This window comes from Streptomyces sp. NPDC056600, from assembly GCF_042792855.1.
GTDB lineage: Bacteria > Actinomycetota > Actinomycetes > Streptomycetales > Streptomycetaceae > Streptomyces.
In genome coordinates this window covers 56,263-158,512 of the sequence record NZ_JBHTVQ010000007.1, presented here as the reverse complement: position 1 = coordinate 158,512, position 102,250 = coordinate 56,263, and the positions used below count along the sequence as shown (strand labels likewise).

The window sequence follows — 102,250 nt, the reverse complement described above, 5'->3', positions numbered from 1 at the left end:
GGGTGGGGTTGGGGGGGGGGGGGGGGGGGGGGTTGGGGGGGGCGGGGGCTCGCCGCCCGGCCCTCCCGTTCTCGGGTCACGGTCAGTTCCACACGCCCACCGCGTAGCCGATCATGCCGACGGCCACCAGCAGCACGACCAGCGCGATGAGGATCAACGGTCCCTTGGCCCAGCCCTTGGCCGGGTTGTGCGCCTCGCTGGGCCCTGCCTCCGGCATGCTGCTCTCCGCGGGCGGGGTCTCGCCCGGCGGGACTCCCCCGCCGGGCTCCAGGCCGGTGGAGCGGGACGGGTCCGGGTCGGGATTCGAGTAGCTCATGCGCGCCGGGTTCCCCGGCCCACCGGACCGGAACCGTTCCCTCCGCACGCCCGTGCCCCCATCGTCCCTCCCGTCCTTCGGGGCGCGTAGCTTCCCTCCCTTCGGGAACATGCAACGAAAGGAAGAGGACGACTGCGCGACAGCACCGCGCCCGAGGGGCTGGGGAAGGCGACATGGCATCCGAGCCGCGCGGGGAAGACGCGCTTGCCCATCACCGACACGACGAAGACGTGAAGAGCCTGACGGTCGCGTTCTCCGGTGAACTGCCGGACGTGACGGACGCCAGGCTCGCCGCCGAGGAGTTCCTGAGCGCGCTCTCGCGCCCCACTCCCCCTTCGGCGCCGGAACACTGGGACGACATCCTGCTGGTGGTCACCGAGCTGGCCGCGAACGCCGTCCAGTACGCGCCCGGCCCGTTCGAACTGAGGATGCGCCGCACCTTCGACGGCGTCCACGTCACCATGAGCGACAGCAATCCGAAGCCGCCGGCTCCCCGGCCGTTCCAGCCCAGCCGTGGCGGCGGGGGCATCGGCTGGCACCTCGTGCACACGCTGTCCGACCAGGTCAGCGTGGTGGGCCGCAGTGACGGCAAGGACATCCACGTGTTCCTGCCCTGGTGAACCACCAGGGGCGGACGGCGGGACGCGCGGCCAGACCGGCCCTCCCGGCAGGCATGGACGAACAACAGGAGTGTCAGTCCTCCCGGGAGACGGTCAGCGGAATCAACGCGCTGACGGCCTTGCCTCCTTCGGGAAGACGTTCGACGTGGATGTCGCGTGCCAGCCGATGGATGAGCGGCCAGCCGTAGCCGCCGGGTGCGGTGCGCTCCAGGTGCTCGTCCCCCTCGGGGAAGCCCCCCGGCGCGACGACCGCCTCCGGTACGCGGTCGCTGGCGTCACGCACCACCACCCGCACTCCCACGGCCTCGGGCCGGGCGTCGAAGCCGGTGAGGCCTCCGCCGTGCCGGAGCGCGTTGGAGACCAGCTCGGAGACGACCAGCCGCAGATCGACGAGGGCGCCCTCTGGCGCCCTGCGGTAGGGGGTCTCCCACTGGTCGCGGACCACGGCGACCGCGTACGCGCGGGCCGCCGAGGCACTCGCCACGGCGGCCCGCGGACGCCCGCGGACGGGCTGGGAACCGTGCCGCGCGCAGTTCACCGCACCACTCCTCGGCAGCTCATGACGCCACGGGTTCCCCGCCCTCGGCGACCAGCGGCCGCCCGGCGCCCCGGATGCGGGCCGCGGTCATCCGGCCTGCGGCCGGCAGAGCCCCGCCCAGCGCGCCGCCCGCCGTCAGGGGCCCGGCGGCGAGCAGCCGGTGCGCCGCGGCGAGCGCGGCGCGGATGTCGCGGGTGCCGGTGGAGACACAGAGGGTGTAGGCCAGGTCCTCGGAGCACCGACCGGCGCGGGGCCCGCCCCGCTCGGCCTCCTCGGCGAGCAGGGCGTGGTACTCGTCGACGAGCTTGCGCAGCGTGGCGGGGTGAGGCGTGAGCATGGACCTACTCCTTCGCGAAGGCGGTTCGCATGCCCTGGCCGAGGGCTTCCTCCCGTACCCGTGCGCAGCTGCGGCTGATGAGCCGCGACACGTGCATCTGGGAGATGCCCAGCCGGTCAGCGATCCGGTTCTGTGTCATGTCCTCAAAGAACCGCATGTAGAGGATGGCCCGCTCCCGCTCGGGGAGCCGGCGCAGTCCTTCCTTCGCCGCCTCGCGGTCCACCACGGTGTCGTAGGCGGAGTCCGAGGAGCCGAGCGTGTCGGCCAGGCTGTACCCGTCGTCGTCGGAGGAGAGCTCCGCGTCCAGCGAGAGGGTGCTGAAACTCTCCAGCGCCTCCATGCCGGTGGCCACCTCCTCCTCGGTCAGCCCGGTGTACTCGGCGATCCGCGCGGTACTCGGCTCCGGGCTGCCGGGGCTCTGGGTGAGTTCCCGCCGGGCCACCCGCACCTTGTTGCGAAGCTCCTGCACCCGGCGCGGGACCCGCAGGGCCCACATGCGGTCACGGAAGTGCCGCTTGATCTCGCCGGTGATGGTGGGGACGGCATAGCTCTCGAACGCGCCCCGGGAGGGGTCGAACCGGTCGATCGCCTTCACCAGTCCGAGCGCGGCGACCTGCCGCAGATCCTCCACCGCTTCACCGCGGTCGCGGAAGCGACTCGCGATACGGTGGGCCATCGGCAGCCACGCCTCGGTCAACTCCTCGCGCACCGCGTCGCGCTCCGGTCCGGGGCCCAGCCCGGCGAGCCGGGAGAACGCGGCCGCGGTGTCGGGGGCGTCATCGTGCGGCCTACGGCCGCCGGAGGTCCGGTGTGCGGTGGTTTGTGCCGTTTCGGAGCGACTTGTCGACATATCGATGACCATGCGATTGAGCTCCTGAGCAGTGGGGGGTCAGGGAACTGCCGCGGATACGCTGCCCACGGTCGCCGGGAGGTTTCGGGTGCCGGGCGGTCGCGCCGACCTGCGGCGCGTTTCTCCGGTCCGAAGCACGAAACCCCACCTGCCCCAGGGGTCGGACGGCAAACGCCTCGATCTCCAATATTGTGACTGCCGTCACGCAACCCCGCACGCGGGCGGCTCCCGCGCGGCGTCGCCGCGTCGCCGACTTGCGGTCACTCCGAGCGAAAGCGCTGGTCAGGGCTTGATGAGATCCGCTTCACAGAAAAGTTTTCCTCCGGGTGGAGTACGAAGCGAACCTCGGGGCAAGCGAGCGATGTCACCCGGCAAAATGGTGGCACGCAGCTACGAGGACGAATACGACGTATACAGGGATCTGTTCGACGACCTGTACGGAGTGTTCGATGACTGCAGACGATCAGAGAGGAACAGCATGGCAGCCGTGACCGCGGGAGAGGCAACGACCACGGCGCAGTGGGAGGTTCGGACCGAGGAGACGACCGCGGGGCTCCCGTACATTGAGGACCCCTCCGCCGTGGCCCCCAGGGACGCCAGGGAACTGTCGCGAGCGTTCCTGAACCGCCTCGCCGGGCTCGAAGAGGGCACCCCGGAGTACCAGTACGCCCGCAACACGCTCATCGAGATGAACCTGTCCCTCGTCCGCTACGCCGCGTCCCGCTTCCGCGGCCGCGACGACTCGATGGAGGACATCGTCCAGGTCGGCACCATCGGCCTGATCAAGGCGATCGACAGGTTCGAGCTGACCCGCGAGGTCGAGTTCACCTCCTTCGCGGTCCCCTACATCGTGGGCGAGATCAAGCGCTTCTTCCGTGACACCAGCTGGGCCGTCCACGTCCCGCGCCGCCTGCAGGAGGCCCGGGTCGAGCTGGCCCGGGCGACCGAGGAGCTGCGCAGCCGGCTGGGCCGCACGCCCACCACCCGTGAGCTCTCGGCGCTGATGTCCCTGCCGGAGTCGGAGGTCGTCGAGGCGCAGAAGGCCTCGAACTGCTACACCTCCTCCTCCCTGGACGCCGCGCTCACCCGCGACGGCGGCAACGACGGCGAGGCCGTGCTGGCGGACTTCATCGGCGCCGAGGACGCCTCCCTGGAGCTGGTGGAGGACTTCCACTCCCTCGCCCCGCTCATCGCCGAGCTGGACGAGCGCGACCGTCAGATCATCCACATGCGTTTCGTCGAGGAGCGGACGCAGGCGCAGATCGGCGAGGAGCTGGGCATCTCCCAGATGCACGTCTCCCGTCTGCTGAGCCGCATCATCAAGAAGCTCCGCAAGGGCCTGCTCGACCCGTCGGTGGCCTGAGCCTCCGCTCGGAACCTCTCGATCCCCTCCCCCATGGGCGACCGGTGAACACACCGGTCCGCCCATGGGGGATGATGCTGTTCAGATAGTTGTACTGAGCATCGAGAGAGTGCGTGCCATCCGTGGACACCAGTAGTCGCAGCGGCGTCGAGGACCATGAGGGTCACGAGGGCCTCGACAGCGCCCCGTCGCCGGCCGTCGAGGGACAGGCGGCGAGCCCGCCCGCGGCCGCCGCCCGCCCGGGGTGGCGCCGCTTCGCCATGGACACCCGCCCGCTGCGCCGGCCCGCGTACCGGCGGCTGTGGTCGTCCACCATCGTCACCTCGGTGGGCAGCCAGCTCACGGCGGTGGCGGTCCCCAAGCAGATCTACGACATCACCGGCTCCTCCGCCTGGGTCGGCTACGCCAGCCTCGCCGGGCTGGTGCCGATGGTGCTTTTCGCGCTCTGGGGCGGCGCGGTCGCCGACACGGTCGACCGGCGCAAGCTCCTGCTGGTGACCAACGCCGGCATCGCGGTGACCTCGGTGCTCTTCTGGGTCCAGGCGGCCGCCGGAACGGACTCCGTCCTGGTGCTGATGGTGCTGCTCGCGGTGCAGCAGGCGTTCTTCGGGCTGAACTCGCCGGCCCGGACCGCCTCCATCGCCCGGCTGGTGCCGGCCGACGAGCTGCCGGCGGCCAACGCCCTGGGGTCCACGGTGATGCAGACGGGTCTGGTGGCGGGTCCGCTGCTCGCCGGGGCGCTGATACCGCTCGTCGGGCTTCCCGAGCTCTACCTGATCGACGCCCTCGCGCTCACCGTGACCGTGTGGGCGGTCTGGCGCCTCCCCGCACTGCCGCCCCTGGCCGACGGCGGCGCCCCCCGGCGGGCCGGGCTGCGGGAGGTCGTGGACGGTTTCCGGTACATCGGCATGCAGCAGGTGCTGCTCCTCTCCTTCCTCGCGGACATCATCGCCATGGTGTTCGGCATGCCGCGGGCGCTCTTCCCGCAGATGGCCGAGGAGACCTTCGGGGCGTACGGCTCCGAGTTCGCGCTGGGTCTGCTGTTCGCGGCGATCCCGGTCGGCGCCGTGATCGGCGGCCTGTTCTCCGGCACCTTCTCGCGGGCGCGGCGGCACGGCTGGATGGTGATCGGCTCGGTCGTGGGCTGGGGCCTGGCCGTGATGGGCTTCGGGCTCACCGGCAACCTGTGGGTGGCCGTGGCCTGCCTGGCGGCGGGCGGAGTGGCCGACATGGTCTCCATGGTCTTCCGCGGGGCGATCCTGCTGTCCGCGGCGACGGACGAGATGCGGGGCCGGATGCAGGGCGTCTTCACCGTGGTGGTCGCGGGCGGACCGCGGCTGGCCGACGTCCTGCACGGGACGGCCGCGTCGGCGGCGGGCACCCGGTGGGCCGTGGCGGGAGGCGGCGCGCTCGTGGTCCTGCTGACACTCGCCCTCGCCGTCCTCATGCCGTCCCTGCGCCGCTACCGCGTCTGACCCGCGCGCGCTCCCGGCCCGCGCCGACGGGCGGAGCCGACGGGCGGGGCGGCCGCGGCGCCCAGGCTCAGCGGTGGGGGTGCTTGAAGGACTCGAGGAGCTGGACCCGGGTGGACTCCAGGCGGTAGGCGAGGATCTCGGCGACGATCCGCATCAGCGACAGGCCCAGGCCCGCGTCCTCCTCGGACAGTTCGAGGACCGGCGCGGCCTCGAACTCGTAGGCCCGGACGGGGCTGAACGCCACCGCCCCGAAGTCCCACTCGTGCGGCGGGAACAGCCAGGACCAGCCCAGCAGGTCACCCGCGCCCAGGCTCGCCACGGTCACCCGTCGCAACTGCGTGACCTGCTGGTACAGGTCGACGCGTCCGGAGCGCACCACCCAGAAGCGGTCGGCGACCCCGCCCTCCTCGAAGATCGGGGCGTCCTCCGGGAAGGAGACCTCCCGGGCCAGCGTCATCAGCCGTTCCCGGCGTTCCGGAGTCAGCGCGGTCAGCAGTTTGATCGGCTTGGTCATCACGACGCTCCTCGCCGGCCGGGCGGACTACGGACACACACCCCTCCCCCATTGTCAGCGGGTCCCCCCGACGGGAGCACTTCGAACGGGTGAAGGGTGGGGAAAGGCGGTGAGGGCCTCGGGCAGGCCGGGGAGCGGGCTTGCGACGACCGGGGAGCGGGCGGGCGACGGCCGGGGAGCGGGCGGGCGACGGCCGGGCGCGGAACGCAAAAGACCCCGACCGGACGGGGGAGACCGGTCGGGGTCGCACAAGGGTACGACGATGACGTCGTATGGGTGAAGCTTAAACCATCCCCACCCCTTCGGACGAATCAGCGTCCGGGATGTGATCGTCGTCCCACTCGGGGAACCCGGAGCCGATGAGCGAACCGCACCTGCCGGACGGCGCACCGGTCGAGCTCTACCTCGACCTGCTGCGTCTCCGACTGAGCCCCGAGGAGTACGACCTCCTGCTCCGCCTGGTCCGGCCCGCGCTGCGGGCGCTCGGTGAGGACGTCGACCTGGCCGATCTCGGCCCGGACGGCGACTGCCCCGACGAGGGTCCGGTGCCGCAGGAGATCCGTGACGAGGCCGCCCTGGTGATCGCCGCAGCGGTCACCGGCCGTCTCGACAACGTCCTGATCGAACTCGACTACGAGGACACCGGTCCCATCCGGGTCGTCACCGACGCGGCCAGTGCCGCCGACCCGGAGCGCCGCCGCGAGATCGCCGACTCCCTGCTGCGCCGTCGCCGCGAGGACGAGGAGCTGCGCGGGATCGCGGAGGCCAGCGACCTGCCCACCGACTTCTGACCGGTTCCGGTTCCCGCCGGGACCGGCGCCCGCCGGCCACCGACCGCACCGCACCGACCTCGCCGACCTCACCGGGCTTCGGGACTCCCCCGAGGCCCGGTTCTTCGTGGCCCGGTTCATCATGGCCCGGATCATCGTGAAGGTCAGGCCGCCTGTCGGCCCCGTGGCCGCAGCGGGACCTCCAGCGGTCGTGCGAGGCCGGTGACGGCGTCGTCCAGCCGCCCCAGGTGGCCCAGCACGCGGTAGGTGACCTGGCCGTACCGGGCCCGGGCGCCCGAGCCGGGCTCGAGCAGCGAGGCGATGCTGGCGCCGGTCTCCAGCTCCCCGGCGTCCTTGCGCCCCTCGACGTGCGCCGCGACGGTGTCGATGTTGCGCAGGATCCGCTCCCCCGCCCCGGCCAGCCGGGGGTCGGCGGCGATCGCGGTCTGGCTGGGCAGCAGTTCGGCCGTCGCGGCGAGGGACCGCGCGTGGTAGGCGCAGGTCTCCAGCTGGGCGACGACGTAGCGGGCGGTGTCGCGCCGGTTGCGCAGCGGGGTGATCGGGTGGGTCAGCGGCTGGGTGGAGGAGCGCAGGTCGCCCAGCGCCTCGTCCAGCTCCCTGGCCTGGTCCAGCAGGTCCGCCGAGGGGCCGCCGCTGAGCTGTCGGACGGCGGACCCGGTGACGTCCGCGAGCCGCTCCAGCACCGTCACCAGGAGCTCGTCGGTACGGTGCGCGGTGCGCACCGGCAGGACCAGGACCGCGGCGGCCAGTCCGCAGGCGGCTCCGAGCGCCGTCTCCCCCAGACGCAGCACCAGGACGTCCAGGCTGTAGGTGTTCAGCAGCGTGTAGAGCAGCCCGAGCATCGCCGTGACGAAGAACGACATCAGCGTGTACGAGAGCCGCGCCAGGTAGTGCGTGAGGAAGACCAGCACCAGGACGAGCGCGAAGGCCAGCGGCACCCGCTGGCCGACCAGCCCGGCCAGCACGATGCCGGCCACCACGCCGAGCATCGTGCCCAGCAGGCGGCGGTATGCCTTGACCAGGATCTCGCCGGTGGAACTGGTGTTGACGAAGACGATCCAGCAGGCGAGCACCGCCCAGTACCAGCGTTCCTGGGACAGCAGCTCGCCGCCGGCGATCGCGAGGACGGAGCCGACGGTGACCTGGACGGCGGTGCGGGTGGTGGGCCGGTCCAGGCCGGTGCGCTCCTCGTCCCGCTCGTCCTCGTCGGTCTCGGCGACGGCGATGGCGGCGTCCTCGGCCTCGATCTCCTCCCGGCTGCGGGCGGTCTCGGGGCTGTCGTCGCTGTCGTCGGCGCTCCCGCCCAGGGCGATCCGCAGGCCCAGCACGGCGCGGGCGGCCTCGCCGATGCCGCGGAAGACGTCGCGGACCGCGGCGGACGCCCGGTCGGGCAGTTTGTCGTCGTCGCGGTAGCCGAGCAGCCGGTTGCGCAGCTGGGCGAGGCCGGTGCCGCGGTGCTCGTCGGCCGAGCGCAGCACCAGGGTGCGCAGGGCGCGCAGGTCCCGGTGGAGGGCCTCGGCGGCCCGGTCCCGCACGGGCTGGAGGCCGCTCTCGGGCAGCGCGGCGCCGGGCAGGTGGAGGGTGAGGGTGTCGGCACGGGCGGGGGCGCCGGCGCGTTCGGTCATCCGCGCGGTGAGGATCAGCAGGCCGAGCCGTTCGGCGGCGATCTCGGCGTCGGCGATGCGGCGCTGCACCAGGGAGGCGGCCCGGTCGTCGGGGGTGCCCTCGGTGAGCCGGCCCTGGATCATCATGGCCGTCTCGTGGAGGCGGGCGGTGCGGCCGCGGAGCTGGTCGAGGGCCTTGTCGACCTGGTCGGGTCCGGCGTCCAGCAGCTCGATCTGGGCGCTCACCAGCTGGGCGAAGCGGGCCCGGAAGGCCGCGCGCAGCCTTCCCAGGACCTGTTCGGGGCCGGCCTGGACGACGCCGAAGCGGATCAGCGCGCTGCAGGCGAAGCCGGCTCCCACGGGCCAGTACAGACCGGGCAGTCCGGCCGTGCCGACGCCGAGGAACTGGGAGAGGAAGTACGACTGGAAGCCGATCATGCCGAGGGCGAAGCCCCGGTCGCCGAAGCGGCGGCAGTAGACCGCGCCGAAGATCAGCACGACGAAGACGACGGTGCCGACGAAGGTGCCGCTGAGGAGGGTGCCGAGCGTCAGCGCCAGCCAGGCCGCGGGCAGGCCCGCCGCGAGGGACAGGGCCTGTCCGCGCCGGTCCTTCTCGCGGACCGCGAAGGTGGCCACCATGGCGGCCATCGCGCCCGCCACCAGCTGTTCGACGCTCGCGCCGAACACGCCCACCACGCCGAGCGTGAGGGCGAGCGAGCCCACGGTGCGCAGTCCGGCCGTCAGGCGCAGCAAGCCGGGGTCGGACGCGGCGACCCGGTCGCGGAAGGCGGACCGGCCCGCTCGCGCCCGGGCCGCCCTCCTCACGCCTCGCGCAGCTGGTGCCGCTCGACGCGCTCGCGGAGCTGCTCGGGCGACAGATAGGCGTCGGTGTACTCGAAGTCCTTCAGGGTGGCCGGCTTGCGCGACTGGAAGCCGGTGCGGACGAAGTCGTCGCCGGCCACCGCGTTCAGCGCCCAGTTGGTGGCCACGCGGGCCTTGGCGACTCCCGTGCGCAGCGCCATCCAGTGGTAGCCGCGGGCCACCGCGAGGGCGGGCAGGCCCTTCAGCTCCACGCCCAGCGGCCGGGAGACGGCGTCCTTGCCGCCGAGGTCGACGACCAGGCCCAGGTCCTTGTGGACGTAGGGCCGCAGGGGCTGGTTGCGGATCCGCGCGATGACGTTGTCGGCGGCGACCTTGCCCTGCCGCATGGCGTGCTGCGCGGTGGGCGGGCAGACGGCGCCCTCCTCCCCCTTGGCGAGGTCGGGCACGGCGGCGGCGTCCCCCAGGGCGAAGACGTCCGGGCAGCCGGGCGCCTTCATCTCGGCGTCGACCACCATCCGGCCGCGGGAGGTCTCGCAGCCGAGCGTGGACATCAGCGGGCTGGCGGCGACGCCGGCGGTCCAGATGAGGGTGTGGCTGGGCACCACGCGTCCGTCGGTGAAGGTGACCTCGGTGTCCGACACCTTGGCGACGGACACGCCGAGGGAGACCTCGATGCCGCGCCGGCGCAGGATGCCGAGCGCGGTCTCGCCGAGCCTCTCACCGAGCTCGGGCATCAGCCGCGGCGCGATGTCGATCAGGTGCCACTTGATCAGACCGGGGTCCAGGCGCGGGTAGCGCTTGACCGCGTTGTGGGTGAGCCGCTGCAGGCAGGCCGCCGTCTCGGTGCCGGCGTATCCGCCGCCGACGACGACGAACTGCAGCCGGGCGGCCCGCTCCGCGGGGTCCTGGCTGGCGTCGGCGAGGTCCAGCTGCTGGATGACGTGGTCGCGGACGTAGGCCGCCTCGGCGAGCGTCTTCATGCCCCGGGCGTGCTCGGTCAGGCCGGGGATGTCGAAGGTGCGGGTGACGCTGCCGGGCGTGAGCACCAGGATGTCGTAGGGCTCGTCGATCAGCTCGTCGGTGACGGTGCGGATGACGCAGATCTTCGCCTTGCTGTCCACTCCGATGGCGCCGCCCGGGATGATCCGGGTGCGGTAGCGGCTGCTGCGGCGCAGCGAGGACGCGACGGACTGGGGGGTCAGCACGCCGGAGGCCACCTGCGGCAGCAGGGGCAGGTAGAGCTGGTAGGAGAACGGCGCCACCAGGGTCACGTCGGCCTCGTCGGGGCCGAGCTTCCTCTCGAGGCGGCGGACGCACTCCACTCCCGCGAAGCCCGCGCCCACCACCAGGATCCTGGGTCGTGTCACGACGGCCACCTTTCTGCGGCTCCTGGGTCGGCTGTTCGGTCTGTGCGATCAACAGGGTCCGAATGCCCCCGAAGGTTCCTTTGATCCCACCCTGATCCGAGGTGTTTCGCCACTCGGGACCTGCCTTCGGGGCCCGGCGGCTCAGCGGCCGCGTCTGAGGGAGCCCCATTCCTCCCGGTGGCGGGCCACCTCGGTGCGCGCGGCCTCGATCACCTCGTCGCCCAGCCAGCACAGCGGTGACACGTCGACGACCAGCGGCTCGTTGTCCGGGCCCCGGCCGGTCTCGGTGCCCTTGAGCACCCAGGGCCGTACCTGCGGCCCCTTCTCCCGGGGCAGGTGCTCGTAGTCGTACACCCGTCGCGCCGCCCACAGGACGAGCGGGCGGTCGTCCCACCACTTCTCCACGTCCAGCGGGTTGGCGGACAGTCCGGGCATGGCGATGCCCGTCAGTTCGTCCCTGCTGGACGTGGCGGCGATGTCGACGTCCGGCCCCTTCGACCAGCGGAGGTACAGCCCGTCGTGCCGCTCGAGCAGCGACGCCAACTCCTCGAGGGACCGCAGCACGGGCAGGCCCGCCTGGTCGGCGCTCTCCACGCGTGATCACCTCCCGTAGAGCTCCGGGGTACCCGGCGACCGCCCGTGGAATCCACCCCTTCGGGCAGGTCAGGCCACCTCGCGTGCGGCCGCGCGGCCTGCGGCCCGGCCGGAGAAGAGGCAGCCGCCGAGGAAGGTCCCCTCCAGCGCGTTGTAGCCGTGGACGCCGCCTCCGCCGAAACCGGCCACCTCGCCGGCCGCGTAGAGGCCCTCGACCGGGGCGCCGTCGGGGCCCAGGGCGCGGGAGTCCAGGTCCGTCTGGATGCCGCCGAGGGTCTTGCGGGTGAGGATGTGCAGCTTGACGCCGATGAGCGGTCCGGCCTCCGGGTCCAGGACGCGGTGCGGCGTGGCCACCCGGCCTAGCCGGTCGCCGAGGTAGCGGCGGGCGTTGTGGATGCCCTGGACCTGGGCGTCCTTGCTGTACGGGTTGGCCAGCTGCCGGTCGCGCTCCTCGATCTGCCGGCGCACCTCGGCCGCGTCGAGCAGCGGTTTGTCGGTGAGGGCGTTCATCTTCACGATCAGTTCCTCGATCGTGTCGGCGACCACGAAGTCGGCGCCGTGCTGCTTGAACGCCTCGACGGGTGCGGGGGCGCCCTTGCCGAGGATGCGCTCCCTGAGGAAGGCCTTGCGGTCCTTGGCGGTGATGTCGGGGTTCTGCTCGGAGCCGGAGAGCGCGAACTCCTTCTCGATGATCTTCTGGGTGAGGACGAACCAGGAGTGGTCGTGCTCGGCAAGGTCCGCGGTGGTCCGCAGGTGGCGCAGGGTGCCGAGGGTGTCGTAGCCCGGCAGGTACGGGGCGGGCAGGCGCCGCCCGAGGGCGTCGAGCCAGATCGACGACGGGCCGGGCAGGATGCGGATGCCGTGGCCCGCCCAGACGGGGTCCCAGTTGCGCACGCCCTCGGTGTAGTGCCACATCCGGTCGCGGTTGACCAGCCGCGCCCCCGCCGACTCGGTGATCCCCAGCATCCGGCCGTCCACGTACGCGGGGACGCCGGTGACCATCTCGGCGGGTGCGGCGCCCAGCCGCTCGGGCCAGTACCGGCGGACGATGTCGTGGTCGGCGCCGATGCCGCCGGAGGTCACCACCACGGCCTGCGCCCGCAGTTCGAACTCCCCGACGGCCTCGCGGCTGGAGGCGACGCCGCGCGGGGCGTCGTCGTCGGCCAGCAGGGTGCCGCGCACACCGCGCACCGCGCCCTGCTCGACGACCAGTTCGTCGACCCGGTGCCGGTGACGGAAGGTGAGCAGTCCGTCCTGGTAGGCATGCTGGGCGTACTTCACGAAGGGCGCGACCACGCCGGTGCCGGTGCCCCAGGCGACGTGGAAGCGCGGCACCGAGTTGCCGTGCCCGCCCGCGCGCAGGTCGCCGCGCTCGGCCCAGCCGACGGTGGGCAGGAAGCTGATGCCGTGCCCGTCCAGCCAGGAGCGCTTCTCCCCCGCGGCCCACTCGACGTAGGCGCGGGCCCAGCGCAGGGCCCAGGAGTCCTCGTCGTCGGTGCGGTCGAAGGCGGCGCTGCCCTGCCAGTCGCTCCACGCCAGCTCGAAGGAGTCCTTGACGCGCATCCGCCGCTGCTCCGGGGAGTCGACGAGGAACAGCCCGCCGAAGGACCAGTAGGCCTGGCCGCCGAGGTTGGCGGGGTTCTCCTGGTCCACCAGCACGACCTTGCGTCCCTGACGGGTGATCTCGTGGGCGGCCACCAGACCCGCCAGGCCGGCTCCGACGACTATGACGTCCGCGTCCATGACGGTGTCCCCTTCACTGCGTTGCTGTTTCTGCCTCTGCGGTGGCGCCTCTTCGGCACCGCACCGGCGCTGCACCTCGCCGCGTGCGCGCGTCCGCGGTGCCCACGGCGTGTGCGGTGGGCGCTCGGCAATCTAACCCGTGACCTGCGGCGCGGGGAACCTGTGCGACCTTCTTCAGGCGGCGGGCCCGGGCGGGACGACGGCCACCGGGCAGGGGGCGTGGTGGATCACCGCGTCGGCCACCGAGCCGAGCCGGCTGCCGACCGCGGAGCGGTGCGCGCGTCGGCCGACGACCGTCAGACGGGCGCCCGCCGACGCCGACAGCAGCACCTCGCCGGCGCTGCCCATCTCGACGTGCTCGGTCACCGGCACGTCCGGGAAGCGCTCACGCCAGGGGGCCAGGGCGGTGCTCAGCGCCTTGCGCTCGAACGGCACGGGGCCGCCCGCCTCGTCCAGCAGCCGCAGCGAGCCGGGGCTGTAGGCGAAGACCGGGGGCAGTGCCCAGGCCCGCACGGCGCGCACCGGCGCACCGCAGGCGGCGGCCGTCTCGAAGGCGAAGCGCAGCGTCCCGGCGCTGTCCTCCGGCTCGCCGTGCTGTCCGACGACGATCTCGCCGGCAGCCCCGGCGCCGGCCTCGGCGTTCTTGTCGCCCCTGGCGCCGCTGTCGTCCCCGTTGGCCCCGTTGGCCCCGTTGTCCTTGACGTCCGCGCGGACCAGGACGACCGGCAGACCGGCCTCGGCGATCACCTGCCGGCCGACGGAGCCGAGCAGGAAGCCGAGGAACAGGCCCCGTCCCCGGGAGCCGAGGACCAGCATCCCGGCGCCCTCGGATGCCTCCAGCAGCCCCTCGGGGGCCTCGCCCCGGCCGATGTGGGTGCTCACCGTGAGACCCGGGTGGCGTTCGGCCAGGCCGCGGACCGAGTCCTCGACGCCCTGCCGCACCCACCTCTCCTGCTCGTCGCTGCTGCCGCTGCGCTCCTCGGCGCCGCTCACCCGGCGCGGCTCCCACACGTGGGCCACCCGAAGCTCGGTCCCGCGCCGGCCCGCCTCGACGGCGGCCCACTCCAGCGCTGCCAAGCTCTCCGGGGTTCCGTCCACTCCCGCGGCGATCGGACGGGTCATCAGCTGCCTCCCTGCTCACGGCTCTCGGCCGCGGTCGTGTCTGCGCACTGGCTGGGCACCAGTCTGGACCACGCCTACCCCAAGATCACGGCGCGCCCCCCGCCACCCGTGCGGCGAGCGCCCGCAGGACGCCCCCGCGGGCGGCGCCCACCGTGATCTCCAGCCGTACCGGAGGGCCGCCTGACCGCGGGCCGCAGCCGGCCGACGAGGTCGTCCCCCTCAGCGACCCTCAGGGGTCGCTCCGGTGCGGGCAGGGTGCAGGACGGGGGCGCCCAGGCCGGTCCGTCCGTCATGTCCGTCACCCGTCCGCCGCTCCCGTCGGTCCCGTCACTCCCGTCGGTCCGTCGGTCTGCACGTCCCGGCCCCGGCCCAGGTCGGGTCGGGGGCCGGGAGGGCCCTGTTCAGGGCAACGACGCAGGGGCCGGGGGCGGTTCCGCTCAGCCGCCCCCGGCCGCATCGACGCTACCTGCGCCAGGGGCCGGTGACCGCGAAGGTGGTGCCCGGGTCGTAGCAGTTGACGTACATGGTCCCGCCGTCGGGCGAGAAGGCGACGCCGGCGAACTCGCCCCACTCGGGGGTCTCCTCGGTGCCGATGTTCTGGGCGTTGCGCGCCATGGTGTACACCTGGCCGCGCCGCGTCACGCCGAAGACGTGCTGGGCCCCGCTGCCGTCCTCGCAGACCATCAGGGACCCGCCGGGCGCCAGACAGATGTTGTCGGGGGAATCGCCCGGCAACTGGACGTCCGACCCGGGACCGAAGACGATCACCAAGGTGAGGCGGCGGGCGCCCGGGTCGTAGCGCCACACCTGACCGTGGTGGTCCGCGCCCGATCCCTCGCCGGTGCGTGCGTAGGAGGAGACGAAGTAGACCGAGCGCCCGCCCCAGTAACAGCCCTCCAGCTTCTGTCCGCGGGTGACGCCGCCAGAGCCGTAGTCCTGAAGGCGGGTCGGTGTCTGCGCGGCCAGCGGGTCGGGGACGTCCACCCACTCCACGCCGCCGAAGCTCGCCCCCGGTTCGTCGACCACGGACAGGTCGGGCAGGTCCGGCACGCGCATGGCCTGGAGGCGGCCGCCGGCGCGCAGCGACCCCAGGCGGCCCTCGGGCCGGCGCGGCAGGAAGCGGTAGAACAGGCCGAACGGGGCGATGAAGGCGTCCTCGGTCTCGTAGACGATGCCGTGGACGGGGTCGACGGCGACCGCCTCGTGCTGGAACCTGCCCATCGCGGTGAGCGGCACCGCCCCGCTGCGCCGCGGGTCTGCGGGGTCGACCTCGAAGATGAAGCCGTGGTCCTTGGCGTAGCCCGCGACCCCCGCCTTGTCCTCGGTCTCCTCGCAGGTCAGCCAGGTCCCCCAGGGCGTGGGCCCGCCGCTGCAGTTGACGGCGGTGCCGGCGATCGCGACCCGCTCGTCCACGACGGCGCCGCCGGGGCCGTCCAGAGTGAGCAGGGTGCAGCCGCCCTTGGCCGCCGGGTCGTAGGTCAGGCCGTCGACGGTGGGGACGCCGAGCGCGGCGGTGACGCGGTTCTCGTGGTTGCGGACGAGGTGGACGCGGCCCTTCCTGCCGGGCAGCGCCGTCATGCCGTCACAGTGGGAGGGCACCGGGCCCTCCCCGGAGCGCAGGGCGTCGCCCTCCCGGGAGAGCACCCGGTAGCGGAAACCTTTCGGCAGGTCGAGCAGGCCGTCGGGGTCGGGCACCAGCGGGCCGTACCCGTTCTCGGTGAGCGGCAGGGCGGAGGCAGCCGACGCGGAGAACAGCTCCGCTACGGCCCCCGAAACCACGATGCCCGCTCCAAGTGCACCGGAGCGGGCGAGCATCTGACGTCGTGTGGCGGACATGAGCGACCTTCCTGTTGGCGGACAGGACTGTGATCAGCCGTGTGTACCACGTCACTCGGGCGCTCGGGAACCACGCCTGCCTCACCGGCGCGGTCGGGCCTCCTCCGGCAGGCGGTGGGCCAGGACGTAACCCTGGGGGCCGCGTTCCTGTCCGTCCGGCTCACGGACCAGCTGTGCCTCCACGGTCAGTCCCGCCTGCGCCAGCACCCGCTCGACCAGTTCGGGCCGGGCCCAGTGGACCTCGAGAGAGAGGTCGTGACCGTAGGCGTGCGTGAGGTTGCGGCGCAGTGCGCCGGCCTTGAACGCGAGGAGCATCGTGCCGCCGGGGGCCAGGACGCGGTGGAACTCCGTGAACAGACGCGGGAGCTCCTCGGGCGGGGTGTGCACGGTGGAGTACCAGGCGCAGACGCCCGCCACCGAGGCGTCCTCCAGGTCGAGCGCCGTCATGTCGCCCACCTCGAAGCGCAGCACCGGGTGGTCCCGGCGGGCGACGCGGATCATCTCCGGGGAGAGGTCGACGCCGAAGACGTCGAGGCCGAGCCGGTGGAGGTGGGCGGTGACGCGCCCGGGGCCGCAGCCGAGCTCGGCGACCGGCCCGCCGCCCCGGGCCAGCACCCGGTCGGCGAAGGCGGCGAGCATCGCCCGGTCGAAGGGCTTGTGCGACAGCTCGTCGCAGAGCAGTTCGGCGTAGTCCTCGGCGACGGTGTCGTAGGACGCGCGGGTGTCCTGCAGGCGCGCGGCAGAGCTGTCCGGCGCCCACTTCGTCTCGGTCATGGCGGGCCATCGTAGTGTCCGGAGCCCCGTCCCGTGACCGAAATCCGACTCTGCGTGCGATCGGCCGGCGGACGCCCGCGCACACCCCTCGTGACCTGCGCCGCACGGGCGTCCGGGCGCTGCGGGCGCGGGCGCCGTGGACGCGCGCCGCCCCGCGGGCACCGAGTCCTGGCGTCGTCCGTCACCTTCCGGCAGCGGCCGCGGCTCCGGTCGCGCCAGGCGTGTTAGCCTCGGCCACGGTCGCCCCGCGCGGCCCCGGACGAGGACGCCGTACCCGGTGAGGACAAGACGGCGTACGACCTCTGTCGCCTCGTCCGAAGGGTTCCACTGTCGTGACCGCCTGGCTCGTGCTCATCGTGTCCGGACTGCTCGAAACCGTCTGGGCCGTCGCCCTGAACGCCTCGCGCGGGTTCTCCCGCCTCATCCCCTCCCTGATCTTCGCCGTAGCCCTGCTGCTCAGCATGGGCGGGCTGGCCTTCGCCATGCGCTCGATACCGATCGGCACCGGTTACGCGGTGTGGGTCGGCATCGGCGCCGTCGGCACCGCGCTCTACGGGATGCTCTTCCTGCACGAGCCCGCCACCGCTGCCCGGCTGATCTGCCTCGCCCTGATCGTGGGCGGGGTGGTGGGACTCAAGTTCCTGCACTGACGCCCGGCGGCCGCTGCCGCCCGACCGGGTACGGCGCACCGCCGGCACCCGGCGGCGCGCCGCCACGCGGGCGCTCAGGCGTCCCGGCGGCGCACCGCCCACCAGCCCGCGGCCAGTGCCGCGGCCGCCCACAGGGCGGTCACGCCCAGGCCCTCCCAGGGGCCGAGCGGTCCGGGCGGGGTCTCCCGGAAGAAGTGACTGCCGGCCCGGTCGGGCAGGTAGGCGCCGATCCCGCCGGCCGCGTCCCCGAGCACGAAGGAACCGACCAGGACGAACGGGACCAGGATGCTCAGCGCGCCGACCGCGCTGCGCAGCAGGAAGGTGAGACCGGCGGCGAACAGCGTCATCAGCACCAGGTAGAGCGCCCCTCCGACGCAGGCCCGCAGCACTCCCGGGTGGTGGAGGCCGATGGCGTGGTCGCCGAGGAAGGACTGGCCGACGAGGAAGGTCACGAAGGTCGTCGGGACGCACACCAGCAGGGAGGTGACCGCTATCACCCCGGTCTTCGCCCCGTACAGGAGTCCGCGGCGCGGCACGGCCGCCAGCGACACCCGCAGGGCGCCCTCCCGGTACTCCGACGACACCGCGGTGGCCCCGTAGGCCAGCGCGGCGACCTGCGCGAAGTTCAGCGTGTAGAAGGCCTCCTTCGCCTGCTGTCCCCCGTCGGCCGCCTCCGCCTCGCCGATGGTGGAGTACGTCAGGACGGTGAGGGCCGTCGTGACCAGGAGGATCGCCAGCAGGGAGCCCCAACTGGCCCGCACCGAACGGATCTTTATCCATTCGGAGCGGAGCACGGGTGCGACGGTCGCGACGGACATGGTCAGGCCTCCTGAGGGCTGGTCGTGGTGCGCGGGGACATGGCGGCGAACTGGGCCGAGGCGGAGGTGAGGGCCAGGTAGGCGTCCTCCAACGACACGCGCAGATCGGTGAGTTCGAGGACGGGTATGCCCTCCTTCGCGCTCACCGCCCCGACCTCCTCGGCCGTGGCGCCCTCGACGGTCCACCGGCCGTTCTCCGCCTCGCGCATCGTGTGGCCCCGGGCGGCCATGCTCGCCCGCAGGCGCACCGGGTCGCTGGTGCGGACCTGCACCCGCACGGCGGAGTTGCGGTCGATGAACGCGTGCGTGCCGACGTCGGCGAGCAGCCGCCCCCGGCCCAGCACCACCAGGTGGTCGGCGACGGCGGAGGTCTCGTTCATCAGGTGGCTGGACATCAGCACCGTGCGGCCCTCGTCGGCGAGCCGGCGCAGCAGCTGCCGCATCCACACGAAGCCCTCCGGGTCGAGGCCGTTGGTCGGCTCGTCCAGCATCAGCACCGGCGGGTCGCCGAGCAGGGCGGCGGCGATGCCCAGGCGCTGGCGCATGCCGAGCGAGAAGGTCCTGACCCGGCGCCCGGCGACCGGGGCGAGCCCGGCCTCCTCCAGGACCTCGTCGACACGGCGCGCCGGGATGCGGTTGCTCGCGGCGAGGTGGCGCAGGTGGTCGCGGGCGGTGCGCGAGGGGTGGGCGGAGTGGGCGTCCAGCAGGGCTCCGACGGTGCGCAGCGGGGTGGCGAGGGTGGTGTAGTCCCGGCCGCCGACGGTGGCGGTGCCGGAGGTCGGGCGGTCCAGGCCGAGGACCAGACGCATGGTGGTGGACTTGCCCGCGCCGTTGGGGCCGAGGAAGCCGGTCACCCGGCCGGGTTCGACGGTGCAGGTGAGGTCGTCCACCGCTCTGGTCACCGCTCGGCGGGCGCCGTACTCCTTGGTCAGGGCGGTCAGCTCGATCGTGGTCATGTCCCCAGCCTGTCGCCGGGAGGCTGTGGGGCCATCCCCGGCCGGAGGGGTTCGTCTCCCCCATGCGGGGGAGGGCCCGGCGGCGGTCCCTCTGACAGCATGACCGGGTGCCTCGTCTCCTTCGGCCGCTGACCCGCGCCGTCACCTACACCCGGTGGCTGCACATGGTGGTCACGGTGATCCTGCCGCTCGTGCTGGCCCTGGTCTTCCCCGGGCTGGTGGACCCCACCCCGGCCGACTGGCTGCTGATCTACCTGCAGCCGGCGCCGCTGCTGGTGCTGCTCGGCGTCCTGGTCCCGGCGGTGCGTACCGCCGAGGGGCTGCAGGCGCGGCTGATGCTCTTCCCCGGTCCGCACGCCAGGGACGGGTCGGGCAGGGCGGGCGACGACCACGGCGTCTCCGCCGCGCCGTCGGCCTCGTGGAACGACCGGATGCGCACCGTGGTCTGGCTGGCGCTGCGGCTGGAGGTGGGGTGCGCCGTCGCGATGGTGTCCAACCTGCTGGCCGGCCTGTGCCTGTCGCTGGTCGGGGCGGCCTTCGGCGACCCGGGGGTCTCCTCCGCGTTCCGGATGCCGGGCACCGCCTGGTGGTACGGACTGCTGGCCGTGCTGGACCTGGCCGTGCTGCTGGCCTTCGTCACGGCGGCGGGCGCGCTGATGGCGTGGGCGGCCAGGGCGCTGCTGGGGCCGTCCGCCAAGGAACGGCTGGCCCGGCTGGAGGAGCGGACCGAGCAGTTGCTGGAGCGCAACCGCATCGCCCGGGAGCTGCACGACTCCATCGGGCACGCGCTCACCCTGGCGGTGGTGCAGGCGGGGGCGGCACGGGCCGCGGGCGACGCCCGTTTCACCGAGCAGGCGCTGGGCGCCATCGAGGAGACCGGCCGGGCGGCGCTGGAGGACCTGGAGCGGGTGCTGCTGGTGCTGCGCGACCCGGAGCGCCCGGCCGGCTCCCGGCCCGGCCTGGGAGAGGCGGACCGGCTGCTGGAGTCGGCCCGCTCCTCGGGCGCCCGGGTGGACGCCGAGGTGGCGGGACCGCTGGACACGGTGGCGGGGCCGGTCTCCCGCGAGGGGTACCGGATGCTGCAGGAGGCCCTGACCAACGCGGTGCGCCACGCGGGGTCGCTGCCGGTGGGCGTGCGGCTCGCGGTGGAGGGGGCCCGGCTGCGGATAGAGGTCCGCAACCCGCTGCCCGAGGCGGGAGCAGCGGCCGGGCTGCGCGGCGGCGGCACCGGCCTCCGCGGTATTCGGGAGCGGGCCGCGCTGCTGGGCGGCGAGGCGTCCGCCGGGCCCGAGGAGGGGCTGTGGGTGCTGCGGGTCGACCTGCCGGCCGGGTGATCTACGCTGTGCCGATGCCGCTCACCGTGCTCCTGGTCGACGACGAACCGCTCGTGCGGATGGGCCTGCGGGCCGTGCTGGAGGCCGGGCCGGGCATCGAGGTGGTCGGCGAGGCGGCGGACGGCGCCGCGGTGATCCCGCTGGTGCGGAGCCTGCGCCCGGACGTGGTGATGATGGACGTACGGATGCCGCTGATGGACGGCATCGAGGCGACCCGCGCGGTGCTGCGGTCGGTCGACGAGCCGCCGAAGATCCTGGTGGTCACCACCTTCGAGAACGACGAGTACGTGTACGGCGCGCTGCGGGCGGGCGCGGACGGCTTCCTGCTCAAGCGGGCCCGTCCCGCCGAGATCGTCGGCGCGGTGCGGCTGGTGGCCGAGGGCGACTCCCTGCTCTTCCCGGCGGCGGTACGGCAGTTGGCGGCCGAGTACGGGGCTACGCGCGGCAACGCCGAGGCGCGGGCCCGGCTGGAGCGCGCGGAGCTGACCGAGCGGGAGGCGGAGGTGCTGCGGCTGATGTCCCGCGGCCTGTCCAACGCGGAGATCGCCGGCCGGCTGGTGGTGGGCACCGAGACGGTGAAGTCCCACGTCAGCGGGGTGCTCGCGAAGCTGGGGGTGCGGGACCGCACGCAGGCGGTCATCGCCGCGTACGAGTCGGGGTTCGTGTCCCCGGGCTGAGGCGGCGAGGGCGACCGCCCTGTGCGGGGGCCCGGACTCAAGCCTCGGCCCGGCGTCAGCCCTGGCGGTCAGCCCTGGGTCTTGGCCCTGGGTCTTGGCCCTGGGTCTTGGCCCTGGGTCTCAGCCCTGGGAGTCCTGCGGCTTGGCGTCGATCTCCCGCAGCCGCTCGTCCTTCAGCTCGGTGCGCGCCTCGGTGCGGTGGCCGCGGGCGATGTAGTCGCGGACCACCAGTTCGACGGCGTCCTGCGGGGAGCCGGCCCCGGAGAGGACCATCACCTCCACGACGAGTTCGGCGTCCAGGCTGACGGCGACCTTGGCCACGGCACTCCCCCCTGTCCGCCCGCCGGGCGGCGGGCTCCGTCCGGACTCTAGCCGTCTCGCCGCGCCGGGACGACCGCCCTGGCGATGTCGCCGGGCAGGTCGCTCGCCTCGGCGAGGAGGGACCCGTCGGCGGCCCAGACGCCCGAGCGTCCGGAGGTGCGGTCGAAGCCGCCGCCGGTGGGCCCCGCGAAGGCCGCGGTGGCGACCCAGACGCCGTGGTCGGCGGCGGCCCGGCGGGCCCGCTCGCCGTGCACCTCGGCCTCGGCCTCGGAGTGCACCACGCCGGCCACGTAGCCGTCCATGCCGAGGGCGGCGGTGGCCGCCGCGTGCTCGGGCAGGCCGGTGTCCCGGCAGACCGCGAGCCCCAGCCGGACGCCGTCGACCTCGAGCACCGTCGGCTCGCCGGGCTCGAAGTGGTCGGCCTCGGCGCCGTACAGATGCGTCTTGCCGTACACCACGCGGGCGCCGTCGCCGTCCACGGCGAGGACCCCGATGTGCGGCCCGGGGACCGGCGCGCCGACCAGGGCGAGCGTGCCGGTCTCGGCGCACGCGGCGACGATCGGGGCCAGCCGCTCGTCGTCCGGCCCGACCGGGGCGGCGTCCAGTTCGTAACCGGTCAGGGAGAGTTCGGGGAACACCACGACCCTCGCGTCCGCCGCCCGCACCGCCTCGGCGTGGGCGAGGGCGTTGCCCGCCACGTCGTGGGCCACGGTGCGCGGCTGCGCGACGGCGATGGTCAGCGGTCCGCCGGTCATGGGTGTTCCTCCTGGTCGTCGCCGTTCGTCGGCGCGATCATCATAGGGCCCGGCCGGTAGGCCGACGCGCCCGCGGAACCGGGAAGGAACGGACATGTCGACATAGAGTCCCGTCATGGGTCACTGGCTGTACCGGAACATCGTCGAGCCCGGCAAGCTTCCCCTGCTGCTCGCCCTCACGGCCTTCGTCGTCACCTTCGCGGTCACCCGGCTGGTGACCCGGATGATCCGGGCCGGCCGGGGACCGTTCCGCAACGTCGAGACCGGCGGCGGCGTGCACGTCCACCACGTGGTGCCGGGGGTGGTGCTCACCGTGGCGGGCGGCTTCGCCGCGGTCGCGAGCGGCGACCACGGGTTCGGTGCCTGGGCGGCCGCGGTGGTCTTCGGGGTGGGCGCCGGCCTGGTGCTGGACGAGTTCGCGCTGATCCTCCACCTGGCGGACGTGTACTGGTCGGAGGCGGGCCGCAAGAGCGTCGAGGTGGTGGCGATCACCGCCGCGCTGGCCGGGCTGCTGCTCGCGGGGTTCCTGCCGTTCGGGGTGGACGGCCTCGACGAGGGCGACCGGGAGGGCCGGGGCACCGTGGCCGTCACGGTCGTCGTGCACTTCCTGCTCGCGCTGCTGGCCCTGTCCAAGGGCAAGGCCCGGGTGGCCGTCTTCGGCCTGGTGGTCCCGTTCGTCTCGCTGGTGGGCGCGGTCCGCCTCGCCCGCCCCGGCTCCCCCTGGGCCCGCCGCTTCTACCGCCGTCGACCCCGCACCTCGGCCCGCGCCGAGCGGCGGGCCGAGCGGCACGACCGGCGCTGGTCGGGCCGGCTGCGCACGATGCAGGACTGGATCGGCGGCCGCCCCGACGACGAGGCGCCGCGCTGACGACCTGCCCGTTCCCGGGGTGGTCCTAGGGTCATCCAGTCCGTCGAGAGCATGTGCGAAATCTATGGGTCGCATCGTGCCGGGCCATTCCGACACCTCCGGTGGTGACGGCCGGGGCAGGAGCGGTACCCGGGTGTGCGGTTCAGGCGGGCGGCCCGGGCCGGCGGAAGAGGCCGGCCCAGAGGAAGGGTTCGCCGAACGTTCCCGACCCGGGATCGGGCCGGCGCATCCGGCGGAGTTCCACCTCGGTGAGGTCGGAGAAGATCCACCTCAGGTCGTCGTCGCCGTACGCCACTCCCCCGTGCAGGCCGGCGTCCCGGTAGAGCGCGAGGTCGGGCAGCTCCGTCCCGGAGTTCTCCTCGCCCACGGCGAAGCAGCCGATGCCGAAGGCGCCGCCGGGGGCCAGGAACCGGTCCAGAAAGGCGAGGTAGCTGACCCGGCGGTGCGGGGGCAGGTGGTGGAAGCAGCCCGAGTCGTAGATCAGGTCGTAGGGCCCGTCCAGGTCGCCCTCGGTGAGGGTGAAGGCGTCGGCCCGGTGGAACCGCGCCTCGACGCCCGCCTGTTCGGTGCGCTCCCGGGCCCAGGCGAGCGCCTTCGGGGAGAGGTCCACCGCGTCGACGGCGAACCCGTGCCGGGCGAGCCGCAGCGTGTTGCGGCCCGGCCCGCACCCGAGGTCCAGGGCGCGACCGCCGGCGCCCGGGGCGACCAGGCCGCGGTCCAGCCAGGACGCCAGGCTCTCGTCGGGATCGGCGACGAAGAACGGCACGCCGCGGGAGCGGTCCGCGTAGAACCGGTCCCACCAGTGGGCGCCGTCGTCCGTCCAGCGGTCCGCGCCGGGGGCGAACAGGGCGTCCATCAGCCTCAGTACGTCGTCGGTGGTGCGAACACTGCGCATGCTCCGCGGGGTGCGTTCCATCGCTGAATTCTAGGCAGGGAAGGGGAGTTGACCCAGGTCGGAGCCGTCGGGCGTACCGGCGGGAGGGGCCGTGCGGGCCCGCGCGCGCGGCGCGGTCAGGTGTTCCCACGAGTGCCGCGCCGCACCGCGAGCGGTGCCCCCGGCGGCCGTGACGGCGCCGTTCCGCGAGCCGCCGAGGCCGCCGGTCCGACTTTTTCCGGCGCGCCCCTGAAGGAGGCCCCCTCACCCGGGCCGTGTCGTCGGCCAGGTCACCCTGTCGAGACGGCCCAGCAGTCCGGCCAGGCCGAGGGCGAAGGCCCACAGAAGGATCGGATAGGCCGCGACGCGCTCCATGCCGCCCGTTCCGAGGCCCAGGTCCCGCTGGAGCGCGAGCAGCACGCAGCCGGTCGCCCCGGTGGCCGCCGCGACCACCGCGGCCCGGCGCCACAGCCTCGGGACCCGGTCGGCGAGCCCGACACCGGCCAGGAACAGGGCGACGTTGCCGACGGCGAGCGCCAGCACCGCGCCGAGCACGTGCACGGGCTCGTCGACGTCCGCGGGAGCGAGGCCGGCCAGGGCGAAGCCGCAGGCGGTGGTGGCCAGCGCGGTGCGGGCCACCAGGCCGGCCGGGCCACGCCGCCAGAGGCCGCCGGCCAGCACCACCCCGGCCAGGAACAGCACGCTGAGGGCGATGAAGGAGCCGTTCATCAGGTCGTGCTCCGGCGAGCACACGTAGCGCGGCTCCCGCCCCTGCGGGCCGCAGGTGACGTTCCCCAGGTCGCTGATGTTGTGTGCCGCCCAACTGTAGGGGCGCGGCCACGCGGACTCCACGATCGCGTGGATCACGAAGAACTGCGTCACCCCCACTACCCACGCGGCCTGTCCGAGCCGGTCGCCCACCTGCGCCTCCTCGCACGACGTCGGTGGGACCAGTCGACCAGCCGGCGGGGGCCTGGGCACCCGGGACGGCCCCCGTGCGGGCGGGCGGCTCACCCGTCCGGACCGCCGCGCCGCGGCACCGGCAGCCTCCGCGCGGGAGGGGTCAGCCCTTCCGGGCCTGCTGGAAGCGGATCATGTTGCCGGCGGGGTCGCGGAAGGCGCAGTCCCGCACGCCGTAGTGCTGGTCGGTGGGCTCCTGCAGCACCTCGCCTACACCGGCGGAGCGGATGCGTTCGAAGGTGCCGTCGACGTCGTCGGTGGCGAAGATGACGGCCCGCAGCAGCCCCTTGGCGAGGAGGTCGGCCATCGCCTGCTGGTCGGCGGGCGAGGCGTTCGGGTCGGCGAGCGGCGGCTCCAGCACCACGGAGACGTCGGGCTGCGCCGGGGAGCCGAGGGTCACCCAGCGCATGCTCTCGAAGCCGACGTCGTTGCGCACCTCGAGCCCGAGGGCGTCGCGGTAGAAGGGGAGCGCCTTGTCGTGGTCGTCGACGGCGATGAAGCACTGCGAGAGTCTGATGTCCATGCGCTCCACGCTAGGCGCGGGGGGCGGACTTCGCTTCTCCGTTCCTGATCGGTCGCGTGTACAGCTTGGCGACGCAGGGCGGCACGGCCGCGCCCGCCGAGTGGTCCCTGGCCCGGTAGGCGCTGGGCGTCTCGCCGACCAGCTCGGTGAAGCGCGAGCTGAAGGATCCCAGAGAGGTGCAGCCGACGGCGAAGCAGACATCGGTGACCGACATGTCCCCCCGGCGCAGCAAGGCCTTGGCCCGCTCGACGCGGCGCGTCATGAGGTAGCTGTAGGGGGTCTCCCCGAACGCGGCGCGGAAGCTGCGGGAGAAGTGGCCGGGCGACATCAGGGCGACGGCGGCGAGCGCCGGCACGTCGAGCGGTTCCGCGTAGTCGCGGTCCATGGTGTCCCGCGCCCGGCGCAGCCGGACCAGATCCTCGAGCATCACCCGTCCAGCCTGCCACAACGGCGGGCGGCCGACCGGCGTTCGAGGCCGCTCGCCCTGTTCCGGCAAGGCCGGGGTCGGCGGTGACGTCCGCCGAGCGGCCCGCTCGGCGGTTTTCCGCCCCTTATGTCGGGAACGCGGCGGGCATGGTGCGATTCGGCTACACGATGATGACCGAGCAGGCAGGGCCCCGGGAGCTGGTGGGGCACGTGGTGCGGGCCGAGGAGGTGGGCTACGACTTCTCGGTGACCTCCGACCACTACTTCCCGTGGCTGCGCGAGCAGGGGCACTCCCCGTACGCGTGGGCGGTGCTGGGCGCGGCGGCACAGGCGACCTCGCGGATCCCGCTGATGACGTACGTGACCTGCCCGACCTACCGGTACCACCCGGCGGTGGTGGCTCAGAAGGCGGCGACCCTCCAACTGCTGTCCCAGGGTCGGTTCCGGCTGGGCCTGGGGTCGGGCGAGAACCTCAACGAGCACGTCGTCGGCGAGGGCTGGCCCCCGGTGGACGTGCGGCACGAGCAGTTCGAGGAGGCGGTGGAGATCATCCGCGCGCTCTTCGACGGCGGGCACGTGACCTATCACGGGGAGCACTACCAGGTGGACTCCGCCAAGCTGTGGGACCTGCCCGACCAGCCTCCGCCGATCGGGATCGCCGTGTCCGGGGAGCAGTCCTGCGCCCTGGCCGGCCACTACGCCGACCTGGTGATCGCGACGGAGCCGAAGAAGGACCTGCTGGACCTGTTCGACCAGCACGGCGGCGAGGGCAAGCCGCGGGTCGGGCAGCTGCCGGTCTGCTTCGACCCGGACCGCGAGGCCGCGGTCGCCCGGGCGCACGAGATGTTCCGCTGGTTCGGGCTGGGCTGGAAGGTCAACGCGGAGCTGCCGCATCCCGACTCGTTCGCCGCGGCCACGCAGTTCGTGCGGCCGGACGACGTCGCCTCCTCGATCCCCTGCGGCGACGACCCGGAGGCGTACGTCGAGGCGGTGCGTCCCTACGTCGAGGCCGGCTTCACCGAACTCGCCCTGGTGCAGATCGGCGGGGACGAGACGCAGTACCCGTTCCTGGAGTGGTCCGAGCGGACGCTGCTGCCGGAGTTGCGCAACGCCTTCGGCTGATCGCCCCGCCCGCGGAAGTCGTGGTCATGGCTGCCGTGAGTGGGGGTAACAGGGTGGGCACGGTACATCTCCCGTCCACTCCCCCGGAGGTCTCGATGAAGTCGAGCGCGTTCGTGCACAGGGCCGTTGTGATGCAGCTCCAGTCCGGCGGGAGCGGCGACGACGCCAACCGCTTCGCGGTGCTCGCCCACCTCAGCTACGACATGGAGGACCCGTTCGCGGTCACCGCCACCTTCAGCCATGACGGCCGGGTGCTGGCCCGCTGGCGACTGGCCCGGGAGATGCTCGCCGAGGGCCTGCGCCGTCCGGTCGGCGAGGGCGACGTGCGCTTCTCCCCGCGTTACGCGCGCGGCTGGCACGAGCTGCGGATGGACTTCTACGGGGAGCACAGGGGGGACGGCGAGCGGCACCACGCCGTGGTGCACGCCTGGGCGCCGGCCGTGGAGCGGTTCCTGGAGGAGACGTACCGTGTGGTCGCCCCCGGCGACGAGCAGGTCGAGGTGGACAGCTTCCTCTCGGAGCTCCTGGCCAACGGATGAGACCACGCCCGGGGCGCGGTGCGAGAGCCCCCGGCCGGCGGTCACGCCGGACAGGGCGGACGGAGAAGGAACAGGACGGACGGAAGGCCCGGTCCCGCGGATGGGGACCGGGCCTTCGGCGTGCCGCCCGGGGGCGTTACTTGGAGGTGTAGCGGTAGCGGGTCCACAGCGGGAGCACGAACCAGCACAGGATGTACCAGGAGAGCACCCCCGCGACCAGGTAGGGCACGAAGCCGTCGTGGGTTGCGACGCGGAGCACGAGCAGCAGCGCGGAGGTCATGGTCCCGAGCAGCAGGACCAGGCCGGTGAAGGTCACCCGGGCCGCCCACTGCACGGCCTGCGGTTTCACCCGGCGACCGGAGACTATGCGGTGCAGGGCGACGGGTGCGATGAGCGCGCCGGTCGTCAGCGCGCCGAGGACCACGGTGACGAGATAGATGCGCCGGTCGGTGCTCCCGAGTTCCTCGTAGCCCGGCTGGAAGACGACGGTGAGCAGGAAGCCGAAGAGGATCTGCACGCCGGTCTGGGCGACCCTGACCTCCTGGATCAGCTCGCCCCACTTCCGGTCGGCCGCCTCCTCCTCCGTCTCGTTGCGGCCCTTGTTGAGCTGCCGGCCTATGCCGCCGCTCATGCCGTCCTCGTCCTCGGGTCGGTTACCGCTCACCCTTGCTCCTGTTCGACGGGTACTTCGTACGAGTGCCCCTTCTGCCCGTGATTCCCCAGGCCAAGCAGGCGTGACCGGCCGGTAGGCGGGTCGGCCGGTTTCGGGCCTCGGCGGCGCGGATACCCGTCAGGCTGCAATCAGGCAGGCGATCTGGGCCGAGGGAGTCCGTTGACCATGACCGGCACACAGCTCACCATCACCCTCACCGGAGGGCACTGCTCCGACGCCCAGGCGGTTCTGCGCACGCTGGAGCCCGTCTTCGGGCCTCCGGACTCGCAGCCGAAGGACGAGCACGCCACGGTGCACACCGCGCTCTTCGGGAGCGGCGAAGGCTCCGCTCCCACCCCGCCGGACACCTCGGGACGCACGGGGGTCGCCGATCCGGTGACCGTGACCCTGCAGGGCACGCCCGAGGCGGTCCACAAGGCGGGCGAGACGCTGTCCGCGGCGTTCACGGTCCGCGACCAGGGGACCGTGTCCGGGGACCAGGAGCAGGAGCGGGAGCTGCTCATCGAGGCGTGACCGCGGGCGGCGCGGCACCGCGGGCAGCACGACGCCACAGGCGTACGACGGAGGGCGGGACCGGTCACGGTGACCGGTCCCGCCCTCCGTCGTACCTCCGCCCGGCTACCAGCGGTTCTCGACCTGCTCCTTGATCCTGCGCTCGTAGAGTTCGCGGATCGCCGCCAGCGTCTCCTCGGAGAGCGGAGGCAGGGAGGCCGCCTCGGCGTTGGTGCGGGCCTGCTCCGGGGTGCGGGCGCCGGGGATCACGGTGGTGACGCCGGGCTGCTGCATGATCCAGCGCAGTGCGGCCTGGGCGGGGGTGAAACCGGCCGGGACCAGGCCGGAGAACTCCGCCGCGGCCTCGACGCCCGTGGCGTAGTCGACGCCGGAGAAGGTCTCGCCCTGGTCGAAGGCCTCGCCGTGCCGGTTGAAGGTCCGGTGGTCGTTCTCCGCGAAGACGGTGTCCTTGGTGTACTTGCCGGAGAGCAGCCCGGACGCCAGCGGGACGCGGGCGATGACGCCGACGCCGGCCTCGGCGGCCGCGGGCAGCACCTCGAGCAGCGGCTTCATGCGGAACGGGTTGAGGATGATCTGCACACTGGCCACGTGCGGCCGGGCGATGGCCTCCAGCGCCTCGGCGCAGGTCTCGACGCTGACGCCGTAGGCGGCCGTGCGGCCCTCCTCCACCAGGGTGTCCAGCGCGTCGAACACCTCGTCGGTGGAGTAGACGGCCGTGGGCGGGCAGTGCAGCTGGACCAGGTCCAGCCGCTCCACGCCGAGGTTGCGGCGGGAGCGGTCGTTCCACTCCCGGAAGTTCTTCAGGACGTAGTTCTCCGGGATCTGGTCGACCCGGCGGCCCATCTTGGTGGCCACCGTGACGTCCAGGTCCGGCCGGCCGCGCAGGAACGCGGCGATGGTCTGCTCGCTGCGTCCGTCGCCGTAGACGTCCGCGGTGTCGAAGAAGGTGATGCCGGACTCCGCGGCCGCCTCGAGGACGGCCAGCGCGTCCTTCTCGTCGACGTCGCCCCAGTCGGCACCCAGCTGCCAGGTGCCGAGTCCGATGACCGAGAGGTTCTGCCCGGACCTGCCGATTACTCGCTGTTCCATACCGGCAAGTCTGTCACGCCCCGTGGCGCGGCGGCCCGCCGGGCACGGGTCGCGGGCACGAACCCGGCCGCGGACCAGGCCGCGGAAAGCGACCTTCCGCTTTCTCGCGCGATCCTTGTTTGCCTCCGGAGCGGGCGGCAAGACGCAAGTCACGCAAGCTACACGAAGGAGGACATCACGTGTCCGTGATCGAGGAATCCATCGAGGTCCGAGTTCCTGTGCACACCGCGTACAACCAGTGGACGCAGTTCGAGACCTTCCCCGAGTTCATGAGCGGGGTCGAGCGGATCGAGCAGCGCACCGACACGCTCACGCACTGGGTGACCAAGGTGGACGGCGTCAAGCGGGAGTTCGACGCCGAGATCACCGAGCAGATCCCGGACGAGTGCGTCAGCTGGACCACCGTCGACGGGGACACCAAGCAGGAGGGCCGGGTCACCTTCCAGCCCGTCGCCCCCGGCGCGACGAGGGTGAACCTGCGCATGCGGCTGCAGCCCGAGGGCGCCGCCGAGAAGATCGGCGACAAGCTGGGCTTCGTCGAGCGCAACGCCAAGGCCGACCTGGCGCGCTTCAAGACGTTCATCGAGGAGCGCGGCACCGAGACCGGTGAGTGGCGCGGCACCGTCCTGTGACGACGGAGCCACGCCGGTGACATCGCCTCAGCCGGCCGCGCGGCACTCCGGATGGCCCCAGCTCTGGCCGACCTTGGCGATCTCCTCGCCGGCCGGGTAGCCGCGACCGCAGACTCCGCACCTGCCGGGGAACTTGGCCTTCAGGGTCCTCGCCGACCCCCCGGTGGAGGCGGCCCGCCCGCCCGCACGCGCACCGCGCGTGCGGGCGGGCGTCTTTGCGGGCGTCTTCCTGCCCGCGGGCGTCGGGGACGGCGGGGGTTCCGGGGAGTTCAGGGCGCTGCCCGCGCCCTGCTGCGCGATCGCGGCCTGACTGGCGGCACGGTCGGCGAAGTCGTTCAGCGGGTCGCCGTCCACCTGATGGGCCGCCACGTACCGGAACTCGACGGTGCGCCCGGCCAGCAGTTCGTCGATGCGGACCACCAGTTCCCGGTTGGCGACGGGCTTGCCCGCGGCGGTCTTCCACCCGTTGCGCTTCCAGCCGGGCAGCCAGGTGGTGACGGCCTTCATCGCGTACTGGGAGTCCATCCGGACCTCCAGCGGCACCGCGGGGTCGGTGGCCGCGAGCAGCCGCTCCAGGGCCGTCAGCTCGGCGACGTTGTTGGTTGCGGTGCCGAGGGGGCCGGCCTCCCAGCGGGTGGGCTTGTCGGGGGTGTCGCCGTTCTCGGCGAGGACCCACGCCCAGGCGGCGGGACCGGGGTTTCCCTTGCAGGCGCCGTCGCAGGCGGCGACCAGTCGTTCAGCACGCATGGACACGATCATCCCACGCACGTCGAGCGGCCCCGCCCGAGGGGAGCGGGGCCGCTCGGCAGCCTTCCGGGTCGGGTCGGTGCGCGGTCAGCCGACCTCGTCCATCGGCGGCATCTCGCCCTCCGTGGTGTCCGGGTCGAGGACCGAGAAGGCCGCGCCATGGGGGTCGGTGAGGCTGGCGAACCGGCCGAACGGGCTGGTCACCGGCCCGTACCGGCACCGGCCGCCCAGCTTCTCGGCCCTGGCGACGGCCTCGTCGCAGTCGGGGACGGCGAAGTAGACGTTCATGAACGGCCCGACCTCCGGTGGGAAGTCCTCCGTCATCTTCATCCGGCCGACCAGCGGGGCGCCGTTCAGCTCGTACACCCGGAAGTCGATCTTGTCGTCGGGCATCTGCTTCTGGGTGTAGGAGAAGACCTTCGGGAAGAAGGCGTCGGCCTTGGCGGCGTCGCGGGTGTAGACCTCGGCCCAGCAGAAGGCGCCGGGCGTGCCGACGGTGTCGAAGCCGGTGTGCTTCGCCGGCTGCCAGAGGCCGAAGACCACGCCGCTCGGGTCGCGGGCGATGCACATGGTGCCGAAGTCGGCGACCTGCATCGGCTCCATGACCACCTCTCCCCCGCTCTCCCGGATCCGCGCGGCGGTGGCCGCGGCGTCCGGGGTGGCGAAGTAGAGACACCAGGACGCCTGTTCCTCGGCGCCCGGCATCGGCGGGACCACCGCGGCGACGGCCTTGCCGTCCGCGTAGGCCTCGGTGTAGTTGCCGAACTCGGTGCTGGACTCGCCGAAGGTCCAGCCGAGGACCTCTCCGTAGAACTTCTTGGCCCCTTCGACGTCGGCGAACATCGCGTCCGCCCAGATCGGGGTGCCTTCGGGTTGTGCGGCCATGGTGCGGCCTCCGTTCGTGGTCGTCGGGGTTTCACTCCGGTCGGCGCGGGGGCGTCGCGGACAGGGCGTCGCGGTGCTCGGGGCCGTCCGTCAGCCGGCTTCGGCGGCCGTCCGCATCTCCGCCACGTCGAGCCGCCGCATCGTGAGCATCGCGGCCATGGCCCGGGCGGCCTTCGCCCGGTCGGGGTCACGCATGAGCTCGAGGGCCTCCTTCGGGATCACCTGCCAGGACAGCCCGTACTTGTCCTTGAGCCAGCCGCACTGGCTCTCCTGGCCGCCGTCGCCGATCAGGGTGTTCCAGTAGCGGTCGGCCTCCTCCTGGCTGTCGCACATGATCTGGAAGGAGATCGCCTCGTCGAAGTGGAACAGCGGGCCTCCGTCGAGGGCGGAGAACCGCTGGCCGTTGACGGTGAACTGGACCTCGACGACCGACCCGTTCTCGTCCGGCGTGACCTTCTCCGGTCCCGCCTCGGAGAACCGGTCGACCCGCTCGATGCGCGAGTCGGGGAAGACCGAGACGTAGTACTCGGCCGCCTCTTCCGCCTGGTTGTCGAACCAGAGGCAGGTGGTGAATCCGTTGCTGTCCATCGGTTCCTCCCGATCGTCCGCCGTTCACCACTGTCGACCGGCCGGAGGGCCGAAACTCATCGGCCCGCGGCGCGCGGGCCCGGGATCTGCCGTGGGCGAATCTGCCGCGGGCAGAGAAGTGCCCCGGTCAGGGACGGGCGGGGGCATGGTCGAAGGCAGTGCACCCTTTCGGCTCGAAGTCTTCAGGAGGACCTCGCATGCTTCCACCGCAGTACGCCCCCCGGGCGCAACAGGGCGACACCCCGTCCACGCCCTTCGACGACCAACTGGCCTCGGCGCTGCTCGCCCAGCGCATCGTGATGCTCGGCACCCAGGTGGACGAGGTGTCCGCCAATCGGGTGTGCGCCCAGCTGCTGGTGCTCTCCGCGGAGGACCCGCGCAGCGACATCGGCCTCTACATCAACAGCCCCGGCGGCTCGGTGACCGCCGGCCTCGCCGTGTACGACACCATGCGGGCGATCCCGAACGACGTGTCGACCCTGGTCATGGGGTTCGCGGCGAGCATGGGCCAGTTCCTGCTGACCGTGGGCGCGCCGGGCAAGCGGTACGCGCTGCCCAACGCGCGGATCATGATGCACCAGCCCTCGGCCGGCATCGGCGGAACCGCCGCCGACATCGAGATCCAGGCCGAGAACCTGGAGTTCACCCGGGGACAGATCGAGCGGATCATCGCCGACCACACCGGCCAGAGCAGGGAGACCGTCTCCAGGGACTCCGACCGGGACCGCTGGTTCACGGCCGAGCAGGCCATGGAGTACGGGATGGTCGACCGTCTGGTCGGATCCTTCGACGAGGTGCGCCCCAGCGCCTCCCGACGCCGGACGGGGCTGTGACCATGGCGAGCTACACGGTTCCGTACGTGACCGAGCGCACCGCGCGCGGTGAGCGCTCCTCCGACGTGTTCAGCCGTCTGCTGTCGGAGCGGATCGTCTTCCTGGGCACCGAGATCGACGACGGGGTGGCGAACGTGGTCATCGCGCAGCTGCTCCACCTGGAGTCGGACGCGCCCGACCACGAGATCGCGCTTTACCTCAACTCCCCCGGTGGCTCGGTGACCTCACTGATGGCCATCTACGACACCCTGCGCTTCGTGCGCGCGCCGATCGCCACCTTCTGCGTGGGCCAGGCCGCGTCGACGGCGGCGGTGCTGCTGGCCGGCGGCGACCCGGGGCGGCGGTTCGTGCTGGAACACTCGCGGGTGCTGCTGGGCCAGCCGGCCAGCGCCGGAAGCCAGGGCACGGTCGCCGACCTGGCGCTGCGGGCCCGCGAGATGGGGCGGGTGCGGGCCCAGATGGAGGAGGTGCTGGCCCGGCACACCGGCCACGACACGGCGACGCTGCGCGCGGACATGGACCGGGACAAGGTGTTCACCGCCGAGGAGGCGGTGGCCTACGGCCTGGCCGACGAGGTGCTGACCGCGCGCCGCTGACGCGCGGTCCGCGTCGTGCGTCAGGCCGCCAGGCACAGGCCGTCGCGGTGGGCGATTCCGCGCTGCGGGACTCCGCGGCGGGCGATTCCGCGGTGCGCGGCGGTACCGGACACGGCGCCGGATGCCGCGGTGAGGTCGCTGTGGACGCGGACGAGCAGATCCCCGAGGCCCAGTCCCAGGGCGCGGGCGGCGGCCGCGAGGACCTCCGAGGAGGCCTCCTTGCGGCCCCGCTCCAGCTCCGAGAGATAGGGCATCGAGATCCGCGCCGCCTCGGCGACCTCCTTGAGGGTGCGCCCCTGGGCGAGCCGCTCGCGGCGCAGGGCGTCACCCACGAGGTCGCGCCACAGGGGCTCCCGGGCACGGCCCGCCGGACCGGATGCCGGGCGGCCCGCCGGGCGGCGGAGGGGAACGGGGGTCCGGGAGGCTTCGTGGCTGCTCACCCTTCTCAGCCTAGGCCGCGGCCTGGACCCGGCAAGGGTGCCCGCGACGGTTCCGCTCAGAGGTGAATCGGCGTGGCCCGGTGCGCGGGCGCGGCCCCTCCGGCGGGGCCGCGGGGAGCGGGCTCAGCCGCCCAGGCGCAAGGTGGCGCGTATCCGCTTGCCGACCGGGACGCGCTCCACGACGACCTCGTCGGCGAGGGCGTGGACGATCTCCAGGCCGTGCCGCCCGACGCGCTTGGGGTCCCGGGGGAAGATCTGGGGCAGCGCGACGCTGCTGTCGTAGACCGTGACGGTCACGCGGTTGTCCGACCCCTCGAGCTCGAGGATGTACGGACCGTGGCTGTGCCGGTCCGCGTTGGTGACCAGCTCACTGACCACCAGGAGCAGTTCCCCGCCGTAACGCTCGTCGGCCGTGGCGCACCACTCGCTCCTCAACTGCTCGAGGAACTGTCCCGCGAACTCCCTCGCCTCGGCGATGCACCCCGGTTCACCGGTGTAGTGCGTCGCACGGCGCAGAGGTTCCACGGGGACGTCGAAACCCGTTGTCACCACGGCCCCGTCCAGGTGCTCGATCATGCGTGTCTCTCTCGGATGCCGGCCCGGCCGGATACTGATGCGCCTGAGCTTGTACCCGGGTCGGGCCGCGGCACTCGTCCCAGACCGAAATTTGCGTAACACCGCGTTCACGAGGGGTGGCCCCGCGGGAGGCCGGACCTCCCGCGGGCCCTCGAAGGGACGGGCCGCGAGCTCAACCGGCGGCGCGCAGGACCTCGTCGATCCGGGACAGCTCGTCGTCGTCGAAGGCGAGGTTGCCGATGGCGGCGACCGAGTCCTCGAGCTGCTGCGGGCTGCTGGCCCCGACCAGGGCGGAGGTGACCCTGCCGCCGCGCAGCACCCACGCCAGCGCCATCTGGGCCAGCGACTGGCCGCGGGCGGCAGCGATCCCGTTGAGCGTCCGCAGGTGGCCGACGAGCTCGCCGGTCACCTTGTCGGCGGTCAGGAACGGGCTGTCGCCGGCGGCGCGGGAGCCCTCGGGGATGCCGTCCAGGTAACGCGAGGTGAGCAGGCCCTGCTCCAGCGGGGAGTAGACGATCGACCCGACCTGGAGCTCGTCCAGGGCGTCGAGGAGACCGCTTTCCTCGGGGCGGCGGTCGAGCATCGAGTAGCGCGGCTGATGGATCAGCAGCGGCGTCCCGAGCCCTTCGAGGATCCGGGCGGCCTCGCGGGTCTCCTCGGGCGAGTAGTTGGAGACGCCCACGTACAGCGCCTTGCCCTGCTGCACCGCGGAGTGCAGCGCGCCCATGGTCTCCTCGAGCGGGGTGTCCGGGTCGGGACGGTGCGAGTAGAAGATGTCGACGTACTCCAGGCCCATCCGCGACAGGCTCTGGTCCAGCGAGGAGAGCAGGTACTTGCGCGAGCCCCACTCGCCGTAGGGACCGTCCCACATCAGATAGCCGGCCTTGGTGGAGATCACCATCTCGTCGCGGTAGGGGCGCAGGTCCGCCTTGAGCGCCTCACCGAAGGCCGACTCGGCGGCGCCGGGCGGCGGGCCGTAGTTGTTGGCCAGGTCGAAGTGGGTGACGCCCAGGTCGAAGGCCCGGCGCAGGATGGCCCGCTGGGTGTCGACCGGGCGGTCGGGCCCGAAGTTGTGCCACAGACCGAGCGACAGCGCGGGAAGCTTCAGACCGCTGCGCCCGGTGCGCCGGTAGGGCATCTGCTCGTAGCGGCCGGGATGGGCTGTGTACAACGTGACTCCTGGTGTCGTGCGTGTCGGTGCCGGAGATCACTCTTCCTCACCTGACCTCGCCCGGTCCAACCGCCGAGCGCCGGAGCCGGTTCCGGCGGAGGCTGGAGACATGCACGCAAAGGACATTCTGATCGAGGCACACGGCCGGATCCGCGAGGAGGTCCACGCGGCGGTCCAGGGACTGGACGCCGAGCGGCTCGCCGCGCTCCCCGCTCCCGGGGCGAACTCCGTCGCCTGGCTGGTCTGGCACCTGACCCGGGTCCAGGACGACCACGTGGCGGACGCGGCCGGACGGGAGCAGGTGTGGACGGCGCAGGACTGGCACGGCCGGTTCGGGCTGGAGCTGCCGATGTCGGACACCGGCTTCGGGCACGACGCGGCCAAGGTCGCGGCGGTGCGGGTGGACTCCGCCGACCTGCTGACCGGCTACTACGACGCCGTCCACGAGCAGACGCTGGACTTCCTGCGGGGCCTGAGCGCCGGGGAGCTGGAGCGGATCGTCGACAAGCGCTGGGATCCGCCGGTGACGCTGGGCGTCCGGTTGGTCAGCGTCCTGTCGGACGACCTTCAGCACGTGGGGCAGGCGGCGTACGTGCGCGGACTCCTGGAGAAGCGGTGAGGCGCGCGCCGGGAGCTGAGAACCGTGCGCCGGGCCCGGTGGCCGGGCCTGTGAGCTGGGACAGTGAGCTGCATTACACATAACGGGTGAATCGGGGCAGAATGGAACAGGTGCGGGCCTACCTGCCCCACAGTCGATTCCTTCCGTCCGCAGTCGCGGGCAGGCCTGAGATCTCGAAGGAGACGAGTCATGGCCAACGTCTCGCACCCGCGTGGTGACATCTCGAGTCACCCCGACGTACTCGAAATGAGGGAGCAGTACGCCCGTTCCCAGCAGGGACCGAATCTGGGGATGCTCGCGGCGCCGCTGGCCCTGGTCGGCGTGTTCTGTGCGGCATCGCCGTGGATCCTGCACTTCACCGGCAGTCAGCCGCCGCTGGTGCAGCACAACGTGATCGTCGGCGCGGCGATCCTCGCCCTCGCGATCTGCGCGGCCGCGAGCCCCACCCGCATGGGCGCGCTCGGCTGGGCCGCCGCCGCTCTGGGCGTCTGGATGATCATCTCCCCCTGGGTGGTGGGAACCGCCCCTGACGCCGGCGTGATCATCACCAACGTCTGCATCGGAGCCCTGGCGATCTGCCTGGGAGCCGCGTGCGCCTTCATGGGCATGAAGGGAGCCCGCAAGAAGGCGGCGTCCAGGTTCTGACGTCGTCGTAGGACGACGCCAGAACCGCGGTCCGCCGCCCAGGCGGCGGGGCCCGGCCGGGTCACCCCGGCGGGCCCCGCCGTCGCCTGTGCGCGAGCGCTCAGGCGACGTCGAGCGCGGTGTCGTCGATGACGAACGAGGTCTGCAGCTTGGAACCCTCGGTGACCGTGTACTTGAGGGTCACGGTCTGACCCGCGTAGGCGCTCAGGTCGAACGAGCGCTTGGTGTACGTGGAGACGGCGTTGGCGTTGGAGTAGGTCGCCAGGGTGCGCAGCACCGTGCCGGAACCGTTGAGGACCTGCACCTTGAGGGTGTCGTAGGCCGTGGTCGCGGTCTCCGCGGTGTCGATCTTCAGGTAGAAGCCGAGTGAGGCGGAGCAGCCGGCCGGGACGGTGACCGACTGGGAGAGCGTCTCGGTCACCGCGGTGCCGTTGCCGCCGAGCCAGGCGTAGTAGGAACCGGTGCGCGGGGTCCGGCCGGTGCTGTTGGTGATGACGCCGCTGCTCGCCGACCAGGTGGCGGCCCCGGACTCGAAGCCGTTGTTGCCCAGCAGTTGGGCGGCCGCGCAGGTGGTGGAGGGCGGCGGGGTGGTGCCGCCGCTCTCGCCGCCGGAGAGCCAGGCGGTGGCGTTCAGGGCGAGCGGTGCGTTGGTGGCGCCGGGGTCGTTCCACCCGTCGTAGAGGGTGTTGCCCGACTGGCCGGTGCCGTCGTCGACGGGCGAGGTGTCGCCCCAGAAGGCGACGCGGCCGCTGCCGAAGGTGCTGGTGGCGAAGAAGGCTCCGGTGGTGCCGGAGTAGCCGGTCCGGTACAGCAGGCCCTTGACCGAGGGGTTGTCGGCCGGGCGCAGCGTGGCGGTGGTGCCGCTGGCGATCAGGCTCTTGCTGACGTTGCCGAAGGCTCCGTGCAGCACGGGGTCGGCGCTGTCGTTGATCGCGGCCGGGAAGTCGGAGCCGACGTTGAGGGTGTCGACGGTGATGCCGAAGGGGTTGGTCGCGTCGACCGAGTTGTTGCTCATCAGGTCGTTGAAGACCTCGACGGCGTCGTAGCCGTCGTTGTTGCGGTCCGCGCCGGTGTGGTCGGCGATCATGAAGAGTCCGCCGCCTCCCTGGACGAACTTCATGATCGCCGTCTTCTCGGCGGCCGTGAAGAGGGTGTTGGGCTCGGGAATCACCAGGGTGTCGAAGTTGGCGAGGTCGAGAGCGGCCGTGCCGCCGTAGCTGAGCGAGGAGCCGGACGGCAGCGTCTTCATGCTGTACCCGCCGGCCTTCTGCAGTGCGACGCCCCAGGCGGAGAGCGCCCCGGTCCAGTCGGTCTCGGCGGAGGGGGCCGAGTCCTGGAGCAGCGGGTCGGGCTGACTGGTGGAGATGATCCAGTCCGCGTTGCCCGCCGTCTCGGCGTGCGCGTTGTCGAACAGGATCCGGTGACCGGTGGCCTCCGCGGCTGCGGCAGCGGCGGCCGGGGCCTCCTGCGGCTGCGCCGCGGCGCCGGCGACGCCTCCGGCGAGGAGCGCGGTGACGGCGAGGGCCGTGGCGAGGCCGCGGCGGCGGATACGACGGGGTGGGAGCATCCGGCATACCTCCGTGAGGGGGGATCAGGGCGAGAAGAGAGGGGTGTGGTCGGGGCCTGCTCTCCGCGCGTAGACGGATACTGCCCAGGTCGCTACGCGCGTCAAACGGCTGAACCGTACATGACATTGCGAGAGGGCCGTGCGGGCGGAGCGTGCAACGGACGCGCGGGGGCACAAGAACCGCACGACGAACCCGAAGGGATGGGGAAAAGATGGAGGTCTCGGGCATCATCAGCGCGATCCTCATCGGCATCGTGATCGGCGTGCTGGGCCGCCTCGCCCTACCGGGGCGCCAGCACATCGGGGTGCTGTGGACGATCGTGGTCGGCATCGCGGCGGCGCTGATCGGCTCCGCCCTCGCCGGAGCGTTCGGGGTGCGCAGCACGGACGGGCCGGACTGGATCGAGTGGCTGATCCAGATCGCACTCGCCGCGGTGGGCGTGGCGGTGCTGGACCGCAGTCGCGCCACCCGCTGAGGCGCGGCGCCGGTCAGGCGAGAAGGGCGGGGAGGGCACGGGCCCTCCCCGCCCTTCGCCGTGCCCGCCGCCTCGGGCGGGACGTCACGTCCTCCCCCTCCTGGCCGGACGTCCCTGTACCTCGGGCGGGACGCCCTCCCCCCCCCCTCACGGCCGGATGTCCACGCGCCTCGGGCGGGGCCCTGACCTCGGTGCGGTGTCCGTCCACGTACCTCGATGCGGTGTCTGCGTCGTACCCCCGGGCGGGTCGCGTGGACGGGCGGAGGGCGCGCGGCGCACCTATCGTGGGCTGCGGCCGTCCACCCCAGGAGGCTCGCATGCAGGGACCGTGTTCCATACGCGTCGCGGCCAAGGCGGCCGCGCTGGCCGTGCTCTGTGCGGCACTGCCCGCCGCTCCCGCCGCGGCGAAGACCGACGGGGCCGATCCGCCGCACCGCCTGAAGCGCTTCTACGACCAGCGCGTCGTCTGGCACTCCTGCGACGCCGAGGAGGCGCCGCTGGACCTGCAGTGCTCGGCCGTCGCCGTGCCCCTGGACTACGCCCGCCCGGGCCGCGGCTCGATCCGGCTGGCGCTGGCCCGTTTCCGGTCCACCGCGGACCGTCCCCGCGGGTCGCTGGTCCTCAACTTCGGTGGCCCCGGTGGTGAGGGCGTCGGCCGGCTGGCCATGGCGGGCAAGGACTTCATGCCGCTGGCCGAGGAGTACGACGTGGTCACCTTCGACCCCCGTGGGGTGGGCCGGTCCTCCCCGGTGACCTGTGGCGAGGCCGCGTACTCCGGCTCCCCCGGCCCCTCGGGCCCGCCGCCCGGCTTCCCCGGCTCTCTCGGCTCCCCCGGATCGCCGCGGGACGACGCGCGCGGCGAAGCCCGGGAGGGCGAGGCCGGGAACGAGGCACGCGACGACGCCGAGGACGACGGGCCGGACGCGAGCGCCTCGCCCGACCGGGTCGCCGACGGCGATCCCCACCCCTACCTGCGTCGGCTCCGCGAGGTCGCCGAGGCCTGTGCGGCGAGTTCCGGCCCGGTGCTGGAGCACATGGGCACCGTGGACGCGGCCCGGGACATGGACGTCATCCGCCACGCCCTCGGCGACCGCCGCCTGAATTACCTCGGCTTCTCCTACGGCACCCGGCTCGGCGCGGTCTACGCGGCCCAGTTCCCGCGCCGGGTGGGCCGGTTCGTCCTGGACGGCGTCGACACCCTCACCGAGCCGCCCGTCGAGCAGGCCCGGGCCGGCGCGGCGGGACAGCAGGCGGCCCTGGAGCGCTTCCTGGCCTGGTGCGTGCGCGACATCGCCTGCCCCTTCGGCCGCGACGCCCGCACCGCGCCCCGCCAGGTGGAACGCCTGGTCGACACCCTGGACGCGCATCCCGTGCCCACGGCCGGAGGCCTCGGTTTCAGCGGTCAGGAGCTGGTGGCCGCCCTCGGTCAGGCGCTGTACAGCCGCGCCCTGTGGCCGCCGCTGGAGAGGGCGGTGTCCGATCTGGTGGAGTACGGCGACCCGCGGGGTCTCCAGGGGTTCACCCAGGGCGCCTTCGCCCCGCCGGTGTTCGGCCCCGACGCGCCGCGGCGGCCCGAGCAGCCGGTGCCGCTGGACAACCCGCCGGCCGCCCTGCTGGCCGTCAACTGCGCCGACGCCCCCGAGCGCCCGTCCGCGGAACGGATCGCGGCCGGCCTGGACGCCATGCGGGCCTCCTACGAGAAGGCGTCCCCGGTCTTCGGCCGCTACCGGCTGGCCGAGGCGCTGATGTGCTACGGCCGGCCCGCCGGAACCGACTTCGTCCGGGAGAAGGTCCGTGACCTCAAGACGCCCCGGATGCTCCTGGTCGGCACCCGCGGCGATCCCGCCACGCCGTACCGGTGGACGGTCGAGACGGCACGGCGGCTGGGCTCCTCCGCGGTGGTCCTGGACAACCGCGGAGAGGGGCACACGGGCTACGGATCGTCACGCTGCGTACAACGGACCGTGGAGGCTTTCCTCGTCCATGGCGAGCTGAAGGGCGGTTCCTGCCCCGCGGAGGACCCCGAAACGGGAGACTGACATTCCGCCAGCACACCAGTGCTAATCACCAACTCCCCATGCCACAAGAGGCGTTGGTCCCGTTTCTCTGGGCAGAAGGTCCCGGAAGACTCTGGCATATGCCAGAAGCACCACTCCATCGAGTGTTGCCATTCCCCTTACAGGCAGTGGCCGGCTGTGCAAGAGTCGTATCCGGTTCACCGACCGGCCCCGGCCGTACCATCTCCTCGACACCGGAGTTCGTCATGCCGTCCCATCTGTCCGCGGATCACTCCGCCGGCCCCTCGCCCCGCGGCGACGGCCCGGTGGAGGCGCTCATCACGCGGACGCGGCAGCTCAGGACGGACATGGACGCGGTCCGCCGCGACGTCGAGAGCGACGGCACGAATCCCGCGGACCGGTGGCAGCGCGCGCTCTACGACCTCGCGCTGCACCACCTGGAGGACCTCGACGAACATCTGGCGCAACTCCGCGAGGGCCCTCCGCCCGCGGCCGGTTCCCCCGAGGCGTTGCCCGCCTCGCCGGCCGCGGGCGACGCCGGGGCGGCTTCGGCCCCCGGCCGGATCGGCAGCGCGGAGTGGGAACTGCTGACCGACGAGGTCCGCTGGTCCGCCGAGTTCTACGAGATCCTCGGCATGGACCCCACCGCCCAGGCCCTGACCCTCGACGAGCTGCCCTCGCTGGTGCTCGACGAGGACCGGCCCCGGCTGACCGTCATGGTGACGGACTGCCTGGTCGACGGCCGGCCGATCGACGGCGAGTTCCGGATCACGCGTCCGGGCGACGGCACGGTGCGGTCCGTGCACATGAAGGGCGAGCCCGTGCTCGACGCCGACGGCAACACCGCCTCCATGTGGGCGGTGCTGCGTGACGTCAGCGAACTGCGCCGTCACCGGCGGGCGGTGAGCGAGACCCGTGACTCGCTCGGCCGCCCCCGGCCGGCCCGGTCCGGGCAGGGGCTCGTGGTCGAGCCGCAGGAAGCCTTGCTCCCCCCGTGGCACGGCTCCCTGCGGCTCCCGCGACAGGGCGGGCCCGGCTCGCTGGAGCTCGCGGCGCACCGGCTGCCGCCCGCCTCCCCCGACGCGCCCGCGGGCGGCGACTGGTACGACGCCTGCGAGCTGCCCGACGGCGAGACCCTCATCGGCTTCGGCACGCTCATGGGCGAACCGTCCGCGGTGGCCTCGGGCACGGCCATGCTGATCGGCGGCCTGCGGGGCATGGCCCTCGCAGGGGCGGCCCCCGGGCAGCTGACCGCCTGGCTGGGCGACCTGCTGAGCACCGCCCGGACCGCGTCCGGTGCGCCGTCGCTCCGCGGCCCCGCTCTGTGCTGCCGCTACCGGGCACCCGACAGGACGCTCAACTGGGCCGGCGGTCCCGCCCCGGTGCTGTTCCGGGACGGGACGGCGCGGGCACTCCGCTCCCCCGCCGGACAGGCAGGGACACGGCAGCGGCTGGAGGCGGGAGACCTGCTGGTCCTCCACACGACAGCACTGCTCGACGCCCCGGACGGCGAGCGCCGGCTGACCGGGCTGGCGGAGAGCCTCCCCGAGGAACCGTCCGCGCAGGGCGTGGTGCGGATACTGGCGGAGGAGTTCGGCGGCGACCTCCGCGACGACGCGGCAGGCTTCCTGGTGGCCCGGGTACGGGACTGAGGGACAGGCCCGACGACCCGCTCCGCGCACGACGAAGCCCCGCCCGGCGCACCACGAGATACGGCGCCGCGCACAGCCCCGGCGTCCACGACCACAGCACCCGGCCGTACGACGGTCCCCGGCGCGCGCCACCGCCGGCGCACACCGCTCCTGCCACCCCTGAACCCACCCCTGAACGACGCACGCCCGTGGCGCATGCCGCTGCGGGGAGCCACTGTCACTGAGGGGGTGTCCCCACCCCCTCAGACCGCCGTGCCGCTCCCCGGCCGCTTGGGCTTGGGCAGGGCGAGCTGGATCTCCTCCCGCAGCTCCTCGATCTTCGGGTAGCTCGCGTACTGGCCCGTCAGGCGGTACATCTGCCGCAGCCGGTCCCAGGTACGGTGCGAGGAGTTGTTCCCCATCGACACCAGGGCCAGCCGCGCGTACCGGTCCGCCTGCTCGGGATCGTCGGCGATGAAGCAGGCCGAGGCCATGGAGAGCCAGTCGAAGATCTTCGAGCGCTCGCGGCCGTTCGCCCTGAGGTCCAGGGCCTGCTTGGCGTGGTTCTGGGCCAGCGCCGCCGCGGAGGGCTCGTGCTCGGCGAGGGTGCGGTAGGCGAGCGCCTCCATGCCGTGCAGGTCGGCCTCGTCGAACATCTGCATCCAGCTGGGCGGAGCCACGTCACCCTTGTCGGAGACGAAGAGGTCCTCGGCCTGCCCCAGGGTGCGGCGCATGGCCTGACCCTTGCCCATGGACGCCTGCGCCCACGCCTCGATGGTGTGCAGCATCGCCCTGGTCCGGGGCAGGACCTCCTCCCCCGCGCCGGACTTGGCCAGCTTCATCAGGTCCAGGGCGTCGTCGGGCCGGCCCAGGTGGACCATCTGACGGGCCGCCCGGGAGAGCGCCTCACCGGCGCGCGGCCGGTCACCGCCCTCGCGCGCGGCGTGGGCCGCGATGATGAAGTACTTCTGGGCGGTGGGCTCCAGGCCCACGTCGTGCGACATCCAGCCCGCCAGGACGGCCAGGTTGGCGGCGACGCCCCACAGCCGACGCTGCAGGTGGTCGGGGTGGTGGTAGGAGAGCATGCCGCCCACCTCGTTCAACTGACCCACCACCGCCTTGCGTTGGAGGCCGCCTCCGCGCGAGGCGTCCCAGGCCCGGAAGACCTCGACGGAGCGTTCGAGCTCCTCGACCTCCTCGGAGCCCACAGGGGCCGCCTCGTACCGGTCGAACCCTGCCGGGTCCACCCGCAGCAGTTCGTCGGTGCCGGGTTGTTCGGCCGTCGGGGCCGGGTCCGTGTTCAGCCACTGGTGCATGGCGCTGTGCAGCGCCGATCCTGCGGTGAGCGCGACGCCCGCGCCCACCAAGCCGCGTCGGTTGAGCATGAGGTCCATTCCCGTGAATTCGGTGAGGACCGCAGCCGTCCGCTCGGGCGCCCACGGCAGACCGTCGGGATTCTCCTCGCCGCGCTGCCGTTTCCCCGTTCGCCCTTGCCGGACCAGTCCGAGATCCTCGATGGTCACGACACGACCGAGACGCTCGGTGAACAGAGCCGCCAGCACCCTCGGCACCGGATCGCGGGGAATCTCCCCCATGTCGATCCAGCGCCTCACCCGGGAGGTGTCGGTCGCCAGCTGCGGGTGGCCCATGGCCGCCGCCTGCCGGTTGACCAGCCTCGCGAGTTCGCCCTTGGTCCAGCCGACCAGGCCGAACACGTCCGCCAGGCGGGTGTTGGGTTGTCCGCTCACGTCAAGCCCCCAGGTTCTCGGCTGACTTGACATTAACGCGGGCCAAAGTGCCAAGCGACTATTCGCCAGGGTTCGCCAGGGGTCGCCAGTTGTCAGCCACGCCCCTGGTTGCGGTGGAGTAGAAGTGCGCCATCCCGCCCCGGTTCCTCACGGGGGCTCTCCCCAGGGTGCTCCCCGGGGGCCGGGGCGGATGGTGCGGTACCTCTCCTTGGCACACGAAGGGAACCGTCTCCCATGTACGCAGTGTCGTCCTCCGTGTCCGCCCCGCTCCGGCCGCAGACCCGCCCGGGCGCCGGCCCCTTTCTCGATCCGACCCGCCCGGTGCAGCCCTCGGGCCCCAGGCTGCGGCGGATGCCGCCCCAGGGCAGCGGGACGCTCAGCGGACGGCTCGACCTGTCGGGTCCGCAGGGCGCGCAGCTGCGGACCGCCGTCGCCTCCGTGCACCGCATCTGCCCCGAGTTCGCCCCCGTCCAGGTGCTGCGGCGCACAGGACGTTCCGTGCTCCTGGTCGGGACGACAGGGCGCACCAACGCGGTCGCCAAGGTTTTACTGGACGACTCGCCGGCCTGGGCCGAGCGGATCAGGCACGAGATAGCTGCATACCGGTCCTTCGTGCGGCACCGGCCCCCCGTGCGGGTGCCGAGGCTGATCGCGGCGGATCCGGACAACTGCACGCTGGTCATCGAGCGCATGCCGGGGCGGGCCGCCGCGTTGCACCGGCACCCGGCGGAGACCCCGCCGCGGGCCGACGTGCGGGCGGCGCTGGGCGCGATCTGCCGGCTCAACGCCTGGCGGCCTCCGGCGGGCACCTTCTCCGCGCCGCTGGACTACGCGGCGCGGATCAACCGGTACCACGCGCTGGGCCTGCTCACCGACCGCGACCTGGGGGACCTGCAGAAGCTGCTGCACGGCATCGCGCACTCGTCGGGCAGGCAGGGGATGGGGCAGTTCTGCCACGGTGACGCCCTGCTCTCCAACATCCTCGTCTCACCGACGGGGCCGGTGCTGGTGGACTGGGAGCACGCCGGCTGGTACCTGCCGGGCTACGACCTGGCGACGCTGTGGACGGTGCTGGGAGACGCGCCGGACCTGCGACGCCAGATCAGCCAGCTGGCTCAGCAGCAGGGCCCGGCGGCCCGGGACGCCTTCCTGGTCAACCTGATGCTGATCCTGACCCGGGAGATCCGTACCTACGAGACGGCCGTCCAGCGCACGATGCAGGACATCGCGCCCGCGCCGACGGCGGCCCCGGCAGGCGCGATCCCCACCGGGGAGGAGCAGCGGCTGCTGCTGCGGCGGCTGCACGACGACGCCCAGATGGCGCGGCGGGCGGTGCGGGCGGCGGTGGGCACCCGCTGACGCGGATGTCGGCGCCGCAGTGACGCCTCGGGGCCCGGTTCGCCGGGCCCCGAGGCGTTCCCCGGTCGCTCCGGCGCCCCGTGTGGGAGGGTGCGGACCACCCGACACAACTTCGTTGCATGCGCACGTCATTGACGGGGCGGCAGGATACCGATATCCCTGACGCACATCCGCCCCGCTCACCCCGTACGCGTACAGCAGTCCCCGGGAGGACGCTTTGCGAGGATCCGCCACCGCCCCCACTCCCCCGCCGAAGGCCGGGCGTCCGTCACGCCGGCGCACGGCCGGAGCCGTCGCCGCGGCGGCCCTGCTGCTGCCCCTGCTGGGGGCCGCACCCGGGGCCCAGGCCGCGGAGGGGCCGCTGAGCGACGCGTTCGCCCGGGCCGCCGCCGAGTACGAGGTACCGCGGAGCGTGCTGCTGGGCGTCTCCTACCTGGAGTCCCGCTGGGACGCGCACGCCGGGCTGCCCAGTGTCTCAGGCGGCTACGGCCCGATGCACCTCACCGATCTGTCCGGCGCCCTGGCCGAGGCGCCGCACCACAGCGACGGCGCGGAGGATCCACGCGGTGACGAGGCACGGCCGCTGGTGGTCCCGGAGGCCGCGGGCGCCGAGGCGCCCGCGGCGTCGGAGCTCCCCGCGCGCCTGCGCACACTGGGCGCGGCCGCCGAGCTCACCGGGCTGCCGGCCGACGAGCTGCGGGTGGACCCGGCGGCGAACGTGGAGGGTGGCGCGGCCCTGCTCGCGCGGACCCAGCGGGAGCTGGGGCAGCCCTTCAGCGAGGATCCGGCCGACTGGTACGCCGCGGTCGCCCGGTACTCCGGCGCGCAGGACAGCGCGACGGCCGCGATGTTCGCCCAGGACGTGTTCTCGGTGATCTCGGCCGGCCAGGAGCGGGTGACCGACACCGGCGAGCGGATCGTGCTGACGGCCGACCCGCGGGCGGTGGCGGACCCGGCGCAGCTGGAGCGGGCTGGACTGCGGAAGCTGGACCAGGACGGGACGGAGTGCCCCGCGACGCTGGCCTGCGAGTGGATCCCGGCGCCCTACGAGCACCTCGGCGGCGACGACCCGGGCAACTACGGCAACCACGACCTGGCGAACCGCCCCGAGGACCAGTCGATCGACTACATCGTGGTCCACTCCACCGAGGCGACCTGGGACACCACGCTGATGCTGGTCCAGCGCCCGAACTACCTGGCGTGGCACTACTCGATCCGTTCCTCCGACGGTCATGTCGCCCAGCACGTGAAGGCTCAAGACGTCGGCTGGCACGCGGGCAACTGGTATGTGAACGCGCACTCGATCGGTGTGGAGCAGGAGGCGTTCCTGGCGCAGCCGGACGCCTGGTTCACGGAGTCGCTGTACCGTTCCTCCGCCCGCCTGGTGAAGTACCTGGCGAAGGAGCACGACGTGCCGCTGGACCGGCAGCACATCCTGAGCCACGACGCGATCCCCGGGGTGACCGCCGCCAACGTCCCCGGCATGCACACCGACCCCGGCCCGTACTGGGACTGGGCGCACTACTTCCAGCTGATGGGCGCGTCCTTCCACCAGAACGCGAACCCGCACGACGACGTGGTGACGATCCGGCCCGACTACGCGTCCAACCAGCCGGTCTACACCGGCTGCGAGCGCGCCGGGGTGGCCTGCGCGCCGCACGGCTCCAGCGAGGTGCGGCTGTACTCGGCCCCGTCCGAGGACGCTCCGCTGGTGAAGGACATCGGCCTGTACCCGAAGAACGAGGGCCGGACCACGATCGGGGTCAACGACGTGGGCGCCCGCGCCTCGACCGGTCAGCAGTACGTGGTGGCGGAGCGGGCCGGCGACTGGACGGCGATCTGGTACCTGGGGCAGAAGGCCTGGTTCCGCAACCCGGCGGAGCAGCGGACGGCGGTCCCGACGAAGGGCCTGGTGGTGACCCCGAAGGCCGGGCGCGAGTCGGTGCCGGTGTACGGGCGTGCCTACCCGGAGGCGTCGGCCTACCCGGCGGGCGTCCCGGTGCAGGCGCTGGCCCCGCTGCCCTACCGTTTCGAGGCCGGCCAGCGGTACGTGGCGGGTGACCGGTTCCACCCGGAGTACTTCTGGAACACGACGTACGGCGGCCGGGGCACCGTGGTGCGCGGGCAGGACGACTACTACCAGATCCAGCTGGGGCACCGGGTGGCCTTCGTGAAGGCCTCCGACGTGGACGTCGTCGCACCGTGACGCGTCTGCCGTGACCCACGCGCCGTGAGCGGCGCGCGGGTCACGGCGCGGACGCGGAAGGGGCCGGACCACCTCGGTGGTCCGGCCCCTTCGTACGCCGGTCGTGCCGCGCCGGCCGCCGGTCGCTCAGCCCTGGCGGAACAGCTCGGCGGGCAGCGGCTTGAGGAGCGCGTAGAGGTCCTCGGTGATCGGGCGGTCCCAGGAGGCGATGGTGACCAGGACGTTGTCACTGCGGTCGAACTGCACGCAGGAGATCCGGCTCTCGGAGAGCTTGAGGCGGCGGACCACGAGAAGGTTGTCGCCCTGGAGCACCGGGACGTCCTCGGAGCCGACGACGGTGACCTCCTCGTCGTTCTCCAGGGCCAGCAGCAGCTGGGCCACCTCGAACGGCACCTCGTCCTCGGTGACGTCACGGGCGGGCGAGCCCTCGGGCAGGTTCCCGATGATCATCGCGGGTCCGCGGTTGCCGAACAGGTCGTAGCGGAGGAAGACGCCCTGGCAGCTGCCGTCGGGCGCGGGCAGCAGACCGGCGCCGAGGTTGCCGGGCCAGTCGCCCGGGTCCATGGCCAGTACGTCGAAGTCGGGCCCGGCGGGCGTGGCGCTGCGGCGGCGGAGGAACGACATGCCGCAATGGTACGTGGCCCGCCGGGCTTCACGGTGTGCGGGAGTTCACTCCCGGCCGGTGCCCTCGTCCGCGGGGTGGGCGGTTTCTCCCTGCGGGTGCGGGACCACCACGGCCACCGGTGAGGCGGCGTGCAGCAGGACCGCCTGGGTGACCGAGCCGACCATCCGGGTCGGGACCAGCAGCCGCCTCTGGTGGCGGCCGACCACGACCAGCTCGGCGTCCCGGGAGTGGGCGACCAGGCGGCCGGCCGCGTCCCCGCCGTCCACCGCGAGGTCGACCTCGACGCGGGGGTGCCGCTCGCGGAGCGGGGCGAGCCGTTCCTCGGCGAGCGTCCGCGTCTCGGCGGCCACGCTCGCCTCCTCGATCACCGGCAGTGAGAACTCTCCGGGCACCGCCCACATCTGCGGGGGCCAGGGGTAGACGGCGACGGCCTGCAGACGCACGCGGCGCAGCTCGGCCTCCGCGAAGGCGAACTCCAGGGCTGCGTCGCCGGCGTGGTCGACGCCGAGGCCGACGACGACCCGGGGTCCGACGGAGGCGTCGGCGAGCTCCTGCGGGACCTGGCGTCCGGGTCGCGGGACGACCACCACCGGGCAGTGGGCGTCACGGGCGGCGGCGATGCCGGTGGAGCCGAGCAGCAGGCTGGCGAAGCCGCCGCGGCCCCGGGAGCCGACGACCAGCAGGGAGCCCTCGGTGCTGACCTCGGCCAGGACGCTCCCGGGGCTGCCGACCCGGCTCAGGTATTCGACGTCGGGCCGACCGCCCGCGCGCTGTTCGATCCGGGCGCGCACCTGGTCCAGGACGGGGTCGTCGGCGGTGTCCACCGCGACGAACTCGGGGGGCGCCCAGGCCGGGTACTGGCGCACGTGCAGCACCCGTAGGGGCACGCCCCGCATCAGCGCGGTCAGCACCGCCCATTCCAGGGCCCGCAGGCTGTCTTCCGATCCGTCGACCGCCGCGATGACCGGCAGGGTCATGTGGTCCCTCACCTCCGGAGTTCGGCATTCCACTGTGTCCGCCCAGCCTCGCCCAGCGGGCGGGGCCGTTGCGGGAAGCGGTGGCCGAGTGTCCGGAATTCGCGGCGGAAACCCTCGTGCGGCCCTCCGGGGCGGGATCGGGGCCTGCCGGGCGGCCTCAGGTCAGGTCGAACTCGCCCTTGCGGGTGTCCGAGACGAAGACGCCCCACTCGTCGGGGGTGAAGATCAGGGACGGACTCTCGGGCCGGCGGCTGTTGCGCATCGCGATGAATCCCTCGACGAAGGCGATCTGGACGTCTCCGTGTCCGCGGCTGCTGGAGCGCCATTCGGCCTGGCTGAGGTCGAGGTGCTCCGGCTTGTCCCATCCGGTGCGCCGCTGCTGCTGGGTGGTGCTGTCGGCCACGTCCGTGCTCCTCCCGTTGGGGTCGGCGGTCAGCCTACCGACCGGTCGGGGTCGCCGACAGGCCCCGTGCCGCGGCGGGCGCGGCACGGGGCGCCGGTTCAGGCGCCGGCCGCGCCGTGGCGATCGCGCAGTTCGCGCTTGAGGATCTTCCCGCTGGCGTTGCGCGGCAGTTCGTCGACGAGGACGACGCGCTTGGGCGCCTTGAAGGACGCCAGCCGCTCCTTGGCGTGGGCCACGAGGTCCTCCTCGGTGACCTCGCCCCTGCGCACCACGAAGGCGGTGACGGCCTCGATCCAGCGGGCGTCGGGCAGGCCGACGACGGCCACCTCGGCTACCTCGGGGTGCGTGTAGAGGGCGTCCTCCACCTGCCGGGAGGCGACCAGCACCCCGCCGGAGTTGATCACGTCCTTCACCCGGTCGACGATGGTGTGGTAGCCGTCCGCGTCGCGCACGGCCAGGTCGCCGGAGTGGAACCAGCCGTCGCGGAAGGCGTCCTGGGTCTCCTCGGGCTTGTCCCAGTAGCCCTCGCACAGTTGCGGGGAGCGGTAGACGACCTCGCCGGGGGTGCCGTCGGGGACGTCCTTGCCGTTCTCGTCGACGACACGGGCCTCGACGAAGAGGACGGGGCGGCCGCAGGAGTCCATCCGGCCCTCGTGCTCGTCGGGTCCGAGCACCATGGCGAGGGGGCCGATCTCGCTCTGCCCGAAGCAGTTGAAGAAGGCCAGGCCGGGGAGGCGTTCCCGCAGCCGCTCGAGGACCGGCACGGGCATGACGGAGGCACCGTAGAAGGCCTTGCGCAGCGCGCCGAGGTCGCGGGTGGCGAAGTCGGGGCGGTTGGCGAGGGCGATCCAGACCGTGGGCGGGGCGAACACGCTGTCGGCGCGGCCCGTTTCGATCAGGTCGAAGAGGCGGTCGCCGTCGGGCGCGTCGAGGATGGTGTTCCGGGCGCCCACGGCGAGGTAGGGCAGCAGGAAGACGTGCATCTGCGCCGAGTGGTAGAGCGGCAGCGCGTGCACGGGCCGGTCCTCGGCGCTCAGGCCGAGCGCGGTGACGGCGCTCAAGTACTCGTGGACCAGGGCGCGGTGGGTCATCATCGCGCCCTTGGGCAGTGCGGTGGTGCCCGAGGTGTAGAGGAGCTGGACCAGGTCCTCGGCGTGCGGACCGGGGCCGTCGTAGGGGGCGGTGGAGGCGAGGCGGCCGAGCAGCGAGTCGTCCGCGTCGCGCAGGGCGAGGACGGGCACGTCCTGCGGGAGGCGTCCGGCGAGCGCGGGGTCGGCGAGGAGAAGGGCGCTGCCCGACTGCCCCAGCAGGTACGTCAGGTCGTCGCCGGTGAGGTTCTGGTTGACCGGCACGTGGACCAGGCCGGCCCGGGCGCAGGCGAGGTAACCGATCAGGTAGGCGTCGGAGTTGTGGCCGTAGGAGGCGACGCGGTCCCCGGGCCGCAGCCCGTGCGAGCGCAGCACGGCGGCCGCGCGGGAGACCGCGTCGTCGAGTTCCGCGTAGGTCCACGACCGGTCCGCGTAGTCGACCGCGGTCCGGTCCGGGGTGCGGCGCGCGCTGCGGCGCAGGACGGCGTCGACGGTACTGGCGTTGCCGCTGCCGGCGGTGGTTCGGCTCATGGCGCCGATCCTGCGCGCGGGCTGCGGCGCAGGTCAAGAGGGCCGGTGGGCACACGAAGGGCCCGCCGGCTCCGGCACCGCTCGGGGAGCGGGGGCCGCGCCGACGGGCCGCGGGCCAGGACTTCGGCCCTCGCGCCGTCCGGTGGGTCAGCCCTTGAACACCGCCTTCTGCACCTCGTTGGGACCGTCGAAGCTGTCCTGGCGGAGGCTTTCGAGCTTCTCGACCAGGGAGCCGTCGGCGTGGTTGCTCCGGGCACGGTCGACGAGGGACTTCTTGTCCGTCGGACAGTCCATGCCGCTGAGGGCCTTTTGCAGGGCGATCGGATTCGGGTCGGCCATGGTGTGCCTCCGGGGGAGGTGGTCCTGTCCGGGAACTGCGGGCCCGCGCCAGGCGGGCGGGCGTGGCGAGCTACTTCGGGCCCGCGCTAGGCGGCGAGCGTGGCGAGGAACTCCGTGCACGCCTCGGCGCACAGGCGGCATGCCTTGGCCGCCTCCTCCGCCCCGGGGCAGGCGTCGAAGACCTCGGCGCACTCCAGGCACACGGTGCGGCACCACTCCACCTGCATCCGCAGCCCGGCCTCGTCCAGTCCGGTCTGCTCGGACAGCACGCGGCAGGTCGCGTCGCACACCTCGGCGCACATGATGCCCTTGCGCCGGGCGCGGTCCTGCGCCTCGGTGCCGTCCGGATCCATGAACCCCGCGCGCAGGGCGCAGGCCCTCGCACACTCGGTGCAGGCCTGCGCGCAGGCGAACCGGTCCTCCAGGAACCGGTACAGCTCGTCCTGGGATGCGCTCGTCACGTGGCCCGAGTTGCCCCCGTCCGCGGTGTCAAACGCCTGGCCCCGGGCACCCGGCGTCCAGGGAACCGACGGGTCCAGGAGACCGACGGAGGAAGGAGTGGTCCGCTTGCCCGGCCGTGAGGAACTGCCGTCCACCGTGGAGCGCTCCTCCGAGGAGGCCCGGCGCACCTGGGTCAAGGCGCACGACTCCGCCGTCGACGAGTACGGCGAGGAGGAGCGGGCCCACCGGGTGGCGTACGGGGCGCTGAAGCACACCCACGAGAAGGTCGGCGACCACTGGGAACGCAAGGAGGGCGGCCGCAAGGGCCCCTCCGACTCCCGGTCGGCGCGGCCGCGCGGGCAGGGCGGGCGCAGCGCCGAGGGGGTGGACGAGGCCGCGACCAAGGAGCACCTCCACGGGCCGGCGCGGCGGCTGGAGATCCCCGGCCGGTCGCGCATGTCGCGGCCCGAGCCGCTCGACGCGATCCGCCGGGCGAACCGCTCGCGGACCCGCGCCGCACGAGAAGGCGAATGACCGACGCACCGGCAGCAGACACGACGCGTATCGGTTCATATCAACCGATTGAGGGTAGATAGTGACCATGAGCTATGAATGGGTGGATTTCGCTCTGGAAGAGGGACAGATCGGCGGCCTCGCTCCGTTCATCCTCGGCGCGATCGTGGCCGCGGCGCTGATCGGCGCGGTCGTCTTCGGCTGGCGGGTCCGTCAGCGTGAGCCGCGCAGGCCGACGCCGGAGGAGCAGCCCAAGATGCCTCCCGGCGGTCCGGTGCGGGAGGACCGTTCGACCCGGGACGCGGACGACATTCCCCGCACGGACCACGACCGGCTCACGCCGCACCAGCTCGACCAGCAGGGCACCGTCCCCTCCGAGAAGGAGCCGCCGCGCCCGCGCTGGAACGAGGGCAGCAGCGGGGGCTTCGGCAGCGGGGGCGGCGGCCACCGCTGACGCGGGGCCGATGTCCCGCCGTACGTTCACGCGGGAAGCGAGTGAGTGATCATGGACCGTTCCGGCCGCGAGGGCCTTCCCCTGTCCGACTACGACCAGCTGCCGCTCGGCTCCCTGGAGAGCCGGATCCGCTCGCTGACGTCGGACCAGGTGGAGAAGCTGCTCACCCACGAGAAGGAGCACGCCCACCGGGTGCCCGCCACCCAGGTGCTCTCCGCCCGGCTGGATCAGCTCCGCGACGGCGCCGAGCCGACGGCGGGCGACCCGTCCGGGCTCCGTCCGGAGACCGGCGGCACGCCGGGCGGCTCTCCGGTGTCACCGCGGACCTCGGCCCAGCCTTTCAGTCCGCCGCCGCACGGCACCCCCGATCAGCGCGGCAAGCCGAAGGGCGACCGTTTCTGATCACGCCGCACTCCCCTCACCCGAAGGGCCCCGGGCTCCCCCGCCCGGGGCCCTTCGGCACGTCCGGGCGCCGGCGGCCCTGCGGGGTCCCGGCGTCGTCGGGCTCGGCGACGCGGTAGCCCACCCCCGGTGTCGTCAGGACGACCGGCGGGCCGCCCAGCTTGCGCCGCAGCCGGCCGACGGTGACGGCCACCGTGTTGGTGAAGGGGTCGGCGTTCTCGTCCCAGACCCGTTCCAGCAGGTTCTCGGCGCTCAGGAAGCCGGGCCGCGCGTGCAGCAGCGCCTCGAGCACGGCGAACTCCTTCACGGACAGCTCCACGGGGTGTCCGTCGCGCACGACGGTCCGGCGCACCGGGTCGAGCTCGAGGCCCGCGGCGCGCAGCACGCGGGCCCGGGCGCCCGGCCGGCGGCGGGCCAGGGACCGGACACGCAGGACCAGCTCGGGAAAGTGGAAGGGTTTGGCGAGGTAGTCGTCGGCGCCCAGGGTCAGGCCGCTGACCCGGTCGCCGGGCTCCCCTGCGGCGGTCAGCATGAGCACCATGGCGCGGTCGTCACGTACGGTGATCATCTGGCAGAGCGTGTCGCCGTGGATGCCGGGCAGGTCTCGGTCGAGGAGCACCACGTCGTAGGTGTTGAGGTCGAGCTTGGCGGCGGCGGCGAGTCCGTCGCATGCGACGTCGACGGCCATCCCCTGGTCCCGCAGCCCTTCGGCGACGACCTCGGCGAGCGATCGGGCGTCCTCCACCAGCAGGATCCTCACCGGGTCACGCTCCGGTAAACGGCCGCGGCCGCCGGCAGCGTCACCGTGACCCGCAGACCGCCCTCCGGCCTGGCCAGCAGATCGAGGCGCCCGCCGTGCGCGGCCACGATCGCGGCGACGATCGACAGGCCCAGTCCCGAACTCCCCTCCGGCCCCGTCCGGTCCGCGCCCAGCCGTTCGAACGGCTGGGCCAGCCGGTCCACCCGCCCCTGGTCGAGGACCCTCCCGCCGGTGACGACCACCAGCCGCACCTGTCCGCCGTGGTCCTCCGTGCTCAGCCGGACCAGGCCGCCCCGGTGGTTGTGGATGATCGCGTTGTCGACCAGGTTCTCCACCATCCGGGTCAGCAGGGCGGCGCTGCCGGTGGTGCAGGCGTCCGGCCGTGTCCCGTCCTCGACCGTCAGCTCCTTCGCGGCGAGTCCACCGGCCCGGGCGCTCAGCGCCTCCCGCGCCAGTTCGCCGAGCGGGACCGGGGTCGCGTCGGCGAGGGCCCCGGTCGTCGCGTGCTGTGCCCGGGCCAGGATCAGGAGGCCGTCCAGCAGGTGGTCGACCCGGTCCAGCTCGGCCCGTACCCGCTCGGCGAGCGCGACGGTCTCCGCGGCGGGCGCCGGTTTGGCGACGGCGACGTCCAGCGACGCGCGCATCGTGGCCAGCGGGGTGCGCAGTTCGTGCGAGGCGTTGCCGGTGAAGCGGCGCTGCGCGAGGAACGAGGCCTCGAGGCGGGCCAGGAGACCGTCGACGGTGTCGGCGAGCTCCTTGACCTCGTCTGCCGGTCCGGTCACGGCGAGCCGCTGGTGCAGGTTCTCCGCGGAGATCCGCCGGGTCGCGGCGGTGATCAGGCGCAGCGGGCGCAGGACCCGTGCGGCAAGGATCCGGCCGAGCAGGAGCGAGACGCCCGCCGTCACCGCCAGCGCGATCAGCGATCCGACCAGCAGCTGGTGGTCGCGCTGTGCGTGCACCTCGGCCAGGCGGCCCTGCAGGTCCCCCACGAGCTGCTCGGCGGCGGGGCCCGACAGCCGGCCCGGGGGCGGTCCGGCGGCGACGGTGCTGTCCCGTACGCCCGACATCAGGTTGGTGAGGGCGATCAGCACCGTCCCGGAGCCGAGGAAGGCGGCGGTGTAGAGGACGGTGAAACGCCGTTCGACGGTCGATCCCCGAAGCCGCTGGTACATGTCGTCGTCCCCCTCGCGTCCGGCCGGCCCCACTATGCCCCGCCGCGCCTAACAGCAGCATGACAAGGACGGTTCGGCCCCCGTTATGGCCGCGCCCGTAGAACCGGTCCATGACTGCGAACCAGAAGTGTCTCCGTCGGGAGTGGGCCGCGTTCGGGCGTCCGGCACGGTGGGCGGCCCTGGCGCTCTGCGTCCTGGTCGTCGTCGCCTGCGGGCTGCTGCCGGCCTTCGGCAGCCGCGTCTCCTGCGACGACCCGTGTCCGGCGCGGCCCACCGGGCCGGACGGCTCCCCCGTCGACGACCAGTTCTCCTTCCTGCACCGCGACCTGGGCGAGCGGGGCAGCATCACCGTCCGGATGACGGGCATGACCGGGACGATCACCTATCCGCCGCCGGACCACGACCGGATCGTCCCGGGTCTGGCGCCCTGGGCGAAGGCGGGGATCATCGTCAAGGACGGCGTGCGGCAGGGATCCCCCTATGCGGCGCTGATGCTCTCCGGCCACCACGGCGTGCGGATGCAGCACGGTTACCGGCACGACGTCGCGGGCCGCGCGGGTGGCGTCTCGGCCACCTCTCCCCGCTGGCTGCGGCTGACGCGGGCGGGCGACACCGTCACCGGCTTCGAGTCGCCGGACGGCGAACGGTGGACCAGGGTCGGCGCCGTACGACTGCCAGGGCTGCCCTCCACCGTGCAGGTGGGTCTGTTCGCGGCCTCCCCCGGCGATCTGACGCTGCGGCCCGCCGGGCTGGGCGGCACCACGCAACAGGTGCGTTTCACCCAGGCGTCCGGCGTCTTCGACCACGTCGGTCTGGAGGGCGCCACCGCGGGCGGCTGGCGGTGGGACGCCGTCGGCGAGATGAACCGGACCGACTGGGAGAAGTACCACCTGCCGTCCGGGGCGGTGGAAAGGGGCGGCCGGATCACCGTGACCGGCATCGGCGACATCGGGCCGCGCGACACCGAGGGGGCCCGGCCGGCGGAGCGGACGCTCGTCGGGCTGCCGCTCGGGCTGCTGGTGTTGCTGGTCGTGGCGGTGCGGTTCGCCGCCTCCCGCGACGGCGGCACACCGCTCGTGCGCCGGGTCCTGGCGGCCAGGGCTGCGGTCGTCGGCGCCGTCACGTTCGTCACCGGGCTGCTCGCGGTGGGCGTGGTCCTGCCGCTCGGCGTGGCGGTCCTGGAGAGCAACGGCGTCGCCGTCCCGGCGGTGTCCGCGTCCACGGAGGTGCGGGTCGTCGTCGCCACGGCCGCGGCCCTGGCCCTGGCGGCCGTGTTCACGGTGGCGCTCGGCTCCCTGCTGCGGCGCACCTGGCTCGCGCTGGGCGCCGCGGTCCTGACGATCGTGGTCCCGTACCTGGTGGCGTCCGTCCCGCTGCTGTCCGACGAGGTGTCACGGTGGCTGCTGCGGGTCACGCCCGCCGCGGGCTTCGCCGCGCAGCAGACCCTGGTCGAGCATCGCCATGTGATCGCGCACTACGCGCCCGCCACGGGGTACTTCCCGCTGCCGTGGTGGGCCGGCCTCGCCGTGCTCGCCGCGTACGCGGTGGCGTCCCTGTGGCTCGCGGCGCGCCGGCTCCCGCGGGGCTCGGAGGACGCGGCCCACGAGTCCGTGGGCGCGCCGGGGACCCCTGTCGGGGCGTGACCCGGGGGCGGGGCGTCCGGGTCAGGCGGCCTCGGCGGCGCCGAGGTCCTCGCCGGGTTCCCGGCCGCCGTGGCGGGCCTTCGGACGGACCAGGAGGGCGGCGGCCACCAGGGCGAGGGTGGCCGCCCCCGAGGCTGCCAGTACGGTGCGCGGTCCGAGAGCGGCGGTGAGCGGACCGCCGAGCGCGGCGCCCGTCGGGGAGGACGCCAGCAGGGCGGCGCCCCGCACGGCGAGCACGGTGGTCAGCCACGCCGCGGGGGTGCGGTCCTGGAAGAGGGTGAAGGACAGTGCGGTGAACGGGCCGTAGATCAGGCCGCCGAGCGCGAAGCAGGTGACCGTGACGGCGGGCGGCGCTCCGAAGCCGAACGGCAGGAGCACGGCTCCCCAACCGGCGACGATGCCGAGTGCCGTGGGCCACAGCGGCAGTCTCCGCAGCATTCCGGCGGCGAGCGAGCCGAGCACCGCTCCGGCGCTGAAGAGCGTCCAGTACAGGCCGAGGAGGTGCGGGCCCTGGTGCAGGTCCTCGGTGACGTGCAGCGGGAGGGCCACCTCGACGGGGCCGTAGAGGAAGAAGAAGGACCAGGTGAGGACCAGGATGCCCAGCAGCTCGGGCCGTTGCCGGAAGAGGCCGAGGACGGCGAAGGGCTTGCCGCCGGGGCCGCCCGACGGGCCGGCGGCGTCCGCCCCGCCCGCCCGGCCCGGCCCGCCTGGTCGGCCCGTCCCGCCCGGCCGCTCGTCGGCAGCGCCGTCGGGGCGGACCCTGACCGCGCCGATCGCGAGGACGGCGAAGGTCAGCGCGTCGATGCCGATGATCCAGGCGGGGCTCAAGGCGGTGATCAGCACACCGGCCAGGGCGGGCCCGAACACCATGGCGGCCGAGGCGCTGGAGCTGACCAGGGCGTTGGCGGCGAGCCGCCGTTCGGGCGCCAGGAGGGAGGCGAGCAGCGTGTACTTGCCCGCGCTGCCCCAGGCGTGCAGCAGGGAGGAGGCGGCCAGCAGCACCACGTACAGCCAGGGGGTGAGCACGCCGAGCACCCACGCCAGGGGCACGCAGGCGAGCATGACCGCCCGCAGCGCGGCGTCGGCGAACAGCAGTCGCCGGGCGGGGAAGGCGCGCATCCACCGTCCGAGCACCAGCGCGCCGACGGCTCCGGGCAGCGCGTAGGCGGCGACCGCGGTGCCGACGTAGAGCCCGCGGTTCCCGTCGGGCGCCAGCAGGACGGCGAGCCACGGCACGGTCACCACGGCCATCCCGTCGCCGAAGTCGGACGCGGCGAAGGCGAACAGCAGCCGTCTGAACGGCCGGTGCGCGAACAGGGGTCGGTAGGCCGGGGGCAGCTTGGGCAGCCTGGCCCGGCCGGTTCCAGGTGCGGTCACCGGGACAGCTTCACGCCAGGAGTGCGAGGGAAGTCAAGACTGTGTCGGTTCGGTGACGCGATCAGGCCACCACGACGCAGCCGCGCCGCTCCAGGGCGACGGCCACCGGGTCGTCACGGGGGTCGACGACGAGATCGTTCCACCGCAGGTCGAGTTTCTCCAGGGAGGGGAGTTCGGTCAGCCACGGTGGCAGGCGGACGATCCGGTTGCCCCGCAGGTCGAGGGTGCGCAGCAGGGGCAGGCCGACGAGCGGGGCGGGGACCTCGGGGAGCAGGTTGTCGCGCAGCTCGAGGTGCCTCAGCTCGCTCAACCGGGAGGAGGAGGCGGGGAGTCCGGTGAGGCGGTTGCCCTTGAGCCACAGTTCCCGCAGGTTCGCGAGGTCGCCGATCCGCTCGGGGAGCGCGGTCAACGCATTGTGCTGAGCCCGCAGTTCCACCAGGGCGGCCATGCGGGTGAGGGAGTCGGGCAGTTCGGTCAGGCGGTTGTCGCCGACGTTGACGAGCCGCAGCGCGGTCAGCCGGCCCAGTTCGCGGGGCAGGCGGGTCAGGCGGTTGTCGTGGAGGTAGAGGCAGCCGGTGAGTTCGGTCAAGTCGCCCAGCTCGACGGGGAGTTCGGTGAGCGCGTTGTGGCCCAGGTCGAGCGTGGTGAGCTGTCGGAGCCCGCCGACGGCGGGCGACAGCTCGGTGAGGGCGTTGTCGGCGAGGATCAGCACGCGCAGCTCGCGCCGGTCCCAGACGGACTCCGGCACCGCGCCGAGACGCCGGCGCCACAGGTTCAGCGTGCTCAGAGCCGCTCCTCGAGGAAGCGTTCCAGCTGGCCGATCAGGTCGTCGGCCTCGCCGAGGGGAACGCTGCGGTCGGTGACGACGGAGTGGCCGTCGTGCTCCAGGGTGTAGACGAACATGTCGCGGGCGCCCTCGTCGACGCTGCGGGGCGGGAGCGCGGCGAAGTCGACCTTCTCCAGCAGGCCCCGCAGCCGGTCGCGGTCCACGCCGTTGAGCGGGTCGGCCTCGCGGACGCCCTCCTTGCGGTCGCTGATCTCCACGGTGCCGTCGGTGGACGCCAGGATGGAGCGGCGGACGCCGGCGATCCCGCCGGAGACGGTGAGGCGGACGGTCTCGGGCCGCTCGCTCGGCGTCGCCCCGTCACCGCCCTGCTCCCCCGGCTCACTCGGCGCTTGCCCCGACGGCGCCGTCGCTCCCGGCGAGGGCGGGAGGGACGACCCGTCCGGCTGGGACGCCTCCACCGACCCGCAGGCGGCCAGCAGCAGGCAGGTGGCGGCCAGCAGGGCGGGGCCACGGCCTCGCATCCGGTACGGCATGTCGGACTCCTTCCGCCTGGCAGGTCCAGGTCTCACACGGTAGCCGCCCCCTCGTCCCCCGGCTCCCGGACCGCGCAGTCGTGGACGAAGAGCACCCGCCGGGGTGCGAGGGCGGCGATCCTGTCCATCCATGGACGGCGGGGAGGCAGAGGAGGTTCCGTGCCTCGATGGCCGGTCCGGCGTCCGTGCCGTCGAGGGCCGGTCCGGCGTCCGTGCCGCGCGGCGCGGTCAAGGGGTGGTGGCGGGCGCGCCGAGTCCGTGCAGGACGCGGGCGCGCAGGAGTTCGTACTCCTCGCGGCAGCGGCGGATCTCCGCGGGGCGGGCGATCACCCGGCCGCCGGTGACGGTCTCGTGGGGGCCGAACTGCTCGCGGGTGAGGTCGATCTCCACGCCCGCGCCGAGGCGGTTCCACCAGTGGTAGTCGGTCCACCGGCCGTCGGCGTGGACCTCCCCGCGGATCAGCTCGCCGCCCAGCAGGTCGTGGAGGACCAGCGCGGTGACGCCGCACTGGTCGCGGGCCGGATTGTCCGGGCGCCAGTGCGGCCGGTACTCGGGGGTGCACGTCTCGGCGCTCCAACTGGCGCGGATCGCCTGCTCGACGTCGGTCAGCAGCAACGGACTCATGCTCCCGATGCTGCCGCACCCCACCGACAACGCCGGGCGTCCCGCCCGGCGCCGGATCAGTCCGCCGGACCGATCAGGACCGCGACCGTGGCGTCGCGGCCCCCGCGCAGACGGCTGCCGAGCAGGGTCAGGCGGCCCGTCAGCCCGTACTTGCGGGCGATGCCCCGGCGGACCCGCGCCGTCTCCTCGGGCGTGCCGAGGCGCGCGCGGGCCTCGACGGCCTCGCCGCGGAGGTTGCCGCGGAAGTCGCACGGGGCCACCGTCACCCGGCCGTCGCGCCGGAGGCGCTTGACCTTGCCGCTGTCCGCCCTGGTCCACACCGCCAGGGCGCCCTCCCCGTCCGGTACCACCCAGACGGGGGTGGCCACCGCCCGCCCGTCCTTGCGGAACGTCGTCACCGAGACGTACGGGGCGGTGGCCAGGGCGTCGAGAGTGCTCATGAACGGGCAGGCTACCCGGTCAGTTGACGCCGCGGTCGGCTCCCTCCCAGTAGGGCCGGCGCAGCTTGAACTTCTGGATCTTCCCGGTGGCGGTGCGCGGGATGGAGTCGCGGAACTCGACGCTGGTGGGCGCCTTGTACCCGGCCGCCCGCTCCTTGCAGTGGGCGATGATCTCGGCCTCCTCAGCGCGGGCCCCCTCGGCGAGGACCACCAGCGCCTTGACCGTCTCGCCCCACTTCTCGTGCGGTACGCCGATCACCGCGACCTCGGCGACCGCCGGGTGGCTGAAGATCACGTCCTCGACCTCGATGGAACTCACGTTCTCGCCGCCGGTGATGATGACGTCCTTCTTGCGGTCGGAGATGGTGAGGTGACCGTCGTCCGGGTCGAGGAAGCCCCCGTCGCCGGTGTGGAACCAGCCGTCGTCCAGCGCGTCGGCGGTGGCCTCCGGCTTCTCCCAGTAGCCCTCCATCACGGTGTTGGAGCGGGCCAGCACCTCGCCGGTGCCGGAGACCTTCAGCCGGGTGCCGAGGGTGGGCAGCCCGGCGCGGGACAGCCGGTGGGCGCGCTGTTCGGCGGGCAGGGCGTCGTCGCCGGGCAGGGAGCGGTTGAAGGTGAGCAGCGGCGCGGTCTCGGTGAGGCCGTAGATCTGCAGGAACTCCCAGCCGAGCTCCTCGTTCACCCGCTGGATGGTGCGGCTGGGCGGCGGCGCGCCCGCGCAGACGACGCGCACGCGGTCGCGGCCGGGGATCTCGCCCTCCCAGTCGGCGGCGGCGTCGAGGACCGCGTTCCAGACGGCGGGGGCGCCGCACATCAGGGTGACGCCGTGCCGCTCGACGCGGCGCAGGATCTCGGCGCCGTCGACCTTGCGCAGGACGATCTGCGGCACGCCGAGGCCGGCCATCACGAACGGCATGCCCCAGCCGTTGCAGTGGAACATGGGCAGGACGTGCATGTACACGTCGCGCTCCCAGGCCCGGGTGTGCAGGCCGAAGGTGACGGCGTCCACCCAGATGTTGCGGTGGGTGAGCTGGACGCCCTTGGGGCGGGCGGTCGTGCCGGAGGTGTAGTTGATGGTGGCGGTGGCGTTCTCGTCCGGCTCCGACCAGGGGCGCGGCTCGACGTCGAAACGCATCAGTGTCCGCTCGGTCTCCTCGCCGAGGACGAAACGGTGGCGGACGGAGACCTGTGCGAGCTCGGCGTCGAGCTCGGGATCCACCAGCAGCACCGAGGCTCCGCTCTGACGGACGATGTAGTCGACCTCGTCGGGCCGCAGGCGGAAGTTGACGGGCACGCAGATCCGTCCGCTCATCGGCACCGCGAAGAGCAGTTCGAGGAGCCGGGCCGAGTTGTGGCTGACCACGGCGATCCGCTCGCCCTCGGCGACGCCCAGCGCGTCGAAGCCCGCCTGCCAGGCGCGCACCCGTTCGGCGAAGCGGCCGTAGGTGCTCGGCGGCACGGGCCAGGCCGGCTGGTCGAGCTCGTCCACCACCCCGGCGCCGGCGGCGAAGCCCGCCTCCGCCCGGTCGAGGAAGTCCGCGATGGTCATGGGCACCCGCATCGTTCTCACTCCTCCGTACGGTGGCCCGGCGGTCTCTCCGGGCCGGCCGGGTCGGCCAAGGTCCGAACATCTCATCACCCCCGCGCTCCCAGGTGAACACCGCGACGGCAGGTGCGGCCGGAAGAGATCGTGAAGAGACGGCAGAGGTCTCCCGAGGCCGGCGCCCGGGCACGCGGGAAGGCCGACCACGAGGGAGAGCGGGGCGCGAGGGAGGGCCGGGACGGACCTGCGCCTCGTCCCGGCCCCCGCTCCCCGCCCGGCGCGTGAACAGCGACGACAGCGGATCCGCGCCGGCGGCCGGCGGCCGACCCGTCATCAGGTCGGCGCGGCCGCAAGGGGGTTCAGCATACGTACAGCTGTGCCCGCCGGGCCAACGGCCGGACTCTTGATGTGCCCGCGTCAGCGTGCGCATATTGGTACGGACCAATGTTCGTGTCCTGTCGGCGGAGGTTCGGTATGGCTGGTGCGGAGCGCGTTCCCCGTCGGGCGGCCCGGTGCTGCGGCGCCCTGCTCACCGCGGTCCTGGCCACGTCGTGCGGCTGGGGCGCGGCCGCCGGCGAGGAGGACGGCGGGCGGCTCCCCGCGGCTCCGGCCGGCGTCACCGCGCAGGCGGGCAGCGCCACCAGCGTGCACGTGATGTGGAGCCGGGTGGCCGACAACGGCTCCCGGGTGGAGGCCTACGAGGTGTACCGCGGTTCCGCCAAGGTGAAGGAGGTCGCCGCCTCCGAGCACATGACGGACGTGGTGCGGCTGAAGGCGGACACCGCCTACACCTTCCACGTGCGGGCCCGCTCCGCCGACGGCCGGCTGGGCCCGCGCAGCGCCGTCGTGCGGGCCACCACCCCCGCCGCGAGCGCCGCCGACACCCGTGCGCCGTCAGCTCCGAAGCGCCTGGAGGGCCGCGCCGTGGGCAGCCGGGCGGCGCAGTTGTCCTGGGAGGCGGCCACGGACGACCAGGAGGTGGTCTCCTACGAGATCCACCAGGGCTCGACGAAGATCCACAGCGTGGGCGGCGCGCAGACCGCCGCGGTGGTCACCGGCCTGCGCCCCGGGACCCGTTACTCCTTCACGGTGCGGGCCAGGGACGCGGCCGGGAACCTCTCCCCCGCCGGCGGCCGGGTCCGGATCACCACCGCCGGGGCGAAGGAGGACGACGGGCGCGCCACGGCCCCCGTCGCGTTCCGCGCGAAGACGGTGCGGGCGGACGGCGCCTGGCACCTGGAGATCTCCTGGGAGCCGCCGCCGGCCGACGGCGTGATCACCGAGTACCGGATCCACCTCGACGGGCGGCCGGCCACCACCCTGGTGTGGGGCGGCGAGGCCCCGGGCGGCCGGGCGACCCACCGCTTCTACCTCGGCGGGGAGGCCGGGGAGACCCACCGGGTGCGTCTGCGCGCGAAGCTTCCGGACGGCACGTGGGGCGGCTTCTCACCGGAGCGGACGGTGACCACCGGCGAGTGAGGGTCCGCTGCCGGAGGGCGGAGGCCCGCCGAGGAACGACGGTGCACCGTCGGCCGGCGGCGGCTACGGAAGGGCGGGAGCCCGCCCGAACAGCGGGGGCCCGCCGACGGGGGCGAGGGGGCGCCGTCGGCCAGCGGCGGGCTACCGGAGAGCTGAGGGCCCGCCAAGGGGCGACGATGCGTCGACGGCCCGCGGAGGTCTGCCGGAGCGCCGGGGGTCCGCCACCGGACGGCCGAGGCCCGGCCACGGGGCGACGATGCGTCACCGGACGGTGGGCGTCGTCCGCGGGCTCGGCCGAGGGCGTCACCTGTCCGGGTGCTCTCCGGGTGCGCCCGGCGCGCCGGGGACATTGGCTGTCCCCGAGGGCGGTACGGGCCTCCCGATCCTCGGCGGCGCCCAGGAATGTCCGCCAGCCGTGCCGCCGGAGGTCAGACCCATGCGTACACCTCGCGTCATCGTCCGATCAGGCCTGACCGTGGCCGCCGCCCTGCCGCTCGCCTTCGCGGGGTCGGCCGTCGCCGCCCCGGGCATCTCCGTGAGCACCAGCGGCACCACCGTCGCGGTCACCACCAGCGCCTGCACCCAGACCAACGGCAGCTGGGGCACCGCCTCGCTGCTGAACAGCACCCAGAACACGTTCGCCGAGGGCCGTCAGGTCGCCCTGTCGGGCTCGGCCACCAGCCAGTCGGCGGCCTGGTCGAGCGTCTCCCCCGGCACCTACACGGTGATCGTCCGGTGCTCGAACAACAGCACGGCGGGCACCCAGTCCGTCATCGTCTCGGGCACCCGGCCGACGGCCACGCCCACGTCCACCCCGACCTCCACGGCGACTCCGACCATGTCGGCCACCGCCTCCCCCACGCGCGGCGTGATGGGCGGCATCGGCGGCGCCGTGAAGGACCACACCACCCTCACCCTGGTCGCGGGCGGCGCCCTGGTCGGCGCCGGGGTCGGCGGCGGCGCCTGGTACCTGCGTCGCCGGGCCAGGCCGCACCGTTTCTGAGCGGTTTCCCGCACGCGCCGCACATGGGCCGCCGCCCGGCAGGACAGCCGGGCGGCGGCCCAGGCGTGTCGCGGGGCCATGCATGTCACGGGGTCACGCGTGTCGCGGGGCCACGCGTGTCGCGAGGCCACGCGTGTCGCGAGGCCACGCGTGTCGCGAGGCCACGCGTGTCGCGGGGCCACGCGTGTCGCGAGGCCACGCATGTCGTGAGGCCCGCGCACCCTCCCTCGGGAGCCCCCGCCCGTCAGTGGACGGGCGTCGCTGCCGGGAGCACGCCGGTGATCACATGGGCCTCGCTCTCCTCGCAGACCGCCACCCCCGCCGTCAGCCCCGCCTCCGCGAAGGCCCGCCGCGCCGCCGGGGCCTGACGGCCGCTCGTCTCGGCGAGCAGGCAGCCGCCGGGGGCGAGCCAGGCGGGCGCGCCCTGGGCCACCCGGCGCAGCACGGCGAGTCCGTCGGGGCCGCCGTCCAGGGCGGCGGGCGGTTCGTGCTCGCGCGCCTCGGCGGGCAGCAGGCGGATGTCCGCGGTCGGCACGTAGGGCACGTTGGCGGCGAGGATCTCGATGCGTCCGCGCAGGCCCGCGGGCAGGGCGGCGAACAGGTCCCCGTGGTGGACCCGGCCGCCCCGGGGCGCGAGGTTCCGCCCGGCGCAGTCCACGGCGGCGGGATCGATGTCGGCGGCGTGCAGTTCCGCGTCGGGCAGCGCGGCGGCGAGCGCCGCCCCGAGGGCGCCCGACCCGCAGCACAGGTCGACGACCACCCGGGCCGCGGGCGCGAGCGCCAGGGCGCGGCCGACCAGGAACTCGGTGCGGCGGCGCGGCACGAAGACCCCCGGAGCGACGTCGATCCGCAGTCCGCGGAACTCGGCCCAGCCGACGACGTGTTCCAGCGGCTCCCCGGCCGCGCGCCTGGCCACCAGGGAGGCGAGCCGGTCCGGCGTGTCCGCCGCGGCGGCCAGGAGAGCGGCCTCCTCCTCGGCGAAGACGCAGCCCGCGGCGCGCAGCGCGGCGACCACGGCGTCCGGAGCGGCCGGCGGAACGGGGGATGATGTCCGGGGAGTTGTCATCGGCCTCGGCTGTCGGTGGCGGTGGCGGTGGCGACGGAACGGCTGTCGGTGGCGGGCGACGGGGCGCCGGACCCGCTCGGGCGCGGCCACCCTACCCAGCGCCCCCCGGCCGGGCATCCGCATTGTCCGCGCCGTGGCGGCACCTCGTCTCCCACCCCTGAGGTTCGTGGTTGTATTCTGCAACCAGAACGTGAGGAGGTTCCCGTGAACTCTGGCGCCGACGTGGCGATCGAGACGATCCACCGCGAGATGACGTCGTTCGCCCGCCGGGCGCGCGCCCTGGCCGGACGGCTGCATCCGGAACTGTCCCTGGTCTCGTTCGCGCTGCTGGGGCACCTGGAGGAGGGCTCCGGCTGCCGCGCCACCGACCTGGCGGAGTACTACGCGCTGGACAAGTCCACGGTCAGCCGTCAGGTCGCGGTGCTGGAGCGCGAGGGTCTGGTGGAGCGCCGCCAGGACACGGAGGACCAGCGGGTGCAGGTGCTGCAGCTCACCGAGGCGGGGCGCCGGATACTCGCCCGGGTGACCGAGCGCCGACGGGCCGCGTTCAAGGAGCGGCTGAACGGCTGGCCGGAGGAGGACCTGGTCCGCTTCGCCGCCTACCTGGAGCGCTACAACGCCGGGCCGTCGGGCGGTTCCGCCTCGCCGGAGGGCTGAGCGGGTACTGCGGGGCGGGTGGCGACGACCAGGCGGCAGCACGGGCTGCCGTCCTCGCGGCTGCCGAACTCCGGCATCGCGTAGGTCTCCACGGCGAACCCGGTCCGGGCGAGGGCCTCGCGCAGCGTCCCGAAGGTCAGGGCGCGGTAGTACATGACGAACCGCGGGCGCCACACGGCGTTGCGGATCCGCATGGCCGTGTCGAAGGCCCGCAGCCCCAGGGCCTGCCGGGATCCCGGGCGGGGAGGCCCGGGCAGGGGGAAGGCGAGGCGTCCGCCGGGGCGGAGCACGGTGAACGCCTGCCCGAGGAGGGCGGGCAGGTCGCGGGGCAGGAAGTGGCCCAGGGCGCCGAAGGTGACCGCCAGGTCGAACGACTCCGGGGCGAGGGGGAGGTCGCGCGCGTCCGCGCGGACCAGGTCCGCCCACGGGGCGGCGAGGCGGGCGCGGTCCAGCATGCCGGTGCTGAGGTCCACGCCGGTGACGCTTCCGGGGCACAGGTCCCGCAGGACGCCGAGTCCGGCGCCGGTGCCGCAGCACAGGTCGAGGCCGTCCTCGAAGGGGCCGAGCGGCGCCAGGGCGTCCCGCGTCGCCCGCAGGAAGCGGTCGGGGGTGCGGAACGAGGTGTGGTCGAACATCGGGGCCAGCAGGTCGTAGCCGTGCTCGACGGAGGACAGCGCCTGTACGGCGAGCTGACCGAGCGTCGGCCCCTGCGGAGCGGTCGCCTGCGGGCCCCTCTTCGGGGCGTGCGCCTTCGGAGCGGACATGCCCGGAGCATAACGGCGGCCGTACGGCATCCGGGTGTCGCTCGGCCCGATCCGGCCGTGGCGTGCGGCGCGCCCGGCACCCCCTTCCTACGTTGTTCGTATGAAAAGCGCACTATTCTCATGGAGGTCCGGTTCGGGTCCCGCCCGCCGCGTCGCCGTCGCCGCGTGCGCCCTGCTCGCGGTGGGGGCGGGGGCGCCGGCGCCGAGTCCGACGGCCGCTCCGCCGGACCCGCTGCGGACCTCGGGCACCCAGGTGCGGCTGACCGGCGGCGCGCCGCGGGTTCCGGAGGTTTCGGCGCTCTCCTGGGTGGTCGCGGACGCCCGCAACGGCGACGTGCTCGCCGCGCACGACGCGCATCGCGCGCTACCGCCGGCCAGCACCCTCAAGACCCTGTTCGCGCTCGCGCTGCTCCCCCGGGTCCCCGAGGGCCGTCACCGGGCGACCGACGCGGAGCTGGCCGGGGTCGGTGAGGGCAGCAGCCTGGTCGGGGTCGAGGCGGGGCACGACTACGCGGTGGGCGACCTGTGGCGGGGCGTCTTCCTGAGCTCCGGCAACGACGCGGTGCACGTCCTGTCCGCCATGGCGGGCGGCACGGCGGCCGCGGTGGCCCGGATGCGGGAGACCGCCGAGGAACTGGGCGCCCGCGACACCCATGTGGTCACGCCGGACGGGTACGACGCGCCGGGGCAGGTCTCGTCCGCGTACGACCTGGCGGTGTTCGGGCGGGCGGGACTGAACGACCCGCGGTTCGCGGAGTACTGCCGGACCGCTGTGGCGAAGTTCCCGGGCCGGCGGGGCGTGTACGACATCCAGAACACCAACCGGCTGCTGACGGGGGCGCTGGGGGTGAAGGCCTACCCCGGGGCGATCGGGGTGAAGAACGGGTACACCAGCAAGGCGGGCAACACGCTGATCGCGGCGGCCAGGCGGGGCGGACGGACGCTGGTGGTCACGGTGCTCAACCCGCAGGACGACACCCCCGGCTCCGTGTACGAGGAGGCGCGGTCCCTGCTGGACTGGGGCTTCGACGCCGCGGGACGGGTCCGCCCGGTCGGGTCCCTGGAACCTCCCGTCGCGGCCGGCCCCCCGGCCTCGCACCGGCCCGGCCCCGCCACGGAGCACGCGGCGGCGGTCGCGGCCCACGCGGGCGACGGCGGCGTGGGGTGGCGGACCGCCCTGCTGGGCGGCTGCGCGGCCGCGGTGGCAGCGGGCGCCACGGTGGTCGGAGCGCGCCGTCGCCGGGCCCGGCACGCGGACGGGTGACGCTGCCCGGCGGCCGGGTCGGCACACGCGGGCGTCACGCCGGCTGCGGCGGCCGGGGACGCACGGCCGCCAGGCCGGGCGCCGTGACCGTGAGGTCAGAAGATGACGCGGGCGGCGGCGAGGGCGGCGGCGGTCTCCTCGTCGCCCTCGAGTTCGATCTCCCCGCGCGCCGGGCGCCCCGAGAGGTGCCGGGCGAGGACGACCGCGTCGGCCCGGAGGGTGACCGCCGGCGGGCCGGCGAGGTCGCCGATCCGGTAGCTGCCCCCGAGCGGGCCGGACAGCTCCAGCTGACAGGGCGGCCCCGTCCAGCCCAGCGCCAGGTCCAGCAGGATCTGCCGCATGACCTCCTGGTCGTGCGCGCCCAGGACCAGTTCAGCCCCGGTCGCGTCGCAGATGTCGACCCGGTGCATCCACGGGTCGCGGGCCACCAGGACGTCGTGCAGGTACTCCATCGAGTCCTCGGGCAGCGTCCGGCCCTCCGGGAAGATCATGCTGGTGCGCAGCCGGCGGCGTGCCGCGACGGGCACCCGGCCCAGCGAGCGCACCCCGCGGGTGCCGAACCGGTCCAGTTCCCCGGTCAGTTGCTCCCCCGGCATGTCGGCGCGGTCCTCGATCTGGGCCTCGTTGTGACCGTCGAGGGCGCCGAGGCCGGGGTGTTCGGCCCGCGCCCGCCGGACGCGGGTGAACATCAGCCAGGGCCTGACCAGTTCCTCGCACTGGCCGACCTCGTGGGCGGCCATGTCCCGCACGGTCCACCCGGTGCAGGGGGTCGGTCGTGACCACGCTTCGGGCGGCAGTGAGCCCAGTACGTCTACGGAGGCCCGTATCTCCGCCGCGTTGACCCTGCGGGCCTGGACGGCGGGAGTACGGGGGATGTCCCGGGCGGAGACAGTGGTGGCCGTGGTCATGCCGCACCTCCTCGGCCCCCTGCTCCCACGGTACTCCGCGGGCGCCCGGCCGGCCCGGCGAGGAACCCGCGCCGGGCGGAGCCGGATCAGCCCCACAGCGTGATCAGCCCCACAGCGCGTCGCCCAGGGCCACGCCCGCGTACATCGCGGCCAGTCCGGCGACGAGGCTGCCGAGGGCGTTGCCGGCCGCGAGGACCGGTGAGCGCTCCTCGGCCAGGCGCAGCGTCTCCCAGGAGAAGGTGGAGTACGTGGTGAGCGCCCCGCACAGCCCGGTGCCGAGCAGCAGTTGCAGGTGCTCCCCCGCCGCCCCGGCCGCCGCGGCGCCGGTCAGCAGGCCCAGCACCAGCGAGCCGGCGACGTTGACCGTGAAGGTGCCCCAGGGGAAGACCGCGTCCGGCCTCAGCCGCAGCCGCACCGCGCGGTCGGTGAGGTACCGCAGCGGGGCGCCCACCATGGCGCCGGCGATCACCAGCAGCCAGTTCACCGCGGCCTCCTCCGCAGTCCGAGCCGGGCGGCCGCCGTGCCCAGGAGGACGGCGGCCAGGGCCGCGAGCAGCGTGCCGGCGAGGTAGAGGAGGGCCGCCAGCGGCTCCCGGGCGTCCTGGAGCCGCTGGACGTCCAGCGCGTAGGTGGAGAAGGTGGTGTAGCCGCCGAGCACCCCGGTGCCGAAGAAGGGGCGCAGCAGCGGATGCGGCGTCCGCGCCCCTTCGGTGACCAGCACGGTGAAGGCGCCGATCACCGCGCAGCCGCTCACGTTGACCCAGAACACCGCCCAGGGGAAGGCGTCCGCGGCGGCGGGCCAGCGCAGGACGGCCGCGTAGCGGGCGCTCGCGCCCAGCGCGCCGCCGAGGGCGACCGCGAGGACGACGGGGGCGTCGGCACGCCAGGCGCGGGGGAACCGGGGTGCCCGCGGCGGTCCGGTGCGGGAGGCGGCGCGGCGTCCGGAGGGGTCCGGCAGGGGGGCGTCCGGGGCGGGGGTGTCACTCATGTCGGTGCTCGAGCCTAGCGCCGTCACCGAGGGGCCGGGGGAAAGGGGCCGGTCGGCCCTACGCCGGGCGGGCCGGCCCTGACAACGTGATCGTTCCACCGTGCCGGAACAGGACGTCCGTGTCCCCGCGAGGAGAGCCCAGGAGCGCGCATCATGCCCCGAACCGTCACCGTCGGCGTGGACGGCTCGCCGGAGAGCCTCACGGCGGCCGACTGGGCCGCGCGGGAGGCCGAGTTGTGGGGGCGTCCGGTACGGCTGGTGCACGCGGGCCCCTGGCAGCCGTACGCGGCGGCGGGTGAGGATCGCGGCGGCGACCCGGAGGTGGAGGCTGCGCGGCGCCGGTGGGCGCAGCGGGTGCTGCGGGAGACCGCGGAGCGACTCACCGCCGGGCGGCCCGGACTGCGGGTCACCTTCGAGCAGGTGCGCGAGACGCCGGCGTCCGCGCTGCTGGACGCGGCCTCGCACGGGTGCCCGCTGGTGCTGGGGTCACGGGTCGCCGGGAGTCCGGACGGCGGCGAGGACGTGTGGCTGCTCGGCCCGGTGACGCTGGCGGTGGTGGCCGGGGCAAGCGGTCCGGTGGTACTGGCGCGGTCCCCGGGCGTGCCGGAGGCCGGAGGTTCGTCGGGCGTGCCGGGGCCGTCGTGGGACGGCGAGCCCTCGCCGGACGTGGTGCTGGGCCTGGACCCGCGGCGCCCGGCGGCCGGCGCGGTGGCCTTCGCCTTCGGTGAGGCGGCACGACGGCACGCCCGGCTGGAGGTGGTGCACGCCTGGCGGCGGCCGCCCGGGGCGGATCCGGCACAGGACCGCGAGCTGGAGCGGGAGGCGGGAGGGGCACTGCGGGAGGTGCTGGACCCGTGGCGGGAACGTCACCCGTCGGTGCGGGTCACGGTGCGCACGGGGTTCGGCGCCGCGCCGTCGCGGCTGGTCGACGCGGCGGCGGAAGCCTCCCTGCTGGTGGTGGGCCGCGGCGGGGCGCGTGGGCGGATCGGCGGCGTGACGCGGACGGTGCTGCGGCACTGCTCGACCTCGTTGGCGGTCGTCCCGGGGTGACCGCCGGCGGGGCCGCGGTCGTCCCGGGGTGACCGGCCGGGCGGGGGCCGGCGGCTGTTCCGGAGGGCGTACGCCGGATGCGCGCCGCCGCGCGACCAAGGAGCATGGGGGCATGGAGCCCCGCCTGAGGACCATCGTCTACCCCGTCGGCGACCCGGACGGGGCCAAGGGCCTTTTCCGCGCGCTGCTCGGCGTCGAGCCGCACGTCGAGGGGACCAACTGGACCGGGTTCCGCACGGCGGACGGGCAGGGGGCCGGGGTGGAGATCGGGCTGGACCCGCACGGCCACGACGCCGGGCTGACCGGTCCCGTCCCCTACTGGCACGTCGAGGACCTGAGGGCCACGCTGGCCGCGGTGCTGGCCGCGGGGGCGGAGGTGGTCCAGGACGTCCGCGACGTCGGCGGCGGCAAGCTGGTCGCCACCGTGCGGGACCCGGACGGCAACCCGGTGGGCCTGGTCGAGGACCGTCCCGGCGAGGGGCCGGCCGGCGCCTGAGACGTTCGACCGGGACGTGGCGAGCCCTGCGCGCCGCCCGCCGGGTGTCCGCCCGGTGTCCGCCCGGCGGCCCGGCTGACGCCCCGTCCGATCGGGCGCTTCCGGGGTCTCCCCCGCCGGACGACGCCGACCTACGATGGGCCCCATGGCAGCGGACACGGCCGGTGCGCGGCTGGAGCAACGGTGGCGCGGCATTCTCGCGCTCCATTCCCGTACGGTCTGCGAGATCGACCGGGCACTGCATCCGCACGGGCTGTGCGCCAGCGACTTCGAGGTGCTGGAGGTCCTCGTGTCGGGGACGCCGGACGGCCCGGGCGTCCCCTGCCGTGTGCAGGACATCGCCGAGCGGGTCCACCTCAGCCAGAGCGCTCTCTCCCGACTGCTGGGCCGCCTGGAGCGCGAGGAACTGGTGGAGCGCACGGTGTGCCGCGAGGACCGGCGCGGGGTGTGGGTGGCGCCCACGGCCCGTGGCCGCGAGCTGTACGCGCTGGTGCGCCCACTGCAGCGCGAGGTGCTCTCCCGCACCCTGACGGACTGAGCTTCACGCCCTGACCGGCCGACCGTTCGCACCGTGAACGGCCGACCGTTCGCACCGTGACCGGCCGGCCGTTCGCACCGTGAACGGCCGGCCCTCCGTTCCCTGACCAGCTGGTCCTCCCTCGCCCCGTCGCACCCGCCGTGCCCACCGGCCGGGGTGAGCCCGTGCACGCGCACACATTGTCAACAATTTCGTCAGCGGTTACTGTGTGGGCGTGTGAGGCACCCGGAGAGGACTCGGATGATCATCGATTGCCATGGGCACTACACCACCGCGCCGCCTGCCCTGGAGGTGTGGCGCAGGCGCCAGATCGCCGCCGTGGGCGACCCCTCGGCCGCGCCCTCTCCCGACGAGCTGCGGATCGACGACGAGGACCTGCGGGCCACCGTCGAGCCCCACCAGCTGCGACTGATGGACGAGCGCGGCATCGACCTGACCGTCTTCTCGCCCCGCGCGTCGTTCATGGCGCACCACATCGGCGACTTCACGACCTCCGCCACCTGGGCCTCGGTCTGCAACGACCTGGTGGCCCGCGTCGCCGGGCTGTATCCGGACCGCTTCGCACCGGCCGCCATGCTGCCGCAGTCGCCGGGCGTGGACCCCGCGACCTGCGTGCCGGAGCTGGTGCGGGCGGTCGAGGAGCTGGGCGCCGTGGCGGTCAACCTCAACCCGGACCCGTCCGGCGGTCACTGGACCGCGCCGCCCCTCACCGACCGCTCGTGGTACCCCCTCTACGAGAAGATGGCCGAGTACGACGTCCCGGCGATGATCCACGTGTCGACCAGCGTCAATCCCGCCTTCCACACCACCGGCGCGCACTACCTCAACGCCGACACCACGGCGTTCATGCAGCTGGTGCAGGGCGACCTGTTCAAGGACTTCCCGACGCTGCGCCTGGTGATCCCGCACGGCGGCGGCGCGGTGCCCTACCACTGGGGGCGTTTCCGCGGCCTGGCCATGGCGCTGGGCAAGCCGGAGCTCGAGGAACACGTGCTGGGCAACGTGTACTTCGACACCTGCGTGTACCACCAGCCGGGCTCCGACCTGCTGTACGAGGTGATACCGGCCAGGAACATCCTGTTCGCCTCCGAGATGATCGGCGCGGTCCGCGACGTCGACCCGTGCGCCGGCCACCACTTCGACGACACCCGCCGCTACGCCGAGGCCGCCGCGCTGTCCGCCGAGGACCTGGCCGCCGTCCAGGAGCACAACGCGCGCCGCGTCTACCCACGACTGGACGCCCTGCTCGCGCGCCAGGGGCGCTGACCGGCGCGTCGCCGCCCCGCCACCCGACCGGACCCGCTCCGACCGGACCCACCGCGCCCGGACCCACCCTGAGAGGAAACCCGTCATGTACGAACTCGGAGTCGTCCACCGCTCCGTCACCCGCCCGGCGCCCGAGGAGGTCGAGGCGCTCGCCCCGTTCGGGGTGGCCACCGTCCACGAGGCGATGGGCCGCACGGGTCTGATGCGGCCCTCCATACGGCCGGTCTACCCGGGCGCCCGCCTGGTGGGCCCCGCGGTGACCGTGCTGCTGCAGCCCGGCGACAACTGGATGCTGCACGTGGCGATCGAGCAGCTGCGGCCGGGTGACGTGCTGGTGGCGGCCTGCACCACCGAGTGCGAGGACGGCTTCTTCGGCGACCTGCTCGCCACCTCGGCGCGCGCCCGTGGCTGCGCCGGCCTGGTGATCGACGGCGGGGTGCGGGACGTGGCCGACCTCCAGGAAATGGACTTCCCCGTCTTCAGCCGGGCGGTCAACGCCCGGGGCACGGTCAAGGCCACCCTGGGCTCCGTCAACGTGCCGGTGGTCTGCGCCAACGCACAGGTGCGGCCGGGCGACGTGGTGGTCGCCGACGCCGACGGCGTGGTCGTGGTGCCCGCGGACCGGGTGGGCGAGACCGCGGAGGCCGCGCGCAGGCGTGAGGAGAACGAGGCGGCCAAGCGGGAGCGGCTGGCCTCCGGCGAACTCGGGCTGGACATGTACAAGATGCGCGGCCCGCTGGAGGCGGCCGGCCTGCGGTACGTCGACTGACTCCGCCGGAGACCTACTCAACAGGGCGTCACGCACCGAGGAGCGGTCCCCTGGTCCCGTCAATGTGTCTGCTCCAGAATGTGCCTGCTCCAGCTGACGCCGTCGGGGGTTCGCGGTGCCGCGGACACGGCGGGTTCCCCACAACGGCTCGGGTGACGGGGCACCGGCCCGCAGTCGTCGGAGCGCTCGGAATGCCGCCGCACGAGTACTGCCGACCGGGTCCGGGTACGTACTCGAGCATGTCCGGCCCCGCGCTGTCCTTCGGTTCCGCCGCCCGCCTCTACGACTCGGTCCGGCCCACCTACCCGGCGCAGGCAGTCACGTGGGCCGTCGGCACCGAGCCGGTGCGCGTCCTGGACCTGGGGGCGGGCACCGGGCTGCTGACCGGTGTGTTGCGCGCCGTCGGCCACGAGGTGATCGCGGTCGAGCCGGACGAGCAGATGCGCGCCCTGGCCGCCGAACGCCACCCAGGCACCCAGGCACCCAGGCACCCAGATGCTCGCCGGCAGCGCCGAGGACATCCCGTTGCCGGACGAGTCCGTCGACGCCGTCGTGGTGGGGCAAGCATATCACTGGTTCACTCCGCAGGACGCCCTGCCGCAGATTCACCGGGTGCTGCGCGAGGACGGCGTCTTCGCCGCGCTGTGGAACATCCGTGACGACCGGATTCCGTGGGTGGCCGCGCTTTCCGGCATCGTCGGCGACGAGGGGTACGGCCTGGAGAACGCCTGGCCGTACGGACCGTTGCAGCCGTGGTTCACCGAACCCGAACGTGGCTTGACCGAGCACACCGTGACCCTCCCGGCGGACCGGCTGATCGACCTGGTGCGCTCCCGCTCCTCCTACCTGACCGCCGACGCCGCCGAACGGGCCCGCCTGGACCTGGAGATCGGTGCGTTCACCGCCACCGACCCCGCCCTGGCCGGTCGCGACAGCCTCGAGATGCCCTACCGGACCTGCGTCTACCGGATGCGGCGAGCCTGATTCCAGGCCGGGGGCCCCGGCGAAGTTGATGGCAGTGGCGCCCGTCGGCCCCGTGGAGAACACGGCCGCGGGGGCGTCGTCCACGTTCCCGGAAAGCCGAGCGGCGGGCCCGCGCCGCCGGGCGCTCCGACGACGCCGCCTCTTTTTCCGCTACGGCCGTTGCGTATATGAGTGGACGGCTCTACGCTCATAACGAAACGCTCGTATCGAAAACTGAGCAGGTGGAAAGTTGACACCACGAGGCCGCCCCCGGAGCCAGTCCGCGGACGATCAGATCTTGAAGGCGGCACGAGAGCATCTGCTCGAGCGCGGCTACACCGGTTTCGCCGTCGAAGAGGTGGCGGAACGGGCGGGCGTGGCCAAGACCACGCTCTACCGGCGCTGGCCGACCAAGGACCACCTGGCCGTCGCGGTCATCGCCCGCATGCAGGACGACGTACCGGTCACCGACACCGGTGACCTCGAGGCGGACCTGACGGCCTATCTGGAGGAGATCGCCCTCGGCCTGAACCGCACCCGCGGCGCAGGCCGACCGGACGCTCCCAGCGACCGGTCGGCCGGGCTGGTGGCGGAGCTGGTCGCCGCCGCCGCCCGCCACCCCGACATCGGAGCCCTGGTCCGCGACGTCTTCGCCCGGCGCAACGCGCTGGCACTCGACCTGATCGACCGCGCCCGCCGACGCGGCGCCCTGCGCGCCGACACCGACCCCGTCGTGCTGTTCGACCAGCTCGCCGGAGCCCTCTACTACCGCCTGCTGATCACGGGCCGGCCCATCGACCGCGGCTATGTCGAACACCTCGTCCGCAGCGCCGTCCACGGCGCCCTTCCCGACCAGGAGAACCGATGAACCCCGTCGAACCCGCCGTCGACACCCCGCCCACCCGGCCGCCGGATGCGCGCACCCGCCGGTGGTCACGACCCGGACGTCGCGCGCTGGCGGTCCTGGCAACGCTGTTAGCACTGACGGCGGCCTACACCGCTTGGGCCAACACCCATCCCACCACCCTGCGCGCCTCCATCGAGATCCGGGCCACGCCCGAAGAGGTCTGGCAGGTGCTGACCGACCTGCCCGCGTACGAGGAATGGAACCCGTTCATCACCTCGGCCCGGGGCACCGTCGCCCGGCACGCTTCCCTGACCTTGTTGATGCACGACCGGACAGGCGACACCACGTTCACGCCCGTGGTGGAGGTCGCCGAGCGCGGGCGAGAGCTGCGCTGGCTCGGCAAGCTCGGTCCGGGGTGGATCGCCGACGGCCGGCACCGTTTCACGATCGAGCCTCTGGGCGGCGGAAGGGTCAGGCTGACCCAGAGCGAGAGCTTCACCGGCGTCGCCGTCCCCTTCTACCGGGGCACCCTGCGGTCGGCGACCCTCCCTCAGTTCCGGGCCCTGAACAAGGCACTCGCCGAGCGCGTGACCACCTTGCGCACCCGCTGACCACCGACTGCACACTCCGACGCCCCCGACGCGGTGATGGTGACGTCCTGCCTCACGGCCGTGGTCGCATCCCCGCGAAGAGCGCTTCGAGAATCCGGTCGACGTACTCGTGGGTCAGTGGTTCCTGGGTGATCAGCAGGCGGAAGTACAGCGGCCCGGAGAGGATCGCCATCGCCAGGTCCAGGTCGAAGGCCGGCGACAGTTGGCCCTGGTCCCGTGCCGTCCGCAGGCGCGCGACGGTCTTGTCCGCCTGGGGAGCGATGAAGCGCTCGTTGAGTGCGGCAGCCACGGCGGGATCGTGCTGGGCCTCGCCGACCAGGGACTGGAAGAGGGGACTGAACGGTTCCCCCGCCAGCAGGTCGACCGCTCCATGGATCTGCCGGCGCAAGTCGGCGACCACGTCACCCGTTTCGGGATAGTCGAGGGCCGACTCGTCGAGCGAGAGCAACGCGTCGAGCATCAGAGCCCCCTTGGAGGACCACCGGCGGTAGACGGTGTGCTTGCCGACGCCGGCCCTGGCGGCGATCGCTTCGATGCTGACCCTGGCATAGCCGGACTCCTGCCCCAGTTCCAGCGCGGCTCGCATGATGGCTTCGGTCAGGTCGGATCCGCTACGGCGGGCAGTGGTCATGCCTCCACCATAACGGCACGGCACGTGCCGTTCTTGACAGGAGCCCGCGACCCCGGCACGCTTCCGAGCACGGAACGGCACGGCACGTGCCGTTCCACCGCTCTCCCGTGTCACCGATCCACTGCGGATCGCGTGCTGACCACCCGCGCCCGAGGAGCAATCCGCCTATGCCCGTACCGGCCGACCCCACCGTCCTCCATCCGATGCCCGGGCAGCCCCGCGTGGTGCTGCTCAAGCCGCTGGTGAAGTCCCCGCTGATCGAGGTCGGGGAGTTCTCCTACTACGACGACCCGGACGACGCGACCGCCTTCGAGACGCGCAACGTCCTCTACCACTACGGCCCGGAGAAGCTGGTCATCGGCAGGTTCTGCGCCCTGGGGACCGGCACGCGGTTCCTCATGAACGGGGCCAACCACCGCATGGACGGGCCCTCGACCTTCCCCTTCCCCACCATGGGCGGTTCGTGGGCTGACCACTTCGACCTGCTCACCGGTCTCCCCGGCCGCGGGGACACCGTCGTCGGCAACGACGTCTGGTTCGGCCACGGCACGACCGTGATGCCCGGCGTACGCATCGGCCACGGGGCGATCATCGGCGCCGGCGCGGTGGTCACCTCCGACGTCCCCGACTACGGCATCGTCGGCGGGAACCCCGCCCGCCTGATCCGCACCCGGTACAACGCGGACGACATCGCCCGACTGCTCGCCGTGGCCTGGTGGGACTGGCCCGTGGAGCACATCACCGACCACGTCCGGACCATCATGTCCGGCAGCGTCGACCAGTTGCAGAAGGCTTCGCCCACCCTCCCGCACCCGTGATGCGGCCACGAGTCCGCTCCCTCACCGTCCCCTCGTGAAAGAGCCGGCGACATGCCCACCGCAACGGACCGAACACCCTTCACCGACTGGCTCCGCGGCCACGCCGTCCCGCTGGACCACCTCGACCCGGCGGCGCCCCTGGACGACTTGGAACCGCTGCGCGGCATCCTGGACGGTGTCCGCGTGGTGGCCCTGGGCGAGCACTCCCACTTCATCGCCGAGTTCGCCGCGATGCGCCGGCGCATCCTGCGGTTCCTCGTCGAACGCTGCGGCTTCACCGTCCTGGCCTTCGAATACGGATTCTGCGAAGCCATCCCCCTCGACGCCTGGGCTCAGGGCCAGGGAGCGGACGACGATCTCTCCGCACTCCTGGCGACAGCGGTCCCCATCGGACTCCAGGAGCCGATGCGCTTCGTCCGCCGGCACAATCGCACCGCCGCGACACCGGTCCGATTCGCCGGAGTCGACATCCCGGCCGCCGGCGGATCCCTGCTTCCCGCTCTGACCCGTGTCGCCGACCACCTCCGCCTGACCGACCCGGAGGCACTGCCGACGGCGCGGACCGCGATCAGGATCGCGGCATCCTTCGCCGGTGACTCCGCGGCCGTGGCCGCACCCGCGTGGGCACGCCTGGCCACCACCGAGCAGGACACCCTCACCGCTTGCCTGGCCCGACTGCACGTCCGCTTCCGTGCCCTGAAACCTCTGCACCTCTCCCGAGGGGACCCGCACAGTTACGACACCGCCCTGCGCTGCCTGGAGGCCGCCTGCCACGCCGACTACACGTTCCGGGCCATGGCCGCCCTCTTCACCGGAGGCGGACTCACCGCCGACACCTCGGCCCGCGACCTGTACATGGCCGAGTCACTTCTGTGGCACCTGGAGCGACTCGAGCCCACGGCCCGCGTCGTCCTGATGGCGCACAACGCCCACATCCAGCGGACATCCATCTCCTTCGCCGGCCGGCTCACCGGGCTCCCCATGGGACAGCACCTGCGTCACGCCCTCGGCGACGCGTACTTCGCCCTCGGCCTGACCAGCGTCGCAGGGCACACGGCCGAGATGCGCCGCGACGAGAAGGTTCCGTTCGGATTCAGCGTCCACGAGACCCCGTTGGAGCCGCCCCTGCCCGGCAGCGTCGAGGCGGCCTTCACCGCCGCCCGCCTGGAAGTCGCCGTCGCCGATCTGCGTCAGGCCCGGGCCGACGGCCACAGCGGTCCCGATCACGTCCGGATGCAGAGCATCCACCTGCACACCCGTGTGCTGGACGCCTTCGACGGAATCCTCAGCACTCCCCGCTCCACCATCACCGACCTGGAGACGCCATGACCAGCAGATTCACCGAATTGACCGTCGATTGCCGAGACCCGGAGAGGCTCGCGGCCTTCTGGTGCGAGGTCCTCGGTTTCACCGTGATCGACCGAAGCGAGGGCATGGTCGAGATCGGCTCCTGGGAGCCGACCGTCGAGGCGATCCGCGCCGGCCAGATGCCGCCGACCATCGTGTTCATCCAGGTGCCCGAGGCCAAGGCCGTGAAGAACCGGCTCCACCTCGACGTGAGCCCGATCGACGCGACCACCGAGGAGGAGGCGGCCAGGCTGATCGGCCTCGGCGCCACGAAGGTGGATGTGGGCCAGGGGCCCGCCCGGAGTTGGGTGGTCATGGCGGACCCCGAAGGCAACGAGTTCGATGTCGTGCGCACCCTGGCGCCCACCGCACCCGTCACACCCACGGAATAGCGCCGACCCTCGTTCCCGCCTCCTCGGTGCCCACGGTGGGCGCCTCAGCCCTCGACCCCCGTGGCCGAGTGCGGGGCGCCCACCGGTTTGGACTCCGGGCTGCCGCGCTGGCGCAGGTAGATGGAGAGGATCGCCATGGACGCCACGGCGAGCAGCTCGGACTGCCAGTTCTGCAGGGTGCGGCTCCAGAAGTCTGCGGAGGTGACGTAGCCGCCCCAGCCGACCGGGCCCTCCAGTTCGCGCAGCCGTTCCTCGTTGTACGCGGCGGTGCCGGTGATCGACTGGGCCAGCCAGCAGAGGAGGAAGATGCCGCCCATCACCAGCCCCAACGAGCGGGAGAACACCAGCCCACGCCAGCCTCGGGCGGACGCCCAGCGCGGCGAGTCCTCACGGGCGTGCTCGCCGATCCGCTGCTCGCGGTCCGACTCGGTGCCCGCCCTGCCGATCTCCTTGGACTCCGGCGAGCCGCGCTGGAGCAGCCAGACCGTACCGAAGGTGTACAAAAAGAACTGCAGGTACTCCGACTGCCAGTTCTCGGTGACGTCCACCGCGAAGTCCGAGGAGGTGGCGTAGGCCAGGTACCCGACCGGGGGCAGCTGGGCGGAGACGAGGTCGTTGTTCATCTCGGCGCGTCCGGCGATGAGTTGGCCGAGCAGAGTCAGCAGGAAGCCCACCAGGAACGCGAGGCCCAGGCTGTTCTCCCGCAGGAAGCTCCGGGCGCCGCGGTGCGCGGTCATCGGTGCATCAGCCCCAGGGTGGTGAAGTAGGCGAGCCCCCCGAAGATGATCAGCAGGGTCGTCGTGAAGAGCAGCCGCACCGGACGTCACCCGCCCTTCAGGCCGCAGCGGTAGGGCTGGTCGGGCCGCGACTCGCAGCCGGCGGCGGTCACCTTCCAGCCGCCCGGGAACTGTGACAGGAAGAGGGTGTCGCCCTCCAGCACCACCCGGGCCTGGTCGCCCCACACGTCCACCGCGCGGACCGCTCCGGCGGCCGGGAGCTCGTCCTCCTCGATGGCCTGGCGGATCGCCCGGGGGCAGCCGCTGCCCGCGGTCTGTTCCAGTTCGTCGCGGGTGCCCGGGGCCAGCGCCGCACACAGCAGGGCGTGCCGCCCCGCGTCGCGGTCGAGTTCAAAGCGCGTGGCCTCCGCCTGGGCGGCGTCTCGCCGATCCTCCACCGCGCCGCAGGCGCCGAGTGCGGCGAGCACCAGGGCGAGCACCGCGGCCCGCGCGGTGGCATGTCCGTACCGACTGCCTCGCATTCCGCCTCCCGCCGTCGGTGTCGCGGTCCCCGTCCACCCATCCGATCCACGGGCGCTGCCGCGCGCAAGCGGGACGGGGCCGAACGGAAGGGCGTTTTGGGGAGGCCGCCCGTTCACCGCCCGTCCGGTTGCGGGCGGCTCGCGCCCGCGCTTACTCCTGATGGACCGGCAGGCGATGCCGGGTGCCGGGCCACCGGCCCGGCCAGCACAGGGGACGGCGATGAGGTCACAGATGCGCGAGGCCCGGCGGCCCTGGACGGCCGCGCTCGCCGCGGCGGCGGCCCTGCTCCTCGGGTCGCTGTCCGGCTGTGGCGGGGAGACCGGGCCGCGCCGTCCGGACCGCCGGATCACCGTCTGGTCGCAGGAGAGCCTGCCGGATCGCATCGCCGCCACCGAGAAGGTGGTCGACCGGTTCCGGCGCGAGAGCGGGATCGAGGTCGAACTGGTGGGGGTCGCCGAGGCGCAGATGCCCCAGCTGGTCATGTCCGCCGCGGCCTCCGGAACGCTCCCCGACGTGATCGGTGCGGCCACGCTGGGACAGATCTGGCAGATGTACGGCAACGAGCTGCTGAACACCCGGATCCCGGGCCGCGTCGTCGCGACGCTGGGTCCCGGCACCTTCGACGCGAACGCCCTCGCGCTGGCCTCGGACGGCGCGACCCGTCTCGCGGTGCCCTCCGACGCCTGGCTGCAGCTGCTGGTCTACCGCAAGGACCGGTTCGACCGGCGGCGTCTGTCCCCGCCGGACACCTACGGACGGATGCTCGACGCGGCGCGGCGGCTCACCGGCGACGGCCGGGACGGGGTGTCCGCGGCCACCGATCCCGCCGATGTCTTCACCTCGCAGAGCTTCGAGAGCCTGGCCCTGGCCAACGACTGCCGTCTCGTCGAGGCGGGGAGGGTGTCCCTGGCGTCGCCCCGCTGCGAGCGGGCGTTCGCCGTGTACGACCGGCTCGCCCGGGACTACGGGGCGCCCGGCACCCAGACCGTCGACTCCACCCGCGCCACCTACTTCGCGGGGCGCAGTTCCATGGTGATCTGGTCGTCGTTCGTCCTGGACGAGATGGCCGGACTGCGGGCCGACGCCCTGCCGAGCTGCCCGGAGTGTGCGAAGGATCCCCGCTTCCTGTCGAGGAACAGCGGGATCATCACCTCCCTGCGGGGACCGGACGCCACGGAGCCCGCCCAGTTCGGCGAGGTGACCTCCTGGGCGGTGACCCGGACCGCCGAGGAGGACGCCTCCCGCCGGTTCGTCGAGTACATGATGGGCGCCGGGTACGAGGGCTGGTTCGGGATGGCGCCGGAGGGCAAGATCCCCGTCCGGCGCGGCACCGCCGAGGAACCGGACCGCTATCTGCGGGCCTGGCGGAGCAGCGAGCTGGGGGTGGACCGCCGCCGGCCCATCGACGAGGTGTACCCGCCGGAGCTGCTGGACCGGCTGGTGGAGGGGGTGCGCCGGATACGCCGCTGGGGCATCGCGCAGGGCGAGGGCGCCCTGGTCGGCGCCGCGGGCGGCGAGCTTCCGGTGTCCAAGGCGATCGGCGCGATGACCGCGGGGCAGCTCTCCCCCGCCGGCGCGGCCGCCCAGGCCGACGAGGAGGTCGCCTTCCTGCGCGCGTCGCTGGAGCGGGCGGCCGCTCCCCGGAGGTCGCCGTGAGCTCCGCGGCCGGTCCTCCGCCGGCGCCCCGCACGCCCGGACGCGGACGCCGGCCGGCCGGACGGCATCGGTCGACCGGCCCTTGGCCCGCGCCTCGCCGGTCCGCCCGCGCACCGGTGTCCCGGCGGCCGTCCACCGCGAGCAGCCGGGCCAACCGGGCCGGCATCGCCTTCGTCTCCCCCACCTTCCTGGTGGTGCTGGTGGTCGTCGCCCTGCCGATCCTGTGGACGGTACTGCTCGCCTTCCAGGACGCCCGGCTGGTCGACATCCAGGGCATGGGCCTGCTGGGCCACTGGACGCTGGACAACTTCTCCGAGGTGTTCGCCACCGGTGGCTTCTGGGAGAGCCTGCTGGTCACCCTGGTCTACACGGTGGGCGGGACGGCGGGCTCGATCCTGCTGGGGCTGGTCGCCGCGCTGGCCCTGCGCCGCCCGTTCCCCGGGCGCGGGCCGCTGCGGGCGGCGATGCTGCTGCCCTACGTCGTCCCGGTGGTCGCCGCCGCGTTCCTCTGGGAGGTGGCCCTCTCCCCGCAGTACGGCATCGTCAACGACTGGGGGCGGCGCTTCCTCGGCTGGGACGACCCGATCGCCTTCCTGACCTCCCGCCGCTACGAGGTGGGCCTGTTCGGCGCGCACGTCGACGTGCCCCTGGCGCTGCTGACGGTGATCGCCTTCGAGAGCTGGCGGTACTTCCCCTTCGCGTTCCTGTTCGTCCTGGCCCGCCTTCAGGCCGTCCCGGCGGACCTGGAGGAGGCGGCCACCGTGGACGGGGCGACGCCGACCCAGCGGTTCCGGTACGTCCTGCTGCCGCAACTCGCCCCGGTGCTCGCGCTGTTGTGCGTGCTGCGGTTCATCATGACGTTCAACAAGTTCGACGACGTCTATCTGCTGACCGGCGGCGGCGCGGGCACCGACGTGGCGGCGGTGCGGGTCTACGACTTCCTCACCGCCCGCTACGACGTGGGCGCGGCCGCAGCCCAGGCGCTGGTGCTCGCCGCCTCGCTGATGGTGCTGCTCGGCTGCTACTTCCGGTTCTTCGGCGACCGGGCGCGGGAGGAGGAGACGTGAGGGTCTCCCGGGCACGGTTCGAGGAGCGGCTGTTCGCGGTGGTGCGACCGCTGGTGGTCGTGGTGCTGGCGCTGATCACCCTGGTGCCCTTCCTCTACATGCTGCTGCTGTCGGTGAAGCCGATCGACGCGCTCCTGCTGGATCCCGGGTCGCTGTGGGTGTCGGCGGAGGACTTCACGGTGTCCACCTACCGCGACGTCCTGCGGTCCACGGACGCGGGCGGGCAGGGCTTCCTGCGGTTCCTGCTCAACTCGGCGCTGGTGTCGCTCGGGACGGTGGCGCTGACCCTGCTCGCGTCGGTCCCGGGCGCGTACGCGGTGAGCCGGCTGCGGTTCTTCGGCCGGCGTCAGGTGAGCGCCCTGTTCCTCGCGGTCTACCTGTTCCCGGCGACCCTGCTGGCGGTCCCGCTCTTCGTGATCTTCGCGAGGCTGGGGCTGTCCTCCGGTCTGGTGGGGCTGGCCGTCGTCTATGTGGCGCAGACGGTGCCGGTCTCGGTGTACATGCTGAAGAACTACCTGGTCACGGTGCCGGTCTCGGTGGAGGAGGCTGCCGCGCTGGACGGCTGCACCCGGCTGCGCGCGGTGCGCAAGGTGGTGCTGCCGCTGGCCGTGCCGTCGCTGATGGCCACCGGGCTGTACGTCTTCATGATCGCCTGGAACGAGTTCCTGTTCGCCCTGCTGTTCCTCGCGGCGGACCCGGAGCGGTGGACCGTCTCGCTCGGCCTGGCGCAGCTCGCCGACGGGGTGGAGGTGCCGAAGACGGTGCTGATGGCCGGGTCGGTGGTGCTGACGGTCCCGGTGGTGCTGCTCTTCTTCGCGGCGGAACGCCTGCTGACCGAAGGTCTCACCGGCGGGGCGGACAAGGGCTGAACCCCGCGAGGCCCGCTCGGGAGCCGCCGAGGCCCGCTCGGGAGCCGCACGAGACCTGCTCGGAGGCCGCACGAGTCCCGCTCGGGCTGCCAATTCCCGCCATTGTGGCCGGCGTCGGCGCGAGGCGCGGCCGTGGCGCCCCACAGGCCGTCCGTGCCGGTCAGCGCGGCCGGGCGCGATGGACCGTTGGGTTCTGCCCCGGGCACGGGGACCACCGGCTGCCGGGAACCGGCCGCACCGCGCGGAACGCCTTCTGGCCGGGCCGGACCGCCCTTCCTAGGGTGACGAGACACCTGATCCCGTCCCGTTTCAGGAGGCCCGCCATGTCGGTCGACGACGCCGCCGAACCGCTGAGTTACCCGTTCCCCCGCCGGTCGGCGGTGGAGCCGCCGGCCGAGCTGGCGGAGCTGCGAGAAGGGTGCCCGCACGCGCGGATCGCCGTCGGCGGCGGGGAGATGACGCTGCTGACGCGCTACACGGACGTCCGGACGGTCATGGGCGACACGCGCTTCACCCGCGACCTGTCCACCGAAGGGGCGGTCGCCCTGAGCGCGGACGGCACGGACGTGTTCAGCCGGAGCACCTCCATGAGCACGACCGCGTCCGGCGAGGCGCACGCGCAGTGGCGCCGCATGGTCAGCCGCTGGTTCACCGCGAAGCGGATGACGGCACTGCGGCCCGAGATCGAGCAGATGGCGGAGGAACTGATCGACGCCATGGTCGACCGGGGCGCACCCGCCGACCTCGGCGCCCTCCTGGCGTTCCCGCTGCCCATCCGGGTGATCTGTTCCATGCTGGGGGTGCCGGACGAGGACAAGGACCGGTTCGCGCACTGGTCCAACGTGATGATGAACTTCAGCCGTTACTCGAAGGAGGAGGCCGACGCCTCGACCGCCGAGTTCGACGCCTACATGCTCGAACACATCGAGGCCAAGCGGGGCGAGCCCGCGGACGACCTCATCAGCAACCTGCTCGTGCAGACCGACGCGGCCGGATACCGGATGGCCGGCTCCGATCTGCTGGAGACCGCGAAGGGTCTGCTGGCGGCCGGGTACGAGACCACGGCGAACAGCATCGGCAAGATGACGGCGTTCCTGCTCGCCGACCGCTCCCGCTGGGAGGCCCTGCTCGCCGACCGTTCCCTGGTCCGGACCGCCGTCGAGGAGGCGCTGCGGTTCGACGCGCAGCTCGGACTCGGACTGCCCCGGTTCATCACCGAGGACGTGAAGGTGGGCGACGCCGTGGTCCCGGCCGGAACCACGGTGCTGCTGAGCATGGCGGCGGCCAACCGGGACACCACGGTCTTCGAGCGGGCGGAGGAGATGGTTCTCGACCGCAGCCCGAACCCGCACATCGCCTTCGGTGTCGGCCCGCACTCCTGTCTCGGGCAGGCCCTCGCCCGCACCGAGATGACGGTGGTGCTCGAGGTGATGCTGCGGCGCCTTCCCCGGCTCGAACTGGCGGTGCCGGTCGAGGAGTTGCAGCTGGACGACGGGCTGATCGTGACCGCTCTGACCTCCCTTCCGGTGCGCTGGTGACGCCGGGGAAGGGGGCTGTCGGCCTGAAGGTGACGGTGGATCAAGGGCTGTGCTGCGGCGCCGGCCAGTGCGTGCTGCTGGCTCCCGAGGTGTTCGACCAGCAGGAGGAGGACGGCCGGGTGGTCCTGCTGGATCCGGAGCCGGGCGAGGGCCAGGCCGCCGCCGTGCGGGAGGCCGCGGCGACGTGCCCGACGGGGGCGGTCCGGCTGGTCGACGGAGGCTGACGAGGGCCGACGGGTTTGAGGGCGGCCGGAATTCCGTTCGACCGGTCCGGGACCGCGTGGCATGATCACGCGGTCCTGCCCCGCCCCCACCGGAGTCCCCGTGCGTTGTCACCTCGTGCCCGCCCCTTACCGCCGCCTGTTCGGCGCCGAGGAAGCCGCCGCGTTCACCGGGGCGGGCTTCCTCGCCCGGCTGGCGCTCGCCATGTCGGGCGTCGCCACGGTGGTGATGGTGTCGTCGACGCACGGGTCCTACGCCCTGGCGGGTCTGGTCACCTTCGCCTCGCTGATCACCACGTTGGTGACCATGCCGTGGCTCGGGCGGTTGGTCGACCGGTTCGGGCAGGCACGGGTGGCGGTGCCGGCCGCCGTGTGGTCGTCCGCCTGGACCGGCGTGCTGGTGGTGTGCGCGGTGCTGCGGGCACCCGCGTGGGCGCTGATCGCCGCGAGCGTCCTGTCGACCACCGCTCCGAACGTGGGCGCGATGGCGCGGGCCCGGTGGGCCGAGATCCACGACGGCGACACCGTGGCCATGCACCGGGCCAACTCCTTCGAGCAGGTGCTGGACGAGGTGTGCTTCGTCCTGGGCCCCGTCCTGGCCGTCGCCCTCGCGACCTCCGCCGCCCCCTGGGCCGGCAAGGTCTGCTCCTTGGCCCTCACCCTGACCGGCACGCTGCTCTTCGCCGGCCGGCGCGGCACCGAGCCGCCGGTGCGGGCCGCCGCTCCCGAGTCCGCGGACGGCCGATCGACCGCCCCGCTGCGGCAGCCGGGCATCCAGGTCATGGCCCTCACCTTCCTGTGCACCGGCGCGGTGTTCGGCTCCCTGGAGCTGGTCACCGTGGCGTTCACCGAGTCGGTGGGCCAGGGTGCGCTGGCGGGGATGGTGCTGGGACTGCAGGCGGCCGGATCCGCGGTGTCGGGGCTGCTGTTCGGCGTGGTGGCCTGGCGCGGCGGGCCGGTGCGGCGCTTCCTGGCCGGGGTGGCCGGCATGGCGGCGCTGATGCTGCCGCTGGTGTTCGCCGGCACGCTGACCGCCCTGGTGCCGCTGATGTTCCTGGCCGGGGCGGCCACCTCCCCCACCATGATCACCGGCACCGGTCTGGTCCAGGAGCTGGTGCCCCGGGAGCGGATCAACGAGGGCCTGACGCTCACCACCACCGCCCTGCTGGGCGGCATCGCGCTCGGCAGCGCGGTGGCCGGCTGGGTCGTGGAGCGGCACGGCGCGGAGCACGGTTACCTGCTCCCCGCGGTCGCGGCGGGGGCCGCGCTGGCCGTCGCCGTCGCGGGCGCGGCGCTGCTGCGGCGGGGGGTGCGGGGCGTGCGTCCGGAGACGGCCGCCGTCCTGGCCTGACGCGGCGGTCCTCGACGACGCCGGAGCGCGGGGGCGGCCCCCCGCTCGTGCCCGCGGCCTGCTCAGTCGTCCGGCGGCAGGCGCAGGGCGAGGATGGCCATGTCGTCGCGGCCGTCGCTGGGGTGGTGGTCCGCGAGCGCGTTCACCAGTTCGTCCACGGGCAGGGCGGCGTGGGTGAGCGCGAGCTCCAGCAGGGCGTCCAGTCCCTCGTCGATGGCGTGGGCGGGGTGCTCGACCAGGCCGTCGGTGAAGAAGACGACGGTGGCGCCCGGCGGCAGCCTCCTGCGGTGGTCCGGGCGGTCCATGGCCGGGTCCACGCCCAGCGGCAGTCCCGGTTCGTGCAGCAGGTACTCCGCCTGCCCGTCGGGCTGGATCACCAGGGGCGGGTAGTGGCCGGCCACGCACCAGTGGAGGTCCCATTCCCACCCGGCCGGCTCGACCCGGGCCACCAGCACGGTGGTCACCGGCTGGGTGGTGCCGGCGGCCACCGTGACGTCGAGCTGGCGCAGGACGTCGCTGGGCGGGGTGCGGCGGTCGTAGAACAGGGCCCGCAGCATGTTGCGGATCTGCGACATGGTGGCGGCCGCGGGCAGGTCGTGGCCGTAGACGTCGCCGATGACGATGCCCAGCGCGCCGTCCGGCAGGCGCATGGCGTCGTACCAGTCGCCGCCCAGGTGGTTGGGCTCGTCGGCGGGGCGGTAGACGGTGGCGGCGGAGAAGGGGCTGAGGTCGGGCAGGGTGGGGAGCAGCAGGCGCTGGAAGGTCTCGGCGCTGTCGCGGACCTGCTGGAAGAGGCGGGCGCTCTCGATGGCGATGCCGGCCGCGCTGGCCAGGGCTACCAGGACCTCCTCGTCCTCGCTCTCGAACGGCTGCCCGTCGGTGCGTTCGGAGAGGTAGAGGTCGCCGTAGATCTCGCCGCGGACGCTGATGGCCACGCCGAGCAGGCTGCGCATGTGGGGGTGGCCGGGCGGATAGCCGACCGAGGCGGGATGGCCGGCGATGTCCCGCAGCCGCAGGGGTTCCGGATTGCGGATGAGCAGGCCCAGGACGCCCTCGCCGTGCGGGAACTCGATGCCCGCCAGCGCCTCGTACTCCTGCTCGTCGAGACCGACGGTGATGAACTGGTCGAGGCTCGTGCCCTCCGCGTCGAGGACGCCGAGGGCGCCGTACCGGGCGTCGCACAGATTCATGGCGGTGCTGACGATGCGGCGCAGCACCTCGTCGAGCTCGAGCTCGCCGGTGATGGCGAGCACCGCGTCCAGCAGTCCCTGGAGCCGGTTCTTGGTGGAGCCGAGCGCCCGCAGGTGGCGGGCGATCTCGTCCATCTCGGAGTCGAGGCGCTTGCGCAGGTCGGCGAAGGGCATCGCGTCGTTCTGCTGCTGCTCGCTCACCGCGCCCGCCTCCCGGTGCGCCCGCGGGGGCGCCCCCGGCGGCCCTGTTCCCGTGTCGCGCGGTGCACCCCGCCTCCTGTCCCGGCCGTGGACGAACGGCTTCCACCCTCGCACGCAGGGATGTGGGGAGCCCGTCCGGTTGGTCCGATCGCGTCGGCGCGGGCGCGGCGGGCGGACCGGGTCAGCCGGCGGGCGAGAGGGTGACGGGGAATCCGTTGAGGACGGCGGTGCCGGAGAGCGGGTCGAGCAGGGTGCCGTCGAGGAGCTGGTTGACGTTGGCGCCGGGGTCGGCGGAGGCGTGGCGGGTGCGGGTGCCGGGCCGGTCGTGGCCCCAGCCGTGCGGCAGGCTGACCACGCCGCGGCGTACGGCGTCGGTGAGCTCGGCGGGCGCGGTGACCTCGCCGCCGGCTCCCTTGACGCGGACCGCCTGCCCGTCGGCGATGCCGTGCAGGGCCGCGTCCTCGGGGTGGACGTGCAGGGTGCAGCGGTTGGAGCCGCCGGTGAGGGCGGGGATGTTGTGCATCCAGCTGTTGTTGGAGCGCAGGTGCCGCCGCCCGACCAGCAGCATCCCGTCGGGGCGGTGGCCGAGGGCCTGCCGCAGCCGGGGCAGGTCGCCGGCGATCGGCTCCGGCAGCAGTTCGATCCGTCCGCTGCGGGTCCGCAGCACCTCGGGGATCCTCGGGCGCAGCGGTCCGAGGTCGATGCCGTGGGGGTGTTCGAGGAGTTCACTCAGCCGGAGCCCGTCGGGGCGGGCGCCGAAGCCGTCGCCGTAGGGGCCGAGGCGCAGCATCAGGTCGAGGCGGCGTTCGCAGCCGTCCGCGCCGGTGAGGTCGGCGGCGAGTTCCTCGGGGTCGCGGCCGTGCACCGCGGAGTGCGGGTCCTGCACGGCGTGGCCGAGGGTGCGGGAGATCACCGTGGCGTCGACGGTCGCCGGGTCGGCGCCGGGCGCGCCGCTCACCGCGAGGACCAGGCGGGCGAAGATCTCGCTCTCGGCCATGCGTCCGGTCTCGAGGGGCACGGCGGGGCGGGTGTAGCGCACCTGGTTGCGCACCGCGAGGGTGTTGAAGGCGAAGTCGTGGTGCGGGCTCTGGGCGGGCGGCGGGGGCGGCAGCACCACGTGGGCGTGCCGGGAGGTCTCGTTGAGGTAGGGGTCGACGCTCACCATGAAGTCGAGTGAGGCGAGCGCCCGGTCGAGCCGCTCCCCGTCGGGCGCGGAGAGAACCGGGTTGGCCGCGGAGACGACCAGGGCGCGGATCGGCTCGCCCTCCTCGGTGGGGGTGTCGATCTCCTCCGCGAGGGCGGCCAGCGGAAGTTCGCCCTTGGCCTCGGGGTGCCGGGCGACGCGGGAGTGGCGGCGGCCCAGGGTGAAGCCGCGGCCCGGCCCGGCCGGCCGGGGCGCCCGGGCGGTGGCGGCCAGCGGGAACATCAGGCCGCCGGGGCGGTCGAGGTTGCCGGTCAGGACAGCGAGCACGTCGACCAGCCAGCTGGCGAGGGTGCCGTGCGGCACGGTGCAGCTGCCGACGCGGCCGTAGACGGCGGCGGCCGGCGCGGCGGCCAGCTCGCGGGCCAGCTCGCGCACCTCGGCGGGCTCCACGTCGCAGACGGCGGCGACCGCCTCGGGGGTGAACTCCCGCAGTGCCTCCGGCAGTCGGTCGAGGCCGTCGAGGTGCGGCGCGAGGTCGCCGGTGTCCACCAGGTCCTCCGCGAACAGCACGTGCGCCATGGCGGCGAGCAGCAGCGCGTCGGTGCCGGGGCGGATCGCCACGTGGCGGTCGGCGAGCGCGGCGGTGCGGGTGCGGCGCGGGTCGATCACGGTGAGGGTGCCGCCGCGCCGCCGCAGCGCCTTGAGGCGGCCGGGGAAGTCGGGGGCGGTGCACAGGCTGCCGTTGGACTCCAGGGGGTTGGCGCCGACGATCAGCAGGTGGTCGGTGCGGTCCAGGTCGGGGACCGGGATGGCGTCGGGATCGCCGTAGAGCAGTCCGCAGGAGACGTGCTTGGGCATCTGGTCGACGGTGGAGGCGGTGAAGAGGTTGCGGGTGCCCAGCGCGCCGAGCAGCAGCCTCGGGTAGAGGGCGCCGGCCATGGTGTGCACGGTGGGGTTGCCGAGCACCATGCCGACGGCCTCGCCCCCGTGCCGCTCCAGGACCGGGGCCATGCCCTCGGCCACGGCGGCGAACGCCTCCTCCCAGGTGGCCTCGCGCAGCATGCCGTCCCGGCGCACCAAGGGCGCGCGCAGCCGGTCGGGGTCACCGTCGAGCAGGCCGAAGGCCGCGCCCTTGGGGCAGACGAAGCCCTGGCTGAACACGTCCTCACGGTCACCCCGGGCGCCGGTGACCCGGCTGCCCTCCACGGTGAGCACGAGTCCGCAGGTTGCCTCGCACAGCGGGCAGATCCGCAGCGCGGTACGGGAGTTGACTGCCTCGGACATGGTTTCCTCCCGCACGGCGACGACGACCGGGCCGAGCATACCGACCGGTACGCCTGTTCGGGAGAGGGGCGCCCCGACCGCTTCCGCGAGTCTCGGCCCGGTCACCTGGCGGCGCGGTGCACCGCCTCGATCACCGGGGCGAAGACGTCGGTGTACGGACCGTGCACCGTGTAGTGGGTGAAGCCGAACCGTTCGCGGTTGCGGTGGATCTGCCCGGCGATCTCGTCCACCGAGCCGATGAGGACGTGCGGCGCCTCCAGCAGTTCCTCGACGCTCATCGCGGGACCGAACCGCGACACCACCTCCTCGGCGGCGCCGGCCCGGTCGTCGGTCACCAGCACCATCTGGACCAGGACGTGCAGTTCGAGGTCCCCGGCACGCTCCCCCGCGCAGGCCCGGACGAAGGCCACCCGCTCCTCGGTCTCGGCCGCCGAACCGATGCGGAAGGAGCCGGGCGGGCGGCCCTTGATCTGGTAGGCGCCGGCCACGCTCACCACGTCGGCGTGGCGGGCGGCGATCCGCAGGATCCGGTCGCCGGTGCCGCCGACGATCAGCGGCGGCCCCCACCCCCCGAAGCCGGTCCGCTGCACGGGCCGCAGTACGGGCATGCCGTAGGCCTCGCGCATCGCCTTCTGCTGCTCGAACCCGTCGGCGGCGAAACGGCGGCCGAGTTCCGTGACGGTCTCCTCGAGCCGCTCGGCACGGCCGGAGAAGTCCTGCCAGACGATGCCCGCCTCGTCGAACTCCCACTTCATGTGACCCGAGCCGAGCCCCACCTCGAGGCGTCCGCCGGTGAGGACGTCGGTGGTGGCGACGTCCCGGGCGAGCAGGGCGGGGTTCCAGAAGGGCGCGTTGAGCACCAGGGCGCCGACCCGGAGACGTTCGGTCGCCTGGGCGGCCGCCGCGAGCGCCGGGAACGGCGAGGGCATGCCGAGGTGGTCGGCCGCGAACAGCACGTCGTAGCCGTGGCGTTCGACCCGGCGGCACAGTGCGCCGAACTCGCCGGGTGCGGGAAGGCCGAGGACGTTGACGGAGAACCTGAAGTCACCCATGTCCCCGAGCCTGGCCGCGGCGGACGGCCCGCAAACACCGCCCGCGCGGGTCCCGGCCGCCTCCGGCCGGGACCCGCGTGACCGGGGTCAGCGCCCGCGGCCCGGTTCCGCCAGCCGCGCCAGCAGGGCGTCGGCCATGGCCTGTTCGCCGGCCGCGTTGGGGTGGTACGGGGCTGCCGGAGAGGCGGGGACCAGGGGCTCCGTCCAGCGCTCGGCGGGCGGCCGGCAGGCGTCGTGGCCGATCGCCGGGGTGTAGGTGTCGACGTAGCGGGCGCGGTCGTCCTCGGCGACCTCGCGCAGCATCGCGTTGAGCCGCTTGGCGGTGGCCCGCATGTACGGCACGTCGCCGGCCGCCGCCGTCACCACCGGCCAGCAGCCGGAGCCGCTCTCCGGCAGGATCGGCGGGTAGCCGAGGACGTACACCCGGGCCCGCGGCGAGCGTGCGTGGACGGCGTCCAGCACCTTCTCCACCAGCGGCGCGGCCGCCGCGATGCGGTCGGCGAGGACGTCCCGCCCGCCGCCGGTCCAGTAGGCCGTGCAGGGCGCGCCGGCCGGATCGCTCGCCCCGAGGCGGCCACAGGTGTTCATGATCTCGCCGAAACCGATGTCGTTGCCGCCGATCTGCAGGGTGACCAGCGTGGTGTCCTTGGAGACGGCGGTCAGCTGGGGCGGGTTGCTCTTCTGCGACCGCCACATCTCGGCGGTGGTCGCGCCCCCGCAGCTGACGTCCTTGAACGAGGCGACGTCCAGCGCCCGCGCGGTCAGCGAGGGGTAGTTGCGGTCGGAGCGGGCGCAGTCGGCGTCCGTCTGCCGGGGGATGCCCGGCCCGGAGGTGTAGGAGTCCCCGAGCGCCACGTACCTCTCGGCGGGCGTCGCCGGGCTGGGCGCCGCTCCCGCGCCGAGCATCAACGCCGCCGCGCCCAGCGCGGCCAGCCCGGAGAGTGTCCTTCGGCGGCTCTTCCCCATACGGCTCCCCAACCCCTTCGTCCCACCGGCTTCGTTGCCGTCCGGCAGACTCGGCGGAAGGGCGGCCGGTGTCAATGCCGCGGTTCGAAATTCTGTTTGACAGCGTGTCAACGAGACTTGGAGACTTCGACCCGTTCATGGGCGCACGACGGGAACGACCACGGTTCTCCGTGCCGGGATCACCAGAAAGACATGATGTTGAAGAAGATCACCCGCCTGCACGCGGGCGCGGCCCTGATTTCCGCCCTCTCCCTCGCGCTGGTGACCGGCTGCTCGGAGGGTGGCTCGGCCGGGAAGTCCGACAGTGACGCCGTCGGCGGCTCCAAGCCCGCCGCGAAGCCGCTGACCGAGGCCGAGCTCAAGGCCCTGCACCTCACGAACGACGAGGTCGAGAAGGGGTTCAAGGTCAAGAAGGCTCCGGCGTCCCCCGGTGACCGCGGGGACGTCAGGAGCACGGACCCCAAGTGCCTCGCGATCGCCCAGACGGTGTCCGGCTTCGCCCCGGGCTCGCCCGCGGCCGAGACCCTCAGCAACGTCGTGGAGGACAAGCAGGCTCCGGAGTCCATGGAGGGCATGGAGCCGGAGGAGTGGAAGAAGGCCTTCGACGACTCCATGGACATGGACATGGTGATCGTGTCGCTCGCCTCCTACGAGGGCGAGGGCGCCGAGGAGGGCGTGGCCGCCGCCTCCGCCTCGGCGAAGGACTGCGCGGGCGGATTCGAGATGACCTTCGACGGGCCGCAGAAGGTCACCGAGGTCGCCGAGGAGAAGGCGTCGGGCAAGGGCGACGAGTCCGTCGCCTACGCGGTGACCGTCTCGTCGAAGGAGGGCGAGGCCACGGTGCACGTCGAGGTGGTCCGCAAGGGCAACGTGGTCGCCACGTTCTACGGGTCCAACCTCGCGCGCCTCGTCGACAACAAGCCCTACGACATCCCCTCGCACGTCATCGACGCCCAGGCCGCGAAGCTCGCCTGACCCGGCGCGGGACTGCGATCCGGGGCGGCTTTCACCGGGCGGCGGTCCGGCGCGCGCTGCGGCTTGCGGCAGCCCTTCACGGGGCCCGCGAGCCGCGGCCCTGGCTCGGGTCGCGACCTGGAGCGGCCTCGCGGGGCGGCACGGGCCACGGACCGGGCTGCGGCTCCGCGAGACCTGCGGCTCGAGCCCGAGGCGGGCCGTGAGCGGCGGGTACCGAGGACGTGGAGCGGGCCGGGTCGGTCGCGTGACGCCCCCCGTCCGCCCGACAGGGCGCCCTTCGCCCCCGCCTCGCATCCACCCGCGGGCGGCGGGCGGCGGGCGGCGGGCGAAGGCCGGGTTGCCCGGCGCGCGCGCCGGCCTCACCTCGCTCCTCTGCGCCCCGCGCAGGGGCGGGGCCCCGTCGTCAGGCGGGTGCCCACCGCGACCGCGGCCCGGAGGTTTCGACCTGGGCCCCCGGGCCGAGCGCCCGCATCCCGCTCAGGAGGGCGCGCCGGACGGCACGGGCCCGGGGCACCAGCCCGTGGCCATGGCCGTGCCGTGGTCCCGGGAGCCGCACCGGCAGCGGCTCCGGAGCCCGTTCTTCTCACGACGTTTCCCGTACCGCCCCACCCTGCACCCCCGACTCGGCGCTATGGTGCGGAAGTTCGACATCACGTTCCACTTTCGTACGCGTAGAGGAATAGCACCATGCGTGTGGGAATCACCGGGCACCGCCGCCTGAGCCACGAGATCGTCGGCCAGGTCCAGGAGAGGCTCGCCGAACGACTGAGGCGTTACGACCCGGCCGCACTGACCGTGGTCACCCGCGCCGCCGAGGGGCCGGAGAGCCGGCTGGCCAGGGCCGCGCTGGACGCGGGTGCGGCGCTGGAGATCGTCGTCCCCGCCGACGACCACCGCGCCACCCTGTCCTCGGAGCACCTGCCCGTCTACGACGATCTGGTGAAGCAGGCCCGGCGTGTGCACCGGACGGGGCTGGAGACGTCGACCCCCCAGGCCCGCCAGGCCGCGGGAGAGATCCTGGTGGGGCTGAGCGACGAGCTCCTCGCCGTCTGGGACGGCCGGCCCGCTCTCGGCCACGGCGGCACCGCCGACACGGTCGCCTACGCGCTGGGCGTCCACCTCCCCGTCACCGTCGTGTGGCCCGAGGACGCCGCTCGCCCCTGACGGTCCGTGCGGTCGGGCTCGCCGGTCGATCCGCCCGCGACCGTCACGCCTGACCGCGTACCGCCGTCACCACGGCGAACGCGGTGCACAGCGCCAGGGCGCAGGCCCCGAGGACGCACCCGGCGAGCGCGCGCGGACGGCCCGGCACAGGGCGGCGGACGGCCGCGGTGTGCGCGGCGTCGACGAGCCGGACGGAGGGCCGCACGCCCTGCCGTCCGGCGCCCAGCAGCCCGGCGAGTTCCAGGGCACGCAGGCCCAGCGCGGCCGCGAGCGGTGCGCAGAGGAGGACGGCGAGGACGGCCAGGAGCCGGATCACCGAGGGGTCGTTCGGCATGGCCGGAACGTACCGGCGGCACCCCGCACGGCAGGGGACGCCACGGTGAAGTCCGCCTGAACAGCGGACGGCCGGATCGGGCCACCGCCTCACCGCCGCCGGCGCCGAACATCTGCGCTAGATTTTGCCTCTCCTTGACTGCCGATCACTCATCGCTGGAGCCGACACCCCTATGAACGACATCATCGAAGGCCTCGGCCGGGCCACCGCGTACGGCGCCCTGGGCGTGGTCCTGCTGATCCTCGGCATCTTCCTGATCGACCTGCTGACACCCGGCAAGCTGGGCCGGCAGATCTGGGAGGAGCGCAACCGCAACGCCGCCTTGCTCCTCAGCTCGGCGCTGCTGGGTATAGGCGGCATCGTCTTCACGTCGATCTGGACGACCTACGACGATTTCGGCAAGGGCCTGCTGTCGACCGCGGTGTTCGGTCTGCTGGGTCTGGTGATGATGGCGGTCGCCTTCCTCGTGGTGGACCTGGTCACCCCGGGCAAGCTGGGCGCCACCCTCGTCGAGCCGGAGCCGCACCCCGCCGTGTGGGTCACCGCCTCCTGCAACCTGGCGGTCTCGGCCATCGTGTCGGCCTCCATCGCCTGACGCTCCCCCGGGCCTCGCGTCGGCCCGTACCGCCCGCCCGTCGAGCCGGGGCCTCCGCCGCACGGGCACGAACTCCGCGGCGGGCGCGCGGGTTCGCCGTCCCTGCGGTGCGAGTCCGTCCGCCCCGTGGATCAGCGGGCGGTGAGCCGCGGCCCCGGAACGGAAGTGCGCGTGAGAAGGGGCCGCGGCGATACCGCGCCGATGACCGACTCGCCTGCCGCCGCGCTGGATCCGCTCCGGGAGCTCGTCGAGGGCGGAGGCGTCGTCGACCAGGACCGCCTGGCCCTGCCTCCGGCGGCGGCCCGCACCACGGGTACCGGGCGTCGACGCACGACGTGCTGCGCCGGATCGACGCGGGCGAGCACCGGCCTCGCCGGCGGACAGGCAGCCCGCGGAAGGCTTCCTGAACGGTGTCGCGCGTCTCCGCGCGCCCGTTCCGGACGCGCGCCCCGCCCGCAGGCCCTCTGCCCGCGGGACGGCCGGGTGCTGCCGCTTCCGCACGGCGCGCGACCCGCCCGTCGCCGGCAAGGGCTCCTCGGACTGAGCAACCGGCCGCCGGGCAACGGGCCACGCGCGCCGGGACTCCGCGCACCGGGACCGCGGCCCCCGCACTCCCACCGCCCCGGCGGCGGCAACGCCTCCGCTTCCGCCGGCCCCTCCCCACCGCTCTGACGTCGCGTTACGTCCCGGCCCTCACATCCGTCCCGTCCATCCCATTGACGCCGGATCAGATGTGGATGAGCATGACCGCCTACCGGGATGGGAGCGCTCCCACCTGCCTGCCTCCCGGTCGGGCACGCCCGTGACCACCCCACGCGACCGAGGAGCCCCGGACGTGAAACGACGCAGAACCACCTTGCTCGGTGTGACGACGGCCCTGCTGGCGGCCGCCCTCACCCTGCCCGCCGGCCCGGCGGGCGCCGACGAGGTCGAGCTGATCAAGAACGGCACCTTCGACACGTCCACCGATCCCTGGTGGAGCAGCGCGAACGTCACCACCGCCCTGGAGGACGGGGAGATGTGCGCCGCGATACCCGGCGGCACCGCCAACCGCTGGGACGCGATCGTCGGCCACAACGACCTCACGCTGCAGGAGGGCCAGACCTACCGCTTCTCGTTCTCGGCCACCGGGAACCCGGCGGACCACGTGGTGCGGGCCGTGGTGGGCCTGGCCGTGGATCCGTACGACACCTACTTCGAGGTCAGCCCCCAGCTGAGCGTCTCCGGCAACGACTACACCTACACCTTCACCGCCCCGGCGGACACCACGCAGGGGCAGGTGGCCTTCCAGGCCGGCGGCAGCGCCGACGCGTGGCGGATGTGCCTCGACGACATCTCCCTGGTCGGCGGCGTGCCGCCGGAGAAGTACGAGCCGGACACCGGCCCCCGGGTGCGGGTGAACCAGGTCGGTTACCTGCCCAAGGGGCCGAAGAACGCGACCGTGGTGACCGAGGCGACGTCCGCCCTGCCCTGGGAGCTGCGCAGCGCCGGGGGCAAGGCGGTGGCCCGCGGCAGGACCGTGCCGCGCGGCGTCGACGCCTCCTCCGGACAGAACGTCCACTCCGTCGACTTCGGGTCCTACCGGGGCTCGGGCAAGGGCTTCGTGCTGGTCGCCGACGGCGAGACCAGCCGCCCCTTCGACATCTCCGCCACCGCCTACGAGCGGCTCCGGCTGGACTCGCTGAAGTTCTACTACACGCAGCGCTCCGGCCAGGCGATCCGCGACGACCTGCGCCCGGGCTACGGCCGCCCGGCGGGTCACGTCGGCGAGGCGCCCAACCAGGGCGACACCGACGTGCCGTGCCAGGAAGGCGTCTGCGACTACTCCCTGGACGTGACGGGCGGCTGGTACGACGCCGGCGACCACGGCAAGTACGTCGTCAACGGCGGCATCTCCACCTGGGAGCTGCTGCGCACCTACGAGCGTTCCCTGCACGCCCCCTCGGGCAGCCCGGGCACCCTGCGCGACGGCAGCCTGGTGATCCCCGAGTCCGGCAACCGGGTTCCCGACGTCCTCGACGAGGCGCGCTGGGAGCTCGAGTTCATGATGAAGATGCAGGTGCCGAGCGGGCAGCCGCTGGCCGGCATGGCGCACCACAAGATCCACGACTCGGAGTGGACCGGGCTGCCGCTGATGCCGCACCTGGACCCGAAGAAGCGTGAGCTGCACCCGCCGACCACCACGGCCACCCTGAACCTGGCGGCCACCGCCGCGCAGGCCGCCCGTCTGTACCGTCCCTACGACCGGGCGTTCGCCAAGGAGTCCCTGGCCTCGGCGAAGACCGCCTGGCGGGCCGCGCTCGCCCACCCGGACATCCTGCCGGACCCGAACGACGGCATCGGTGGCGGCGCCTACCCGGACACCGACGCCTCCGACGAGTTCTACTGGGCGGCCGTGCAGCTGTACCTGACCACCGGTGACAGCGAGTACGAGCGGTACATCCTCAAGTCCCCGGTCCACACGGCGGACATCTGGAACCCGCTCGGCTTCGACTGGCAGCGCACCGCGGCGGCCGGCCGCCTGGACCTCGCCACCGTCCCGAACCGCCTCCCGGGCCTGCGGGCCGTGCGCGCCTCCGTCGTCAAGGGCGCCGACCAGTACCTGGCCACCCTGCGCGAGCACCCGTACGGCCTGCCGTACGCGCCGAAGGACAACGTCTACGACTGGGGCTCCAACGCCCAGGTCCTGAACAACGCGCACGTCATCGCCACCGCGTACGACCTGACCGGTGACCGTCGTTACCGCGACGGGGCGCTGCAGAGCATGGACTACATCCTGGGCCGCAACGCGCTGAACATCTCGTACGTGACCGGCTACGGCGACGTCACCTCGGTGAACCAGCACAGCCGGTGGTACGCCCACCAGCTGGAGCCGAGCCTGCCCAACCCGCCGGCGGGCACGCTCTCCGGAGGCCCGAACTCCAGCATCCAGGACCCGGTGGCGCAGAACCTGCTGCGGGGCTGCACCGGCCAGTTCTGCTACGTGGACGACATCCAGTCCTGGTCCACCAACGAACTGACGGTGAACTGGAACGCGGCCCTGGCCTGGATGGCCTCGTTCGCGGCGGACCAGGGGTAGCCGCAGGAGGCTGCCACGGTTCCCGGTGCGCCGGGCGGGAGGAGGTCCCCGCCCGGCGCACCGCCGTGTGCGGCGGGCGGGGACCGGCAGGCGCCCGCGACCGGCAGGCGCCCGCGCTCAGCGCGGGGCCGCCGCCGCGAAGGGCACCTGGGGCAGGGGCGGCGTCAGGGACGCCGGGCGGGCCGGGTGCGTCCACAGTCCTCGCGAGGCCAGGCGGGGCAGGACGCCCTCGCCGAACCAGTAGGCCTCCTCCAGGTGCGGGTACCCCGAGAGCACGAACTCGTCGATCCCCAGGGCGTGGTACTCCGCGACGAGGTCGGCGACCTCTTCGTGGCTGCCGACCAACGCGGTGCCCGCGCCGCCGCGCACCAGGCCGATGCCGGCCCAGAGGTTGGGATATATCTCCAGGCCGTCGGTGCCACCGCCGTGCAGGTCCAGCATGCGGCGCTGTCCCTCGGACTCGCTGCGGGCGAGCCCCTCCTGCACGGCCCGCACGGTCCGCGGGTCGAACCCGTCCAGCAGTCGTCGTGCCTCCGCCCAGGCCTGGTCGGAGGTGTCACGGGTGATGACGTGCAGCCGGATGCCGAAGCGGAGCCGGCGCCCCTGGGTCTCGGCGTGCGCCCGGACGCGTGCGATCTTCTCCGCGACGGCGGCGGGCGGTTCACCCCAGGTGAGGTAGACGTCGACGTGCCGTGCGGCGACCTCCAGCGCGCGGGGCGAGGAGCCGCCGAAGTAGATCCGCGGCGCCGGGTCGGGCAGCCGGCTGAGCTCGGCCTCCTCCACCCGCAGGTGCCGGCCGGTGCGGGTGACCCGCTCCCCCGCCCACAGGCCGCGGACGACGTGCAGGAACTCGTCGGTGCGCTCGTAGCGCTGCTCCTTGTCCAGGAAGTCGCCGTAGGCGCGCTGTTCCCTGCTCTCGCCGCCGGTCACCACGTTGACCAGCAGCCGTCCGCCGGTGAGCCGCTGGTAGGTGGAGGCCATCTGGGCGGCGAGGGTGGGCGAGACGGAGTCGGGCCGGAAGGCGACCAGGAACTTCAGCCGCTCGGTGTGGCGGGCGACCATGGCGGTGGTCAGCCAGGCGTCCTCGCACCAGGTGCCGGTGGGGGTCAGCGCGCCGACGAAGCCCAGGTCCTCGGCGGCCAGGGCGATCTGGGTGAGGTAGCCGACGCTGGCCGGCCGGTCCGCCCCGGCCGCGCCGGTGCGGACGCCGTGGCCGCCGCCGACGATGTCACGGCTGTCGCCGTTGGTGGGCATGAACCAGTGGAAGGTGAGGTTCACCGGTGAGGCCGCCTTTCG

The 102,250-nt window shown here is 73.5% G+C and carries 108 protein-coding genes, 1 pseudogene and 1 riboswitch; of the genes and pseudogenes, 51 read left to right on the top strand and 58 right to left on the bottom strand.

The features are described 5' to 3' along the window. Positions 1-82 precede the first annotated feature (82 nt). Positions 83-316 (bottom strand): DUF6480 family protein, encoded by a 234-nt coding sequence (locus ACFRAV_RS06365; protein WP_382552123.1) that lies wholly within the window; start codon positions 314-316, stop codon positions 83-85. A 173-nt stretch (positions 317-489) separates the two neighbouring features. Here ACFRAV_RS06365 and ACFRAV_RS06360 point away from each other — a divergent pair, with 173 nt between their 5' ends. Then, the gene (locus tag ACFRAV_RS06360; RefSeq protein ID WP_382552122.1) at positions 490-936 is read left to right on the top strand and encodes an ATP-binding protein; all 447 of its coding nucleotides are present in this window, start codon (positions 490-492) and stop codon (positions 934-936) included. 73 nt (positions 937-1,009) lie between these two features. Here ACFRAV_RS06360 and ACFRAV_RS06355 read toward each other — a convergent pair whose 3' ends face one another. The 3 genes from ACFRAV_RS06355 to ACFRAV_RS06345 are packed head-to-tail and all read right to left on the bottom strand — an operon-like array spanning position 1,010 to position 2,673. Further along, a complete protein-coding gene (locus tag ACFRAV_RS06355) occupies positions 1,010-1,474 on the bottom strand; it encodes an ATP-binding protein (RefSeq protein ID WP_382552120.1) in 465 nt (154 codons plus the stop codon). A gap of 19 nt (positions 1,475-1,493) precedes the next feature. Further along, positions 1,494-1,811: a DUF5133 domain-containing protein gene (locus ACFRAV_RS06350; protein ID WP_382552118.1), complete on the bottom strand. Its 318-nt coding sequence runs from the start codon at positions 1,809-1,811 to the stop codon at positions 1,494-1,496. 4 nt (positions 1,812-1,815) lie between these two features. After that, the gene (locus tag ACFRAV_RS06345) at positions 1,816-2,673 is read right to left on the bottom strand and encodes an RNA polymerase sigma factor SigF (protein ID WP_382552116.1); all 858 of its coding nucleotides are present in this window, start codon (positions 2,671-2,673) and stop codon (positions 1,816-1,818) included. Between the two features lie 466 nt (positions 2,674-3,139). Between ACFRAV_RS06345 and ACFRAV_RS06340 the strand changes: the two genes are divergently transcribed. After that, positions 3,140-4,024, top strand: coding sequence for an RNA polymerase sigma factor SigF (locus ACFRAV_RS06340; protein WP_351115913.1), 885 nt, complete (start codon positions 3,140-3,142; stop codon positions 4,022-4,024). A 122-nt stretch (positions 4,025-4,146) separates the two neighbouring features. Next, entirely contained in the window at positions 4,147-5,499 is a 1,353-nt protein-coding gene (locus ACFRAV_RS06335) for an MFS transporter (RefSeq protein ID WP_382552115.1), read from the top strand. Positions 5,500-5,566: 67 nt separating this feature from the next. Here the strand turns inward: ACFRAV_RS06335 and ACFRAV_RS06330 are convergent, their stop codons facing one another. Continuing rightward, the gene (locus tag ACFRAV_RS06330) at positions 5,567-6,013 is read right to left on the bottom strand and encodes a cyclic nucleotide-binding domain-containing protein (RefSeq protein ID WP_382552113.1); all 447 of its coding nucleotides are present in this window, start codon (positions 6,011-6,013) and stop codon (positions 5,567-5,569) included. Between the two features lie 359 nt (positions 6,014-6,372). Between ACFRAV_RS06330 and ACFRAV_RS06325 the strand changes: the two genes are divergently transcribed. Further along, positions 6,373-6,804, top strand: a complete 432-nt coding sequence (locus ACFRAV_RS06325; protein ID WP_351115916.1) for a hypothetical protein — start codon at positions 6,373-6,375, stop codon at positions 6,802-6,804. A 143-nt stretch (positions 6,805-6,947) separates the two neighbouring features. On the opposite strand, the gene ACFRAV_RS06320 is transcribed toward ACFRAV_RS06325, so the two are convergent. The 7 genes from ACFRAV_RS06320 to ACFRAV_RS06290 form a co-directional block, all read right to left on the bottom strand. Beyond that, the gene (locus ACFRAV_RS06320) at positions 6,948-9,233 is read right to left on the bottom strand and encodes an FUSC family protein (protein ID WP_382552111.1); all 2,286 of its coding nucleotides are present in this window, start codon (positions 9,231-9,233) and stop codon (positions 6,948-6,950) included. After that, entirely contained in the window at positions 9,230-10,606 is a 1,377-nt protein-coding gene (locus tag ACFRAV_RS06315; RefSeq protein ID WP_382552110.1) for an NAD(P)/FAD-dependent oxidoreductase, read from the bottom strand. The genes ACFRAV_RS06320 and ACFRAV_RS06315 overlap by 4 nt, the downstream gene beginning before the upstream one ends. Before the next feature lie 132 nt (positions 10,607-10,738). Beyond that, the gene (locus ACFRAV_RS06310) at positions 10,739-11,191 is read right to left on the bottom strand and encodes a DUF6098 family protein (RefSeq protein ID WP_382552108.1); all 453 of its coding nucleotides are present in this window, start codon (positions 11,189-11,191) and stop codon (positions 10,739-10,741) included. Positions 11,192-11,260: 69 nt separating this feature from the next. Further along, positions 11,261-12,934 (bottom strand): FAD-binding dehydrogenase, encoded by a 1,674-nt coding sequence (locus ACFRAV_RS06305; RefSeq protein ID WP_382552106.1) that lies wholly within the window; start codon positions 12,932-12,934, stop codon positions 11,261-11,263. Between the two features lie 174 nt (positions 12,935-13,108). Continuing rightward, the gene (locus tag ACFRAV_RS06300; RefSeq protein WP_382552105.1) at positions 13,109-14,056 is read right to left on the bottom strand and encodes a universal stress protein; all 948 of its coding nucleotides are present in this window, start codon (positions 14,054-14,056) and stop codon (positions 13,109-13,111) included. Positions 14,057-14,518: 462 nt separating this feature from the next. Further along, positions 14,519-15,892 carry an alkaline phosphatase PhoX gene (locus ACFRAV_RS06295; protein ID WP_382552103.1) on the bottom strand — a complete coding sequence of 458 codons (1,374 nt, stop codon included), beginning with the start codon at positions 15,890-15,892 and terminating at the stop codon, positions 14,519-14,521. 81 nt (positions 15,893-15,973) lie between these two features. Then, positions 15,974-16,666, bottom strand: a complete 693-nt coding sequence (locus tag ACFRAV_RS06290) for a class I SAM-dependent methyltransferase (protein WP_382552101.1) — start codon at positions 16,664-16,666, stop codon at positions 15,974-15,976. Between the two features lie 234 nt (positions 16,667-16,900). After that, a riboswitch (guanidine-III (ykkC-III) riboswitch) is annotated at positions 16,901-16,964 on the top strand. A 34-nt stretch (positions 16,965-16,998) separates the two neighbouring features. Between ACFRAV_RS06290 and ACFRAV_RS06285 the strand changes: the two genes are divergently transcribed. Beyond that, positions 16,999-17,316, top strand: a complete 318-nt coding sequence (locus ACFRAV_RS06285) for a DMT family transporter (protein WP_382552099.1) — start codon at positions 16,999-17,001, stop codon at positions 17,314-17,316. Positions 17,317-17,390: 74 nt separating this feature from the next. Here ACFRAV_RS06285 and ACFRAV_RS06280 read toward each other — a convergent pair whose 3' ends face one another. Next, positions 17,391-18,134, bottom strand: coding sequence for an ABC transporter permease (locus tag ACFRAV_RS06280; RefSeq protein WP_382552098.1), 744 nt, complete (start codon positions 18,132-18,134; stop codon positions 17,391-17,393). 2 nt (positions 18,135-18,136) lie between these two features. Further along, the gene (locus ACFRAV_RS06275) at positions 18,137-19,090 is read right to left on the bottom strand and encodes an ABC transporter ATP-binding protein (RefSeq protein ID WP_382552096.1); all 954 of its coding nucleotides are present in this window, start codon (positions 19,088-19,090) and stop codon (positions 18,137-18,139) included. Between the two features lie 107 nt (positions 19,091-19,197). On the opposite strand from ACFRAV_RS06275, the gene ACFRAV_RS06270 reads away from it, so the two are divergent. Then, the gene (locus ACFRAV_RS06270; RefSeq protein ID WP_382552094.1) at positions 19,198-20,424 is read left to right on the top strand and encodes a sensor histidine kinase; all 1,227 of its coding nucleotides are present in this window, start codon (positions 19,198-19,200) and stop codon (positions 20,422-20,424) included. A 14-nt stretch (positions 20,425-20,438) separates the two neighbouring features. Beyond that, positions 20,439-21,101 (top strand): response regulator, encoded by a 663-nt coding sequence (locus ACFRAV_RS06265; RefSeq protein WP_382552093.1) that lies wholly within the window; start codon positions 20,439-20,441, stop codon positions 21,099-21,101. Between the two features lie 120 nt (positions 21,102-21,221). Here ACFRAV_RS06265 and ACFRAV_RS06260 read toward each other — a convergent pair whose 3' ends face one another. Together ACFRAV_RS06260 and ACFRAV_RS06255 are read right to left on the bottom strand one after the other, a co-directional pair. Next, positions 21,222-21,422: a DUF2191 domain-containing protein gene (locus ACFRAV_RS06260; RefSeq protein WP_382552091.1), complete on the bottom strand. Its 201-nt coding sequence runs from the start codon at positions 21,420-21,422 to the stop codon at positions 21,222-21,224. Positions 21,423-21,469: 47 nt separating this feature from the next. Further along, positions 21,470-22,177, bottom strand: coding sequence for a carbon-nitrogen hydrolase family protein (locus tag ACFRAV_RS06255; RefSeq protein WP_382552089.1), 708 nt, complete (start codon positions 22,175-22,177; stop codon positions 21,470-21,472). A gap of 115 nt (positions 22,178-22,292) precedes the next feature. Between ACFRAV_RS06255 and ACFRAV_RS06250 the strand changes: the two genes are divergently transcribed. Beyond that, complete coding sequence (locus ACFRAV_RS06250; protein WP_382552088.1) at positions 22,293-23,045, top strand: hypothetical protein; 753 nt, start codon at positions 22,293-22,295, stop codon at positions 23,043-23,045. 142 nt (positions 23,046-23,187) lie between these two features. Here the strand turns inward: ACFRAV_RS06250 and ACFRAV_RS06245 are convergent, their stop codons facing one another. The 4 genes from ACFRAV_RS06245 to ACFRAV_RS06230 all read right to left on the bottom strand — a co-directional run bounded on the left by ACFRAV_RS06245 (position 23,188) and on the right by ACFRAV_RS06230 (position 25,829). Next, positions 23,188-23,961: a class I SAM-dependent methyltransferase gene (locus tag ACFRAV_RS06245; RefSeq protein ID WP_382552086.1), complete on the bottom strand. Its 774-nt coding sequence runs from the start codon at positions 23,959-23,961 to the stop codon at positions 23,188-23,190. Positions 23,962-24,183: 222 nt separating this feature from the next. Next, a complete protein-coding gene (locus ACFRAV_RS06240) occupies positions 24,184-24,840 on the bottom strand; it encodes a DUF998 domain-containing protein (protein ID WP_382552084.1) in 657 nt (218 codons plus the stop codon). A 142-nt stretch (positions 24,841-24,982) separates the two neighbouring features. Then, positions 24,983-25,402, bottom strand: a complete 420-nt coding sequence (locus ACFRAV_RS06235; RefSeq protein WP_382552082.1) for a VOC family protein — start codon at positions 25,400-25,402, stop codon at positions 24,983-24,985. 10 nt (positions 25,403-25,412) lie between these two features. Beyond that, the gene (locus tag ACFRAV_RS06230; protein WP_382552133.1) at positions 25,413-25,829 is read right to left on the bottom strand and encodes a helix-turn-helix domain-containing protein; all 417 of its coding nucleotides are present in this window, start codon (positions 25,827-25,829) and stop codon (positions 25,413-25,415) included. A 146-nt stretch (positions 25,830-25,975) separates the two neighbouring features. On the opposite strand from ACFRAV_RS06230, the gene ACFRAV_RS06225 reads away from it, so the two are divergent. After that, entirely contained in the window at positions 25,976-26,950 is a 975-nt protein-coding gene (locus ACFRAV_RS06225; protein WP_382552080.1) for an LLM class F420-dependent oxidoreductase, read from the top strand. Positions 26,951-27,045: 95 nt separating this feature from the next. Continuing rightward, positions 27,046-27,489 (top strand): SsgA family sporulation/cell division regulator, encoded by a 444-nt coding sequence (locus ACFRAV_RS06220; protein WP_382552079.1) that lies wholly within the window; start codon positions 27,046-27,048, stop codon positions 27,487-27,489. 136 nt (positions 27,490-27,625) lie between these two features. Here ACFRAV_RS06220 and ACFRAV_RS06215 read toward each other — a convergent pair whose 3' ends face one another. Next, complete coding sequence (locus ACFRAV_RS06215; RefSeq protein ID WP_382552132.1) at positions 27,626-28,120, bottom strand: DUF6328 family protein; 495 nt, start codon at positions 28,118-28,120, stop codon at positions 27,626-27,628. A gap of 207 nt (positions 28,121-28,327) precedes the next feature. On the opposite strand from ACFRAV_RS06215, the gene ACFRAV_RS06210 reads away from it, so the two are divergent. Beyond that, entirely contained in the window at positions 28,328-28,675 is a 348-nt protein-coding gene (locus ACFRAV_RS06210; protein ID WP_351115948.1) for a hypothetical protein, read from the top strand. Positions 28,676-28,780: 105 nt separating this feature from the next. Here the strand turns inward: ACFRAV_RS06210 and ACFRAV_RS06205 are convergent, their stop codons facing one another. Next, entirely contained in the window at positions 28,781-29,764 is a 984-nt protein-coding gene (locus tag ACFRAV_RS06205) for an aldo/keto reductase (protein WP_382552077.1), read from the bottom strand. A gap of 179 nt (positions 29,765-29,943) precedes the next feature. On the opposite strand from ACFRAV_RS06205, the gene ACFRAV_RS06200 reads away from it, so the two are divergent. Further along, complete coding sequence (locus ACFRAV_RS06200) at positions 29,944-30,396, top strand: SRPBCC family protein (RefSeq protein WP_351115950.1); 453 nt, start codon at positions 29,944-29,946, stop codon at positions 30,394-30,396. Between the two features lie 27 nt (positions 30,397-30,423). On the opposite strand, the gene ACFRAV_RS06195 is transcribed toward ACFRAV_RS06200, so the two are convergent. The 3 genes from ACFRAV_RS06195 to ACFRAV_RS06185 all read right to left on the bottom strand — a co-directional run bounded on the left by ACFRAV_RS06195 (position 30,424) and on the right by ACFRAV_RS06185 (position 32,616). Next, positions 30,424-31,155, bottom strand: coding sequence for a ribonuclease H (locus ACFRAV_RS06195; protein WP_382552075.1), 732 nt, complete (start codon positions 31,153-31,155; stop codon positions 30,424-30,426). Between the two features lie 75 nt (positions 31,156-31,230). Then, positions 31,231-32,028 (bottom strand): VOC family protein, encoded by a 798-nt coding sequence (locus ACFRAV_RS06190; RefSeq protein WP_382552073.1) that lies wholly within the window; start codon positions 32,026-32,028, stop codon positions 31,231-31,233. Between the two features lie 90 nt (positions 32,029-32,118). Next, positions 32,119-32,616, bottom strand: coding sequence for a VOC family protein (locus ACFRAV_RS06185; protein ID WP_382552072.1), 498 nt, complete (start codon positions 32,614-32,616; stop codon positions 32,119-32,121). A 197-nt stretch (positions 32,617-32,813) separates the two neighbouring features. Between ACFRAV_RS06185 and ACFRAV_RS06180 the strand changes: the two genes are divergently transcribed. Continuing rightward, a complete protein-coding gene (locus ACFRAV_RS06180) occupies positions 32,814-33,449 on the top strand; it encodes an ATP-dependent Clp protease proteolytic subunit (RefSeq protein WP_382552071.1) in 636 nt (211 codons plus the stop codon). A 2-nt stretch (positions 33,450-33,451) separates the two neighbouring features. Next, positions 33,452-34,045, top strand: coding sequence for an ATP-dependent Clp protease proteolytic subunit (locus ACFRAV_RS06175; protein WP_351115956.1), 594 nt, complete (start codon positions 33,452-33,454; stop codon positions 34,043-34,045). Between the two features lie 20 nt (positions 34,046-34,065). On the opposite strand, the gene ACFRAV_RS06170 is transcribed toward ACFRAV_RS06175, so the two are convergent. The 3 genes from ACFRAV_RS06170 to mgrA form a co-directional block, all read right to left on the bottom strand. Next, positions 34,066-34,485, bottom strand: coding sequence for a helix-turn-helix domain-containing protein (locus ACFRAV_RS06170; protein ID WP_382552069.1), 420 nt, complete (start codon positions 34,483-34,485; stop codon positions 34,066-34,068). 123 nt (positions 34,486-34,608) lie between these two features. After that, entirely contained in the window at positions 34,609-35,061 is a 453-nt protein-coding gene (locus tag ACFRAV_RS06165) for an ATP-binding protein (RefSeq protein ID WP_382552067.1), read from the bottom strand. Between the two features lie 172 nt (positions 35,062-35,233). After that, a complete protein-coding gene (gene mgrA / locus ACFRAV_RS06160; protein ID WP_382552065.1) occupies positions 35,234-36,232 on the bottom strand; it encodes an L-glyceraldehyde 3-phosphate reductase in 999 nt (332 codons plus the stop codon). A gap of 109 nt (positions 36,233-36,341) precedes the next feature. Between mgrA and ACFRAV_RS06155 the strand changes: the two genes are divergently transcribed. Further along, positions 36,342-36,851, top strand: coding sequence for a DUF664 domain-containing protein (locus ACFRAV_RS06155; RefSeq protein ID WP_382552064.1), 510 nt, complete (start codon positions 36,342-36,344; stop codon positions 36,849-36,851). Positions 36,852-37,040: 189 nt separating this feature from the next. Continuing rightward, on the top strand, positions 37,041-37,496 hold the full coding sequence (locus ACFRAV_RS06150) for an SPW repeat protein (RefSeq protein WP_351115963.1): 456 nt from the start codon (positions 37,041-37,043) through the stop codon (positions 37,494-37,496). A 100-nt stretch (positions 37,497-37,596) separates the two neighbouring features. Here the strand turns inward: ACFRAV_RS06150 and ACFRAV_RS06145 are convergent, their stop codons facing one another. Further along, complete coding sequence (locus tag ACFRAV_RS06145; RefSeq protein ID WP_382552061.1) at positions 37,597-39,063, bottom strand: hydrolase; 1,467 nt, start codon at positions 39,061-39,063, stop codon at positions 37,597-37,599. A 212-nt stretch (positions 39,064-39,275) separates the two neighbouring features. On the opposite strand from ACFRAV_RS06145, the gene ACFRAV_RS06140 reads away from it, so the two are divergent. The 3 genes from ACFRAV_RS06140 (at position 39,276) to ACFRAV_RS06130 (ending at position 43,209) form a co-directional block, all read left to right on the top strand. Further along, complete coding sequence (locus tag ACFRAV_RS06140; protein ID WP_382552060.1) at positions 39,276-39,539, top strand: GlsB/YeaQ/YmgE family stress response membrane protein; 264 nt, start codon at positions 39,276-39,278, stop codon at positions 39,537-39,539. A gap of 317 nt (positions 39,540-39,856) precedes the next feature. Continuing rightward, positions 39,857-41,578: an alpha/beta hydrolase gene (locus ACFRAV_RS06135; RefSeq protein WP_382552058.1), complete on the top strand. Its 1,722-nt coding sequence runs from the start codon at positions 39,857-39,859 to the stop codon at positions 41,576-41,578. A gap of 224 nt (positions 41,579-41,802) precedes the next feature. Next, positions 41,803-43,209, top strand: a complete 1,407-nt coding sequence (locus tag ACFRAV_RS06130) for a PP2C family protein-serine/threonine phosphatase (protein WP_382552056.1) — start codon at positions 41,803-41,805, stop codon at positions 43,207-43,209. A gap of 242 nt (positions 43,210-43,451) precedes the next feature. On the opposite strand, the gene ACFRAV_RS06125 is transcribed toward ACFRAV_RS06130, so the two are convergent. Continuing rightward, the gene (locus tag ACFRAV_RS06125; RefSeq protein ID WP_382552053.1) at positions 43,452-44,936 is read right to left on the bottom strand and encodes a hypothetical protein; all 1,485 of its coding nucleotides are present in this window, start codon (positions 44,934-44,936) and stop codon (positions 43,452-43,454) included. A gap of 234 nt (positions 44,937-45,170) precedes the next feature. On the opposite strand from ACFRAV_RS06125, the gene ACFRAV_RS06120 reads away from it, so the two are divergent. Then, positions 45,171-46,295 carry an aminoglycoside phosphotransferase family protein gene (locus tag ACFRAV_RS06120; RefSeq protein ID WP_382552051.1) on the top strand — a complete coding sequence of 375 codons (1,125 nt, stop codon included), beginning with the start codon at positions 45,171-45,173 and terminating at the stop codon, positions 46,293-46,295. Between the two features lie 217 nt (positions 46,296-46,512). Further along, a complete protein-coding gene (locus ACFRAV_RS06115; protein WP_382552049.1) occupies positions 46,513-48,501 on the top strand; it encodes an N-acetylmuramoyl-L-alanine amidase in 1,989 nt (662 codons plus the stop codon). Positions 48,502-48,627: 126 nt separating this feature from the next. Here the strand turns inward: ACFRAV_RS06115 and ACFRAV_RS06110 are convergent, their stop codons facing one another. From ACFRAV_RS06110 to ACFRAV_RS06085, 6 genes are all read right to left on the bottom strand, one after another. Further along, a complete protein-coding gene (locus ACFRAV_RS06110; RefSeq protein WP_351115973.1) occupies positions 48,628-49,125 on the bottom strand; it encodes a hypothetical protein in 498 nt (165 codons plus the stop codon). Between the two features lie 45 nt (positions 49,126-49,170). Further along, on the bottom strand, positions 49,171-50,103 hold the full coding sequence (locus tag ACFRAV_RS06105) for a universal stress protein (RefSeq protein WP_382552047.1): 933 nt from the start codon (positions 50,101-50,103) through the stop codon (positions 49,171-49,173). A gap of 157 nt (positions 50,104-50,260) precedes the next feature. Beyond that, entirely contained in the window at positions 50,261-50,506 is a 246-nt protein-coding gene (locus tag ACFRAV_RS06100) for a DUF397 domain-containing protein (protein ID WP_382552045.1), read from the bottom strand. A 98-nt stretch (positions 50,507-50,604) separates the two neighbouring features. Continuing rightward, positions 50,605-52,125 carry a fatty acyl-CoA synthetase gene (locus tag ACFRAV_RS06095; RefSeq protein ID WP_382552043.1) on the bottom strand — a complete coding sequence of 507 codons (1,521 nt, stop codon included), beginning with the start codon at positions 52,123-52,125 and terminating at the stop codon, positions 50,605-50,607. 147 nt (positions 52,126-52,272) lie between these two features. Then, positions 52,273-52,464, bottom strand: coding sequence for a DUF2795 domain-containing protein (locus ACFRAV_RS06090; RefSeq protein ID WP_382552041.1), 192 nt, complete (start codon positions 52,462-52,464; stop codon positions 52,273-52,275). Between the two features lie 86 nt (positions 52,465-52,550). Continuing rightward, positions 52,551-52,925: a ferredoxin gene (locus tag ACFRAV_RS06085; RefSeq protein WP_108955763.1), complete on the bottom strand. Its 375-nt coding sequence runs from the start codon at positions 52,923-52,925 to the stop codon at positions 52,551-52,553. Positions 52,926-53,031: 106 nt separating this feature from the next. On the opposite strand from ACFRAV_RS06085, the gene ACFRAV_RS06080 reads away from it, so the two are divergent. The 3 genes from ACFRAV_RS06080 (at position 53,032) to ACFRAV_RS06070 (ending at position 54,274) form a co-directional block, all read left to right on the top strand. After that, a complete protein-coding gene (locus tag ACFRAV_RS06080; protein ID WP_382552039.1) occupies positions 53,032-53,439 on the top strand; it encodes a ChaB family protein in 408 nt (135 codons plus the stop codon). A 67-nt stretch (positions 53,440-53,506) separates the two neighbouring features. Next, complete coding sequence (locus ACFRAV_RS06075) at positions 53,507-53,872, top strand: DUF6479 family protein (protein ID WP_382552038.1); 366 nt, start codon at positions 53,507-53,509, stop codon at positions 53,870-53,872. 51 nt (positions 53,873-53,923) lie between these two features. Further along, positions 53,924-54,274 carry a hypothetical protein gene (locus ACFRAV_RS06070; protein ID WP_382552036.1) on the top strand — a complete coding sequence of 117 codons (351 nt, stop codon included), beginning with the start codon at positions 53,924-53,926 and terminating at the stop codon, positions 54,272-54,274. Between the two features lie 16 nt (positions 54,275-54,290). Here the strand turns inward: ACFRAV_RS06070 and ACFRAV_RS06065 are convergent, their stop codons facing one another. Further along, a complete protein-coding gene (locus tag ACFRAV_RS06065; RefSeq protein WP_382552034.1) occupies positions 54,291-55,034 on the bottom strand; it encodes a response regulator transcription factor in 744 nt (247 codons plus the stop codon). Continuing rightward, the gene (locus ACFRAV_RS06060; protein ID WP_382552033.1) at positions 55,031-56,206 is read right to left on the bottom strand and encodes a sensor histidine kinase; all 1,176 of its coding nucleotides are present in this window, start codon (positions 56,204-56,206) and stop codon (positions 55,031-55,033) included. The genes ACFRAV_RS06065 and ACFRAV_RS06060 overlap by 4 nt, the downstream gene beginning before the upstream one ends. A 110-nt stretch (positions 56,207-56,316) precedes the next feature. Between ACFRAV_RS06060 and ACFRAV_RS06055 the strand changes: the two genes are divergently transcribed. After that, positions 56,317-57,849 carry a hypothetical protein gene (locus ACFRAV_RS06055; protein WP_382552031.1) on the top strand — a complete coding sequence of 511 codons (1,533 nt, stop codon included), beginning with the start codon at positions 56,317-56,319 and terminating at the stop codon, positions 57,847-57,849. A 21-nt stretch (positions 57,850-57,870) separates the two neighbouring features. On the opposite strand, the gene ACFRAV_RS06050 is transcribed toward ACFRAV_RS06055, so the two are convergent. The 6 genes from ACFRAV_RS06050 to ACFRAV_RS06025 all read right to left on the bottom strand — a co-directional run bounded on the left by ACFRAV_RS06050 (position 57,871) and on the right by ACFRAV_RS06025 (position 63,171). Next, positions 57,871-59,226: an MFS transporter gene (locus tag ACFRAV_RS06050; protein WP_382552029.1), complete on the bottom strand. Its 1,356-nt coding sequence runs from the start codon at positions 59,224-59,226 to the stop codon at positions 57,871-57,873. A 61-nt stretch (positions 59,227-59,287) separates the two neighbouring features. Then, a complete protein-coding gene (locus ACFRAV_RS06045; RefSeq protein ID WP_382552027.1) occupies positions 59,288-59,974 on the bottom strand; it encodes a leucine-rich repeat domain-containing protein in 687 nt (228 codons plus the stop codon). A 35-nt stretch (positions 59,975-60,009) separates the two neighbouring features. Further along, a complete protein-coding gene (locus tag ACFRAV_RS06040; RefSeq protein WP_382552025.1) occupies positions 60,010-60,546 on the bottom strand; it encodes a hypothetical protein in 537 nt (178 codons plus the stop codon). Between the two features lie 228 nt (positions 60,547-60,774). Continuing rightward, complete coding sequence (locus ACFRAV_RS06035) at positions 60,775-61,170, bottom strand: hypothetical protein (RefSeq protein ID WP_382552023.1); 396 nt, start codon at positions 61,168-61,170, stop codon at positions 60,775-60,777. Between the two features lie 56 nt (positions 61,171-61,226). After that, positions 61,227-61,610: a PPOX class F420-dependent oxidoreductase gene (locus tag ACFRAV_RS06030; protein WP_382552021.1), complete on the bottom strand. Its 384-nt coding sequence runs from the start codon at positions 61,608-61,610 to the stop codon at positions 61,227-61,229. A gap of 19 nt (positions 61,611-61,629) precedes the next feature. After that, positions 61,630-63,171, bottom strand: coding sequence for an AMP-binding protein (locus tag ACFRAV_RS06025; RefSeq protein ID WP_382552019.1), 1,542 nt, complete (start codon positions 63,169-63,171; stop codon positions 61,630-61,632). Between the two features lie 456 nt (positions 63,172-63,627). Between ACFRAV_RS06025 and ACFRAV_RS06020 the strand changes: the two genes are divergently transcribed. Next, positions 63,628-64,632, top strand: a complete 1,005-nt coding sequence (locus tag ACFRAV_RS06020) for a fibronectin type III domain-containing protein (RefSeq protein ID WP_382552017.1) — start codon at positions 63,628-63,630, stop codon at positions 64,630-64,632. A 436-nt stretch (positions 64,633-65,068) separates the two neighbouring features. Then, entirely contained in the window at positions 65,069-65,635 is a 567-nt protein-coding gene (locus tag ACFRAV_RS06015) for a hypothetical protein (protein ID WP_382552015.1), read from the top strand. 244 nt (positions 65,636-65,879) lie between these two features. Here ACFRAV_RS06015 and ACFRAV_RS06010 read toward each other — a convergent pair whose 3' ends face one another. Further along, positions 65,880-66,701: a putative protein N(5)-glutamine methyltransferase gene (locus tag ACFRAV_RS06010; RefSeq protein WP_382552013.1), complete on the bottom strand. Its 822-nt coding sequence runs from the start codon at positions 66,699-66,701 to the stop codon at positions 65,880-65,882. A gap of 249 nt (positions 66,702-66,950) precedes the next feature. Between ACFRAV_RS06010 and ACFRAV_RS06005 the strand changes: the two genes are divergently transcribed. Next, positions 66,951-67,358, top strand: coding sequence for a MarR family winged helix-turn-helix transcriptional regulator (locus tag ACFRAV_RS06005; protein WP_382552131.1), 408 nt, complete (start codon positions 66,951-66,953; stop codon positions 67,356-67,358). On the opposite strand, the gene ACFRAV_RS06000 is transcribed toward ACFRAV_RS06005, so the two are convergent. Next, a complete protein-coding gene (locus tag ACFRAV_RS06000) occupies positions 67,313-68,122 on the bottom strand; it encodes a class I SAM-dependent methyltransferase (protein ID WP_382552011.1) in 810 nt (269 codons plus the stop codon). The two genes, ACFRAV_RS06005 and ACFRAV_RS06000, sit on opposite strands and share 46 nt — an antisense overlap. 100 nt (positions 68,123-68,222) lie before the next feature. Between ACFRAV_RS06000 and ACFRAV_RS05995 the strand changes: the two genes are divergently transcribed. Beyond that, positions 68,223-69,386, top strand: a complete 1,164-nt coding sequence (locus ACFRAV_RS05995) for a D-alanyl-D-alanine carboxypeptidase family protein (RefSeq protein ID WP_382552009.1) — start codon at positions 68,223-68,225, stop codon at positions 69,384-69,386. A 95-nt stretch (positions 69,387-69,481) separates the two neighbouring features. On the opposite strand, the gene ACFRAV_RS05990 is transcribed toward ACFRAV_RS05995, so the two are convergent. The 3 genes from ACFRAV_RS05990 to crcB (ACFRAV_RS05980) form a co-directional block, all read right to left on the bottom strand. Then, positions 69,482-70,294: a maleylpyruvate isomerase family mycothiol-dependent enzyme gene (locus ACFRAV_RS05990; RefSeq protein WP_382552007.1), complete on the bottom strand. Its 813-nt coding sequence runs from the start codon at positions 70,292-70,294 to the stop codon at positions 69,482-69,484. 103 nt (positions 70,295-70,397) lie between these two features. Then, positions 70,398-70,778: a fluoride efflux transporter CrcB gene (gene crcB / locus ACFRAV_RS05985; protein WP_382552005.1), complete on the bottom strand. Its 381-nt coding sequence runs from the start codon at positions 70,776-70,778 to the stop codon at positions 70,398-70,400. Continuing rightward, positions 70,775-71,281: a fluoride efflux transporter CrcB gene (gene crcB, locus ACFRAV_RS05980; RefSeq protein ID WP_382552003.1), complete on the bottom strand. Its 507-nt coding sequence runs from the start codon at positions 71,279-71,281 to the stop codon at positions 70,775-70,777. Before crcB (ACFRAV_RS05980) ends, crcB (ACFRAV_RS05985) begins: the two co-directional genes overlap by 4 nt. A 153-nt stretch (positions 71,282-71,434) precedes the next feature. Between crcB (ACFRAV_RS05980) and ACFRAV_RS05975 the strand changes: the two genes are divergently transcribed. The 9 genes and pseudogenes from ACFRAV_RS05975 (at position 71,435) to ACFRAV_RS05935 (ending at position 77,821) form a co-directional block, all read left to right on the top strand. Continuing rightward, the gene (locus ACFRAV_RS05975) at positions 71,435-72,331 is read left to right on the top strand and encodes a universal stress protein (protein WP_382552001.1); all 897 of its coding nucleotides are present in this window, start codon (positions 71,435-71,437) and stop codon (positions 72,329-72,331) included. 112 nt (positions 72,332-72,443) lie between these two features. Continuing rightward, on the top strand, positions 72,444-72,827 hold the full coding sequence (locus ACFRAV_RS05970) for a VOC family protein (RefSeq protein ID WP_382551999.1): 384 nt from the start codon (positions 72,444-72,446) through the stop codon (positions 72,825-72,827). A gap of 145 nt (positions 72,828-72,972) precedes the next feature. After that, positions 72,973-73,365 carry a MarR family winged helix-turn-helix transcriptional regulator gene (locus ACFRAV_RS05965; RefSeq protein WP_382551997.1) on the top strand — a complete coding sequence of 131 codons (393 nt, stop codon included), beginning with the start codon at positions 72,973-72,975 and terminating at the stop codon, positions 73,363-73,365. Between the two features lie 240 nt (positions 73,366-73,605). Then, entirely contained in the window at positions 73,606-74,631 is a 1,026-nt protein-coding gene (locus ACFRAV_RS05960; protein ID WP_382551995.1) for an amidohydrolase family protein, read from the top strand. A gap of 85 nt (positions 74,632-74,716) precedes the next feature. Continuing rightward, on the top strand, positions 74,717-75,400 hold the full coding sequence (gene ligK, locus ACFRAV_RS05955) for a 4-carboxy-4-hydroxy-2-oxoadipate aldolase/oxaloacetate decarboxylase (RefSeq protein ID WP_382551993.1): 684 nt from the start codon (positions 74,717-74,719) through the stop codon (positions 75,398-75,400). A gap of 62 nt (positions 75,401-75,462) precedes the next feature. After that, positions 75,463-75,819, top strand: a pseudogene (locus ACFRAV_RS05950) (hypothetical protein); the annotation flags it as partial. A gap of 76 nt (positions 75,820-75,895) precedes the next feature. Next, positions 75,896-76,384, top strand: a complete 489-nt coding sequence (locus ACFRAV_RS05945) for a class I SAM-dependent methyltransferase (RefSeq protein WP_382551991.1) — start codon at positions 75,896-75,898, stop codon at positions 76,382-76,384. Between the two features lie 277 nt (positions 76,385-76,661). Continuing rightward, a complete protein-coding gene (locus ACFRAV_RS05940; protein WP_382551989.1) occupies positions 76,662-77,231 on the top strand; it encodes a TetR/AcrR family transcriptional regulator in 570 nt (189 codons plus the stop codon). Continuing rightward, positions 77,228-77,821, top strand: coding sequence for an SRPBCC family protein (locus ACFRAV_RS05935; RefSeq protein WP_382551987.1), 594 nt, complete (start codon positions 77,228-77,230; stop codon positions 77,819-77,821). Before ACFRAV_RS05940 ends, ACFRAV_RS05935 begins: the two co-directional genes overlap by 4 nt. Before the next feature lie 52 nt (positions 77,822-77,873). On the opposite strand, the gene ACFRAV_RS05930 is transcribed toward ACFRAV_RS05935, so the two are convergent. After that, positions 77,874-78,452, bottom strand: coding sequence for a TetR/AcrR family transcriptional regulator (locus ACFRAV_RS05930; RefSeq protein ID WP_382551985.1), 579 nt, complete (start codon positions 78,450-78,452; stop codon positions 77,874-77,876). A gap of 167 nt (positions 78,453-78,619) precedes the next feature. Here ACFRAV_RS05930 and ACFRAV_RS05925 point away from each other — a divergent pair, with 167 nt between their 5' ends. From ACFRAV_RS05925 to ACFRAV_RS05915, 3 genes are read left to right on the top strand one after another with little or no spacing between them, the layout of a single operon-like run. Further along, positions 78,620-79,270 carry a CatB-related O-acetyltransferase gene (locus tag ACFRAV_RS05925; RefSeq protein WP_382551983.1) on the top strand — a complete coding sequence of 217 codons (651 nt, stop codon included), beginning with the start codon at positions 78,620-78,622 and terminating at the stop codon, positions 79,268-79,270. Positions 79,271-79,321: 51 nt separating this feature from the next. Beyond that, entirely contained in the window at positions 79,322-80,599 is a 1,278-nt protein-coding gene (locus ACFRAV_RS05920) for an erythromycin esterase family protein (protein WP_382551981.1), read from the top strand. Further along, entirely contained in the window at positions 80,596-81,009 is a 414-nt protein-coding gene (locus ACFRAV_RS05915; protein ID WP_382551979.1) for a VOC family protein, read from the top strand. Before ACFRAV_RS05920 ends, ACFRAV_RS05915 begins: the two co-directional genes overlap by 4 nt. A gap of 44 nt (positions 81,010-81,053) precedes the next feature. Here the strand turns inward: ACFRAV_RS05915 and ACFRAV_RS05910 are convergent, their stop codons facing one another. Beyond that, positions 81,054-81,746, bottom strand: coding sequence for a DUF6766 family protein (locus ACFRAV_RS05910; protein WP_382551977.1), 693 nt, complete (start codon positions 81,744-81,746; stop codon positions 81,054-81,056). Positions 81,747-81,832: 86 nt separating this feature from the next. Continuing rightward, complete coding sequence (locus ACFRAV_RS05905) at positions 81,833-82,267, bottom strand: hypothetical protein (RefSeq protein ID WP_382551975.1); 435 nt, start codon at positions 82,265-82,267, stop codon at positions 81,833-81,835. A 220-nt stretch (positions 82,268-82,487) separates the two neighbouring features. Between ACFRAV_RS05905 and ACFRAV_RS05900 the strand changes: the two genes are divergently transcribed. From ACFRAV_RS05900 to ACFRAV_RS05875, 6 genes are all read left to right on the top strand, one after another. Further along, the gene (locus ACFRAV_RS05900) at positions 82,488-83,924 is read left to right on the top strand and encodes an ABC transporter substrate-binding protein (RefSeq protein ID WP_382551973.1); all 1,437 of its coding nucleotides are present in this window, start codon (positions 82,488-82,490) and stop codon (positions 83,922-83,924) included. Between the two features lie 116 nt (positions 83,925-84,040). After that, entirely contained in the window at positions 84,041-84,991 is a 951-nt protein-coding gene (locus ACFRAV_RS05895) for a carbohydrate ABC transporter permease (RefSeq protein ID WP_382551971.1), read from the top strand. Further along, the gene (locus tag ACFRAV_RS05890) at positions 84,988-85,860 is read left to right on the top strand and encodes a carbohydrate ABC transporter permease (protein ID WP_382551969.1); all 873 of its coding nucleotides are present in this window, start codon (positions 84,988-84,990) and stop codon (positions 85,858-85,860) included. The genes ACFRAV_RS05895 and ACFRAV_RS05890 overlap by 4 nt, the downstream gene beginning before the upstream one ends. Before the next feature lie 323 nt (positions 85,861-86,183). Next, complete coding sequence (locus ACFRAV_RS05885; protein WP_382551967.1) at positions 86,184-87,398, top strand: cytochrome P450; 1,215 nt, start codon at positions 86,184-86,186, stop codon at positions 87,396-87,398. A gap of 23 nt (positions 87,399-87,421) precedes the next feature. Beyond that, positions 87,422-87,622, top strand: coding sequence for a ferredoxin (locus ACFRAV_RS05880; protein ID WP_382552129.1), 201 nt, complete (start codon positions 87,422-87,424; stop codon positions 87,620-87,622). A 100-nt stretch (positions 87,623-87,722) separates the two neighbouring features. Further along, positions 87,723-88,970 (top strand): MFS transporter, encoded by a 1,248-nt coding sequence (locus ACFRAV_RS05875; RefSeq protein ID WP_382551965.1) that lies wholly within the window; start codon positions 87,723-87,725, stop codon positions 88,968-88,970. Positions 88,971-89,032: 62 nt separating this feature from the next. Here the strand turns inward: ACFRAV_RS05875 and ACFRAV_RS05870 are convergent, their stop codons facing one another. The 4 genes from ACFRAV_RS05870 to ACFRAV_RS05855 all read right to left on the bottom strand — a co-directional run bounded on the left by ACFRAV_RS05870 (position 89,033) and on the right by ACFRAV_RS05855 (position 94,807). After that, complete coding sequence (locus tag ACFRAV_RS05870) at positions 89,033-90,334, bottom strand: PP2C family protein-serine/threonine phosphatase (protein WP_382552127.1); 1,302 nt, start codon at positions 90,332-90,334, stop codon at positions 89,033-89,035. Positions 90,335-90,542: 208 nt separating this feature from the next. Further along, a complete protein-coding gene (locus ACFRAV_RS05865; RefSeq protein ID WP_382551963.1) occupies positions 90,543-92,789 on the bottom strand; it encodes a molybdopterin-dependent oxidoreductase in 2,247 nt (748 codons plus the stop codon). A gap of 101 nt (positions 92,790-92,890) precedes the next feature. Further along, on the bottom strand, positions 92,891-93,841 hold the full coding sequence (locus tag ACFRAV_RS05860; protein WP_382551961.1) for a TIGR03621 family F420-dependent LLM class oxidoreductase: 951 nt from the start codon (positions 93,839-93,841) through the stop codon (positions 92,891-92,893). Positions 93,842-93,928: 87 nt separating this feature from the next. Continuing rightward, a complete protein-coding gene (locus tag ACFRAV_RS05855) occupies positions 93,929-94,807 on the bottom strand; it encodes an SGNH/GDSL hydrolase family protein (RefSeq protein ID WP_382551958.1) in 879 nt (292 codons plus the stop codon). 192 nt (positions 94,808-94,999) lie between these two features. Here ACFRAV_RS05855 and ACFRAV_RS05850 point away from each other — a divergent pair, with 192 nt between their 5' ends. Both ACFRAV_RS05850 and ACFRAV_RS05845 read left to right on the top strand, forming a co-directional pair. Then, positions 95,000-95,782, top strand: a complete 783-nt coding sequence (locus ACFRAV_RS05850) for a hypothetical protein (RefSeq protein ID WP_382551956.1) — start codon at positions 95,000-95,002, stop codon at positions 95,780-95,782. Between the two features lie 687 nt (positions 95,783-96,469). Further along, entirely contained in the window at positions 96,470-96,946 is a 477-nt protein-coding gene (locus tag ACFRAV_RS05845) for a hypothetical protein (protein WP_382551954.1), read from the top strand. 43 nt (positions 96,947-96,989) lie between these two features. Here ACFRAV_RS05845 and ACFRAV_RS05840 read toward each other — a convergent pair whose 3' ends face one another. Beyond that, complete coding sequence (locus ACFRAV_RS05840) at positions 96,990-97,280, bottom strand: hypothetical protein (RefSeq protein ID WP_382551952.1); 291 nt, start codon at positions 97,278-97,280, stop codon at positions 96,990-96,992. Positions 97,281-97,452: 172 nt separating this feature from the next. Here ACFRAV_RS05840 and ACFRAV_RS05835 point away from each other — a divergent pair, with 172 nt between their 5' ends. After that, positions 97,453-97,875, top strand: a complete 423-nt coding sequence (locus ACFRAV_RS05835; RefSeq protein WP_351116056.1) for a DUF350 domain-containing protein — start codon at positions 97,453-97,455, stop codon at positions 97,873-97,875. Positions 97,876-98,710: 835 nt separating this feature from the next. Beyond that, the gene (locus ACFRAV_RS05830; protein ID WP_382551949.1) at positions 98,711-100,954 is read left to right on the top strand and encodes a glycoside hydrolase family 9 protein; all 2,244 of its coding nucleotides are present in this window, start codon (positions 98,711-98,713) and stop codon (positions 100,952-100,954) included. Between the two features lie 117 nt (positions 100,955-101,071). Here ACFRAV_RS05830 and ACFRAV_RS05825 read toward each other — a convergent pair whose 3' ends face one another. Beyond that, positions 101,072-102,232, bottom strand: coding sequence for an LLM class flavin-dependent oxidoreductase (locus ACFRAV_RS05825; protein WP_382551947.1), 1,161 nt, complete (start codon positions 102,230-102,232; stop codon positions 101,072-101,074). Between the last annotated feature and the right edge of the window lie 18 nt (positions 102,233-102,250).

What these genes read in the sequence shown, in the direction of transcription:
- ACFRAV_RS06190 (WP_382552073.1), bottom strand. Translation starts at nt 32,028, where the DNA reads ATGGCCGCACAACCCGAAGGCACCCCGATCTGGGCGGACGCGATGTTC.
- ACFRAV_RS05910 (WP_382551977.1), bottom strand. Translation starts at nt 81,746, where the DNA reads ATGACCGCGCACCGCGGCGCCCGGAGCTTCCTGCGGGAGAACAGCCTG.
- ACFRAV_RS06135 (WP_382552058.1), top strand. Translation starts at nt 39,857, where the DNA reads ATGCAGGGACCGTGTTCCATACGCGTCGCGGCCAAGGCGGCCGCGCTG.
- ACFRAV_RS05945 (WP_382551991.1), top strand. Translation starts at nt 75,896, where the DNA reads ATGCTCGCCGGCAGCGCCGAGGACATCCCGTTGCCGGACGAGTCCGTC.
- ACFRAV_RS06195 (WP_382552075.1), bottom strand. Translation starts at nt 31,155, where the DNA reads ATGATCGTGTCCATGCGTGCTGAACGACTGGTCGCCGCCTGCGACGGC.
- ACFRAV_RS06185 (WP_382552072.1), bottom strand. Translation starts at nt 32,616, where the DNA reads ATGGACAGCAACGGATTCACCACCTGCCTCTGGTTCGACAACCAGGCG.
- ACFRAV_RS05845 (WP_382551954.1), top strand. Translation starts at nt 96,470, where the DNA reads ATGCGTGTGGGAATCACCGGGCACCGCCGCCTGAGCCACGAGATCGTC.
- ACFRAV_RS05975 (WP_382552001.1), top strand. Translation starts at nt 71,435, where the DNA reads ATGCCCCGAACCGTCACCGTCGGCGTGGACGGCTCGCCGGAGAGCCTC.
- ACFRAV_RS05855 (WP_382551958.1), bottom strand. Translation starts at nt 94,807, where the DNA reads ATGGGGAAGAGCCGCCGAAGGACACTCTCCGGGCTGGCCGCGCTGGGC.
- ACFRAV_RS05850 (WP_382551956.1), top strand. Translation starts at nt 95,000, where the DNA reads ATGATGTTGAAGAAGATCACCCGCCTGCACGCGGGCGCGGCCCTGATT.
- ACFRAV_RS06255 (WP_382552089.1), bottom strand. Translation starts at nt 22,177, where the DNA reads ATGACCGGCGGACCGCTGACCATCGCCGTCGCGCAGCCGCGCACCGTG.
- ligK (WP_382551993.1), top strand. Translation starts at nt 74,717, where the DNA reads ATGTACGAACTCGGAGTCGTCCACCGCTCCGTCACCCGCCCGGCGCCC.
- ACFRAV_RS05860 (WP_382551961.1), bottom strand. Translation starts at nt 93,841, where the DNA reads ATGGGTGACTTCAGGTTCTCCGTCAACGTCCTCGGCCTTCCCGCACCC.
- ACFRAV_RS06250 (WP_382552088.1), top strand. Translation starts at nt 22,293, where the DNA reads ATGGGTCACTGGCTGTACCGGAACATCGTCGAGCCCGGCAAGCTTCCC.
- ACFRAV_RS05970 (WP_382551999.1), top strand. Translation starts at nt 72,444, where the DNA reads ATGGAGCCCCGCCTGAGGACCATCGTCTACCCCGTCGGCGACCCGGAC.
- ACFRAV_RS05935 (WP_382551987.1), top strand. Translation starts at nt 77,228, where the DNA reads ATGAACCCCGTCGAACCCGCCGTCGACACCCCGCCCACCCGGCCGCCG.
- ACFRAV_RS06155 (WP_382552064.1), top strand. Translation starts at nt 36,342, where the DNA reads ATGCACGCAAAGGACATTCTGATCGAGGCACACGGCCGGATCCGCGAG.
- ACFRAV_RS06020 (WP_382552017.1), top strand. Translation starts at nt 63,628, where the DNA reads ATGGCTGGTGCGGAGCGCGTTCCCCGTCGGGCGGCCCGGTGCTGCGGC.
- ACFRAV_RS06210 (WP_351115948.1), top strand. Translation starts at nt 28,328, where the DNA reads ATGACCGGCACACAGCTCACCATCACCCTCACCGGAGGGCACTGCTCC.
- ACFRAV_RS06300 (WP_382552105.1), bottom strand. Translation starts at nt 14,056, where the DNA reads ATGACCCGTCCGATCGCCGCGGGAGTGGACGGAACCCCGGAGAGCTTG.
- ACFRAV_RS06225 (WP_382552080.1), top strand. Translation starts at nt 25,976, where the DNA reads ATGGTGCGATTCGGCTACACGATGATGACCGAGCAGGCAGGGCCCCGG.
- ACFRAV_RS06205 (WP_382552077.1), bottom strand. Translation starts at nt 29,764, where the DNA reads ATGGAACAGCGAGTAATCGGCAGGTCCGGGCAGAACCTCTCGGTCATC.
- ACFRAV_RS05990 (WP_382552007.1), bottom strand. Translation starts at nt 70,294, where the DNA reads ATGACCACGGCCACCACTGTCTCCGCCCGGGACATCCCCCGTACTCCC.
- ACFRAV_RS06295 (WP_382552103.1), bottom strand. Translation starts at nt 15,892, where the DNA reads ATGTCCGCCACACGACGTCAGATGCTCGCCCGCTCCGGTGCACTTGGA.
- ACFRAV_RS05835 (WP_351116056.1), top strand. Translation starts at nt 97,453, where the DNA reads ATGAACGACATCATCGAAGGCCTCGGCCGGGCCACCGCGTACGGCGCC.
- ACFRAV_RS06030 (WP_382552021.1), bottom strand. Translation starts at nt 61,610, where the DNA reads ATGAGCACTCTCGACGCCCTGGCCACCGCCCCGTACGTCTCGGTGACG.
- ACFRAV_RS06130 (WP_382552056.1), top strand. Translation starts at nt 41,803, where the DNA reads ATGCCGTCCCATCTGTCCGCGGATCACTCCGCCGGCCCCTCGCCCCGC.
- ACFRAV_RS06120 (WP_382552051.1), top strand. Translation starts at nt 45,171, where the DNA reads ATGTACGCAGTGTCGTCCTCCGTGTCCGCCCCGCTCCGGCCGCAGACC.
- ACFRAV_RS06220 (WP_382552079.1), top strand. Translation starts at nt 27,046, where the DNA reads ATGAAGTCGAGCGCGTTCGTGCACAGGGCCGTTGTGATGCAGCTCCAG.
- ACFRAV_RS05965 (WP_382551997.1), top strand. Translation starts at nt 72,973, where the DNA reads ATGGCAGCGGACACGGCCGGTGCGCGGCTGGAGCAACGGTGGCGCGGC.
- ACFRAV_RS06165 (WP_382552067.1), bottom strand. Translation starts at nt 35,061, where the DNA reads ATGATCGAGCACCTGGACGGGGCCGTGGTGACAACGGGTTTCGACGTC.
- ACFRAV_RS06055 (WP_382552031.1), top strand. Translation starts at nt 56,317, where the DNA reads ATGACTGCGAACCAGAAGTGTCTCCGTCGGGAGTGGGCCGCGTTCGGG.
- ACFRAV_RS06305 (WP_382552106.1), bottom strand. Translation starts at nt 12,934, where the DNA reads ATGGACGCGGACGTCATAGTCGTCGGAGCCGGCCTGGCGGGTCTGGTG.
- ACFRAV_RS06040 (WP_382552025.1), bottom strand. Translation starts at nt 60,546, where the DNA reads ATGCCGTACCGGATGCGAGGCCGTGGCCCCGCCCTGCTGGCCGCCACC.
- ACFRAV_RS06340 (WP_351115913.1), top strand. Translation starts at nt 3,140, where the DNA reads ATGGCAGCCGTGACCGCGGGAGAGGCAACGACCACGGCGCAGTGGGAG.
- ACFRAV_RS06000 (WP_382552011.1), bottom strand. Translation starts at nt 68,122, where the DNA reads ATGTCCGCTCCGAAGGCGCACGCCCCGAAGAGGGGCCCGCAGGCGACC.
- ACFRAV_RS06015 (WP_382552015.1), top strand. Translation starts at nt 65,069, where the DNA reads ATGCGTACACCTCGCGTCATCGTCCGATCAGGCCTGACCGTGGCCGCC.
- ACFRAV_RS06345 (WP_382552116.1), bottom strand. Translation starts at nt 2,673, where the DNA reads ATGGTCATCGATATGTCGACAAGTCGCTCCGAAACGGCACAAACCACC.
- ACFRAV_RS06330 (WP_382552113.1), bottom strand. Translation starts at nt 6,013, where the DNA reads ATGACCAAGCCGATCAAACTGCTGACCGCGCTGACTCCGGAACGCCGG.
- ACFRAV_RS05925 (WP_382551983.1), top strand. Translation starts at nt 78,620, where the DNA reads ATGCCCGTACCGGCCGACCCCACCGTCCTCCATCCGATGCCCGGGCAG.
- ACFRAV_RS06090 (WP_382552041.1), bottom strand. Translation starts at nt 52,464, where the DNA reads ATGGCCGACCCGAATCCGATCGCCCTGCAAAAGGCCCTCAGCGGCATG.
- ACFRAV_RS06365 (WP_382552123.1), bottom strand. Translation starts at nt 316, where the DNA reads ATGAGCTACTCGAATCCCGACCCGGACCCGTCCCGCTCCACCGGCCTG.
- ACFRAV_RS06070 (WP_382552036.1), top strand. Translation starts at nt 53,924, where the DNA reads ATGGACCGTTCCGGCCGCGAGGGCCTTCCCCTGTCCGACTACGACCAG.
- ACFRAV_RS06360 (WP_382552122.1), top strand. Translation starts at nt 490, where the DNA reads ATGGCATCCGAGCCGCGCGGGGAAGACGCGCTTGCCCATCACCGACAC.
- ACFRAV_RS06025 (WP_382552019.1), bottom strand. Translation starts at nt 63,171, where the DNA reads ATGCGGGTGCCCATGACCATCGCGGACTTCCTCGACCGGGCGGAGGCG.
- ACFRAV_RS05930 (WP_382551985.1), bottom strand. Translation starts at nt 78,452, where the DNA reads ATGACCACTGCCCGCCGTAGCGGATCCGACCTGACCGAAGCCATCATG.
- ACFRAV_RS06035 (WP_382552023.1), bottom strand. Translation starts at nt 61,170, where the DNA reads ATGAGTCCGTTGCTGCTGACCGACGTCGAGCAGGCGATCCGCGCCAGT.
- ACFRAV_RS06280 (WP_382552098.1), bottom strand. Translation starts at nt 18,134, where the DNA reads ATGTCCGTCGCGACCGTCGCACCCGTGCTCCGCTCCGAATGGATAAAG.
- ACFRAV_RS06140 (WP_382552060.1), top strand. Translation starts at nt 39,276, where the DNA reads ATGGAGGTCTCGGGCATCATCAGCGCGATCCTCATCGGCATCGTGATC.
- ACFRAV_RS06275 (WP_382552096.1), bottom strand. Translation starts at nt 19,090, where the DNA reads ATGACCACGATCGAGCTGACCGCCCTGACCAAGGAGTACGGCGCCCGC.
- ACFRAV_RS06215 (WP_382552132.1), bottom strand. Translation starts at nt 28,120, where the DNA reads ATGAGCGGCGGCATAGGCCGGCAGCTCAACAAGGGCCGCAACGAGACG.
- ACFRAV_RS06245 (WP_382552086.1), bottom strand. Translation starts at nt 23,961, where the DNA reads ATGGAACGCACCCCGCGGAGCATGCGCAGTGTTCGCACCACCGACGAC.
- ACFRAV_RS06175 (WP_351115956.1), top strand. Translation starts at nt 33,452, where the DNA reads ATGGCGAGCTACACGGTTCCGTACGTGACCGAGCGCACCGCGCGCGGT.
- ACFRAV_RS06010 (WP_382552013.1), bottom strand. Translation starts at nt 66,701, where the DNA reads ATGACAACTCCCCGGACATCATCCCCCGTTCCGCCGGCCGCTCCGGAC.
- ACFRAV_RS06350 (WP_382552118.1), bottom strand. Translation starts at nt 1,811, where the DNA reads ATGCTCACGCCTCACCCCGCCACGCTGCGCAAGCTCGTCGACGAGTAC.
- ACFRAV_RS06005 (WP_382552131.1), top strand. Translation starts at nt 66,951, where the DNA reads ATGACGTCGTTCGCCCGCCGGGCGCGCGCCCTGGCCGGACGGCTGCAT.
- ACFRAV_RS06105 (WP_382552047.1), bottom strand. Translation starts at nt 50,103, where the DNA reads ATGACCCTGCCGGTCATCGCGGCGGTCGACGGATCGGAAGACAGCCTG.
- ACFRAV_RS06265 (WP_382552093.1), top strand. Translation starts at nt 20,439, where the DNA reads ATGCCGCTCACCGTGCTCCTGGTCGACGACGAACCGCTCGTGCGGATG.
- ACFRAV_RS05900 (WP_382551973.1), top strand. Translation starts at nt 82,488, where the DNA reads ATGAGGTCACAGATGCGCGAGGCCCGGCGGCCCTGGACGGCCGCGCTC.
- ACFRAV_RS06075 (WP_382552038.1), top strand. Translation starts at nt 53,507, where the DNA reads ATGAGCTATGAATGGGTGGATTTCGCTCTGGAAGAGGGACAGATCGGC.
- ACFRAV_RS05920 (WP_382551981.1), top strand. Translation starts at nt 79,322, where the DNA reads ATGCCCACCGCAACGGACCGAACACCCTTCACCGACTGGCTCCGCGGC.
- ACFRAV_RS06095 (WP_382552043.1), bottom strand. Translation starts at nt 52,125, where the DNA reads ATGAGCCGAACCACCGCCGGCAGCGGCAACGCCAGTACCGTCGACGCC.
- ACFRAV_RS06290 (WP_382552101.1), bottom strand. Translation starts at nt 16,666, where the DNA reads ATGACCGAGACGAAGTGGGCGCCGGACAGCTCTGCCGCGCGCCTGCAG.
- ACFRAV_RS05915 (WP_382551979.1), top strand. Translation starts at nt 80,596, where the DNA reads ATGACCAGCAGATTCACCGAATTGACCGTCGATTGCCGAGACCCGGAG.
- ACFRAV_RS05840 (WP_382551952.1), bottom strand. Translation starts at nt 97,280, where the DNA reads ATGCCGAACGACCCCTCGGTGATCCGGCTCCTGGCCGTCCTCGCCGTC.
- ACFRAV_RS06150 (WP_351115963.1), top strand. Translation starts at nt 37,041, where the DNA reads ATGGCCAACGTCTCGCACCCGCGTGGTGACATCTCGAGTCACCCCGAC.
- ACFRAV_RS05865 (WP_382551963.1), bottom strand. Translation starts at nt 92,789, where the DNA reads ATGTCCGAGGCAGTCAACTCCCGTACCGCGCTGCGGATCTGCCCGCTG.
- ACFRAV_RS05885 (WP_382551967.1), top strand. Translation starts at nt 86,184, where the DNA reads ATGTCGGTCGACGACGCCGCCGAACCGCTGAGTTACCCGTTCCCCCGC.
- ACFRAV_RS06325 (WP_351115916.1), top strand. Translation starts at nt 6,373, where the DNA reads ATGAGCGAACCGCACCTGCCGGACGGCGCACCGGTCGAGCTCTACCTC.
- ACFRAV_RS06145 (WP_382552061.1), bottom strand. Translation starts at nt 39,063, where the DNA reads ATGCTCCCACCCCGTCGTATCCGCCGCCGCGGCCTCGCCACGGCCCTC.
- ACFRAV_RS05870 (WP_382552127.1), bottom strand. Translation starts at nt 90,334, where the DNA reads ATGCCCTTCGCCGACCTGCGCAAGCGCCTCGACTCCGAGATGGACGAG.
- ACFRAV_RS06060 (WP_382552033.1), bottom strand. Translation starts at nt 56,206, where the DNA reads ATGTACCAGCGGCTTCGGGGATCGACCGTCGAACGGCGTTTCACCGTC.
- ACFRAV_RS06110 (WP_351115973.1), bottom strand. Translation starts at nt 49,125, where the DNA reads ATGTCGTTCCTCCGCCGCCGCAGCGCCACGCCCGCCGGGCCCGACTTC.
- ACFRAV_RS06230 (WP_382552133.1), bottom strand. Translation starts at nt 25,829, where the DNA reads ATGCTCGAGGATCTGGTCCGGCTGCGCCGGGCGCGGGACACCATGGAC.
- ACFRAV_RS06180 (WP_382552071.1), top strand. Translation starts at nt 32,814, where the DNA reads ATGCTTCCACCGCAGTACGCCCCCCGGGCGCAACAGGGCGACACCCCG.
- ACFRAV_RS05960 (WP_382551995.1), top strand. Translation starts at nt 73,606, where the DNA reads ATGATCATCGATTGCCATGGGCACTACACCACCGCGCCGCCTGCCCTG.
- ACFRAV_RS05995 (WP_382552009.1), top strand. Translation starts at nt 68,223, where the DNA reads ATGAAAAGCGCACTATTCTCATGGAGGTCCGGTTCGGGTCCCGCCCGC.
- ACFRAV_RS06235 (WP_382552082.1), bottom strand. Translation starts at nt 25,402, where the DNA reads ATGGACATCAGACTCTCGCAGTGCTTCATCGCCGTCGACGACCACGAC.
- crcB (WP_382552003.1), bottom strand. Translation starts at nt 71,281, where the DNA reads ATGAGTGACACCCCCGCCCCGGACGCCCCCCTGCCGGACCCCTCCGGA.
- ACFRAV_RS05905 (WP_382551975.1), bottom strand. Translation starts at nt 82,267, where the DNA reads ATGCGAGGCAGTCGGTACGGACATGCCACCGCGCGGGCCGCGGTGCTC.